This window comes from Mesorhizobium carmichaelinearum (genome assembly GCF_900199455.1).
In the GTDB taxonomy this organism is placed as follows: domain Bacteria; phylum Pseudomonadota; class Alphaproteobacteria; order Rhizobiales; family Rhizobiaceae; genus Mesorhizobium; species Mesorhizobium carmichaelinearum.
On the sequence record NZ_FZQR01000008.1, the window covers coordinates 53,376 to 161,178 of the forward strand.

General features: G+C 62.5%; 122 protein-coding genes, 2 tRNA genes and 2 pseudogenes (2 of these 126 only partly in view). 54 read left to right on the forward strand and 72 right to left on the reverse strand.

The features are described 5' to 3' along the window. The 4 genes from purQ to CKW40_RS19235 form a co-directional block, all read left to right on the forward strand. On the forward strand, positions 1-650 hold the 3' portion of the coding sequence (purQ, locus tag CKW40_RS19220; protein WP_095201463.1) for a phosphoribosylformylglycinamidine synthase subunit PurQ. The gene continues 19 nt to the left of window position 1, outside the view; only the last 650 of its 669 coding nucleotides appear in the window; the start codon falls outside the window, past its left edge; it ends in the stop codon at positions 648-650. A gap of 70 nt (positions 651-720) precedes the next feature. Next, positions 721-1,386 carry a glutathione S-transferase family protein gene (locus CKW40_RS19225; protein WP_095201464.1) on the forward strand — a complete coding sequence of 222 codons (666 nt, stop codon included), beginning with the start codon at positions 721-723 and terminating at the stop codon, positions 1,384-1,386. Further along, positions 1,383-1,790, forward strand: a complete 408-nt coding sequence (locus CKW40_RS19230) for a hypothetical protein (RefSeq protein ID WP_095201465.1) — start codon at positions 1,383-1,385, stop codon at positions 1,788-1,790. Before CKW40_RS19225 ends, CKW40_RS19230 begins: the two co-directional genes overlap by 4 nt. Positions 1,791-1,792: 2 nt before the next feature. Next, positions 1,793-2,434, forward strand: a complete 642-nt coding sequence (locus tag CKW40_RS19235; RefSeq protein WP_095201466.1) for a Pr6Pr family membrane protein — start codon at positions 1,793-1,795, stop codon at positions 2,432-2,434. A gap of 27 nt (positions 2,435-2,461) precedes the next feature. Here the strand turns inward: CKW40_RS19235 and CKW40_RS19240 are convergent, their stop codons facing one another. Next, positions 2,462-2,713 carry a DUF1127 domain-containing protein gene (locus tag CKW40_RS19240; protein ID WP_095201467.1) on the reverse strand — a complete coding sequence of 84 codons (252 nt, stop codon included), beginning with the start codon at positions 2,711-2,713 and terminating at the stop codon, positions 2,462-2,464. A 93-nt stretch (positions 2,714-2,806) separates the two neighbouring features. On the opposite strand from CKW40_RS19240, the gene CKW40_RS19245 reads away from it, so the two are divergent. Next, positions 2,807-4,225: an aminotransferase-like domain-containing protein gene (locus tag CKW40_RS19245; RefSeq protein WP_095201468.1), complete on the forward strand. Its 1,419-nt coding sequence runs from the start codon at positions 2,807-2,809 to the stop codon at positions 4,223-4,225. Positions 4,226-4,241: 16 nt separating this feature from the next. Here CKW40_RS19245 and CKW40_RS43810 read toward each other — a convergent pair whose 3' ends face one another. Next, positions 4,242-4,406, reverse strand: a complete 165-nt coding sequence (locus CKW40_RS43810; protein WP_179298019.1) for a hypothetical protein — start codon at positions 4,404-4,406, stop codon at positions 4,242-4,244. A gap of 207 nt (positions 4,407-4,613) precedes the next feature. On the opposite strand from CKW40_RS43810, the gene purL reads away from it, so the two are divergent. The 5 genes from purL to CKW40_RS19275 all read left to right on the forward strand — a co-directional run bounded on the left by purL (position 4,614) and on the right by CKW40_RS19275 (position 9,615). Beyond that, positions 4,614-6,845, forward strand: coding sequence for a phosphoribosylformylglycinamidine synthase subunit PurL (gene purL, locus CKW40_RS19255; protein ID WP_095201470.1), 2,232 nt, complete (start codon positions 4,614-4,616; stop codon positions 6,843-6,845). Beyond that, on the forward strand, positions 6,842-7,366 hold the full coding sequence (locus CKW40_RS19260; protein ID WP_095201471.1) for a hypothetical protein: 525 nt from the start codon (positions 6,842-6,844) through the stop codon (positions 7,364-7,366). The genes purL and CKW40_RS19260 overlap by 4 nt, the downstream gene beginning before the upstream one ends. Positions 7,367-7,482: 116 nt before the next feature. Further along, the gene (locus CKW40_RS19265; protein ID WP_010909092.1) at positions 7,483-7,716 is read left to right on the forward strand and encodes a BolA/IbaG family iron-sulfur metabolism protein; all 234 of its coding nucleotides are present in this window, start codon (positions 7,483-7,485) and stop codon (positions 7,714-7,716) included. Positions 7,717-7,867: 151 nt separating this feature from the next. After that, the gene (gene grxD / locus CKW40_RS19270; RefSeq protein WP_095201472.1) at positions 7,868-8,203 is read left to right on the forward strand and encodes a Grx4 family monothiol glutaredoxin; all 336 of its coding nucleotides are present in this window, start codon (positions 7,868-7,870) and stop codon (positions 8,201-8,203) included. Positions 8,204-8,346: 143 nt separating this feature from the next. After that, complete coding sequence (locus CKW40_RS19275; protein ID WP_095201473.1) at positions 8,347-9,615, forward strand: multidrug effflux MFS transporter; 1,269 nt, start codon at positions 8,347-8,349, stop codon at positions 9,613-9,615. A gap of 136 nt (positions 9,616-9,751) precedes the next feature. On the opposite strand, the gene CKW40_RS19280 is transcribed toward CKW40_RS19275, so the two are convergent. The 4 genes from CKW40_RS19280 to rpsD all read right to left on the reverse strand — a co-directional run bounded on the left by CKW40_RS19280 (position 9,752) and on the right by rpsD (position 12,692). Then, positions 9,752-10,159 (reverse strand): UCP034077 family protein, encoded by a 408-nt coding sequence (locus CKW40_RS19280; protein ID WP_095201474.1) that lies wholly within the window; start codon positions 10,157-10,159, stop codon positions 9,752-9,754. Between the two features lie 78 nt (positions 10,160-10,237). Further along, positions 10,238-11,065, reverse strand: a complete 828-nt coding sequence (locus CKW40_RS19285) for an inositol monophosphatase family protein (RefSeq protein WP_095201475.1) — start codon at positions 11,063-11,065, stop codon at positions 10,238-10,240. Continuing rightward, positions 11,055-11,942, reverse strand: a complete 888-nt coding sequence (gene ttcA / locus CKW40_RS19290) for a tRNA 2-thiocytidine(32) synthetase TtcA (RefSeq protein ID WP_095201476.1) — start codon at positions 11,940-11,942, stop codon at positions 11,055-11,057. Before ttcA ends, CKW40_RS19285 begins: the two co-directional genes overlap by 11 nt. Before the next feature lie 132 nt (positions 11,943-12,074). Next, positions 12,075-12,692, reverse strand: coding sequence for a 30S ribosomal protein S4 (gene rpsD / locus CKW40_RS19295; RefSeq protein ID WP_013895883.1), 618 nt, complete (start codon positions 12,690-12,692; stop codon positions 12,075-12,077). A 373-nt stretch (positions 12,693-13,065) separates the two neighbouring features. Between rpsD and CKW40_RS19300 the strand changes: the two genes are divergently transcribed. Further along, on the forward strand, positions 13,066-13,263 hold the full coding sequence (locus CKW40_RS19300) for a hypothetical protein (protein WP_095201477.1): 198 nt from the start codon (positions 13,066-13,068) through the stop codon (positions 13,261-13,263). 94 nt (positions 13,264-13,357) lie between these two features. Here the strand turns inward: CKW40_RS19300 and CKW40_RS19305 are convergent, their stop codons facing one another. Next, positions 13,358-13,546: a DUF3008 family protein gene (locus CKW40_RS19305; RefSeq protein WP_095201478.1), complete on the reverse strand. Its 189-nt coding sequence runs from the start codon at positions 13,544-13,546 to the stop codon at positions 13,358-13,360. Here CKW40_RS19305 and CKW40_RS43815 point away from each other — a divergent pair. Further along, positions 13,545-13,703: a hypothetical protein gene (locus tag CKW40_RS43815; protein ID WP_179298020.1), complete on the forward strand. Its 159-nt coding sequence runs from the start codon at positions 13,545-13,547 to the stop codon at positions 13,701-13,703. The genes CKW40_RS19305 and CKW40_RS43815 overlap by 2 nt on opposite strands. 9 nt (positions 13,704-13,712) lie before the next feature. Further along, positions 13,713-15,095: an RNB domain-containing ribonuclease gene (locus CKW40_RS19310; protein WP_095201479.1), complete on the forward strand. Its 1,383-nt coding sequence runs from the start codon at positions 13,713-13,715 to the stop codon at positions 15,093-15,095. Here the strand turns inward: CKW40_RS19310 and murI are convergent. From murI to CKW40_RS19325, 3 genes are all read right to left on the reverse strand, one after another. After that, complete coding sequence (gene murI, locus CKW40_RS19315) at positions 15,092-15,904, reverse strand: glutamate racemase (protein WP_095201480.1); 813 nt, start codon at positions 15,902-15,904, stop codon at positions 15,092-15,094. The two genes, CKW40_RS19310 and murI, sit on opposite strands and share 4 nt — an antisense overlap. 112 nt (positions 15,905-16,016) lie before the next feature. Beyond that, on the reverse strand, positions 16,017-16,619 hold the full coding sequence (locus tag CKW40_RS19320) for a hypothetical protein (protein WP_095201481.1): 603 nt from the start codon (positions 16,617-16,619) through the stop codon (positions 16,017-16,019). Positions 16,620-16,698: 79 nt separating this feature from the next. Further along, positions 16,699-17,547 carry an RNA methyltransferase gene (locus CKW40_RS19325; protein WP_095201482.1) on the reverse strand — a complete coding sequence of 283 codons (849 nt, stop codon included), beginning with the start codon at positions 17,545-17,547 and terminating at the stop codon, positions 16,699-16,701. A gap of 215 nt (positions 17,548-17,762) precedes the next feature. On the opposite strand from CKW40_RS19325, the gene CKW40_RS19330 reads away from it, so the two are divergent. Beyond that, a complete protein-coding gene (locus CKW40_RS19330) occupies positions 17,763-18,974 on the forward strand; it encodes an NADP-dependent isocitrate dehydrogenase (RefSeq protein ID WP_095201483.1) in 1,212 nt (403 codons plus the stop codon). A gap of 79 nt (positions 18,975-19,053) precedes the next feature. Further along, positions 19,054-19,680, forward strand: a complete 627-nt coding sequence (locus CKW40_RS19335) for a glutathione S-transferase family protein (protein WP_095201689.1) — start codon at positions 19,054-19,056, stop codon at positions 19,678-19,680. A 12-nt stretch (positions 19,681-19,692) separates the two neighbouring features. On the opposite strand, the gene CKW40_RS19340 is transcribed toward CKW40_RS19335, so the two are convergent. The 5 genes from CKW40_RS19340 to recA all read right to left on the reverse strand — a co-directional run bounded on the left by CKW40_RS19340 (position 19,693) and on the right by recA (position 26,347). Beyond that, positions 19,693-20,487 carry a PhzF family phenazine biosynthesis protein gene (locus CKW40_RS19340; protein WP_095201484.1) on the reverse strand — a complete coding sequence of 265 codons (795 nt, stop codon included), beginning with the start codon at positions 20,485-20,487 and terminating at the stop codon, positions 19,693-19,695. 44 nt (positions 20,488-20,531) lie between these two features. Then, positions 20,532-21,011 (reverse strand): DUF2269 family protein, encoded by a 480-nt coding sequence (locus CKW40_RS19345; RefSeq protein ID WP_095201485.1) that lies wholly within the window; start codon positions 21,009-21,011, stop codon positions 20,532-20,534. After that, positions 21,008-22,303, reverse strand: coding sequence for an SDR family oxidoreductase (locus tag CKW40_RS19350; RefSeq protein WP_095201486.1), 1,296 nt, complete (start codon positions 22,301-22,303; stop codon positions 21,008-21,010). Before CKW40_RS19350 ends, CKW40_RS19345 begins: the two co-directional genes overlap by 4 nt. A 10-nt stretch (positions 22,304-22,313) precedes the next feature. After that, positions 22,314-24,980, reverse strand: coding sequence for an alanine--tRNA ligase (gene alaS / locus CKW40_RS19355; protein ID WP_095201487.1), 2,667 nt, complete (start codon positions 24,978-24,980; stop codon positions 22,314-22,316). A 269-nt stretch (positions 24,981-25,249) separates the two neighbouring features. Next, complete coding sequence (gene recA / locus CKW40_RS19360; protein WP_010909075.1) at positions 25,250-26,347, reverse strand: recombinase RecA; 1,098 nt, start codon at positions 26,345-26,347, stop codon at positions 25,250-25,252. Between the two features lie 281 nt (positions 26,348-26,628). On the opposite strand from recA, the gene CKW40_RS19365 reads away from it, so the two are divergent. Both CKW40_RS19365 and CKW40_RS19370 read left to right on the forward strand, forming a co-directional pair. Then, the gene (locus CKW40_RS19365) at positions 26,629-27,573 is read left to right on the forward strand and encodes a carbohydrate kinase family protein (protein ID WP_095201488.1); all 945 of its coding nucleotides are present in this window, start codon (positions 26,629-26,631) and stop codon (positions 27,571-27,573) included. A 75-nt stretch (positions 27,574-27,648) separates the two neighbouring features. Further along, on the forward strand, positions 27,649-28,566 hold the full coding sequence (locus CKW40_RS19370; protein WP_095201690.1) for a pseudouridine-5'-phosphate glycosidase: 918 nt from the start codon (positions 27,649-27,651) through the stop codon (positions 28,564-28,566). Positions 28,567-28,751: 185 nt separating this feature from the next. Here the strand turns inward: CKW40_RS19370 and CKW40_RS19375 are convergent, their stop codons facing one another. After that, positions 28,752-29,075: a TfoX/Sxy family protein gene (locus tag CKW40_RS19375; protein WP_095201489.1), complete on the reverse strand. Its 324-nt coding sequence runs from the start codon at positions 29,073-29,075 to the stop codon at positions 28,752-28,754. A gap of 90 nt (positions 29,076-29,165) precedes the next feature. Between CKW40_RS19375 and CKW40_RS19380 the strand changes: the two genes are divergently transcribed. After that, a complete protein-coding gene (locus CKW40_RS19380) occupies positions 29,166-29,663 on the forward strand; it encodes a GFA family protein (protein ID WP_095201490.1) in 498 nt (165 codons plus the stop codon). Between the two features lie 123 nt (positions 29,664-29,786). Here CKW40_RS19380 and CKW40_RS19385 read toward each other — a convergent pair whose 3' ends face one another. The 9 genes from CKW40_RS19385 to CKW40_RS19425 all read right to left on the reverse strand — a co-directional run bounded on the left by CKW40_RS19385 (position 29,787) and on the right by CKW40_RS19425 (position 37,777). Then, complete coding sequence (locus tag CKW40_RS19385) at positions 29,787-30,194, reverse strand: GNAT family N-acetyltransferase (RefSeq protein ID WP_439330997.1); 408 nt, start codon at positions 30,192-30,194, stop codon at positions 29,787-29,789. Between the two features lie 47 nt (positions 30,195-30,241). Then, positions 30,242-30,622 carry a Fe-S cluster assembly scaffold SufA gene (sufA, locus tag CKW40_RS19390; RefSeq protein ID WP_013532156.1) on the reverse strand — a complete coding sequence of 127 codons (381 nt, stop codon included), beginning with the start codon at positions 30,620-30,622 and terminating at the stop codon, positions 30,242-30,244. Positions 30,623-30,802: 180 nt separating this feature from the next. Further along, a complete protein-coding gene (locus CKW40_RS19395) occupies positions 30,803-31,195 on the reverse strand; it encodes an SUF system Fe-S cluster assembly protein (protein WP_095201691.1) in 393 nt (130 codons plus the stop codon). Positions 31,196-31,200: 5 nt separating this feature from the next. Beyond that, positions 31,201-32,442: a cysteine desulfurase gene (locus CKW40_RS19400; protein WP_095201491.1), complete on the reverse strand. Its 1,242-nt coding sequence runs from the start codon at positions 32,440-32,442 to the stop codon at positions 31,201-31,203. Positions 32,443-32,631: 189 nt separating this feature from the next. Then, positions 32,632-33,900: a Fe-S cluster assembly protein SufD gene (gene sufD, locus CKW40_RS19405; RefSeq protein WP_095201692.1), complete on the reverse strand. Its 1,269-nt coding sequence runs from the start codon at positions 33,898-33,900 to the stop codon at positions 32,632-32,634. A gap of 25 nt (positions 33,901-33,925) precedes the next feature. Then, the gene (sufC, locus tag CKW40_RS19410) at positions 33,926-34,681 is read right to left on the reverse strand and encodes a Fe-S cluster assembly ATPase SufC (RefSeq protein ID WP_056562278.1); all 756 of its coding nucleotides are present in this window, start codon (positions 34,679-34,681) and stop codon (positions 33,926-33,928) included. 33 nt (positions 34,682-34,714) lie between these two features. Beyond that, complete coding sequence (locus tag CKW40_RS19415) at positions 34,715-34,912, reverse strand: hypothetical protein (RefSeq protein WP_095201492.1); 198 nt, start codon at positions 34,910-34,912, stop codon at positions 34,715-34,717. Further along, positions 34,909-36,426, reverse strand: a complete 1,518-nt coding sequence (gene sufB / locus CKW40_RS19420; protein WP_095201493.1) for a Fe-S cluster assembly protein SufB — start codon at positions 36,424-36,426, stop codon at positions 34,909-34,911. Before sufB ends, CKW40_RS19415 begins: the two co-directional genes overlap by 4 nt. A gap of 187 nt (positions 36,427-36,613) precedes the next feature. Then, positions 36,614-37,777: a cysteine desulfurase family protein gene (locus CKW40_RS19425; protein WP_095201693.1), complete on the reverse strand. Its 1,164-nt coding sequence runs from the start codon at positions 37,775-37,777 to the stop codon at positions 36,614-36,616. A 238-nt stretch (positions 37,778-38,015) separates the two neighbouring features. Between CKW40_RS19425 and CKW40_RS19430 the strand changes: the two genes are divergently transcribed. Beyond that, positions 38,016-38,690, forward strand: coding sequence for an alpha/beta hydrolase (locus CKW40_RS19430; RefSeq protein ID WP_027042409.1), 675 nt, complete (start codon positions 38,016-38,018; stop codon positions 38,688-38,690). A gap of 22 nt (positions 38,691-38,712) precedes the next feature. Then, a complete protein-coding gene (locus CKW40_RS19435; RefSeq protein WP_095201494.1) occupies positions 38,713-39,363 on the forward strand; it encodes an FMN-binding negative transcriptional regulator in 651 nt (216 codons plus the stop codon). 12 nt (positions 39,364-39,375) lie between these two features. On the opposite strand, the gene CKW40_RS19440 is transcribed toward CKW40_RS19435, so the two are convergent. From CKW40_RS19440 to CKW40_RS19455, 4 genes are all read right to left on the reverse strand, one after another. After that, positions 39,376-40,110 (reverse strand): phosphatase PAP2 family protein, encoded by a 735-nt coding sequence (locus CKW40_RS19440; RefSeq protein WP_244571217.1) that lies wholly within the window; start codon positions 40,108-40,110, stop codon positions 39,376-39,378. A 126-nt stretch (positions 40,111-40,236) separates the two neighbouring features. Continuing rightward, positions 40,237-41,886 carry an ArnT family glycosyltransferase gene (locus CKW40_RS19445; protein WP_179298021.1) on the reverse strand — a complete coding sequence of 550 codons (1,650 nt, stop codon included), beginning with the start codon at positions 41,884-41,886 and terminating at the stop codon, positions 40,237-40,239. Positions 41,887-41,928: 42 nt separating this feature from the next. Then, positions 41,929-42,261, reverse strand: a complete 333-nt coding sequence (locus tag CKW40_RS19450; protein WP_010909058.1) for a lipid-A-disaccharide synthase N-terminal domain-containing protein — start codon at positions 42,259-42,261, stop codon at positions 41,929-41,931. Further along, positions 42,254-42,988, reverse strand: coding sequence for a glycosyltransferase family 2 protein (locus CKW40_RS19455; protein WP_095201496.1), 735 nt, complete (start codon positions 42,986-42,988; stop codon positions 42,254-42,256). The genes CKW40_RS19450 and CKW40_RS19455 overlap by 8 nt, the downstream gene beginning before the upstream one ends. Before the next feature lie 369 nt (positions 42,989-43,357). On the opposite strand from CKW40_RS19455, the gene tyrS reads away from it, so the two are divergent. Beyond that, positions 43,358-44,611, forward strand: coding sequence for a tyrosine--tRNA ligase (tyrS, locus tag CKW40_RS19460; RefSeq protein WP_095201497.1), 1,254 nt, complete (start codon positions 43,358-43,360; stop codon positions 44,609-44,611). 191 nt (positions 44,612-44,802) lie between these two features. On the opposite strand, the gene CKW40_RS19465 is transcribed toward tyrS, so the two are convergent. The 10 genes from CKW40_RS19465 to CKW40_RS19510 form a co-directional block, all read right to left on the reverse strand. Further along, positions 44,803-45,225, reverse strand: a complete 423-nt coding sequence (locus CKW40_RS19465; protein ID WP_095201498.1) for a hypothetical protein — start codon at positions 45,223-45,225, stop codon at positions 44,803-44,805. Between the two features lie 130 nt (positions 45,226-45,355). Continuing rightward, positions 45,356-45,589: a GDCCVxC domain-containing (seleno)protein gene (locus tag CKW40_RS44630; RefSeq protein WP_095201499.1), complete on the reverse strand. Its 234-nt coding sequence runs from the start codon at positions 45,587-45,589 to the stop codon at positions 45,356-45,358. Positions 45,590-45,860: 271 nt separating this feature from the next. After that, positions 45,861-46,418: a hypothetical protein gene (locus tag CKW40_RS19475; protein ID WP_095201500.1), complete on the reverse strand. Its 558-nt coding sequence runs from the start codon at positions 46,416-46,418 to the stop codon at positions 45,861-45,863. Beyond that, a complete protein-coding gene (locus tag CKW40_RS19480) occupies positions 46,415-47,200 on the reverse strand; it encodes a DsbA family protein (protein WP_095201501.1) in 786 nt (261 codons plus the stop codon). Before CKW40_RS19480 ends, CKW40_RS19475 begins: the two co-directional genes overlap by 4 nt. Positions 47,201-47,222: 22 nt before the next feature. After that, a complete protein-coding gene (locus tag CKW40_RS19485) occupies positions 47,223-47,684 on the reverse strand; it encodes a copper chaperone PCu(A)C (RefSeq protein WP_095201502.1) in 462 nt (153 codons plus the stop codon). 23 nt (positions 47,685-47,707) lie between these two features. Then, positions 47,708-48,100, reverse strand: coding sequence for a hypothetical protein (locus CKW40_RS44635; protein WP_244571218.1), 393 nt, complete (start codon positions 48,098-48,100; stop codon positions 47,708-47,710). Between the two features lies 1 nt (position 48,101). Next, positions 48,102-48,647 (reverse strand): TlpA disulfide reductase family protein, encoded by a 546-nt coding sequence (locus CKW40_RS19495; RefSeq protein WP_095201503.1) that lies wholly within the window; start codon positions 48,645-48,647, stop codon positions 48,102-48,104. A gap of 5 nt (positions 48,648-48,652) precedes the next feature. Then, the gene (locus CKW40_RS19500; RefSeq protein ID WP_095201504.1) at positions 48,653-49,093 is read right to left on the reverse strand and encodes a DUF411 domain-containing protein; all 441 of its coding nucleotides are present in this window, start codon (positions 49,091-49,093) and stop codon (positions 48,653-48,655) included. Between the two features lie 33 nt (positions 49,094-49,126). Continuing rightward, positions 49,127-49,567 carry a DUF411 domain-containing protein gene (locus tag CKW40_RS19505; RefSeq protein ID WP_095201505.1) on the reverse strand — a complete coding sequence of 147 codons (441 nt, stop codon included), beginning with the start codon at positions 49,565-49,567 and terminating at the stop codon, positions 49,127-49,129. Positions 49,568-49,598: 31 nt separating this feature from the next. Beyond that, on the reverse strand, positions 49,599-51,035 hold the full coding sequence (locus CKW40_RS19510) for a multicopper oxidase family protein (protein ID WP_095201506.1): 1,437 nt from the start codon (positions 51,033-51,035) through the stop codon (positions 49,599-49,601). Positions 51,036-51,233: 198 nt separating this feature from the next. On the opposite strand from CKW40_RS19510, the gene CKW40_RS43820 reads away from it, so the two are divergent. Beyond that, positions 51,234-51,572: a hypothetical protein gene (locus CKW40_RS43820; protein WP_179298022.1), complete on the forward strand. Its 339-nt coding sequence runs from the start codon at positions 51,234-51,236 to the stop codon at positions 51,570-51,572. 100 nt (positions 51,573-51,672) lie between these two features. On the opposite strand, the gene CKW40_RS19520 is transcribed toward CKW40_RS43820, so the two are convergent. Beyond that, the gene (locus tag CKW40_RS19520; RefSeq protein ID WP_095201508.1) at positions 51,673-55,053 is read right to left on the reverse strand and encodes a YhdP family protein; all 3,381 of its coding nucleotides are present in this window, start codon (positions 55,051-55,053) and stop codon (positions 51,673-51,675) included. 95 nt (positions 55,054-55,148) lie between these two features. Here CKW40_RS19520 and CKW40_RS19525 point away from each other — a divergent pair, with 95 nt between their 5' ends. Beyond that, positions 55,149-55,616: a peroxiredoxin gene (locus CKW40_RS19525; protein WP_095201509.1), complete on the forward strand. Its 468-nt coding sequence runs from the start codon at positions 55,149-55,151 to the stop codon at positions 55,614-55,616. A 25-nt stretch (positions 55,617-55,641) separates the two neighbouring features. Here the strand turns inward: CKW40_RS19525 and CKW40_RS19530 are convergent, their stop codons facing one another. Beyond that, the gene (locus tag CKW40_RS19530; RefSeq protein WP_095201510.1) at positions 55,642-56,784 is read right to left on the reverse strand and encodes a GNAT family N-acetyltransferase; all 1,143 of its coding nucleotides are present in this window, start codon (positions 56,782-56,784) and stop codon (positions 55,642-55,644) included. After that, positions 56,781-57,776 carry a sterol desaturase family protein gene (locus CKW40_RS19535; RefSeq protein WP_095201695.1) on the reverse strand — a complete coding sequence of 332 codons (996 nt, stop codon included), beginning with the start codon at positions 57,774-57,776 and terminating at the stop codon, positions 56,781-56,783. Before CKW40_RS19535 ends, CKW40_RS19530 begins: the two co-directional genes overlap by 4 nt. 307 nt (positions 57,777-58,083) lie before the next feature. Between CKW40_RS19535 and CKW40_RS19540 the strand changes: the two genes are divergently transcribed. From CKW40_RS19540 to CKW40_RS19570, 7 genes are all read left to right on the forward strand, one after another. After that, positions 58,084-59,388: a M23 family metallopeptidase gene (locus CKW40_RS19540; protein ID WP_095201511.1), complete on the forward strand. Its 1,305-nt coding sequence runs from the start codon at positions 58,084-58,086 to the stop codon at positions 59,386-59,388. Between the two features lie 277 nt (positions 59,389-59,665). Further along, entirely contained in the window at positions 59,666-61,105 is a 1,440-nt protein-coding gene (locus CKW40_RS19545) for an FAD-binding oxidoreductase (protein ID WP_095201696.1), read from the forward strand. Continuing rightward, the gene (locus CKW40_RS19550; protein WP_095201512.1) at positions 61,102-61,845 is read left to right on the forward strand and encodes a FadR/GntR family transcriptional regulator; all 744 of its coding nucleotides are present in this window, start codon (positions 61,102-61,104) and stop codon (positions 61,843-61,845) included. Before CKW40_RS19545 ends, CKW40_RS19550 begins: the two co-directional genes overlap by 4 nt. Next, positions 61,842-62,285, forward strand: coding sequence for a VOC family protein (locus tag CKW40_RS19555; RefSeq protein WP_095201513.1), 444 nt, complete (start codon positions 61,842-61,844; stop codon positions 62,283-62,285). Before CKW40_RS19550 ends, CKW40_RS19555 begins: the two co-directional genes overlap by 4 nt. 65 nt (positions 62,286-62,350) lie before the next feature. Continuing rightward, positions 62,351-63,397 carry an ABC transporter substrate-binding protein gene (locus tag CKW40_RS19560; RefSeq protein ID WP_179298023.1) on the forward strand — a complete coding sequence of 349 codons (1,047 nt, stop codon included), beginning with the start codon at positions 62,351-62,353 and terminating at the stop codon, positions 63,395-63,397. Then, positions 63,397-64,170, forward strand: a complete 774-nt coding sequence (locus tag CKW40_RS19565) for an ABC transporter ATP-binding protein (RefSeq protein WP_095201514.1) — start codon at positions 63,397-63,399, stop codon at positions 64,168-64,170. The genes CKW40_RS19560 and CKW40_RS19565 overlap by 1 nt, the downstream gene beginning before the upstream one ends. Further along, a complete protein-coding gene (locus tag CKW40_RS19570; RefSeq protein WP_095201515.1) occupies positions 64,167-64,922 on the forward strand; it encodes an ABC transporter permease in 756 nt (251 codons plus the stop codon). Before CKW40_RS19565 ends, CKW40_RS19570 begins: the two co-directional genes overlap by 4 nt. 117 nt (positions 64,923-65,039) lie before the next feature. Here CKW40_RS19570 and CKW40_RS19575 read toward each other — a convergent pair whose 3' ends face one another. Together CKW40_RS19575 and CKW40_RS19580 are read right to left on the reverse strand one after the other, a co-directional pair. Next, entirely contained in the window at positions 65,040-66,272 is a 1,233-nt protein-coding gene (locus tag CKW40_RS19575; protein ID WP_095201516.1) for a M20 metallopeptidase family protein, read from the reverse strand. Further along, positions 66,259-67,437, reverse strand: a complete 1,179-nt coding sequence (locus CKW40_RS19580; protein ID WP_095201517.1) for a M24 family metallopeptidase — start codon at positions 67,435-67,437, stop codon at positions 66,259-66,261. The genes CKW40_RS19575 and CKW40_RS19580 overlap by 14 nt, the downstream gene beginning before the upstream one ends. Before the next feature lie 216 nt (positions 67,438-67,653). Here CKW40_RS19580 and CKW40_RS19585 point away from each other — a divergent pair, with 216 nt between their 5' ends. The 6 genes from CKW40_RS19585 (at position 67,654) to CKW40_RS19610 (ending at position 72,896) form a co-directional block, all read left to right on the forward strand. Further along, a complete protein-coding gene (locus tag CKW40_RS19585) occupies positions 67,654-68,820 on the forward strand; it encodes an ROK family transcriptional regulator (protein ID WP_095201518.1) in 1,167 nt (388 codons plus the stop codon). Beyond that, positions 68,817-69,581, forward strand: coding sequence for an ATP-binding cassette domain-containing protein (locus tag CKW40_RS19590; RefSeq protein ID WP_095201519.1), 765 nt, complete (start codon positions 68,817-68,819; stop codon positions 69,579-69,581). The genes CKW40_RS19585 and CKW40_RS19590 overlap by 4 nt, the downstream gene beginning before the upstream one ends. Before the next feature lie 39 nt (positions 69,582-69,620). Then, positions 69,621-70,661, forward strand: coding sequence for a sugar ABC transporter substrate-binding protein (locus CKW40_RS19595; RefSeq protein ID WP_027051589.1), 1,041 nt, complete (start codon positions 69,621-69,623; stop codon positions 70,659-70,661). Positions 70,662-70,777: 116 nt separating this feature from the next. Beyond that, entirely contained in the window at positions 70,778-71,773 is a 996-nt protein-coding gene (locus CKW40_RS19600; RefSeq protein ID WP_095201698.1) for an ABC transporter permease, read from the forward strand. Between the two features lie 13 nt (positions 71,774-71,786). Further along, the gene (locus CKW40_RS19605; protein ID WP_095201520.1) at positions 71,787-72,557 is read left to right on the forward strand and encodes an SDR family NAD(P)-dependent oxidoreductase; all 771 of its coding nucleotides are present in this window, start codon (positions 71,787-71,789) and stop codon (positions 72,555-72,557) included. 138 nt (positions 72,558-72,695) lie between these two features. After that, complete coding sequence (locus CKW40_RS19610) at positions 72,696-72,896, forward strand: hypothetical protein (RefSeq protein ID WP_095201521.1); 201 nt, start codon at positions 72,696-72,698, stop codon at positions 72,894-72,896. Positions 72,897-73,006: 110 nt separating this feature from the next. Here the strand turns inward: CKW40_RS19610 and CKW40_RS19615 are convergent, their stop codons facing one another. Further along, entirely contained in the window at positions 73,007-73,831 is an 825-nt protein-coding gene (locus CKW40_RS19615) for a M15 family metallopeptidase (RefSeq protein ID WP_179298024.1), read from the reverse strand. Between the two features lie 213 nt (positions 73,832-74,044). Between CKW40_RS19615 and CKW40_RS19620 the strand changes: the two genes are divergently transcribed. Next, positions 74,045-74,203, forward strand: coding sequence for a thermonuclease family protein (locus CKW40_RS19620; RefSeq protein ID WP_179298025.1), 159 nt, complete (start codon positions 74,045-74,047; stop codon positions 74,201-74,203). 163 nt (positions 74,204-74,366) lie between these two features. Here CKW40_RS19620 and CKW40_RS19625 read toward each other — a convergent pair whose 3' ends face one another. From CKW40_RS19625 to CKW40_RS19640, 5 genes are all read right to left on the reverse strand, one after another. Beyond that, entirely contained in the window at positions 74,367-74,642 is a 276-nt protein-coding gene (locus CKW40_RS19625) for a hypothetical protein (protein WP_095201699.1), read from the reverse strand. 231 nt (positions 74,643-74,873) lie between these two features. Further along, positions 74,874-75,305, reverse strand: a complete 432-nt coding sequence (locus CKW40_RS19630) for a hypothetical protein (RefSeq protein WP_095201523.1) — start codon at positions 75,303-75,305, stop codon at positions 74,874-74,876. 194 nt (positions 75,306-75,499) lie between these two features. Then, positions 75,500-75,664 (reverse strand): hypothetical protein, encoded by a 165-nt coding sequence (locus tag CKW40_RS43825; RefSeq protein WP_179298027.1) that lies wholly within the window; start codon positions 75,662-75,664, stop codon positions 75,500-75,502. 122 nt (positions 75,665-75,786) lie between these two features. Further along, positions 75,787-75,996 carry a hypothetical protein gene (locus CKW40_RS19635; RefSeq protein WP_095201524.1) on the reverse strand — a complete coding sequence of 70 codons (210 nt, stop codon included), beginning with the start codon at positions 75,994-75,996 and terminating at the stop codon, positions 75,787-75,789. Then, positions 75,971-76,363 (reverse strand): hypothetical protein, encoded by a 393-nt coding sequence (locus tag CKW40_RS19640; RefSeq protein WP_244571219.1) that lies wholly within the window; start codon positions 76,361-76,363, stop codon positions 75,971-75,973. Before CKW40_RS19640 ends, CKW40_RS19635 begins: the two co-directional genes overlap by 26 nt. 60 nt (positions 76,364-76,423) lie before the next feature. Between CKW40_RS19640 and CKW40_RS19645 the strand changes: the two genes are divergently transcribed. Continuing rightward, positions 76,424-76,651, forward strand: coding sequence for a hypothetical protein (locus CKW40_RS19645; RefSeq protein WP_095201525.1), 228 nt, complete (start codon positions 76,424-76,426; stop codon positions 76,649-76,651). Between the two features lie 124 nt (positions 76,652-76,775). On the opposite strand, the gene CKW40_RS19650 is transcribed toward CKW40_RS19645, so the two are convergent. Then, positions 76,776-76,851 (reverse strand) — tRNA-Val (locus CKW40_RS19650). Between the two features lie 217 nt (positions 76,852-77,068). Between CKW40_RS19650 and CKW40_RS19655 the strand changes: the two genes are divergently transcribed. Next, positions 77,069-77,145: transfer RNA gene (locus CKW40_RS19655), tRNA-Asp, on the forward strand. 125 nt (positions 77,146-77,270) lie between these two features. Here CKW40_RS19655 and CKW40_RS19660 read toward each other — a convergent pair. From CKW40_RS19660 to CKW40_RS19675, 4 genes are all read right to left on the reverse strand, one after another. Continuing rightward, a complete protein-coding gene (locus tag CKW40_RS19660) occupies positions 77,271-77,675 on the reverse strand; it encodes an exopolysaccharide production repressor protein (protein ID WP_244571220.1) in 405 nt (134 codons plus the stop codon). A gap of 419 nt (positions 77,676-78,094) precedes the next feature. Then, complete coding sequence (gene rbsK, locus CKW40_RS19665) at positions 78,095-79,024, reverse strand: ribokinase (protein WP_095201526.1); 930 nt, start codon at positions 79,022-79,024, stop codon at positions 78,095-78,097. Between the two features lie 4 nt (positions 79,025-79,028). Then, positions 79,029-79,481 (reverse strand): RbsD/FucU family protein, encoded by a 453-nt coding sequence (locus CKW40_RS19670; protein ID WP_095201527.1) that lies wholly within the window; start codon positions 79,479-79,481, stop codon positions 79,029-79,031. A 42-nt stretch (positions 79,482-79,523) separates the two neighbouring features. Next, positions 79,524-80,579 (reverse strand): ABC transporter ATP-binding protein, encoded by a 1,056-nt coding sequence (locus tag CKW40_RS19675; protein ID WP_095201528.1) that lies wholly within the window; start codon positions 80,577-80,579, stop codon positions 79,524-79,526. 287 nt (positions 80,580-80,866) lie between these two features. On the opposite strand from CKW40_RS19675, the gene CKW40_RS19680 reads away from it, so the two are divergent. The 4 genes from CKW40_RS19680 (at position 80,867) to CKW40_RS19695 (ending at position 84,997) form a co-directional block, all read left to right on the forward strand. After that, positions 80,867-82,534, forward strand: coding sequence for an ABC transporter substrate-binding protein (locus tag CKW40_RS19680; protein ID WP_095201529.1), 1,668 nt, complete (start codon positions 80,867-80,869; stop codon positions 82,532-82,534). A 98-nt stretch (positions 82,535-82,632) separates the two neighbouring features. Next, complete coding sequence (locus tag CKW40_RS19685; protein ID WP_095201530.1) at positions 82,633-83,754, forward strand: carbohydrate ABC transporter permease; 1,122 nt, start codon at positions 82,633-82,635, stop codon at positions 83,752-83,754. Between the two features lie 11 nt (positions 83,755-83,765). Further along, the gene (locus CKW40_RS19690; RefSeq protein WP_095201531.1) at positions 83,766-84,683 is read left to right on the forward strand and encodes a carbohydrate ABC transporter permease; all 918 of its coding nucleotides are present in this window, start codon (positions 83,766-83,768) and stop codon (positions 84,681-84,683) included. After that, the gene (locus CKW40_RS19695; protein WP_095201532.1) at positions 84,680-84,997 is read left to right on the forward strand and encodes a hypothetical protein; all 318 of its coding nucleotides are present in this window, start codon (positions 84,680-84,682) and stop codon (positions 84,995-84,997) included. Before CKW40_RS19690 ends, CKW40_RS19695 begins: the two co-directional genes overlap by 4 nt. Before the next feature lies 1 nt (position 84,998). Here the strand turns inward: CKW40_RS19695 and CKW40_RS43015 are convergent, their stop codons facing one another. The 3 genes from CKW40_RS43015 to CKW40_RS19710 form a co-directional block, all read right to left on the reverse strand. After that, entirely contained in the window at positions 84,999-85,193 is a 195-nt protein-coding gene (locus CKW40_RS43015; RefSeq protein ID WP_143748332.1) for a hypothetical protein, read from the reverse strand. A gap of 264 nt (positions 85,194-85,457) precedes the next feature. Then, on the reverse strand, positions 85,458-86,204 hold the full coding sequence (locus CKW40_RS19705; protein WP_095201534.1) for a creatininase family protein: 747 nt from the start codon (positions 86,202-86,204) through the stop codon (positions 85,458-85,460). 3 nt (positions 86,205-86,207) lie between these two features. Continuing rightward, the gene (locus tag CKW40_RS19710) at positions 86,208-86,834 is read right to left on the reverse strand and encodes an SIS domain-containing protein (RefSeq protein ID WP_244571221.1); all 627 of its coding nucleotides are present in this window, start codon (positions 86,832-86,834) and stop codon (positions 86,208-86,210) included. 120 nt (positions 86,835-86,954) lie between these two features. Here CKW40_RS19710 and CKW40_RS19715 point away from each other — a divergent pair, with 120 nt between their 5' ends. Beyond that, positions 86,955-87,977, forward strand: a complete 1,023-nt coding sequence (locus CKW40_RS19715; RefSeq protein ID WP_095201535.1) for an aldo/keto reductase — start codon at positions 86,955-86,957, stop codon at positions 87,975-87,977. A gap of 86 nt (positions 87,978-88,063) precedes the next feature. On the opposite strand, the gene CKW40_RS19720 is transcribed toward CKW40_RS19715, so the two are convergent. The 4 genes from CKW40_RS19720 to clpP all read right to left on the reverse strand — a co-directional run bounded on the left by CKW40_RS19720 (position 88,064) and on the right by clpP (position 93,418). Beyond that, positions 88,064-88,336, reverse strand: coding sequence for an HU family DNA-binding protein (locus CKW40_RS19720; RefSeq protein ID WP_006201846.1), 273 nt, complete (start codon positions 88,334-88,336; stop codon positions 88,064-88,066). Positions 88,337-88,532: 196 nt separating this feature from the next. Continuing rightward, the gene (gene lon, locus CKW40_RS19725; RefSeq protein WP_095201702.1) at positions 88,533-90,944 is read right to left on the reverse strand and encodes an endopeptidase La; all 2,412 of its coding nucleotides are present in this window, start codon (positions 90,942-90,944) and stop codon (positions 88,533-88,535) included. A 273-nt stretch (positions 90,945-91,217) separates the two neighbouring features. Continuing rightward, entirely contained in the window at positions 91,218-92,492 is a 1,275-nt protein-coding gene (clpX, locus tag CKW40_RS19730; RefSeq protein ID WP_023759839.1) for an ATP-dependent Clp protease ATP-binding subunit ClpX, read from the reverse strand. A gap of 296 nt (positions 92,493-92,788) precedes the next feature. Next, positions 92,789-93,418, reverse strand: a complete 630-nt coding sequence (gene clpP / locus CKW40_RS19735; protein WP_056562366.1) for an ATP-dependent Clp endopeptidase proteolytic subunit ClpP — start codon at positions 93,416-93,418, stop codon at positions 92,789-92,791. A gap of 337 nt (positions 93,419-93,755) precedes the next feature. Here clpP and CKW40_RS19740 point away from each other — a divergent pair, with 337 nt between their 5' ends. The 3 genes from CKW40_RS19740 to CKW40_RS19750 all read left to right on the forward strand — a co-directional run bounded on the left by CKW40_RS19740 (position 93,756) and on the right by CKW40_RS19750 (position 96,977). Then, positions 93,756-94,349 carry a hypothetical protein gene (locus CKW40_RS19740; protein WP_095201536.1) on the forward strand — a complete coding sequence of 198 codons (594 nt, stop codon included), beginning with the start codon at positions 93,756-93,758 and terminating at the stop codon, positions 94,347-94,349. 281 nt (positions 94,350-94,630) lie between these two features. Next, on the forward strand, positions 94,631-95,881 hold the full coding sequence (locus CKW40_RS19745) for a cytochrome P450 (protein ID WP_095201537.1): 1,251 nt from the start codon (positions 94,631-94,633) through the stop codon (positions 95,879-95,881). Between the two features lie 136 nt (positions 95,882-96,017). After that, positions 96,018-96,977 (forward strand): hypothetical protein, encoded by a 960-nt coding sequence (locus CKW40_RS19750; RefSeq protein WP_244571222.1) that lies wholly within the window; start codon positions 96,018-96,020, stop codon positions 96,975-96,977. A 79-nt stretch (positions 96,978-97,056) separates the two neighbouring features. Here the strand turns inward: CKW40_RS19750 and CKW40_RS19755 are convergent, their stop codons facing one another. The 8 genes from CKW40_RS19755 to CKW40_RS19790 form a co-directional block, all read right to left on the reverse strand. Beyond that, positions 97,057-97,854 carry a glycosyltransferase family 25 protein gene (locus CKW40_RS19755; protein WP_095201539.1) on the reverse strand — a complete coding sequence of 266 codons (798 nt, stop codon included), beginning with the start codon at positions 97,852-97,854 and terminating at the stop codon, positions 97,057-97,059. Positions 97,855-98,079: 225 nt separating this feature from the next. Then, complete coding sequence (locus tag CKW40_RS19760) at positions 98,080-98,427, reverse strand: cupin domain-containing protein (RefSeq protein ID WP_439331000.1); 348 nt, start codon at positions 98,425-98,427, stop codon at positions 98,080-98,082. Between the two features lie 128 nt (positions 98,428-98,555). Next, complete coding sequence (locus CKW40_RS19765; RefSeq protein ID WP_095201540.1) at positions 98,556-99,836, reverse strand: O-acetylhomoserine aminocarboxypropyltransferase; 1,281 nt, start codon at positions 99,834-99,836, stop codon at positions 98,556-98,558. A 160-nt stretch (positions 99,837-99,996) separates the two neighbouring features. Continuing rightward, positions 99,997-100,518, reverse strand: coding sequence for a CoA-binding protein (locus CKW40_RS19770; protein ID WP_095201541.1), 522 nt, complete (start codon positions 100,516-100,518; stop codon positions 99,997-99,999). Then, entirely contained in the window at positions 100,515-101,282 is a 768-nt protein-coding gene (locus CKW40_RS19775) for a GNAT family N-acetyltransferase (RefSeq protein WP_143748333.1), read from the reverse strand. The genes CKW40_RS19770 and CKW40_RS19775 overlap by 4 nt, the downstream gene beginning before the upstream one ends. Further along, positions 101,279-102,061 (reverse strand): AAA family ATPase, encoded by a 783-nt coding sequence (locus tag CKW40_RS19780; RefSeq protein WP_095201542.1) that lies wholly within the window; start codon positions 102,059-102,061, stop codon positions 101,279-101,281. Before CKW40_RS19780 ends, CKW40_RS19775 begins: the two co-directional genes overlap by 4 nt. Beyond that, entirely contained in the window at positions 102,061-102,483 is a 423-nt protein-coding gene (locus tag CKW40_RS19785) for a VOC family protein (RefSeq protein WP_095201543.1), read from the reverse strand. The genes CKW40_RS19780 and CKW40_RS19785 overlap by 1 nt, the downstream gene beginning before the upstream one ends. Positions 102,484-102,485: 2 nt before the next feature. Beyond that, entirely contained in the window at positions 102,486-103,307 is an 822-nt protein-coding gene (locus tag CKW40_RS19790) for an enoyl-CoA hydratase (protein ID WP_095201544.1), read from the reverse strand. Between the two features lie 154 nt (positions 103,308-103,461). Here CKW40_RS19790 and CKW40_RS19795 point away from each other — a divergent pair, with 154 nt between their 5' ends. The 6 genes from CKW40_RS19795 to CKW40_RS19820 all read left to right on the forward strand — a co-directional run bounded on the left by CKW40_RS19795 (position 103,462) and on the right by CKW40_RS19820 (position 106,854). Then, on the forward strand, positions 103,462-103,911 hold the full coding sequence (locus CKW40_RS19795) for a PaaI family thioesterase (protein WP_095201545.1): 450 nt from the start codon (positions 103,462-103,464) through the stop codon (positions 103,909-103,911). Between the two features lie 47 nt (positions 103,912-103,958). Next, a complete protein-coding gene (locus CKW40_RS19800) occupies positions 103,959-104,147 on the forward strand; it encodes a type II toxin-antitoxin system HicA family toxin (protein WP_095201546.1) in 189 nt (62 codons plus the stop codon). A 23-nt stretch (positions 104,148-104,170) separates the two neighbouring features. After that, the gene (locus CKW40_RS19805) at positions 104,171-104,569 is read left to right on the forward strand and encodes a type II toxin-antitoxin system HicB family antitoxin (protein ID WP_095201547.1); all 399 of its coding nucleotides are present in this window, start codon (positions 104,171-104,173) and stop codon (positions 104,567-104,569) included. A 257-nt stretch (positions 104,570-104,826) separates the two neighbouring features. Continuing rightward, complete coding sequence (rplM, locus tag CKW40_RS19810; RefSeq protein WP_010915638.1) at positions 104,827-105,291, forward strand: 50S ribosomal protein L13; 465 nt, start codon at positions 104,827-104,829, stop codon at positions 105,289-105,291. Position 105,292: 1 nt separating this feature from the next. Next, positions 105,293-105,775, forward strand: a complete 483-nt coding sequence (gene rpsI / locus CKW40_RS19815; protein WP_027042360.1) for a 30S ribosomal protein S9 — start codon at positions 105,293-105,295, stop codon at positions 105,773-105,775. Positions 105,776-106,065: 290 nt separating this feature from the next. Then, the gene (locus CKW40_RS19820; RefSeq protein ID WP_027042359.1) at positions 106,066-106,854 is read left to right on the forward strand and encodes a class I SAM-dependent methyltransferase; all 789 of its coding nucleotides are present in this window, start codon (positions 106,066-106,068) and stop codon (positions 106,852-106,854) included. Positions 106,855-106,867: 13 nt separating this feature from the next. Here CKW40_RS19820 and CKW40_RS19825 read toward each other — a convergent pair. Beyond that, positions 106,868-107,140, reverse strand: a pseudogene (locus CKW40_RS19825) (hypothetical protein); the annotation flags it as partial. Between CKW40_RS19825 and rpsI (CKW40_RS19830) the strand changes: the two are divergent. After that, a pseudogene (gene rpsI / locus CKW40_RS19830) lies at positions 107,136-107,228 on the forward strand (30S ribosomal protein S9); the annotation flags it as partial. The pseudogenes CKW40_RS19825 and rpsI (CKW40_RS19830) sit on opposite strands and share 5 nt — an antisense overlap. 95 nt (positions 107,229-107,323) lie before the next feature. Here the strand turns inward: rpsI (CKW40_RS19830) and CKW40_RS19835 are convergent. Further along, positions 107,324-107,803, reverse strand: the 3' end of a protein-coding gene (locus CKW40_RS19835) for an MFS transporter (protein WP_244571223.1). 909 nt of this gene lie beyond the right edge of the window; the window shows 480 of its 1,389 coding nt (coding positions 910-1,389); its start codon lies off the right edge, out of view; it ends in the stop codon at positions 107,324-107,326.

Sequence of the window (107,803 nt, forward strand, 5' to 3'; positions counted from 1 at the left end):
TCCTGCCTGGCCTCAACCGCGACCGCGACATGATCGCGGCGCTGACCAAGATTTCGGGAAAGCCGCCGGTCACCGTCTGGCAGACCGACACCGAAATCCCGGATGTCGACCTGATCGCCATTCCGGGCGGCTTCTCCTTTGGCGACTATCTGCGTTGTGGCGCCATCGCCGCGCGCATGCCGGTGATGCGGGCGGTCGCCGAAAAGGCCGCCAAGGGCGTCACCGTCATCGGCGTCTGCAACGGTTTTCAGATCCTCGTCGAGGCCGGCCTGCTACCAGGGGCGCTCATGCGCAACACCTCGCTGAAGTTCGTCTGCCGGCAGATCAAGCTCGAAATCACCAACGCCAACACCATGTTCACCCGCCGCTATCAGCCGGGCCAGATCATCCGCTCGCCGGTGGCGCACCACGACGGCAATTACTTCGCCGACGCCGAAACCCTTGCCCGCCTCGAAGATGAAGGCCAGGTGGTGTTCCGCTATGCCGAGGGTACCAACCCCAATGGCTCGATCAACGACATTGCCGGCATCATCAACGAACAAGGCAATGTGCTCGGCCTGATGCCGCATCCTGAAAACCTGATCGAAGCCGCCCATGGCGGCAGCGACGGTCGCGCCCTCTTCGAAGGCGCGCTCGGCATCGCCGCTTGACGATTTCAGCCGCAAATGCAGTAAAATTTACAAGGACATCACGTCCATTGCTCTGGGGAGAGAGACGGTCATGAAACTCTATTCGCGGCCGTTGTCGCCCTACTCGTCGATCGTGCGGGCGCTGGCCTATATCAAGGACGTGCCGCTCAAGATCATCGCGCCGCCGCCCGGTTTTCCGATCCCCGAAGAGTTTCGCGCCATCTCGCCGATGAACCGGATTCCGGTGCTGATCACGGGCTCGGGCGAAACCATCGTCGAATCGGTTGTCATCGCCGAATATCTCGAGGAGCGGTTTCCCGAACCGGCGCTGCTGCCGCCCGATTCCAAGGATCGCGCGCTGGTGCGCATGTTCGCCCGCATCACCGATCTCGACGTGCTGACGCCGACGATGAAGCTTTTCGAGCTGCATTTCGTCCAGAAACGAGACAATGCCGAGATCGACGCCCAATTCGCCCGCCTGCATCACGGGCTGGCGGCGATCGAGGCGCGCATGGCGCAAGGTCCCTTCGCGCTCGGCAACGACATCAGCTTCGCCGACGCCTGGCTGACGCCGACCCGGTTCATCTTCAACAATTTCCGCGCCATGACAGCCCGCCACGACCTGCTCGACGCCTATCCCAAATTCGATGCCTATGAGCAGATCGCATCGCAGCACCCGGCACTGTCGCGTGTATGGGGTGAGATGACCGACGGCCTGAAAATCTTCCTGTCCGAACTCGAGATGGGTGCCGCTTGATCAAGAGCAAGACGATCGTTCTCGTCGCCGCTGCAGGCTTTGCCCTGGCCTCGTGCCAATCGACCCCGAAGAGCACGCCTGTGCCCTCCGGCAAGAGTGCGGCGCTGCTGGCCATGGAACAGGTGGCGATCGCCGCACACAAATGCTGGATTGCCAGCAAGGATCCGGCCTTCAAGCAATATCAGATGGCCAATGAGCTGAACTCGTTCAGCGGCACGCCGCGTTTCCTTTTGGTGCCAGCCAAGCACTATGGAGGCAAACCGTTGCTGGTCGTGCAGGCGCAAGGCAATTCGAGCCGCGTCGACGCCTTCGGCCCGCTGATGCACGACCCGCTCGGCGCGCGCATCGGCTCCGACATTGCCCGCTGGCAAGCCGGCAACCCGGCCTGCGCCGCGACCGCCTGACCATGGGCCGTTTCCTGCAGATGGTGGGGCTGGCCGTTGGTCTGGCCGGGCTCGTCCTGCAGTTCTGCATCAGCATTCCAGCGTCGATGGAAGCCGGGCGCAGCCTGCTCGGCTCGATCGTCTTCCTGTTCAGTTTCTTCACCATCCTGACCAATATCGGCGCCGTGCTGGTGCACACATCGCTGCTGTCATCCACCGGCTATGCCTGGCTGCCGGCCTTCGCCGGGTCACGGATGCGGGCGGGGGTTGCGGTTTCGATCACCCTGGTGTTCATCGTCTATGCGACGGTTCTGGCACAGCTCTGGCAGCCGCAAGGACTGTTCCTGCTCTGCGATGTGCTGCTGCACTACGTCACGCCGGTGCTGTTCGTGCTGTGGTGGCTAATCGCGGGCGCCGACGGCAGGACAAGATGGAGCGACATTTCCTGGTGGGTGCTCTATCCCATCGCCTATCTGGCCTATGCTCTGGCGCGGGCGCCGTTTGCCGGCGAGGTGCCCTACCCTTTCCTCGATGTCGCCAAGAACGGCGCAGCCAGTGTCGCCGTCGCGGCATTGGCCATCACCGCGCTGTTCCTGGTGATCAGCGTTGTTGCCGTTTTTATCGATCGCGGCATCGGCCATCGCGGGGCCAAACGGGTCCGTTAAGACAAACGGGTCCGTTAGAATTGGCTTCTATTCCCAGAACCGCCTGATGCCCTCGCGATGGGCATCGCAGCGGGAGATGCCGATGTCCTTGAGCTGATCGTCGGTCATCTCCAGCAAAGCCAGCCGGCCGCGCCGGCGCTCCAGCAAATGGTCGATCCATCGCACCAGCGACCTGACCACGCGCACCAGACGGCCGACAAAGCCCCGCTGGCCGGACGGCCGCAGCGCCTCGCTTGGAAACGCGGCTCTTGAATGACGGATTGTCGCGATTGTATCCATTTTCTTTCTGCCAAAACTCTCAATTGCACCTCTTTTGGTGCGAGATTGATATGTATTGACTCATATTCCGGTGCAATATAGAAAATTGTCACCATGACAAATTGGCTTCCAGATCTGACCACCGGCGCCGGGCCGCTCTATCAACGCCTTGCCGACTCGGTCGAAGCGGGTATCGACCAGGGCGTGATCGGTGCCGGAACAAAACTGCCACCGCAGCGCGACCTCGCCTACGACATCGGCACCACGGTCGGCACGGTCGGTCGGGCCTATCAATTGCTGCGCGAGCGTGGACTGGTGAGCGGCGAAGTGGGGCGTGGAACCTTTGTGCTTGGCCAACGCGCCGATGGTGCGAGGCCGGACTTGCTGGCGCCGGACGTCAGCGGCGAAAGCACACGCCACATCGAGGCGCCGCGCGGCAAGCTGCGTTTCGACAGCATGGCCGCGCCCGACATCGGCCAGGGCGCCATCGTCGCCGATGTCCTGTCGCGCACCGCCCAGGATCATCCGCACGAGATCTCAAGCTACACGTGGGATTTTCCGGGCCGCTGGTACGAAGCCGGCGCCCGCTGGCTGTCGCGCAATTCGTTCCGCCCGAACGCCGACAGCATCGTTGCTACAATCGGCACCCATGCCGCTGTGATGGCGGCGATCGCGGCGCTGACCACGCCCGGCGACTACATCGCCTTCGAGCACCTTACCTACTCGCAGATCTCGCGCAGTGCCGGGCTGATCGGCCGGCGCATAGCGTTGGTGGCGTCGGATGACGACGGTATCGATCCCCAGGATTTCGAACGTGTCTGCGCGCAAAAGCATCCCAAGATGATGTTTCTGATGCCGACGGTGCAGAACCCCACCCTGGTGACCTTGTCGGCAGCCCGCCGCGAGGCCATCGCGCGTGCCGCGCGCGAATACAACGTCGTTCTCATCGAGGACGATCTCTATGGCCACCTCACCGATGATCCGACACCCTTGCTCGCCGAATTTGCACCGGAGAGAACCATCGTCGCCGGCGGCCTGTCGAAATCGGTCGCGGCCGGTGTGCGCGGCGGCTGGCTGTCCTGCCCACCCGCCTATCGCCACCGTATCCGCGTCGCCCACAAGATGATGACCGGCGGCATGCCCTTCCTGCTGGCGGAATTGAATGCCCGATTGGTGCTGTCCGGTCAGGCCGGAGAGATACGCAAACGCAGTATCGCCGAAATCAATGCCCGCATTGCGATCGTGCGCGAGACCTTGGCCGGCTTCGCGTTCAAGTCACACGACAAGGTGCCCTTTGTCTGGCTGACCCTGCCCGACCCCTGGCTTTCCGGCACCTTCAAGAATGCCTGCCTGGAACAGGGCGTGCTGATCAAAGATGAGGACGAGTTCAAGGCCGGCCGCTCCGAGCAGGTCTTTCATGGCGTCCGCTTCGGCATCTCGCATCCGAGGCAGCGCAGCGATGTCGCCGACGGCGTTGCGGTCATTCGCCGCCTCCTCGATGAGGGCCGCGCCGGCTACGACAGCTTCTCCTGAGCGAACTGAACGCGGGTCAGCCCTCGGCCTTGAAGTTGGCCGCCTCCTTCTTGGCCTTCTCCTTGCCGTGCTTCTCGGCAAGTTCCTTGGCCTGCCCAGGCGAAACGTCGGTGGTCTCGGCAATATGCATGGCCTCCTTGTCCGAGAGGCGATTGTCTTTCTTGCCTTGCTTGGTAGCCATGGTCTGGATCTCCTGGATGGTCTCAGACCCAACGGCCGGGACATCATAGCGTTCCCCAGCGGCGTTGCATTGCTCGCCGCGGAGGCCATCTCGGCCGTCGCCTTGTGCTTTCTGTCCATTTTCCTCGATCGACGGGTGTATCGGCCGCAAAGCTTGCGATATGAGGGGACTCAAAATCCCCGTTCCCATGGACATAAATCGCCGCCCATGACCATTTCCAATTCCGTGCCGATCACCCCCGAACTCATCGCCGCCCATGGGCTGAAGCCAGACGAGTATCAGCGCATCCTCGATCTCGTCGGCCGCGAGCCGAGCTTTACCGAGCTCGGCATCTTCTCGGCGATGTGGAACGAGCACTGTTCGTACAAATCCTCGAAGAAGTGGCTGCGCACGCTGCCCACCACCGGGCCACAGGTCATCCAGGGGCCGGGCGAGAATGCCGGCGTGGTCGACATCGGTGACGGCGACTGCGTCGTCTTCAAGATGGAAAGCCACAACCACCCCTCTTTCATCGAACCCTACCAGGGTGCGGCGACCGGCGTCGGCGGCATTTTGCGCGACGTCTTCACCATGGGCGCGCGGCCGATCGCGGCGATGAACGCGTTGCGCTTCGGCGCTCCCGATCACCCCAAGACCAGACATCTCGTCGCCGGCGTGGTTTCCGGCGTCGGCGGCTACGGCAATTCCTTCGGCGTGCCGACGGTCGGCGGCGAGGTCAATTTCGATGCCCGCTACAACGGCAACATCCTGGTCAACGCTTTTGCCGCGGGTCTCGCCAAGACCAATGCCATCTTCCTGTCGGAAGCCAAGGGCGTCGGCCTACCGGTCGTCTATCTCGGTGCCAAGACCGGCCGCGACGGCGTCGGCGGCGCCACCATGGCGTCGGCCGAATTCGACGACAAGATCGACGAGAAGCGCCCGACCGTGCAGGTCGGCGACCCCTTCACCGAAAAATGCCTACTCGAAGCCTGCCTCGAACTGATGGCGTCGGGCGCCGTCATCGCCATCCAAGACATGGGTGCGGCCGGCCTCACCTGTTCGGCGGTCGAGATGGGCGCCAAGGGCGACCTCGGCATCGAGCTCGATCTCGACAAGGTGCCGGTGCGCGAGGAGCGCATGAGCGCCTACGAGATGATGCTGTCGGAAAGCCAGGAGCGCATGCTGATGGTGCTGCGCCCCGAGAAGGAAAAGGAAGCCGAGGCGATCTTCCACAAATGGGGCCTCGACTTCGCCATTGTCGGCAAGACCACCGACGATCTGCGTTTCCGCGTGCTGCATCAGGGCGACCAGGTTGCCGACCTGCCGATCAAGGATCTCGGCGACAAGGCGCCGGAATATGACCGCCCCTGGGTAGAGGCGAAGAAGCCGGCGCCGCTCGCCGCCAATGACATTCCGCAGGCAGATGTTGCGGACGCGCTGCTGAAACTGCTCGGCGGCCCGGACCTGTCGTCGCGCCGCTGGGTGTGGGAGCAATACGACACGCTGATCCAGGGCAATTCGCTTCAGCTTCCCGGCGGCGATGCCGGCGTGGTGCGGGTGGAAGGCCATGCCACCAAGGCGCTTGCCTTCTCCTCTGACGTGACGCCGCGCTATTGCGAAGCCGACCCCTATGAGGGCGGCAAGCAGGCCGTGGCCGAATGCTGGCGCAATCTCACCGCCACCGGCGCACTGCCGCTGGCCGCCACCGACAACCTTAATTTCGGCAATCCGGAACGGCCGGAGATCATGGGCCAGCTGGTCGGCGCGGTGAAAGGCATCGGCGATGCCTGCCGCGCGCTCGGCTTCCCGATCGTGTCGGGCAATGTCTCGCTCTACAACGAGACCAACGGCCAGGGCATCCTGCCGACACCGACCATCGGCGGCGTCGGCCTCATCGCCGACTGGTCGAAGATGGTGCGCACCGGCTTTGCCGCTGAGGGCCAGATGATCCTGCTGGTCGGCGCACCCGCCTCCTGGGGCACGCATCTTGGCCAGTCGGTCTATTTCAGGGACATCCATGGCCGCACGGACGGCCCGCCACCGCCGGTCGACCTCGCGCATGAGAAGCGCGTCGGCGATCATGTGCGCTCGCTGATCGCCTCCGGCATCGTCACATCAGCCCACGACGTTTCTGACGGCGGCATCGCTGTGGCGCTGGCTGAAATGGCAATGGGGTCGGGCATTGGCGCGACCGTTCCCGGCCTAGTCGGCACCGATCCGATCCCGGTCTGGTTCGGCGAGGACCAGGGCCGCTATCTGCTGACGCTGTCGATCGACCCGCATGGCGAGGAATGGGACGCCATCCGCAAGCAGCAGGGCGAACTCGGCATCTTCGCGCCGTGGATCGGCTCGACCGGCGGCGACGCGCTGAAGCTCGGCGACGCCAGGGCCATCCCGGTCAGCGACCTGAAGGCTGCCCACGAAGGCTGGTTCCCTCGCTTCATGGACCAGGCCAGTTGAGCACACTGGCCGTCCGGGCGCTGCTTGCAGTCGTTTTCTGGCCGTCGCTGTTCTTCTTCTGGTTCCTCGGTCCGTTCGTCTTTTTCCTGCTGTCGACGACCTCGAGCGAGGTTTGCCCGCTACTGGAAAGGCGTGAGCAGTTCCTGGCTTCGGCCAATGGCACGCTGCCCATGCTGGTGCTGCAGAACCTCATCTATGCGGTTCCGATCGTCTGCCTCGTGCTTTGGAGCCGGCTTTTGCCGGAACCCGCGAGGACAGGCCGGGTCGTCACCTGCATCAAGCTTTTCGCCGTTGCGGCCATCCTGGGAGCCCTGTGGGAGTATGGCTCTTCGCTAGCCTGCGATGGTTACGGCCGGCCGTTCTTCTCGCCCGTCTGGCGGATGACCAGCTATCTGCCGATCGCCAACCTGGCGGCCAACATCCCGCTCTACGTGTTGGTCATCAGCCTTGGCCGTGCCTTCTCGATGCGCGAAGACGACCCCACAGCCGATGCGGTCCGTCCGGATGAGAATGCGCCTTAGGCGACAATCGCGCCGGTGCCGGACGGAACAGCTTCAAACCCGGCCGGAAAGGCTTTAGGTTTACCCCGACTCTCATCGCACGGGCGCTGGCGCCCGCCCGAAACAGGAATTCTGCCATGGCAATGGACGCCCACGACATCGAAAAACTGATCAAGGACGGCATTCCCGACGCCAAGGTGACGATCCGCGACCTCGCCGGCGACGGCGACCACTATGCAGCCGAAGTCGTCGCCGAGAGCTTTCGGGGAAAAAGCCGCGTCCAGCAGCACCAGATGGTCTATGACGCGCTGAAGGGCAATATGGGCGGCGTGCTGCACGCACTGGCGCTGCAGACCAGTGTTCCCGACTGAGGCAGTTCCCACCAACCCGCTTGGCCCAAAACCGCCCATCCTTTGCGCCATTTCGGCTGTGGCACGGCTAATGTCTTGTTTCGGGCAACCTATGGGTTTATTTGAAGGACATGCTTCGAGCCTGACTCCCACAGGCGTGAAAGGATATTCCATGAGCGGTATCAACGACTACATCGACAATGAAGTGAAGGGCAACGACGTCGTCCTTTTCATGAAGGGCACGCCCGGTTTCCCGCAGTGCGGTTTTTCCGGCCAGGTCGTCCAGATCCTCGACTATATCGGCGCCGACTATAAGGGCGTGAATGTCCTGGACTCGGCAGAGCTGCGCCAGGGCATCAAGGACTATTCCAACTGGCCGACGATCCCTCAGCTCTACGTCAAGGGCGAGTTCGTCGGCGGCTGCGACATTATCCGCGAGATGTTCCAGGCGGGCGAGTTGCAGACGTTCCTCGTCGAGAAGGGCGTGAGCGTCAAAGCCACTGCCTGATTCGGTTTCGGGCAGGTCGTAGCGACTGCACTGAACACTGGGGCGGCCTCACCTCGGCAATTTTTTACGTCCCGATATCGGGACCAAGACGAGCCAATGCGCCGGCCCGCCGGCGCATTTTCGTTTGAGAGATCGGACTTGCCGTGGACCAGCAATCAACAGCGCCGCAATCGGCAAGCAAACTGCCTATTCCGCGCTGGGAGTTCATTGCGCTGTGCGCAGCGCTGATGGCGCTGAATTCGCTGGCCATCGACATCATGCTGCCGGCGCTGCAGCAGATCGGCGCCTCGCTTGGCGTCGAGAATGAAAACCACCGGCAATATGTGGTCACCGCCTATATTCTGGGCTTTGGTGGCGGCCAACTGTTCTTCGGGCCGATCTCGGACCGGTTCGGTCGCCGCTCGCCGCTTGTGGCCGGGCTGATCATCTACGTGGCGGCGGCCGCCGCCGCGGCCATCGCGCCAAGCTTTGAAACACTGCTGATGTGCCGCGCCGTGCAAGGCATTGGCGCTGCCGCCACGCGCGTCATCGCGGTCTCGATCGTACGCGACACGTTCGAAGGCCGGCGCATGGCCGAAGTGATGTCGCTGATCTTCATGGTGTTCATGGCGATACCGGTCATTGCGCCAGGGATCGGCCAGTTCATCATGCTGTTCGCGACGTGGCACTACATCTTCGTCACCATGGCCGTCGGCGCGCTGATCGTATCGGCGTGGTCGCTGCTGCGCCTGCCTGAAACGCTGCGTCCCGAATATCGGCGGTCCCTGACGGTCTCCTCCGTCGTCGGTGGATTCCGCATCGTCCTCACCAACCGCATCGCGCTCAGCTACGCCTTTGCCAGCACCTTCGTCTTCGCCGCAATGTTCGGTTTCATCGCCTCGGCGCAGCAGATCTATGTCGACATCTTCAATGTCGGCGAGATGTTCCCGGTGATCTTCGCCGGGGTCGCCGGCGTGCTCGCCTTCTCCAATTTTCTGAACTCACGCCTCGTCGGCCGCATCGGCATGCGCCGGCTGTCGCAGAGCGCGCTGCTGCTGTTTCTGGTCATCAGCCTGGCCTGGCTGGTCGTTTCGCTGGAAATCAAGATGCCGCTCTGGCTGTTCATCACCTTCTTTGCCAGCGCCATGCTTCCCTTCGGCGCGCTTGGCGCCAATTTCAACGCGCTGGCCATGGAGCCGCTCGGCCAGCTGGCCGGCACGGCGTCGTCCATCCTGGGCTTCATGCAGACGTTTCTCGGCGGCATTCTCGGCACGCTGATCGGCCAGGCCTTCAACGGCACGGTGACGCCGCTTGCCGCCGGCTTCTGTAGCGTCTCGGTCGCGGCGCTGCTGATGATCCTCATCGCCGAGCGCGGCAAGATGTTCCAGCCGCACAACCCACCCGTTTCAGGGCACGTCACCGACCTGCATTAGAGCGGTTCACCGTTTCGCGGAAACGGCGAACCGCTCTAACTCCTTGTTTTAACGCAATTCCCAAGGGAAAGCGCTCCGCGCTTTTCCCGGGAAAACCGCTTCACACTTTTCCTGGAATTGCTCTAGACGACGTGCGTCAGGATGCGCCTTGAATCGCCGCCGTGAAGCGAGGCGCAAGCATGCGCCCGGCGATTGCGCCGCCCATACTGTCCGAAAAGGGCATTGGCAGAGCCTCGTCGAGTGCCTTGAGGATGGATGCCACGAAGGCCCGGCTGAGTTGCGGATCGGTTCCCAGATCGGAATAGGTGGCGCGGGGCTTGCCGATCAGCGTGCCATTGCGGCGAAGCGAGAACTGCAGCGTCAACGACATGCCCGCGGTTCCTGCTGGCGGCTTCCAACAGGCATAGATAGCGTCCGACATCTCCTTGAGGGTGTCGACGGGATCGGTGCTGTGGCAGGGGCGCTCTTGCGCGATTGCCGCGTTGGCGTTCGCAAACAAGACGACGGCAAGAGCCGCTGCAAGAAACGCGAACCGAGACTTCATTCGAGAGAGCCCCCGCGAAAGCACCACCTCTTTGGCCGCACGACCCGACGGTTCAAGCGTTGGCCGCAGGAACCGATCCTACGCAGCCCACAGTTCGCGGCGCAACTCCTGCCAGCTTTCCTTGTCGGGCGCGACCAGCAGGCCACCGCCGACATGCGACGGCAGATAGGCGCTGCCGTCGAAGCGCGCGGCATGGCCGCCGGCCTCGGCATGGATCAGCACGCCGGCCAGATGGTCCCAGGGCATCAGCTTGTTGTAGACGACGAAATGGCCATGGCCACTCGCCAGCAGCCGGTATTCGTGGGCGGCACAGCGGTAGTTGAACTGCGACAGCGTCTTGGTCTGGTTGCAGGCCAGCCGCGTACGGTCGGGCTCGGCCATGTATTGCCAGGAGACCGCACCGGTCATCTCAGAGATCGGCGCGCTTGCGGCAACCCGCACTGTCTCCAGGCTGCCATGCGCATGGCGGATATGGCTGCCGGCACCCTTGGCGCCGATCAGCCAGTCCTTGCCGACCGGATCATGGATGATGCCCGCCACCGTCTCACCCTTGATCACGACGCCAAGCATGACGCCGAACAGCGGCACGCCGGAGGCGAAGTTGAAGGTGCCGTCGACCGGGTCGATGACGAAAGCCAGATCGGCATCGCCCAAACCATCGAGCAGCGCCGGGTCGTCGGAACAGGCTTCCTCGCCGACAACCATGGCCGAGGGATAGCGCTGGCGCAGCCTGGCGGTGATCAGCCGTTCGGCGTTGACATCGGCTTCCGTCACCAGATCGGCGGCGGAGGTCTTCTGCCTGACATCGCCATCGCCCAGCCGGCGAAAGCGGGGCATGATTTCGGTGTCGGCGGCCTCGGCCAGCAGGCTGGCCAGCCAGTCGATCGCATTGTCGTCAAATGTCATCGGAAGCGTCTTGTCCTGTGATGAGGGTCTGATTCAGGGCTGCAAAGTCGAACAGTTTCCTGTCGAGCAGATGCGACGGCCTGGTGTTGGACAGCGCGCGGATCATCGTGTCCTTGCGGCCGGGCATGCGCTTTTCGATGTCCTCCAGCATCGCCTTCATGGCGTTGCGCTGAAGGCCTTCCTGGCTGCCGCAGAGGTCGCAAGGGATGATCGGGAACCGCATCGCGGCGGCGAATTTCTCGAGGTCGATTTCGGCGCAGTAGCTCAGCGGCCGCAGCACCATGACGTCGCCCTCGTCGTTGAGCAGCTTTGGCGGCATGGCGGCGAGACGGCCGCCATGGAACAGGTTCATGAAGAAGGTTTCGAGAATGTCCTCGCGGTGATGGCCGAGGACCAGCGCCGAACACCCCTCCTCGCGCGCGATGCGGTAGAGATGGCCGCGGCGCAGCCGCGAGCAGAGCGAGCAGTAGGTGCTGCCCTGCGGCAGCTTGTCGGTGACGACCGAATAGGTGTCCTGGTACTCGATGCGGTGGGCAATGCCGTTGGCGTTGAGGTAGTCGGGCAGGATATGCTTGGGAAAATTCGGCTGGCCCTGGTCGAGGTTGCAGGCCAAGAGTTCGACGGGCAGCAGCCCGCGCCATTTGAGGTCGAGCAGCGTGGCAAGCAGGCCGTAGGAATCCTTGCCGCCCGACAGCGCGACCAGCCAGCGCTGACCGGGCTCCACCATCGAGAAATCCTCGATGGCCTGGCGAGTCAGCCGCAGCAGCCGCTTGCGCAATTTGTTGAACTCGACCGAGGACGGCACGTCGGCGAACAGCGGATGGGAGCCGCCTTCGGCGGCCGGTTCGAGCGTCTCTATGTCTGGCTGCATGTTCATGGCGCGGCGGCCCCGGGAATGACTTCCGCCCGGATTAGCGCATCGGCCGGAGAATCGAAACCGCAAAGCGGATGTGCCAAACAAAAAGGCCGCCTCGAGGGGCGGCCTTTCGGTATCGCAGAAAGCGTTCGCTTAGCGCGAATAGAATTCGACGACCAGGTTCGGTTCCATCTGGACGGCGAACGGCACGTCCGCCAGGCCGGGGATACGCGAGAAGGTCGCGACCATCTTGTTGTGATCGGCTTCGATGTAGTCCGGCACGTCGCGCTCGGCAAGGCCGACCGATTCGAGCACGATGACCAGCTGCTTCGACTTTTCGCGCACTTCGACGACGTCGCCCGGCTTGCAGCGATACGAGCCGATGTTGACGCGCTTGCCGTTGACGTTGACGTGGCCGTGGTTGACGAACTGACGGGCCGCGAAAATGGTCGGCACGAACTTGGCGCGGTAGACGACCGCGTCGAGACGCGATTCGAGCAGGCCGATCAGGTTCTCTGAGGTGTCGCCCTTGCGGCGGTCGGCCTCTTCATAGACCTTGCGGAACTGCTTTTCCGAAACGTCGCCATAGTGACCCTTCAGCTTCTGCTTGGCGCGCAGCTGCAGGCCGAAATCGGAAAGCTTGCCCTTGCGGCGCTGGCCGTGCTGGCCGGGGCCGTATTCACGCTTGTTGACCGGGGACTTCGGGCGGCCCCAGATGTTTTCGCCGAGACGGCGGTCGATCTTGTATTTCGCGGATTCGCGCTTGCTCATCGCATTCCCTTTTCAAAACAACACACCCGGCACCTCATGGTCCGGGTGAAGGAAACGCGCCCTCCTCTGGCCTCCGTTTTCGAGACCTGACAGGGTTTTCCCACGCAACGCGGCGGGAAAACCCACGGGACACGTCAGTTCAAACAAGACCAGAAACCAAGGCAACCGATCTTGCACATGCAAAACAAACACCGGACATCGCTGCCCGGCGTTGGCGGCTGGTTAAACCGAGATTTAACCGCTGTCAAGCTTCCGCATAGCTTGGGACAGCGCAACCGTGTAGCGTCCGCGGCGTTGAGCGATGCCGGATGTGGCGGGAGGTTTTGCGCCAACGGCACCAGGAAGGGACTGGAGCTAGAGGAGTCCAATTGGCATGAGGAAGTTCTTCCTTACCTTGGCAGGCGCCGCGGTGCTTGCAGGTTCGATGGCGGTGGCGCCGGAACCGGCTATGGCGCGCCATTGGCACGGCCACAAACAGGTCTGCCGCGTCATCGTCAAGAAGCGAGTGGTGTGGCGGCATGGCCACCGCAGGGTGATCGTCGAGCGGATACGGCGCTGCCACCGTTGGTAAGGCAAAACATCTGCCCAGAGATTTTGCTTAGAGACAAGGCCCGCAGTTCCGCTGCGGGCCTTCGTCTGTTGGGTCAACGTCGCGAACGACACGCTCAGTCTTTCGACTTCTTTTCCGGCAGCCCCTTGCGCTTGGTCTCCGCGAATTCCTCGAGCTGTTTTTCACTCATGGATTCGTACATTTCTTTGGAAGCGCCCTTGAGTTCGCTTTTCTTCGTCTCGCCGCGCTTGGCGGAGAGCGCGGCGCCGGCGGCTTTCTGCTGGGCTTTCGAGGTGGCTGGCATGGCCGTTTCTCCTTTGCTGTCAGGAGAAACGCCGCGCTTCGGCGGCGGTTCCGGCGCGCAAGCGGCCCAGTTCCTCTTGCGGCTGCTGCCAGCCCGTCAGGCGACCGGCTTCGGCGAGTTCGTTGGCAGCCTTCCCGTGTCCGGAGCCTCGGTGTAGGACTGCTGAATGAAGTCTCTGACAGACCTCTCACAAGCTCTCTCCACCGGCCTTGCGAAAATCCGCACCGAATTCCACGTGCCGGATGGATTTCCGGCAGACGTCGTGGCAACCGCGGAAGCGGCGGCCAGACGTGTGCCAGACCAGCATGCCGATCGAACTGATATGCCCTTCGTCACGCTTGATCCGGCTGCCTCCACCGATCTTGACCAGGCGTTCTCGATCGAGGCGAGCAGCAGTGATCTTCTGCTGCATTATGCCATTGCCGACGTGGCCTGGTTCGTCGAGGACGGCGACGCGGTGGATGTCGAAGCCTGGAACCGGGGTCAAACGCTTTACCTGCCGGACGGCAAGGCCGGGCTCTATCCCCCGGTGCTTGCCGAGGCTGCGGCGAGCTTGTTGCCGGATGGACCGCGTCCAGCTGTGATCTTCACGGTTCGGGTCGCCGAAGACGGCGCGGTGAAGCTGGACGGCGTGGAACGGGCAATCATTCAAAGCCGCGCGAAGCTTGCCTATGACAGCGTGAAGGCGTCCGACGTTCCGCCCGACTTCGCCGAATTGGCGCGGCGCATTGCGGCAAACGAAGAGCGTCGTGGCGCTTCACGCGTCGACCCGCCCGAGCAGGAGGTGGAAAGGCTCGCCGACGGCACCTTCCGGCTTTCGTTCAGACCGCTGCTGCAATCCGAGCGGGACAATGCAGCACTTTCGCTGGCTGCCAACATGGCGATTGCCGACGCCATGCTGGCGCACGAGACCGGGCTGTTCCGGGTCATGTCTGGGCCGGACGCTTCCAAGGTGCAGAGACTGCGCAACGCGGCACAGGCGCTCGGCCTGTCCTGGCCGGCCTCTACCGGCCTGCGCGACTATCAGCGCACGCTTGACCCGGCCGATCCGAAACAAGCCGCATTGATGCTGGAAATCCGCCGTGCAGGCAACGGCGCGTCCTACCAGCCCTATCAGGAGGGTGTCGTTCCCTGGCATGAGGCGATGGCCGCCACCTATGCCCATGCCACCGCACCGCTCAGGCGGCTCGCCGACCGCTATGTCGTGCGCTGCGCGCTGGCAATCGCCAACGGTCAGCCCGTGCCGCAGGCCGTCACCGATGCATTCGCTGGATTGCCGAAGGTGATGGGACGTTCGGATGCCCGCGCCTCGCAGATCAACCATGCGGCCATCGACCTTGCCGAGGCGGTGATGCTCAGGGGACGCGAGGGGGAAACGTTCAAAGCTGTCGTCACCGACTTCGTCGACCATGGCGTGCGCGTTCAGCTTGCCGACATGCCTGTCGTTGCCACCGTGAAGGCCACCGGGCTCAGACAAGGTGACGGTCTGACGCTAAAACTGGTGTTGGCCGATGCGGATCAACGCAGCATCGTCTTCGAACCCGTTTAGGCGGTAGACGTTTCCGCCACTAATCCAAAGCCCTGCATCAGCCGGCTGACGGCGAAATCCGCTTTGCCTGACGTGAAGACAGCGATATCGGGCTCGCCTTGCGGCAGCGCCCCATCGATCGGCGGCAGCAGCGAAAGTGCCCGCCTGGCGATCGCCTCGGCCGGATCGATCCAGTCGACCGGCCAGGGCGCGGTCTTGCGCATGCGGTTGACCAGGAACGGATAGTGCGTGCAGGCCAGCACGACAATGTCGGTTCTCAGCCCATCATGTTCCATGAAGCAGGGTGAGATCTCGGCGCGCACGGCTTCCTCGTCGACAAAGCCCTCGCGCATATAGACTTCGGCAAGCCCCGCCAGCCTGTCGCTGCCAACCAGGCGGACATGGCATTTCTGCGCCCATTTGCTGATCAGGTCGCGTGTATATTGCCGCTTCACCGTGCCCGGCGTCGCCAACACCGAGACCAGGCCAGAGCGGGTGCGCTCCGCCGCCGGCTTGACCGCCGGCACTGTGCCGACGAAGGGATGGCCTGGAAATCTCTCGCGCAGCGCATCGATCACCAGCGTCGAGGCGGTGTTGCAGGCAATGACGGAAATCGCCGGCGCAAACCTGTCGAGCAGCTTGGCGAAGAGCTCGAGTATATGGGTGCGCAGTGCCGGTTCTTCCCAGGCGCCGAACGGAAAGGCGGCATCGTCGGCGACATAGATGAAGCGCCGGTCCGGCATCAGCACGCGCGCCTCGCGCAAAACGGTCAGCCCGCCGACGCCGGAATCGAACATCAGGATCGGGCGGTGGCTTGATCGATCGTTCATGAATATCGGACCACGGAAAGAGGCTGGCCAGTGATTTGGCCAACGCCGTTTCTATCCGCAACGATCATGGTCTTGAAGTGGCGAACGCTCGCAAGTTTGCGCAGTTCTGGCCTCACACCCCACGCTTGCCGAAGCCGGCGGCACGCGACCTGCCAAAAGGCTGCGGCGCGGGCGGAACGCGTGCAGCGGCGACACGCGGCGTAGCCGGGACATTGCTTGCTGCGGTTCGGTCGGCGCGGGCCGACGTTGGCAGCGGGCCGTCAAAGTCGAACATTGAGGTCAGTTCTTCGATGTTGCTGCCGGCGACAGGCTTTGCCCACAGGATGCTGCACCAAAGGCCGAATATGGAAAGGCCAAGCAGGTTCAGGCCGCCAGGCACGCTTTCCGGATCACCGAATTTGATGACCAGCAGCGTGCCTGCTTGCAGAACGGCGTAGAAGCCGGAAAGCACGATATAGGACCACACGATCCACCGGCGCCCGTTTGCATCGCGGCCGCGGCGCAAGGCAATGTTGCTGCGCAGCACAACAAAGATGAGCGAGAAGACCAGTACCGCACCGGCCATGCCTTGTCGTGACGGGCCTGGCGCCGAATAGACCAGCCCTTCGAAGCCGATCGTGCCGATAATGCAGATGATGATCGCCACCACTTCGGCCACCGACAGGCCGAGAGAGTAAAGGAAGAAGCGCATCCGGCCGATATTTGAGGTGAACATTGGCGACCCACCGTTTTCACAACAATGGATCAGAACCGAATAATATTCGGTTACTCCAGACGTTCGAAGCTTACTGACCTTAACCTTCTTTATCAGCCACCCGGCTTCGCGCAGCGGCCGGAAGCCGTCTTGGATCGTCTCCCGGCGAACCATCGCCGCGCGGCATTGCCGGCGAGAACCTGTCGAGTGAGGAAATAATGCCGCGCAGCACCTTCAGCTCCGGCTCGGCAAAGCCGGCGCGCGTCAGCACGGCGCGCAGATTGTCGACCATCTTCGGCTTCTTCGGCGCCGGCCGGAAATAGCCGCGAGCCTCGAGTGCGCCTTCGAGATAGGCGAACAGGCCGTACAGCTCTTCCTTGCTGGCCGGCTTCATCTCCGGCCCGGTGAAATTGGTCTTGGTCTCGTCCTCGAGGCCGGACTTCATCCACTCATAGGACATCAGAAGCGCTGCCTGGGCGATGTTGAGTGAGGAGAAATCAGGATCGACCGGAAAGGTGACGATCTCGTCGGCAAGCCCGACTTCGTCATTATAGAGGCCGAAGCGCTCGCGGCCGAACAGGATGCCGGTGCGCTGCCCCATGCCATGACGGGCGCGCAGCACCCTGCCCGCCTCCACCGGTCCGCGCACGGCCTTGAAGCCATCGCGCTGCCTTGCCGTGGTGGCGAAAACGAAGTTCAAATCGGCAAGCGCCGAAGCCAGATCGTCGAACACCTTCACGGCATCGATGACATGGTCGGCGCGGCTGGCGGCGGCGCGCGCCTTCTCGCTCGGCCAACCGTCGCGCGGATTGACCAGGCGCAGTTCGACCAGGCCGAAATTGGCCATGGCGCGGGCGACCATGCCGATGTTCTCGCCGAGCTGCGGCTCGACGAGGATGATGGCCGGACCGGCGGCCGTGGTGCTATCGGGATCTTTGGTGACAGACATGATTGTCAATGAACTGCTGTTTGCGGCATTTCAGCGTTCCCTGCCATATTCAGCCGCGAAAATGAAGCTTTGGCAAATGATGGCGGCCATGACCTCGCATTCGTGACCGATCGCCGTTTGCGCGGCCAAAAACGCTTTGATATACGGGCGGCATCTCCCGGCCGAACGCCACGCGGGCAAGGCCGTCCCATATCCCAGCAACGAGGCATTCTTTCATGGCGAAGATCAAGGTGGCGAACCCGGTCGTCGAACTCGACGGCGACGAGATGACCCGCATCATCTGGCAGTTCATCAAGGACAAGCTGATCCACCCTTATCTCGACCTCAAGCTTGAATATTACGACCTAGGCATCGAGCACCGCGACGCCACCAACGACCAGGTGACGATCGATTCGGCCAACGCCATCAAGAAATACGGCGTCGGCGTGAAATGCGCGACGATCACCCCCGACGAACAGCGCGTCGAGGAGTTCAAGCTGAAGAAGATGTGGAAGTCGCCGAACGGCACCATCCGCAACATCCTCGGCGGCACCATCTTCCGCGAGCCGATCATCATGAAGAACGTGCCGCGGCTGGTGCCTGGCTGGACCAAGCCGATCATCGTCGGCCGTCATGCCTTCGGCGACCAGTATCGCGCCACCGATTTCCGCTTCCCCGGCAAGGGCAAGCTGACGATCAAGTTCATCGGCGAGGACGGCAAGGTGATCGAGCATGACGTGTTCGACGCGCCCGGCGCCGGTGTCGCCATGGCCATGTACAATCTCGATGAGTCGATCCGCGAATTCGCCCGCGCCTCGCTGAATTACGGCCTGCTGCGCAACTATCCGGTCTATCTGTCGACCAAGAACACCATCCTGAAAGCCTATGACGGCCGCTTCAAGGACATTTTCCAAGAAGTCTACGAGGCGGAATTCGAGGCCGAGTTCAAGTCGAAGAAGCTGTGGTATGAGCACCGCCTGATCGACGACATGGTGGCGTCGAGCCTGAAATGGTCGGGCGGCTATGTCTGGGCCTGCAAGAACTATGACGGCGACGTGCAATCCGACACAGTGGCTCAAGGGTTTGGCTCGCTCGGCCTGATGACCTCGGTGCTGATGACGCCGGATGGCAAGACGGTGGAAGCTGAAGCCGCGCACGGCACCGTCACCCGCCACTACCGCCAGCACCAGAAGGGCGAGGAAACCTCGACCAATTCGATCGCCTCGATCTTCGCCTGGACGCGTGGCCTCGCCCACCGCGCCAAGCTCGACGACAATGCCGAGCTGAAGCGTTTTGCCGAGACGCTGGAAAAGGTCTGCATCCAGACGGTCGAGAGCGGCTTCATGACCAAGGACCTGTCGCTGCTGATCGGTCCGGACCAGCCCTGGCTCTCGACCACCGGCTTCCTCGACAAGATCGACGAGAATTTGCAGAAAGCGATGGCGTAAGGACCCAAATTTCCACATGGCGAAGGCTCCGAAAGGAGCCTTCGTTTTTTTGGGCCAGCGAAAGCGAAGGGCTGACAGCATGACCAAGCCGATCCTCTACGGCGCGGACTACAGCGTTTACGTGCGCATCGCGCGGATGGCGCTGGAGGAGAAAGGCATCGACTACGAGCTGGTGCCGCTCGACATCTTCGCCGCCGACGGCATTCCGGCCTGGTATCTCGAACATCATCCGTTCGGCCGTATCCCGGCCTTCGAACATGATGGTTTTCGCCTCTTCGAAACAAATGCGATCGCGCGCTATGTCGACGAGGCTTTCGACGGTCCGACGCTGCAGCCTGCCGATGCGCGCGGTCGCGCCAGGATGAGCCAGATGACAGGCATGCTCGACGCCTATGGCTACCGCGCCATGGTCTGGGACGTTGCCGTCGAGCGGCTGGAAAAGGCGGAGCCTGATGAGACGCTGATCGCGGGCGGCCTGAGGCAGGCCGAGACGGTGCTGAACGTGCTGACCTCGTTGAAGGCACAAGGACCCTGGCTGCTCGGCGATCAGCTGACGCTGGCCGACCTGCACGCCGCGCCGATCCTTGCCTATTTCGTCAAGGTTGCCGAAGGGCAAAAGCTGTTGGCACAGTTCACCGGTATCCAGGACTGGTATTCGCGCATCGCTGCCCGCCGGAGCTTTGTGCGCAGCGAAAAAGTCGGCTGAGGCTGTGAGACCTCATTCGGGCAGGTAGATTTCCGCCTTCATGAAGGTTTTGGCGCGACCGCTGATCAGCACGCGGTCATCTACGAGCTCGCACAGCAAATGGCCGCCGCGCTGCGAACACTGGAACGCCGACAGATGGGTCTTGCCGAGCTTTTCAACCCAGTACGGCACCAGCGTCGCATGGATCGAACCGGTCACCGGATCCTCGGGAATGCCCGCTGCCGGCGCGAAGTAGCGCGACACGAAATCATGGCCGCCGCCCCGCGCGGTGACAACGACACCGAGCGGGTCGAAGGCCGCGATCTTGAACAGGTCGGGAACGAAAGATCGCACGGCGGCTTCATCGGCAAGCTCGACGAAGAGGTTCTCGAAATTGCGAAAGCACGCGACCGGCCGGGCCGACACACTGTCCTGAAGCGTGCGCGTCAATTCGACATCGAGCGGCTGTGGCGGGAAGCATGGCAGGTCAAGCCGATAGGCATCGTCATGTCGCGAAACCCTGATCTCACCGACCCGCGTCGCAAAGGCCATGTCGCCCGACACGTTGTAAGCTTCAGCAAGCACATGCGCCGTGGCGAGCGTCGCGTGGCCGCAGAACTCGGCCTCATGCACCGGCGTGAACCAGCGCAGGTCCCAACCCGTGCCGTTGGGTCGCGCGAAGGCGGTTTCAGCCAAATTGTTCTCGTTGGCAACGGCCTGCATGACCTCTTCCGGCAGCCAGTCCTCCAGAATGAGGACGGCCGCCGGGTTGCCCTGAAAAACCCGATCGGCAAAAGCATCGGCCTGATACATGGTCAGTGTTGGCATATCTTACTCCGGATCGGCCCTCGAAACTTCCGGGCGGGCGCGCATTAGAAACTGATTGCCGGCCGGGTCACCATCAGCCAGAGGATCGCAGGCACCGCGCCAAAGGCCGGAAAGCCGCAAGCAAACCAGATGCGAAACAGGCGCTTCTCTTCAGCGGGCAGCGGTGCGTTTTCGAGGACCGCCTGCCGTGCCAGATTCCGGATCCGAATCTGGATCCAGACCACCGGCAGCCAGAACAGGCCGGTCACGACATAAAGCAGCAAGGACAGCACGATCCAGCCTTCGGAGAGCGGCCAGCCGACTGCCTGCGCCAGCAACACGCCGGTGATCGGCTGAATGATGATGGCCGTTGCCGTGAAGATCGTATCGGCGATTACGACCGTGCCCGCGACATGGGCGACGAGTTCGGCGCGGCCGGTGCGCTGCGCCATCAGCATGAAGAAGGCGATGCCCGCACCAGTGCCGAACAGCACCGTGGCGCCGATGATATGCGCCCAGCGCAATATGTCGGCCCAGAGGCTCATCGTTCGTCCAAAATCGCCAGTGCCACCAGCACCAGGCAAAGCGCCGGGATCGTCTTGACCAGCGGTCCCAGCGGATCAAGCCATAGACCCGGGACAAGAAGCGTCGCCCCCGCCAGATAGGACAAGGCGATCGCGATCATCGCCAGCAGCGCGCGCCGGGCCAGGGATCGGACCACGACAGCCGCGCCGACCAGGATATCCGCCGCACTTCCGGCCAGGACCGCGATATTGGCGAAGCTCGCCGACACGCCGTGCGAAACAAGGACATCCGCCGCCGCCTCTTGCCGGATCAGGCCGATGATCCCCGAAACAAGCCAGAACAGGGACAGGCAAGCGAAGACGGCGGGCTTCGCCAGCCAGAGGCGGGCGAACCATCGTTCCTGGACATTTGCGGGCATGTCGGCCAGCGTGGCCTCCAGCGGCTGAAGCGGACGGTCGCAAACCTGGTTCCAGGCCGCGGCGTCGCCCGTGACACCGCGCGCCACCGCGGCAAGGGCTGCGCTGCGCAACGGGGACCGCCAGCCAAGAATGCCAAGCATGTCGGCAACGGCGCCCGCAAGCCGGCCGAGAATGGCTGGCATCGGCACGATTCTTGCCGCCGGCAGACCAAGCCACGCACGAAAGGCGGAGAGGATCTCGGCGAGCGGTCTGGCCTTGGCTTCGACGAGATCGACGGCAAGTCGGGGCGGCAGCGATCCGGCGACCGCCAGTGACACCGCTTCGGCAACGTCGGTGACCGATATGGTCTGGATCGGCTGGCGCGGCATGACGGCCGGAATAAAACCGGGGAACGCCGCAAGGGCGCGCAGAAGCGCCGTCCCGCCATAGGCGGCTGGCGCGATCACGAGGCCCGGTCGCAGGATGGTCCACTCCAGCGAGGAGCTTGCGACGGCCTTGTCGCCTTGCGCCTTGGTGCTGAAGAAAGGATTTGCCGAGACGAGATCGGCGACGATCGCGGAGATCTGCGCAAAGCGGTGCACACCGGCCTGTTCGCAGGCCGCGACGAGTGCCACCACCGAGCCCCGGTGAACGGCGTCGAGGCGATCGCGCGGGCCGTCCTGCAAGGCGCCCGCCGCATTGACCACCGCGTCCATGCCGGCAACCACCGGCAGCCAGTCTTCAGCGGCGAGCAGTTTCGACATGTCCGCCGCGATCCAGCGAACCGCCGGGCGGCGCCGCCCGGCATCCCCGACATCGCGGCCGAGACCGGTGACATGATGACCATCGCGTAGCAAACGGCCAACGATTGCGTCCCCGATCAAACCATAGCCGCCGAGGACGAGAATATTCATGTCCTGACTTTCAGGCGGCTTCGAGTGCCGCCTTCACAGCCGCAATCGCATCATTGGCCTTCGAGGCATCCGGGCCACCGGCCTGGGCCATGTCCGGCCGCCCGCCACCGCCCTGGCCGCCCAAGGCGGCGGAGGCGACGCGCACCAGATCGACGGCGCTGAAGCGGCCGACGAGGTCGTCGGTGACGGCGACGACGACGCTGGCCTTGTTGTCCTCGCCGGCACCGACAAAGACGACGACGCCGGAGCCGAGCGAGCTCTTGCCGGCATCGGCCAGCGGCTTCAGATCCTTGGGCGACACGCCGGAGACCGCCTTGCCGAGGAAGCCGACGCCGGCGACCGTCTCGTTCTCCGAGGGTGCGCCCGCCGCGGCCCCGCCGCCCAGCGCCAGCTTCTTGCGCGCTTCGGTGAGTTCTTTCTCGAGCTTCTTGCGCTCTTCGAGCAAAGCCTCGACACGCGCCGGCACGTCGGCCGGCGAGATCTTCAGCACGGCCGCCGCCGCCTTCAGGCGCCTGTCCTGCTCGTCGAGATGTTTTCTGGCCGCCTCGCCGGTCAGCGCCTCGATGCGGCGCACGCCGGCAGCGACCGCGCTGTCGGAGACGACGCGGACCAGGCCGATATCGCCCGTCGCCCTGACATGGGTGCCGCCGCAGAGTTCAACCGAATAGGGCCGGTTGGCCTTCGCGCCATGCAGCCCGGTACCCATCGACACGACGCGCACCTCGTCGCCATACTTCTCGCCGAACAGCGCCATGGCGCCCTCGGCAATGGCGTCGTCGACCGACATCAGGCGCGTCGTCACCGGGCTGTTCTGCACGACGATTTCATTGGCCATACGCTCGACCTCTTCGAGCTCCTCGGCGGAGATCGGCTTGTTGTGCGAGATGTCGAAACGCAGGCGCTCCGGCGCGACCAGCGACCCCTTCTGCGCGACATGGGTGCCCAGCACCTCGCGCAGCGCCTCGTGGATCAGATGCGTGGCGGAGTGGTTGGCGCGCAGCCTGGTGCGCCTGTTATGGTCGACCTTGAGCTCGACGGCAGCGCCCGTCTTGACGGTGCCGCTCGCCACCTTGCCCAGATGCACGAACAGCCCGTCGGCCTTTTTCTGCGTGTCGGAGATCTCGATCGAGAACCCTTCGCCCGAGATAATGCCGGTATCGCCCATCTGGCCGCCGGACTCGCCGTAGAACGGCGTCTGGTTGACGACCACCGCGACGGCGTCGCCCTTGCTGGCGCTGTCGACCGTCTTGCCGTCCTTGACCAGCGCCTGGATCAGACCTTCCGCCTGCTCAGTTTCGTAGCCGAGGAATTCGGTGGCGCCGGTCTGTTCGCGCACGGCGAACCACACCGTCTCGGTGGCAGCCTCGCCGGAGCCGGTCCAATGCTTGCGCGCTTCGGCCTTCTGCTGCTCCATCGCATTGGTGAAGCCGGCAAGATCGACCGAGATGTTGCGCTGGCGCAGCGCGTCCTGCGTCAGGTCGAGCGGGAAGCCATAGGTGTCATAGAGTTTGAACGCCGTCTCGCCATCCAGCATGTCGCCGGCATGAAGTGTCTCGGTTGCCTCCGAAAGCAGGCCAAGGCCGCGCACCAGCGTCTTGCGAAACCGTGTCTCCTCGAGCTTCAGCGTCTCCGTGATCAACTGTTCGCCGCGCAGCAATTCGGGATAGGCCTGGCCCATCTCGCGCACCAGCGCCGGCACCAGCTTCCACATCAGCGGCTCGTTCGCGCCGAGCAGCTGCGCGTGCCGCATGGCGCGGCGCATGATGCGACGCAGCACGTAGCCGCGGCCTTCGTTCGACGGCAGCACGCCATCGGCGACCAGGAAGGAGGACGAGCGCAGGTGATCGGCAATGACGCGGTAGGACGCCACCGTTTCCGCATCGGGAGCGCGGCCGAGCGCGGAGGACGCCGCATCGATCAGGTGCCGGAACAGGTCGGTCTCGAAGACGCTTTCCACCCCTTGCAGGATGGACGCCATGCGCTCCAGGCCCATGCCGGTGTCGATCGACGGGCGCGGCAGGTCGATGCGCTCTTCCTTCGTGACCTGTTCATACTGCATGAACACCAGGTTCCAGAATTCGAGGAAGCGGTCGCCGTCTTCCTCGGGGCTGCCGGGAGGACCACCCCAGATGTGCTCGCCACAATCGATGAAGATTTCCGAGCACGGTCCGCAAGGGCCGGTGTCGCCCATCGCCCAGAAATTGTCCGAGGTCGGGATGCGGATGATGCGATCGTCCGAGAAGCCGGCGATCTTCTTCCAGAAGCCGGCCGCCTCATCGTCCGTGTGATAGACGGTGACCAGCAGTTTGTCCTTCTTCAGCCCGAACTCTTTGGTGATCAGGTTCCAGGCAAGCTCGATGGCGCGCTCCTTGAAATAGTCGCCGAAGGAGAAATTGCCGAGCATCTCGAAGAAGGTCAGGTGACGCGCGGTGTAGCCGACATTGTCGAGGTCGTTGTGCTTGCCGCCGGCGCGAACGCTCTTCTGCGCAGTGGTGGCACGCGAATAGGATCGCTTCTCCAGACCGGTGAAGACGTTCTTGAACTGCACCATGCCGGCGTTGGTGAACATCAATGTCGGATCGTTGCGCGGCACGAGCGGGCTCGAGGCCACGACCTCGTGGCCCTCCTTGCGGAAATAGTCGAGAAAGGTCGACCGGATCTCGTTCACGCCACTCATGACTGCTGCCTTTTCGCGAAAACCGCCGGCGCGGCCGGCGGAAACTGGTCTCTGCTTTGCAGAAATAGATTTGGCCTTTTAGCGGGCACGCCCCAGCCTGTCCAGAAACACGGAATTGGGCCAACCGAGGAGCTGCCAGGCCGGCTCGACGCTGGCCAAAACGAAAACCGCCGGCGCGAAGGCCGGCGGTTTTGAACGCGGTACTAAAGAACTCGGTTACTTAAGCATCAGGTCATACGCCAACTTTATGGCCGAACTCTGACCGTCGCCTACATCGCGCCGGCTTCGTCCTCAAAACCGTCGTCGCCGCCTTCAGAGCCACCGTTTTCGAGGAATTTTTCGGCGATCAGCCCGGCATTCTGCCTCAGCGCCAGTTCGATCTCGCGTGCGGTATCGGGATTGTCGCGCAGGAACAGTTTGGCGTTTTCGCGGCCCTGGCCGAGACGCTGCGAATTGTAGGAGAACCAGGCGCCCGACTTCTCGACCACGCCGGCCTTGACGCCGAGGTCGACCAGCTCGCCGGTCTTGGACACGCCCTCGCCATACATGATGTCGAACTCGACCACCTTGAAGGGCGGCGCCAGCTTGTTCTTGACCACCTTGACGCGGGTCTGGTTGCCGACGACCTCGTCGCGGTCCTTGACCGAGCCGATGCGGCGGATGTCGAGGCGCACCGACGCATAGAATTTCAGCGCGTTGCCGCCGGTCGTGGTTTCGGGCGAACCGAACATGACGCCGATCTTCATGCGGATCTGGTTGATGAAGATGACCATGGTGTTGGAACGCGAGATCGAGGCGGTCAGCTTGCGCAGCGCCTGGCTCATCAGGCGGGCCTGCAGGCCGGGCAGCGAATCGCCCATCTCGCCCTCGATTTCGGCACGCGGCGTCAGTGCCGCGACCGAATCGACCACCAGCACATCGATGGCGCCGGAACGCACCAGCGTGTCGCAGATCTCCAGCGCCTGCTCACCGGTGTCGGGCTGCGAGATCAGCAGGTTTTCGAGGTCGACACCAAGCTTGCGGGCATAGACCGGATCGAGTGCGTGTTCGGCGTCGACAAAGGCGCAGATGCCGCCCTTCTTCTGGGCTTCGGCCACCGTGTGCAGCGCCAGCGTCGTCTTGCCCGAGCTTTCCGGCCCGTAGATCTCGATGATGCGGCCGCGCGGCAGGCCACCGACGCCGAGCGCGATGTCGAGGCCGAGCGAGCCGGTCGGCACCGTTTCGATCTCGACGACCTGCTCATTCGCGCCGAGCCGCATGATCGAGCCCTTGCCGAAAGCCCGCTCGATTTGCGACAGCGCCGCATCCAGAGCCTTTGATTTGTCCACTGCCTTATCCTCTACAAGCCGCAAAGAATTCTGAGCCATGATACATCACCCCTTGGTCGTCAATGAAGGCCGGACAATCCGTAATCCCTGCCATTTTGTACCTTTTTTGTTCTCGTTTGGCAAGAGGGATCAAATATCTGAAAAACAAGTCATATCCGGATTTGTTCTTTTTTCGTACCAAGAGATCGAACAGGAATGCACCCCGCATTGGGCCAGACTGCTCGATTGTATCGATCCCCCGAATCGCCATCTTGCTGGCGAAGGTCTACGACGCAGTCTAGCGCTTGTGCAGTTGCAATAACAAAGGGCATATCGCCGGCATGGTGAAATCCATAGAGATACTGGCCGTGGGCGGCGCCCATATCGACCGGCGCGGCCAGGTGTCCGGCGCTTATGTGCCGGCCGCGTCCAATCCCGGCACGATGCGCGAGGATGTCGGCGGTGGCGTGTTCAACGCGCTGCGCAGCACGGTGCGGCGCGGCGTCTCGGCTTCACTGCTTTCGATGCGGGGCGGCGATGCGGCGGGTGATACCGTTTCCCGCGCTATCGCCGAGGCTGGGATCGCCGATCTGTCGGCGGTCTTCCTCGACCGCACGACACCGAGTTACACGGCGCTGATCGATCGCGAGGGCGAGTTGATCGTCGGCTTTGCCGACATGGCGCTCTACGACCTGGCATTCCCCAAGCAGATGAGGCGCTCCAAGGTCCGCGAGGCGGTCGCCGCCGCCGATGCCGTCCTGTGTGACGCCAATCTGCCATCTTCGGCACTGGAACGGCTGGTTTCGCTTGCCGCCGGCAAGCCGGTCTATGCCATTGCCATTTCGCCGGCCAAGGTGGTGCGGCTGATACCGGTGCTCGGCGCGCTGGCGCTGGTTTTCATGAACCGGCGCGAGGCCGTCGCGCTGGCCGGCGTCCATGCAGATGCCGCCGAGCGGGATGTCATCGATGGGTTGCGATGCAGCGGCCTCGCCAGCGGCATCGTCACGGCAGGCAGCGCGCCGGTGCTGGGCTTCGATGAAACGGGCGCTTTTTCGATCCTGCCGCCTGCCCCCAGAAGAATCGCCGACGTCACCGGCGCCGGCGATGCGCTGGCGGGCGCAACGATCGCGGGCTTGTTGCGCGGGCTGCCCCTGCGCCAGGCCTTGCGCGAAGGCGTTGCAGCGGCGACGCTGGCCATCGAAAGCGCCGACGCCGTTCCCGATTTCACCGCTGCGGCCTTTGCGGATGCTCTGGCTCTTGTGCCGGATGCCAGGGAAGTGGCATGAGACCGGCAAATTTGTAGCGCCGCAGTGTTGCCGAGCGTCCCGATGGACGCGCCGCACTCCGGATTGGAGATCCAAATGACCCCAGAAACCGCCCGACCCTTCATCGACATTCACTCACCTGTGGCTCAAGCCTTGGCGGTTGGCCGGCCGGTGGTGGCGTTGGAAAGCACCATCATCACCCATGGCATGCCCTACCCCGACAATGGCGCCATGGCGGCGAATGTCGAGAACATCATCAGCGACGGCGGCGCCGTACCGGCGACGATCGCCGTGGTTGGCGGCCGCATCAAGATCGGCCTGTCCGACGGCGAGCGGGAGTCGCTGGCCATGACCGGCGACGCCATGAAGCTGTCGCGCGCCGACCTCGGCTTCGCCGTGGCGCAAGGCCGCACCGGCGGCACAACGGTCGCCGCCACGATGATCGCTGCGCATATGGTCGGAATAAAAGTGTTCGCCACTGGCGGCATCGGCGGCGTGCACAAAGGCGCGGAAAAGAGCTTTGACATCTCGGCCGACCTCGACGAGCTGGCGCGTACTCCGGTTATCGTCGTCTCGGCGGGCGCCAAGGCGATCCTCGATATCGAAAAGACGCTGGAGGTTCTGGAAACACGCGGTGTGCCGGTGGTCGGCCGTGGTTGCGAGACCATGCCGGCCTTCTGGTCGCGGCAGTCGCCGTTCCGCGCGCCGCTGACCTTGCACAGGCCTGAAGAGATCGCGCATTTCTATCAGACCAGGGTTGCGCTGGGGCTCGGCGGCGGTGTGCTGGTCGCCAATCCGGTGCCGGAAAACCACGAAATTCCGGCTGAGGAGATGGCGGGCTACATCGAAGCAGCGCAAAAGGCCGCCGAGGCTCTGCACGTGACCGGCAAGGCGGTGACGCCGTTCCTGCTGGGAAAAATCCTCGAACTCACCGGCGGCCGCAGCCTCAAGACCAACATTGCGCTGGTCGAAAACAATGCGCGGCTGGCGGCGGAGATCGCGAAGGCGCTGTAGGCTCGCGCGGCAAGGCCCCCTCACCCGGATTGCCAAGACCGAATTGCAAAGGGCAATTCGGGGCAATCCGACCTCTCCCCGAGGGGAGAGGAGGGAGCCGGCGATGATGCTCGTCTCTTCTCCCCTCGGGGAGAAGGTGGCCGCGAAGCGGTCGGATGAGGGAGCGGCCTCGCGCTCGCGGGAATCTACTTGCCTGCGCGCCGCCCCGCCTCATAGGCGCGGCGTGCCCAGACCGTCATCTCGTCGGGATCGTCGAACGCGTTGTCGGGAATGCTCCAATAGGGCATGGCGACCAGCTTGCCGTGGCGCGATCCGGTGTAGGACCATTGCCGGCAGCCCGCGGCCTCGAAATCGGGCGCGCTTTGCTCGTCGGCCTTCAGCAGCAATTCGCCGCGTAGGACGATGGCGACGATGACGCCGTCGAAATAGATGCCCTTGCCGCCGAACAGCCGGCGGACGCTGACCGGGCCCAACCCTTCGAACAGTTCGGCGATGCGTTCATTGTCCATGCCGCGATCATGTCACCGGCATTTGACATTGTCATCGCGTGGCCAAGATCATGCTGACAGGTTGAGAACATTTCCGTCGGAGTTTTTTTCATGCCGCTTCTGCTCAAGGGATCCTGCCGCTGCAACGCCGTGCGTTTCGAGGTGGAAAGCCACACGCCGGTGCCGTTCATGCTGTGCTACTGCTCGATCTGCCGGAAGCAGCAAGGCGGCGGCGGTTTCGCCATCAATCTCGGTGCCGACTACGAGACGTTGAACATCAGGGGCAAGAGGAACCTTGGCGTCTACCGCGCCGAGATCGAGGACGACGAGCATCCCCATTGCGAGGTCTCGACCGGCGAGCGCAATTTCTGCCGCAAATGCGGATCGGCGCTCTGGCTTTACGACCCGACATGGCCGGAGCTGGTGCATCCCTTCGCCTCGGCGATCGACAGCGAGCTGCCGAAACCACCTGAAAAGGTGCATCTGATGCTGAAATACAAGGCGAACTGGGTCGAACCCGATATCGGCAAGGGCGACAAGACGTTCGACGTCTACCCCGAAGAATCGATAGCGGACTGGCATAAACGGATGGGCATGTGGGTAGAGTGAGCCGGCATCGACGCGGACGAACTTAGCCTTGCAGCTCAGTCTGCGTCGTTGGCCAAGGCCGCGAGCGCATCGCCGCTCAGCCGAAAGAAAACCTTCTCCGGCTGCCGCGTGCCGCCAAGACCGTCATAGAAAGCCAGCAGCCGCTGGTTTTCGCCATCGGCTGTCCCAGTCGACACGGCCATGGCCGCGCTGCAGGGCGGTACGCGCCAGCGCCTGTATGAGCAGGCGGCCGGCGCCGCTGCCGCGATGGGCTTGCGAGACGAACAGCTCCTTCAGGAAGAATCCGGTGCGCAGGCCAGGTCCGGGATAGATCGTCGAGCAGATGGCGAAACCGATGATCCTGTCCGTTTCGGCGACCAGGATCTCCACGCCCGGCGGCAGACCGGCAAGGTCGGCAAGGATGGTCTCGGGCGGCGGACATGGCACCCGATAGTGCCGCTGCATCTCCTCAAACAGATGCGCCAATGCGGCATTGTCAGCGCTGACATGCTGCCGGACTGATATCGCGACGGTCACGTTTTCAGCGGCCATCCGGTCACTGCTTCGGTGCGGTGTGGATTGAAAACCCAGCCTTGGGCTCAGGCCGAAGCGCGTGCCTCTGCCAGCGCCTTGAGATCGGCCGGCTTCAGTTCGACGGATTCGCCACAGCCACAGGCCGAACTCTGGTTCGGATTGTGGAAGGTGAAGCCGGTGCGCAGCGTCGTCTGCTCGAAATCCATCTCGGTGCCGAACAGGAAGAGGGCTGCCTCCGGCGCGACATAGACATGGGCGCCGTCGCGCTCGATGTGGTCGTCCTTGGTGTTGGGCTCGGTCACCAGGTCGACCGTGTATTCCATGCCGGCGCAGCCGCCCTTTTTGATGCCGAGGCGAATGCCATGCGCGTTGTCGCGGGTGGCAACGATCTCGCGCACCCGGTCGGCGGCCTTTTCGGTCATCGTGATGACGGCGAAGCGTCCCATTCTTTTTCCTCTTCCATTCCATGCAGGTTCAAGGCCTGCCGAATGATTCCTCACCTAAAATGGTGAAGTTTTACCACTGGCGCAAGTGTACCAGGCTCGACCTAAAGCGTGACGCGCTTTAGGTTTTTGTTTTATGCATGTCGTTGCCCCAAAACCGAGGTCACTTTTGGGCGACATGCATTAGTACCAGCCCACCGCGACCTGCGCCTCTTCCGACATGCGGTCGGGCGACCAGGGCGGATCGAAGGTCATGTTGACCTCGACGCCAGAAACGCCTTCGACGGCACCGACGGCGTTCTCAACCCAGCCCGGCATTTCGCCGGCAACGGGACAGCCGGGTGCGGTCAGCGTCATGTCGATCTTGACCGAGCGGTCGTCCTCGATGTCGATCTTGTAGACGAGGCCGAGCTCGTAGATGTCGGCCGGAATTTCCGGGTCGTAGACCGTCTTCAGCGCCGAGACGATGTCGTCGGTCAGCCGCGCCAGCTCGTCGGCGGGAATGGCCGAGGCGGAAACCACGGCGTTCGTAGCGGTGTCCGGAGTGGTCTCGGCAGCGATGCTCACATCATCCATGATCGTCACCCAAAAAACTTGCGCGCTTTTTCCAGCGCCTCGGCCAAAGCGTCGACTTCGGCCCTGGTATTATACATGCCGAACGATGCCCTGCATGTGGAGGTTACGCCAAAGCGTTTCAACAGCGGCTGGGCACAATGCGTGCCGGCCCGCACGGCAACGCCCTGCCTGTCTATCACCATCGACACGTCATGGGCATGAATGCCTTGCAATTCGAAGGAGATAATGGCGCCCTTGCCGGGTGCGTCACCGAAGATGCGCAGCGAGTTGATCGCGCGCAGCCGCTCATGCGCGTAGGTCTTGAGGTCTTCCTCATGCGCCGCGATGCGCTCGCGGCCGATCTTTTCCATGTACTCCAGCGCGGCACCGAGCCCGATCGCCTGGACGATCGGTGGCGTGCCGGCCTCGAAACGGTGCGGCGGCTCGTTGTAGGTGACGATGTCTTCCGTCACCTCCTCGATCATCTCGCCGCCGCCCATGAAGGGCCGCATGCCCTCGAGAATGTCCTTCTTGCCGTAGAGCACGCCGATCCCCGAAGGGCCGTAGACCTTATGGCCGGTGAAGACGAAGAAATCGCAGTCGAGATCCTGCACGTCGATCGGCATGTGCACGGCGCTCTGGCTGCCGTCGACCAGAACGGGAATTCCGCGCGCATGCGCGATACGCACGATCTCCTTGATCGGCGTCACCGTGCCCAGCGCATTCGACATCTGGGTGATGGCGACGAGCTTGGTGCGGTCGGTCAGCCGCTTCTCGAATTCCTCGATGTGGAACACGCCGAGATCGTCGACCGGCACCCAGACCAGTTTCGCGCCCTGCCGCTCGCGGATGAAATGCCAGGGCACGATGTTGGAGTGGTGCTCCATGATCGACAGCACGATCTCGTCGCCCTCGCCGATATTGGGCATGCCATAGCCATAGGCGACTGTGTTGATCGCCGAGGTCGTATTCGAGGTGAAGACGATGTTGTCGGTGCTGGGTGCATTGAGGAAACGCCGCACCGTCTCGCGGGCCTTTTCATAGGCGTCGGTCGCGGCGTTGGACAGGAAATGCAGGCCGCGATGGACGTTGGCGTATTCCTGCGAATAGGCATGCTGAATCGTATCCAGCACCACCTGCGGCTTCTGCGCCGAGGCGCCATTGTCGAGATAGACCAACGGCTTGCTGTAGACTTCGCGCGACAGGATCGGGAAGTCGCGGCGGATCGCCTCGACGTCGTAGGGGGTGGTTTCGACTTTCTGGTCCATCGTCTGTCTTTCGATACCCGAGCTCTGGCGTCAGCCGGCCCTTCGCTATGGCTCCCTGCCCTTCGGGCGTTCACGCCCTTCAAAAGGTCCACTGGACCTTTTGATCCGCCCGAAGGCGGACCGAGCCTTCACCGTTCGTCGCTCAAAAAGCCAAATCGTTGGCTTTTTGCCGGCTACGCCGACCGCTCCTCACCCATGCGTCACAAACCAGTCGTCGAGTCTCGCTTCCAGCGCCTCGACAATCGTCTCGTCGTCCAGTTCCTCGATCACCTCGGCGACGAAAGCTTTGACCAGCAATCCCCGCGCGGTCTTCTCGTCGACACCGCGCGCCATCAGGTAGAACAGATGGTCGTGGTCGATCTCGGTGACCGTCGCACCGTGGCCGCAAACGACGTCGTCGGCGAAGATTTCGAGTTCTGGCTTGGTCGAGAACTCGCCATCGTCCGACAAAAGCAGCGTGTTGCACGCCATCTTGGCGTTGGTCTTCTGCGCATATTGGTGGACGTTGATGCGGCCCTGGAAGACGCCGCGCGCCTTGCCCGTCACCACATTGCGGACGACCTCGGTGGAGGTCGTATGCGGCACGGCGTGGTCGAGCACCATGGTCACGTCGGAGTGGGTATCGCCAGCCAGAAGGTTGATGCCGCGCAGCTTGAAGTCGGCGCCTTCACCCGTCGTCCTGACCATGATCTCCTGGCGAACAAGCTTGCCGCCGGCGTTCATGACGAACAGTGTCAGCTTCGCGTTCTTGCCGATATGGGCCTTGAACTGCGCCAGATGCGTCGCCGTCTCCGGCTGCTCCTGGACGATCAGCCACGTCACCTCGGCGCCTTCACCGAGCACGAGCTGGCTGACGGAACTGACCAGAGCGGCGCCCTCACCCGCCTGACGCTCGACGATGACCGCCTTGGCGCCGGCGCCAACGCGAACCGGCAGACGCACATGGGTCTGGCCGCCGGCCTGCACATTCTGTAGTTCGATCGGCTTTTCCAGTTCGACGCCGTCGGCGATATCGACAAAGTAGCCATCGGCGACGAAAGCCGTGTTCAGCGCACCGATCGCATCGTCGCTGCCATAGGAATCGAGGCCCGGCGCGATGCTGCCGTCGGTCAGCTTTTCCAACAGACGCTGGACGGTCACGCCCTCAATTGTCGGCACCTTCGCATCGGACTTGCCGTTCAGAACCGGCAACACGGCGGAGCCTTCGACGATCGGAGCAAGAGCCTTGGCCATGGCAGCGGCATCGAAGTCCGGCACCACGTTCAACAGCCGGCGCAGGTCCGTATAGTGCCAGGATTCGATGCGCCGCGTCGGCAGGCCGTGCTTGATCGCCTCGATCGCGTCGTCGCGCTTCAGCATCACCGCGCCGTCGCCCGGCAGCAGCGACAACCGGTCGCCGAAGGCGTCGATCAACGCGGTTTCGGCCGGTGTCCGCTGCGGTTGTGTGTGCATATTCATCAGTTTGACCTTGCCTTCTGGCATCTCACGCGGCTTCGCCGATCACGCCGGCATAGCCATTGGCTTCGAGGTCGAGCGCCAGCGACTTGTCGCCGGACTTGATGACCTGGCCCTTGTAGAGCACGTGCACACTATCGGGCACGATGTGCTCGAGCAGCCGCTGGTAGTGGGTGATGACCAGGAACGCCCGGTCCGGTGCGCGCAGCGCGTTGACGCCGTCGGAAACGATCTTCAGCGCATCGATGTCGAGGCCGGAATCGGTCTCGTCGAGCACGCAGAGCTTCGGCTCCAAAAGCTTCATCTGCAGGATCTCGGCACGCTTCTTCTCGCCGCCGGAGAAGCCGACATTGAGCGGCCGCTTCAGCATTGCCATGTCCATGCTGAGCGAAGCTGCGGCTTCCTTCACGCGCTTCAGGAATTCCGGGATCTTCAGCGGCTCCTCGCCGCGCGCCTTGCGCTGCTCGTTCATCGCCACCTTCAGGAATTCCATCGTCGCCACGCCCGGTATCTCCATCGGGTACTGGAAGGCGAGGAAGATGCCTGACGTCGCGCGCTCGGCCGGATCCATTTCGAGGATCGACTGGCCGTTGTAGAGGATGTCGCCTTCGGTGACCTCATAGTCCTCACGGCCAGCAAGGATGTATGACAGCGTCGACTTGCCGGAGCCGTTCGGCCCCATGATCGCGGCGACCTCGCCGGCTTTCACCGTCAGGTTCAGGCCGCGGATGATTTCGGTGCCGTCATCGACGATGCGGGCATGGAGGTTTCTGATTTCAAGCATTTCCATTCGTCCTATCAGTAGCCGTCTGCCTGGCTAAATTCGATTCAACAACTGCTTCAAGGTTTCCAAAAGCCCCTGCCAAAAGCCATCCGGCGAGTAGGCCGCGGCGAGCAGCGCTATTCCTATCGCGCACAGCCAGAATGCGAGGCCCAGGCCCGCTTCCCAGTTATCCACTCGATCCCGCAGGTAGACATGTTTTTCTGCGGGTTCGCGTTTGCGCGCCTTTGTCACCCCACGCTTCCCTCGAGGCTGATACCGATCAGCTTCTGCGCCTCGACGGCGAACTCCATCGGCAACTGCTGGATGACGTCCTTGACGAAGCCGTTGACGATCAGCGCGATCGCTTCCTCTTCAGGGATGCCACGCTGCATGACATAAAATTTCTGGTCCTCGGAAATCTTCGACGTCGTCGCTTCGTGCTCGAACTGCGCCGTCGAGTTCTTGGCTTCCATGTAAGGCACGGTGTGCGCGCCGCACTGGTCGCCGATCAGCAGCGAGTCACAGTTGGTGAAGTTGCGGGCGTTGGTCGCCTTGCGATGCGCCGAGACCTGGCCGCGATAGGTGTTCTGCGAGAAGCCGGCGGCGATGCCCTTGGAGATGATGCGGCTCGACGTGTTCTTGCCGAGATGGATCATCTTGGTGCCTGAGTCGACCTGCTGATAGCCGTTCGACACGGCGATCGAATAGAACTCGCCCGAGGAATCGTCGCCGCGCAGGATGCAGCTCGGATACTTCCAGGTGATGGCCGAACCGGTCTCGACCTGCGTCCACGAAATCTTCGAACGGTCGCCACGGCAGTCGCCGCGCTTGGTGACGAAATTGTAGATGCCGCCCTTGCCCTCGGCGTCGCCGGGATACCAGTTCTGCACCGTCGAATATTTGATCTCGGCATCGTCGAGCGCCACCAGTTCGACGACCGCGGCATGCAGCTGGTTCTCGTCGCGTTGCGGCGCCGTGCAGCCTTCGAGATAGGAGACGTAAGCCCCCTCCTCGGCGATGATCAGCGTGCGCTCGAACTGTCCGGTGTTCTTCTCGTTCATGCGGAAATAGGTCGACAGCTCCATCGGGCAGCGAACACCCTTGGGCACGAACACGAAGGAGCCGTCGGTGAACACGGCCGAATTCAGTGTCGCGTAGTAATTGTCGGAGGTCGGCACCACGGAGCCGAGATACTTTTTCACCAGTTCCGGATGCTCGCGAATGGCTTCCGAGATCGAGCAGAAGATGACTCCGGCCTGCGCCAACTCCTTCTTGAAGGTGGTGACGACGGAGACGGAATCGAACACCGCGTCGACGGCGACACGGCCCGACTTGTAGACATTGTCGCTGGGCTCCTCGAGATCGGAGGCGTCGGTCTTCTGCACGCCGGCGAGGATTTCCTGCTCGCGCAGCGGAATGCCAAGCTTCTCATAGACCTTCAAGAGTTCGGGATCGACATCGCTGAGCGATGACGGGCCGGGCGTGCTCTTGGGCGCCGCGTAATAATAGATGTCCTGGAAATCGATCTTGGGATAGTGGACGCGCGCCCAGGTCGGCTCTTCCAGCGTCAGCCAGCGCCGATAGGCTTCCAGGCGCCATTCCAGCATCCAGGACGGTTCGTCCTTCTTGGCCGAAATGAAACGGATGATGTCTTCGCTCAAGCCCTTGGGGGCCTTGTCGACAGCGATTTCCGTCTGGAACCCGTATTTGTATTGGTCGACGTCGATCTTTCGGACCCGATCGATCGTGTCCTGCACAGCAGGCATATGCGTTCTCCATCCACGCCGGGGTCAAGGCCCGACAGTTTTCAAACTATGGCACCGCCGAAATGAACGCCGAAGAAGCGCTCGCGGCAGCGTAAGTTCCATATAGTGCGCCTCGACCGGAAATTCACCCGGCCAGCATGAAACGCACGGCTCTACCAGGCCGAAAGGCCCAAAATCGTCCAACCGCTCAAGCGGCTTTTTCCTTATCCGCCCGACGCGCTGCGATTCCCGTCAACGCGGCGCGGAACAGTTCGATGTCCTCCGCGCTCGTCGCAGCACCGATCGACACGCGCAAAGCGCCAAGACTGTCACCATAACCCATGGCTTTCAGCACGTGGCTCGGTCCGACCTTGCCCGACGAACAGGCGGAGCCGGCCGACAGCGCCACACCGGCCAGATCAAAGGCGATCTGCGCGGTTTCGGCCTTGACGCCCGCAATAGCGAAGAATGTCGTATTGGCAAGCCTTGGCGCGCCGGTTCCAAAGATTTCCGCGTCGGGCACCAGCATTTTCACGATGGCCTCGATCGCATCACGGCGCTCGCGCACCGCATCGATCGCCGGCAATCCGGCCAGCGCTTCGCGTGCGGCAGCACCAAAGCTTGATATGGCGGCGAGGTTTTCGGTGCCGCCGCGATGGCCCTTTTCCTGGCCGCCGCCATTGATCAGGGGCTTCGGCATCATCAGATCGGCAGCGGCGACGATGGCGCCGCCCCCCTTGGGGCCGCCGATCTTGTGCGAAGACAAAATCAAATAGTCGGCGTAACCCGCTGACATGTCGATGGAAACGCGGCCCGCGGCCTGAACCGCATCGACGACAAAAATGCCGCCCGCGGCCTTGACGATCTCGGCGATCCGATCGATCGGCTGGATGACGCCGGTCTCGTTGTTGGCGGCATGGATCGCGACCAGCGGCAGGCCATCGGCCTTGTCGTGTCGGGCGAGCGCCTCGGCCAAAGCGTCAAGATCGGCGACGCCGTTGGCGTCGACGCCGATGCGCGTCACCTGCGCGGCCGGAAAGCGCCCGCCATTCAACAGGCAGGGATGATCGGCCTCGCAGACGTAGAGCCGGCTGATGCGCACGCTGCCGCGCCCCATCTGCCAGTCGGGTGAAAGCAGCGTCGAGGCGGCTTCGGTCGCGCCCGACGTGAAGACGACATGTTCGGGCCGGGCATTGACCAGTGCCGCAACCTCGCGCCTTGCCGTCTCGATCAGGCGCCGCGCGGCGCGGCCTTCGGCATGAACCGATGACGGGTTGGCGGTCACGTCAAGCGCCGCGACCATAGCCTCGCGCGCCGCTGACAGCAGCGGCGCACTGGCATTGTAGTCGAGATAGGCGCGTTTTGCGGCCATTTTCGTCCAGTTGATCCCGTCAGAAGCCATTCGGCTGTCGTATGGCGTTATTTCCTTGAAATTCCAAGGCGAGCCGTCCTATTTACGCGGCTTGCGGCGCGGGTGGCCGGGCTCGACGTCTGGCCACTCAGTTTTGAACAGTTCTAAACTAGCTTCTAAGAAGACGCTCGCCCTGCGTCAAGGCCAGAGGAAGACACGTTCCGGGCGCCGCGCATTCGTATACCAAGTGGAGTATTTCATGCCTGAGGTCATTTTCACCGGTCCGGCCGGCCGCCTGGAGGGACGCTACCAGCCCTCGAAGGAAAAGAGCGCGCCGATCGCCATCGTCTTGCATCCGCATCCGCAGTTCGGCGGCACGATGAACAACAAGATCGTCTACGACCTCTTTTATATGTTCCAGAAGCGCGATTTCACCACGCTGCGCTTCAATTTCCGCGGCATCGGCCGCAGCCAGGGCGAATTCGACCACGGCACGGGCGAATTGTCGGACGCGGCGGCAGCACTCGACTGGGTCCAGTCGCTGCATCCGGATTCCAAGAGCTGCTGGGTCGCCGGCTATTCCTTTGGTTCGTGGATCGGCATGCAGCTGCTGATGCGCCGGCCCGAGATCGAAGGCTTCATCTCGATCGCACCGCAGCCCAACACCTATGATTTCTCGTTCCTGGCGCCCTGCCCGTCATCAGGCCTGATCATCCATGGCGATGCCGACAAGGTGGCGCCGCCGAAGGATGTGCAAGGCCTGGTCGACAAGCTGCACACGCAAAAGGGCATCACCATCACGCAGAAGACCTTGCCCGGCGCCAACCACTTTTTCGCCAACGACGCCGATCTTCTGATCGAGGAATGCGCGGACTATCTCGACCGCCGGCTGGCGGGCGAATTGTCCGATCCGCGGCCGAAACGGCTGAGATAGACAGGGAAAGGCGCCAGCGCCGATGTACGAGCCTCCCCATTTCCAGGAAACGCGGCCTGATGTCCTGCACGGACTGATCCAGTTGCATCCGCTCGGCACACTGATCTCGAACGGGCCTGACGGCCCGGTCGCCGACGCCATTCCGTTTTTGCTCGACGCCGGGGCGTCGCCGAACGGCAAGCTGCGCGCCCACCTGGCCAAGGCCAACCCACACTGGAAACTTATCGCGGAAAACCCGTCATCACCCGTGCTGATCGTCTTCCAGGGCACCGACGCCTATGTGACGCCGTCCTGGTACGAAACCAAGCGCGAGACCGGCAAGGTCGTGCCGACCTGGAACTATGCCATCGTGCAGGTGCGCGGCACGGCCAAGGTGATCGACGATCAGGACTGGCTGGCGCAGCAGCTCGCCGACCTGACCCTATCGCAGGAAGGCCCCCGCGAGGCCCCCTGGGCGGTGACCGATGCACCGCCGCCCTTCATCCAGTCGCAGATCAAGGGCATCATCGGGCTGGAAATCGAGATCAACGAGATCCATGGTAAGTGGAAGGTCAGCCAGAACCGTCCCGTCGCCGACCGCGTCGGCGTGGCGCACGGTCTTGAAAGCGAGACCGCCAATTCATCAGACATGGTCCGCCTGGTACGGTCTTACGGCGGCCTGGACAGCAATTAATCCGGCTTCGATCTATCTTTCCGGAGCAATCAGCCGGAACGATGCCTTGCGGACCGGCAATCCTGACGGCGTCGGACGGAAGATGAAGCCGAGCCGGGCAAAGACCAGCCCGCAGACGAGCGCAAACGCACAGCCAAGGCCGAAGCCGGCGACGGTGTCGCTCGGATAGTGCGCGCCGACGAAAACCCTGGTCGAGGCGAGACAGGCGGTGATCGCCAAGGCGATGGTCCAGCGTCGCGGAAACAAAAGCAGGAGAACGCCGAACACCGCCCCCATCGTCGTGGCATGGCCTGAGGGAAAACCGGCGAAGCGCGCGTCAAAGGCGAAGGGATGCAGCGCGAGCACACCAAAATCCTGGAAGTAGAGCGGGCGCGCCCGGCCGATCGCATATTTCAGCACATTGACCAGCAGACCGGACAGGCCGACGGAACTCAGCACCAGAAAAGCCAGGCAGGTCCAGTTGTAGGCGAGCATCAGCCGCCGCCGTGAAAGGCTGCGCCAATCGATCAGATTGGCCGCGACGAGCAACAACGCCGATGGGATCAGGTACCAGCCGCCGAGAGCGAACTGGGTCAGGAACTCGGCGAAGCTGGCTCCCGACCATTGGCCATGCAGCACCCCTGCCGGCGTATCGAGACGAACAAATGCCGCCGCCGTCAGCAACACCCAAACGGCGAGCCAAACAGGCCACGCGATGTTGGGGTAACGCGCGGGACGAACGGCAAAGCGCCTTCTGACGATCTGCATGGTGTCGCGAGAATTGCTCAGGGATCGACGCCCTACCCCAAGGAGCCGACTGGAAACGGAAGGGCGCGATTTTACGAGCATTGGGAATTCGACCCCATTGTTGCCGTCATGGGCATCGACGAGCCGTCATGGGGCCACACGATAGAGGCCAAGCGACAATTTGTCTCCCGACGAATAGTTGAGGCCGTCGATCTCGGCGACGCGGTTCACCGATTTGCCTTGCGCCGACAGCATGCCGTTCAGTTTCTGCTCGTCCTCGATCGGCGCCAGCCCCAACGCGCAGGCAGGATCGGCAAGCAGATGTTGCGCCACGCCGCCGACATCGGTCAGCACCGTTTTGGTGCCGACCAAAAAGACCAGGCTCGGTTCCTGATAGCGGGCCGAGGCCAGCACCGTGGTGTCGCAAGGCTTGCTGGCAAGCACCGCTTGCTTGATCGCCGGGCTCAGCCAGATCGGCTTGAGCGACGGCGCGATGACGCCGAACAGCAAGGCATAGGTGATGCCGGCACAGGCGGCGGTGGTTCCGATGCGTGGCAGCGGCACCTGCAACTGCCGCGAAAAAGCGAAGTAGCCCGTGCCGAGTGCCGCGGCGGCGGCCGGAATGCTCCACCAGGAAAAAGTGTGGGTGAGGTAAATCGGCGCTCCGATGCAGACGGCCGCCAGGCCAAGGCTGACCACGACCAGGCCAAATGCGGTCGACCACCACAGCCATTGCTGCCAGCGCTTCAGCGGCGCATTGGCATCCTCAGGCTGCAATGTCAGCAGCCAGCCGATCAGCAGCGCCATGCCGGGATAGGCCGGCAGGACATAATGCGGCAGCTTGGTCGGGATGAGCTCGAACACCAGCCAGAACGGGATGTACCAGGCGAGGCAGAAGCGCAGCCTGACATCGTCGCGCATGCGGTTGAGAGCCTGCAGGCCAGCGCCGACCGCGATCAGGCCGAACGGCCACATGAACAGCGAATAGGTCAGCATGTAGAAGCCGGGCGGCAGGCCGTGTGATTCCTCGCCCGACGCGACCTTGCCAAGCATGTCCTTGCCGACGGCCTGCTGCAGGAAAGCGCCATGGCTTTTCCAGGTGATCGCGGCGAGCCAGGGCAGCGCAATTATCACGACAAGCAACAGGCCGCGCCCAACCCTGAGCTTCGACAGCCAGCGCCCGTCGCGTTCGAAGGCAAACAGCACCGCGATGGTCAGCGCCGACAAAAGAGGCGCGATCGGGCCCTTGATCAGGATCGCCACGCCTTGCGCGATCCAGAAGATCCACCAGAGATGGCCGGCGACCGGCTCGTTGCGGCGCGATGCCAGATAAATCTGCGCCAGCGCGCCTTGCGCTGCCACGCAGCAGGCCAGCAGCATTGCATCGGTCTTGGCGTCGCGGCCCTCGAAAGCGGTGGCGAAGATCGCCGCCATCACCAGGCCGGCGGCGATGCCGGCATTGGCGCCGAAAAGGTTGGTCCCCGTCCACGCGATCGCCAGCACCGCAATGGCAATGCCGAGTGCCGAGATCGTGCGATAGACCCAGATCGGCGCTTCGGCGCCCTTGCCGCTCAGCGTCACGGCCGCCGATTGCAGCCAGTAGATACCGACCGGCTTCTGGTAGCGCGAGGCGTCCTGAAAGCGGATGTCGACATAGTCGCCGCTCTCCGCCATCTGCTTGGTCGCCTGGACGAAGCGCGACTCGTCACGGTCGATCGGCGGCAGCGATGCCAGCCCCGAAACCGTCATCACCAGGCTGAACAGGAAGAGAAGAATGTAGTTCCTGTTCAACGCCATGCTTTAGCCTCTGTGACCATTTTCTCGGAAGTGACGGGGCGTTCAATCGACCTTGGTCATCGCCGCCTTGCGCTCATTGGCGATCAGCCAGAGATTTCTGATGTAGATGAACATGCCCATGGCCTGGCCGGCTATAAACACCGGATCCTGGCGCTGGATGGCGTAGATCAGAAGCAGGCCGCCGCCGAACAGCGAGAAGAACCAGAAGGCTACCGGCACGACGCTGCGCTTGGCCTTTTCCGAGGCCAGCCACTGCACGACAAAGCGCATGGTGAAGAAGAACTGCGCAACGAAGCCGAGCAGGATCCACGCATCGAATTGCTTGATGAAAACCTGGTGAAGCCAGGTCCCCAGTTCCTGAAGCACGTTAAACACGCTTGATTTCCTCTACTTTTGGCATTCTGCGCCGCCTGCGGCGCAGCCACCAGACACCACCGAGATCGAGCGCGCCCTGCAGGCCGCGGTCGAAAATGCCGTAATTCGACTTGCCGTGGCGGCGCGAGCGGTCGACGACGTCGCAATGCACGACGCGATAGCCTTCCTGGATGACCAGGGCCGGGACGAAGCGGTGGGTGCCGTCGAAAAACGGCAGTTTGCGCAGGATATCGGTGTGGACCGCCTTCAGGCCGCAGCCGGTGTCGCGCGTCTCGTCATGCAGGATGGCGTTTCTCAGCCAGTTGGCGAAGCGCGACGCCAGCTGCTTGACCTTGCTGTCGCGGCGCTTGAGGCGCTGCCCCTGGGCGGCGCCGAAATCGGGGCCGGCCTGCCGCAAGGCGTCGACCAGCACGGGAATATATTGCGGATCGTTCTGCCCGTCGCCGTCGATCGTGGCCACGATGCCGCCGCGCGCCGCCCAGGCGCCTGAACGCACCGAAAGGCTCTGGCCGGCGGATTTCCGATGCCGCAATTCGCGCACCGGAAAGGTGCGAAGTGCCGCCTGCTCGGTCAGCACGGCGGCTGTCTCGTCGGTCGAGCCGTCATTGACGATGATCAGTTCGAAGTCGCGCCCGGCCATCGCCGCCTCGATCTCGTCGATCAAGAGCGGCAGGTTTGCCGCCTCGTTCCTGCAAGGAATGACGATGGATATCAATGCGTCCGGCATGTCGCGTCGGGGCTCTGTCGTCGAATATGGCATTATTGGATGCCGTGCGGTGCCGCTCGAGGTCGTGGGCTGCAAGAACCTTTGGCGCGGCGCCTCATTACGCCAGCCGAAACGATGAAGCAAGCATTCGTGCCGGACCGCTCGTCGCACCGTTTCAACAACGGGTGATCGTCAGGACATCTCGTGATCCTTTGGCGCATAGCCAATCTGACGCAAAATCGGATTCCACTTTTGCTGATCGCGAGTTCCTGATTGAAGCGCGATCTGCCGCAAAACCGGATTCCACTTTTGCTGATCGCGCTTGGATGCTAAACGCGCGCCTTCATATAGGCCGCATCAGACCGGCTGGACGCTTTCGGGAAACAAAATATGCCTGCCTTCAAATCCGATTTCCTGCGCACGATGAGCGAGCGCGGCTTCATCCACCAGATTTCGGATGAGACCGGCCTCGACCAGCTTTTCGCCAAGGAAACGGTCACCGCCTATGTCGGCTATGACGCCACCGCCACCAGCCTGCATATCGGCAATTTGATCTCCGCGACCATGCTTTACTGGCTGCAGGAAACCGGACACCGGCCGATCGCGCTGATGGGCGGCGGCACGTCGATGATCGGCGACCCGTCCTTCCGCGACGACCAGCGCAGCCTTTTGACGCCCGAAGCGATCGCCACCAACATCGAAGGCATCAAGCGCATCTTCGGCCGCATCCTGCGGTTCGGCGACGGCCCGAGCGACGCCATCATGGTCAACAACGCCGACTGGCTGATGAAGCTCAACTATGTCGAGTTCCTGCGCGACGTCGGCCGGCATTTCTCCGTCAACCGCATGCTGACCTTCGACAGCGTCAAGTTGCGCCTCGACCGCGAGCAGTCGCTGTCGTTCCTCGAATTCAACTACATGATCCTGCAGGGCTACGATTTCGTCGAGCTCGCGCGGCGCCAGAACTGCCGCCTGCAGATGGGCGGGTCGGACCAGTGGGGCAACATCATCAATGGCGTCGATCTCGGCCACCGCATGGGCACGCCGCAGCTTTACGCCCTGACCACGCCGCTGCTCACGACATCATCCGGCGCCAAGATGGGCAAGTCGGCGAAAGGTGCGGTCTGGCTCAACGGCGACCTCTTCTCGCCCTATGATTTCTGGCAGTACTGGCGAAACACCGAGGACGCCGATGTCGAGCGCTTCCTGAAGATATTCACCCGCCTGCCCCTAGATGAGATCGCGCGCCTTGCTGCCCTTGGCGGCTCCGAAATCAATGAGGCCAAGAAGATCCTGGCCACGGAAACGACGGCGATCGTTCACGGCCGCGACGCGGCAAACCAGGCCGAGGAAACCGCGCGCAAGACCTTCGAGGAAGGGGCGCTCGCCGACACGTTGCCGACCGTCGGGGCTGACAAGGCCGCACTCGAAGCCGGCGTCGGCATCCTGTCGCTGCTGGTCACGGCTGGTTTGGCGTCCTCCAATGGCGAGGCGCGGCGGCACATCCAGGGCGGCGCGGTTCGCATCAACGACCAGTCGGTCAGCGACGACCGCCGCATGGTCACGCTTCAGGATGTGAGTCCGGAAAACGTTGTAAAGCTTTCACTGGGCAAGAAAAAACACGTCCTGGTGCGGCCGGCTTGATCATTTGTCAGGAGTGCGGCATTCGGATCATTCGCAATCGCGACAGCTCCCGGGGGTTCGCGAACCACCGGAGCGTACTTACTTGAAGGCGGCGGCCGGATGTGACGCGACCGATCATCCGGCCGGGGGATTCCTAGAGCGTTGACGCAATTCCGGACGGAAAACCGTTTCACACTTTTCCTGGAATTGCTCTAGGCAGGTATCAGCATGGCGATGCGATGCACCCCGACCTCCTTGCTTGTATTCGTCGCCTCATCGGTCTTGCCCTTGGAGCAGGTGTATACGTCACCCACCTTGAGCTTGAATTCCTTGTCCGCTTTCTTGATGGTGAATGCGCCGGAAGTAATGGTGCATACCATGTCGTTGTCCATCACGGTTTGAGGCGCGTGTGCTCCGGGCTGAAAGACCACATCGACAATCGAGATGCTCTTATAGGCGGGAATGTCGGAATTGCCGGTGCCGACCTCAACCACTCTAACACCGGGCGCAATCTCCTTGCCATCCTTCGGGCCGTACTTCTTGGTCTTTGCAGATGCTGCCAGGGTGAACAAAGGCGATACCGCGGCGGCAGTCACACCGAGAGCTATTGCAGACCTGCGATTCATGGTTTTCATCGCATCCTCCCTAGATGATGGTCACGCACGAAAGTGCATGACCATCATATATTAGCACTACCGCAGATAAACTGCAGAGGATTCCGCAAGCGTAAGGCCGGCGTCGCGCTAACTTCGCCGGAGGACGTCGTCAGCCGCGACAATCTCCGTCGCCACGGGATGCGAGCCGTCCCCGCACCTCCTGGACCGGTGGGCACGGCACATCTCCAAAGGAGCAGAAAACGCAACAATCCCCCGCCTTTGGCCGAAGCAGCGTCCCGCACCCCTTGCACTCGTAGAAGAACTGGCAGGCGTCGCGCGGCATAGTTTCACAAGCCCGAAATCCGCAATGCGGACAGGTAAGGGTGGATGTGAGCTGCGTCATCACCTGCACCCTGCCAATCCGGTCAGGTTCGCAGATATTTGACGAGCGCCGCGATCGCGAGCAGAAGGGCGACCAACACCAGGACCCAGATGAGGGCCATACCGCCCATCATCCACATGCTACCTGCCCCCCCATCATGGCCATCATCCTCCAAGGCCGGCTAAAGCGCGACTTCGCTGGTGCCGACTGGCAATTGCGTGGTGAGTTAGGTCGCTGTCAACCCTTGTCAAAGCGACCGTGATTCCGATTGACGGTCATGCCTCCGGCAATCTTACATCCCCCCGCCGCAGCCATCGGAAAGGTTCCACACGTCGACGATTTGCTCGCCGGTGAAACCGTGCTCGTGGAGCAGGTATTTCGCCAGTCCGCCATACACCTTCCAGCGCCAGCATGGACAGCAGCAGGGGCCTTTCTCCTCGGAATTGGCCATCGCGTAGTCATAGGCCTTCTGCTCGTCGCCGGTGAGCTTCAGATCGTAGTAGGGCATCATCCGCTGCGCTGTCGCCGCCGCTATGTCGTACGGATCGCCGGGGATCATCGGGATGGCGCGATACTTGGCGAGCCCCCTCACCTGCTCGACATAGCGTTTCATTTCCATCGGGCTGCAACATGAGCCCGTGATCCGCGACACCGCCGGCATGGTCGCGATCGACTCCGTGAATTTGGCCGAGCAGGTGCTGTTGCCGTTCTGGCTGAGATCCTTGAACCGCTTGGCCAATTCCGGATCGTCGGCGGCGATTGCCAAATCGGGTTGCGTTAGAAAGCCCGCAGCCGTAGCGACGCCAAACACGCCAAGAACAATGGTGCGCCGGTTAGGGGTGTTGGTCATTTGCCGGCCCTTGCTTGCCTGATCAACTTCTTCATCGTCTCAAGATCGGTCGCACCCGGAAAAATCTGATCGCCAACGACGAAGCCTGGCGTTCCCGTGATCTTCAGCGCCTGTGCCAGCTCCGTGTTGCGATCGATCAATGCCTGGATGTCGGGCTGCTGCATATCGCTCTTCATCCGCTCGACATCGAGCCCAGCCTCACCAGCGATCCTAAGCACGACCGCTTCTGTCACTCTTGTTCGGGACGCATAAAGCGCCTTGTGGAATTCCTGATATTTGCCCTGGCGTTCGGCCGCTAGCGCTGCCTTGGCCGCGAACAGGGAGTCCGGGCCGAGTATGGGGAACTCCTTGTAGACGATTTTGAGCTGGGGATCGCCAGCGACGGCCTGATCCATGATCGGCGCCATCACCCGGCAATAGGGGCAATTGTAGTCGAAGAATTCGACCAGCGTGACATTGCCGTCAGCGTTGCCGCCGATAGGGCTCTGCTTGTCGCGGAAGATGTCGTCGGCGCGCGCCTTGAGCACCTGCTTCGCCTGGGCTGCCTCTGCTTCGCGCTGGCGCTCGTCCAGGCTTTGCAGGGCCTGCACGAGAACTTCCGGATGTGCCAGTATGTAGTCGTGTATCCTCTGGTCGAGCTGGTCCTGAGACATTTCGCCGGCCGCGAACGCCGTCCCAAGGGCGCCCTGAAAGCTTGGATTGAGCAGAAGCCATCCAGTCAGGCCGGCAAGCAGGAGCGTGCGAGCCAGCCAGCCACACCGATGCGCTTGTCTGGTAATCATAGGTGTTTCTCCTTGTAAGGGCTCATTGTCCGCCAGGTTGCGCCGTCGCACCGATCCCCAACACCTGGGCATCCACTTCGATCGCGTCGGCTTTCTCGAATGTCAGGGTGAGCGGCACGGTCTCACCCTCCTTGAGTTGGTGCTTCAGCCCAAGCAGCATCATGTGGATGCCGCCAGGCTTGAAGATGACCGGGACGCCGGGATGTAACTCGATAGCCAAAAGCCGGGTCATCTTCGCCACGCCATCATCGACGGCCATGGCGTGAAACTGAATTTTCTCGGCGACTGGGCTCGTCACGTTCAGCAGACGATCTTCACCGGGGCCGCGATTTGTCACCGTAAGATAGCCTCCGCCGGTGACCGCCATATTGGGTGTTGCCCGCGCCCAAGCCTTTTCGACGACGATCTGGTTCGACGCGGCGACGGCATTGCCGACGTTCAGCAGACCAAGGGCCAGCATGACAGTTGCGTAGATGGTCCTCACCGTTTCACTCCTTCGTCCAACGATCAGCGATCAGATCGAACACTTTGGCAGCAGCGTGCATCGCCCGCGCTGATCGGTCCTACCAAGTTAGAGGCCGCCAGCCTTGTGGCCGTCGGCCCGTCGTCAGTCGGAATTCCGAGATCGGTTGCTGGTTGCTGCCTGGCGGACGATCCGCCCACCATCCGGTTCATGCACAGGCCAAGCGCGCACATAGCAAGGCAGGGCAGCAGGCTGAGCAGCACCGGCGCGACGCCGGCGGCGACCAGCCATGACCAGTTGAAGGCAAGGCCGGCGGCAACGATGACCGCGCCGGCCGCGATCAGGCCACGCCGACCGCGGAGATAGGGGCGAATCTCCGGGAGGAAGTCGCGGCGCGACGAAGTCTCGCTGGCCTGGGTCAGTTCAGTGGTGCTCATGTCATTTCCTTTCTCTTTTGGCGGCGATACGGCCGCGGATGAAGTCGACCATGTCGGGTGCATCCCATTCGGCCGGGCCGATCAGCCGGCCGATTTCCTTGCCGCCACGATTGATCAACAGGGTCGTCGGCAGGCCCACCGCACCGAGCGTGAAGATGGCCTTGGCCGAAGTGTCGATGTTCAGGGCAAGGTGTGTAATGCCGATATCGGCATAGAATTTCTTCACGGCGTCCGGGCCTTTCCGGTCCATGGACAGCGCGACGACCTCGAAGTCCGGCCCACCGAGCTTGGCCTGCAGCCGGTCGAGCGTCGGCATCTCCTTGCGGCAAGGCGCGCACCATGTCGCCCAGATGTTGAGCAACACCACCTTGCCGGAATAGTCGGCGAGCGTTTTCGGCTGGCCGGCGGCATCCATGAAGCTGACCACCGGCACTGCTGCAGGCGCTTCCAGAACGGCGAGATTCTGCGGCGCCTCCGCCGCCCTGGTGGGCAGCGGAATCGCCAGCAGCAAGCCGATCAGGGCGATGGCCCGTTTGCTTTTGTTCACGGTGCCTACTCCGTGGCGTAGACGGTCGGCGCCTTGCCGTCCTTGGTGAAGGCGTAGATCGTCCAGGTCTCGCTTTTTTCGCCACCCATGCCGGGCGCGCCCGCCGGCATGCCGGCCAGCGTAATGCCTGATATGGCGGGACGTTCCGTGAGCAGCTTTTTGACGATCTCGACCGGCACTAGGCCGTCGACGACATAGCCGTCTACCATCAGCGTATGGCAGCCTTCGAGGTCAGCCGGCACGCCGGCATCGCTGCTGATCTGCGAAAGGTTGTTGACCGGCTTGATGTCGACCTTGAAGCCGTTGTGCTCCAGGTAGTTGGCATAGGATTCACAGCAGCTGCATTGTGGGTTCTTGTACATCACCGCACTGATAGTCGCCGCGAATGCAGGCAGCGGTGTTGCGATCAGTGCGGCAAGAGCAGCGAGGCGGTAGGTCAGCTTCATTGAAATCTCCTCTGGTTGCAGAAATTCGGATCGTTATTCCGTCGCGTAGACGGTCGGCGCCTTGCCATCCCTGGTGAAGGCGTAAATCTTCCAACTCTCGGTTTTCTGGCCGCGCATCCCCGGCGACCCCATCGGCATGCCGGCCATCGCGATGCCGGTAATGGCGGGGTGCTCGACGAGCATCTTCTTGACCACGTCGACCGGTACAAAGCCGTCGACCACGTAGCCACCGACAACGACGGAATGGCAGCCTTCGAGATCGGCCGGAACGCCAAGTCTGGCACTCACCTGAGACAGATCGTTGGTCGGCTTGATGTCGACCTTGAAGCCGTTCCGTTCGAGATAGGCTGCGTACGTCTCGCAGCAGCTGCAGCTCGGGTTCTTATACATCACGGCGTCGATCGTCGCCGCGAATGCGGGCATTGGGGTTGAGATCAACAGGGCAAGGGCGGCGAGGCGATAGGTCAGCTTCATTGCAGTTCTCCTTTGAGTGAGCGGTTTGGATTCATTTCACACGGAACACGGTCATCAGACCGGCCATCTGGTGGTCGGCGACATGGCAGTGCAGCATCCAGTCGCCCGGATTGTCGGCGACAAAAGCGCATTCGATCACATCCTTGGGGGCCATCAGCACCGTGTCCTGCCACTGCCGGTGCGGCACCGGCGCGCCGTTGCGCGACAGCACCGACAGGCTGAAGCCGTGGACATGCATGGGATGCCACCAGGCGGTTTCGTTGCGCATGGTGAGGTGGCAAGAGGCGCCCCGCTCGAGCGTGAACTGTGGCGCCATGCCGGCATGACCGTCGCCGGTCATCGACATGCCGTTGATCGCCCAGGCGGCACCACCGTTCATGCCGGGCATCCCCATGCCCGGCATGCCGCCGACGCCGGCGAGCTTGCCGCCGCCCATCATGCCGCCCTGCAGCACGATCTCATGGTGCATGGCGTTCGCCAGGTCCGGCTCGGGCAACGGATTTCGCGGCAGGCCGACAGACGCATCGAGTGGATGCGCACGCAGCGGAGACACCTTGTCATAGGCAAGGTTGGTCAGCGTATAGGCAAGCCCGCCATAGAAATCGTCGATCACGGCATGCCGACTGCCGGGATCGCCCTGCATGTCGAGCGCGATGTCGATGCGCATCGCCGGCGCCAGCAGCAGACGGCCGTTCTCCGGCTCGTGCGGGTCGCAGGGCTGGCCGTCGATGGCGACGACGATCGGCCGATGACCTTCAAAGCGCAGTGCCATCATGCGGGCAAGCGCGGCATTGACGAGCCGCAGCCTGACACGCTCGCCGGTCCTCACGCCGAGGTCGGCTGGAGCCCTACCATTGATGGTGACGGCATTGCCGACACGGCCGGACATCGACGCATCCATCGCGCCGCCGAAGCCGCCGGCGATCTGCCCGTCGGCGGCGAGCCGCCAGTCCTGCAGCAGCCATAAAAGATCACGATCGACGAGGACGGGCTCCGCTTCGTCGACAATGAGCGGTCCAGCGAGCCCGCGGCCGAGCTGCACCAGGCTGTCCGTGTGGGGGTGATACCAGAAGGTCCCGGCATCGGGCGGCGTGAATTCGTAGACGAATGTCTCGCCCGGTTTGATGGGTGGCTGGGTCAGGCCTGGAACGCCGTCCATGGCGTTCGGCAGGCGGATGCCGTGCCAGTGGACGGTCGTGTCTTCGTCCAACCCGTTCTCGACGGTGATACGGACCGACCGCCCTTGCCGCAGGCGCAGCTTCGGACCGGGAACGGCGCTGTTGTAGGCCCAGACAGCAGTTGATGGACGGTCACTGCCGCCGAGCCGCGTTTGGCCCGGCGCGATCTTGATTGAGCGTTCGTCGACGGTGGAGGCGCGTGCGGGAGGCAGCGAAGCGGACACGGCAAGCCCCGCCCCCGCGACGAGAAGGTCTCGGCGCGAAATGTGGTATTTGAAATCGGAGTTCACCCTTCTGACCCTTTGCGATCTCGATCGATGGCGGGCATGCCGGCATCGACCTGGATTGGCATGCGCGCCCACGGCGCAACGATGCGCGCGCGGGCGATCAGGCGCCGGGAATCAGCCGTGATTCGGCTGAAACGGCGTCAGGCGCTGGGTCTGGGAGGGTAAGGATCGGGCAGAGAACTTCGCCCGTGAAGGAACGGGGTGGCCAAGGCCGATGGCTGCTGCATCGAAGGAACCGGCGTTACCCTGAAATCCTGCGGCAGCACGGCAAGCGCCGGCGCTATGCAGATCGGCGGACACTGCATCGGGCCGCCTTTGTCGCTCGTGTCCTTAAGGCAGGCGTTGCAATCGCCCTTCATGGGTGTCTCGGCCATTTTGCCCATGCCCGTATCGGCTGGCATCATCATTGCGCCCGCCATGCGGACTGACATGATGCTGGCCTGGGCGGCGGACAGGCTGAACCCCGCGGCCAGGAAGACCGCGAGCAGCATGACCAAAAGATGTTTTGGCGAAAGCCGAGCCATAGCCCGCTCAGGCTGACGGCAAAGCATGGCTTTTGCAAGTCCCAAGCCCGTGATTGGCCGATGCTGCGACATCAAGGCTGGAACCTGGCGCGGGTTATGGCGGCACACGGCAGGCTTCATCGATACTCGAAGATCGACCTGAATATGCCCGGTGCGATCACCGACAGCGGGTTGATGTCGAGCACCGGCTTGTTGGCATTGCCCCTCAGCCGGTAGGTGACACCGATCAGGCCGCGGTCGCGGCCGTTGCCGAGAAGCGCGCCGACGATCGGCAGTTCGCCGAAGATGCGGTTGAGGCCGTAGACCGGCATGAAGGTGCCGGTCATGTCCATATTGTTGTTCTGATCGTAGAGGATGCCCTGGAACGTCGTGCCGATGCGCGGGCCGCGCAGCACGCCATTGGCCAGCTTCAGATAGCCGCTGCCTTTCTCGATCTCGGCATAGCCGCGCTCGAACTTCACCCGCGACGTGTCGAGATTGCCCTTGACCGCCTGGTTGAGGCTGCGGTTGTCGCCGGCCGGCGTGGTCGAGACGATGGAGGCGAGTTTTGGTTCGTTGACGATGAAGAAATTGCTGGTGTCGACCTTGCCCTTCATCGGCCCGTCGCCGGCCCCGGTCAGCGCCAGCGTGATCGAGCCGCCTTCCATATGCTCGTAGACGTTCAGAAACCTCAATATCGCGCCGGCGTCCGCGGACTGCACGTTGAGCGAGCGCCGGCCGTCACCGGTGGTGTTGCTGATGGCGATGGCGGCGCCGGAACTTGCCGTGGCGCTGACCTTTAGCCCGTTCACCCTTGAACCGGCGGCACTATAGTCAAGCTTCAAATTGGACAGTTGCTCATCGTGGAAACCGGTGAGCTGCTCGACGTCGGCGCTGACCGAAATGTTGTCTGTTCCGGTCGTCTTGGTCGCGGTGTCGACATCGGACGTGAACTGCTTGATAAGCGAACGGGCGTCGAGTGCGTTGCCGGAGATGTCGACCGCATAGCCCTTGCCCGATCGCTTCACCGAAATCGCGACATCGTCGCCCCGGTTCAGGGTGACTTTGCTAAACTTGGCCGACGACAGGGCGCTGTTGACCAGCACGATGCTGCCCTCGATGGAGAAGGTTTTGCCGTCGAGGTTGAAATCGGACAGTGTCGTGGTGTCTCCGGCCTTGGTCATGACGAAGGTGACGCTGGCTGGAACCCCTGCCCCCTTGCTCCAGCCGGCCCATGGAATGTCCAGCCTGGCATTGGTCAGGTCGGCCGAGACGTTCTGGTTGCCGCTGCCGCTCTTGTCGATCGCGACCTTCACCGTTCCGCCGAGCAGCGGCGTCAGGCCGGGCATGGCGGCGGCGCGGATCTTGTCGTCGAGCACCAGCGCCACCTTGCGGCTGCGCGCCGGCCCGTCATCCGCCAGCGGCTCGACAATATCGAGTTCGGCAGGAATGCCGTTCAGCGATGCCTTGGCGGAGATCACAGCCTTTTCGGGATCGACCGTGATCGAGCCGTCGGCATCGGTCACGGTCTGCCCATCGAATGGCTTGGCCAGCGACAGGCCGGTGTAGTCGAGCGACACCAGCCAGTCGAGTTTCGAGGTGTCGACGCCGGACTGCAAGGGAATGTCAGCCCGGACATGGCCGGTAACGTTGCCGGACAGGTCATCCGGCAGGAAGCCGACATGGCGCATGGCATTGATCGGTTCGTAGGAGGCGAGTTCTGCGACAGCCGGCGCCTCCCCCTCGACGTCGATGTCGAGTGCGCCGATGACCGGCGGGTGGTTAGCCGCCTTGACGCTCAGTGTGCCGTTGCTGGCCGCCACGGTGCGGCCGCTGGGCATGAACACGGTGCCCGAGGAGAGCGAAACATCGACGTCATTGCCGTGGAAGGCGACGACGCCGACGGCGTCGCGTATCGGCGGAATGCGGCCGGCCGTGTCAAAACGCGACCCTTCGATCTGGAAGCGGCCGAACACCTCGTCGGCCGAAAGCGGCACGCCGTTGCCGAGGCGATCCGGTACGACCTGGAATTGGAGGTTGGCGTCGACGACGCGGCCGCCGAACAGGTTGTTCAGCACCCAGAGCCGAGCGTTGCGGGCCGAGAACCACGGCCACAGTTGCTTGACGTGCGAGACCGGCATGTGATGGACGTTGAGCGCCAGATTGATCCCGGGAGCCTTGCCGTCAACGAACTGCACGGCCGCGGTGCCAAGCACCTCGCCGGAAGCGGCGGACCGAACCGCGATCTGCTCGGCCACCAATTTATGGCTTTTGGTCTGATAGACGCCGGCAATGCGGGCGAGGAAAGTCAGCGCGGGCTCAGGCGATTCCGACGGCGCCAGGGTCGAACCGTCGCTGGTCAGGTCATAACGATAAGCAGGCTCATCGCCGGCAGCGCCGGTCGAGGGCTTGGGTCCGATCGAGCCGGCGAAATCGAAAGAAGACCGACCGATTTTCAGAAGCAGCTTGTCCACCTGGATCTTGTTGCTGCCGTCGACAAGCGTCGCATCGACATCAACGTCGGCCGGCAGCAAGCCGCGCGTGCCAAGATCAAGCACGGAACCCGTCGACGACAGGGCGGCCGTCAGCCGTGACGCCGTGGTGCCGGCTCCTTCCGATCCCGTCAGCTTCAATGCGACCGCACCCAGCTTCCCGGCGCCGGCCGCGGTTTCCTCGGCAGCCGCCAGGTCGACGCTTGCATTCAGCGCCGTCACGCGGTGCGCCGCGATATCGCGAGTCGCGGAAGCGGCAAGGGTGACCTTTCTGCCATCGACATCCGCCTCGGAGGAAAACGCCATGCCGCCCGGCCCCGACTGTACGACGCTGGCGTCGGCGATCTTGATCCGTTTGACGGCCCCGGTTTCGGGCAGCACGAACTCGACATTGCTGAGATCGATCCGGCGCATGGAATCTTCTCGCACGGCGTCTAGCGCACGATGGATGTTGCCGAACACTACCTCGGACAGTTTCTCCGGATCGACGAGGCCGTCCTCATTGCGCAATTGCGCTGTCCAGTCGCCGCCGGACGGCATCGCCGCCACCATGATGTGAGCATCCGAGATCCTGGCGCTGGTCAGCCGCACCTCCCCCCACAGCAGTGGTATCAGACGGACGCCGAAGCGCACACGACCGGCATCGGCCATGGGCTTGCCGTCGCTGGTTTCCAGACTGACATCGCTCACCTGGAGCGCGACGAAGCTCGAACTGTCGAGCGTGATGCGCGCCGGGCCGACCGCGACACGGACATCGACGCCGGCGAGTTTCTCGATGGCGGTTTCCGCCTCGATGCGCAGCCGGTCTGACCCGATGCCGGAAAGGCCGATGAGATAGACGGCCGTCGCGGCCAGCAGGATGAACGCGACCACGCCGGCGAACACGCGCGAGAGGATGCGGAAGCCGCGGCCGATCGACGCCTGACCGAGCGGTGGGACGCGGCACGCGGACGGCAAGGCTCCCAGGTCGGTGATCTCGTCACGCCTGAACCTGATCTTTTCGTGCTGCGGTTGCTCCAGATCCACGCAATCTTCCGTTGTACAAACTCGCTCGTGGACGAATCCCCGGTCGACACTATATCGGTGTGGCTTCGCGCGTAACCTCAAACAAGGGCATCGATATGGCTGACCTCGACGTGGGCGATCTTGCGCCGCAATTCGACCTGCCGCGAGATGGTGGCGGGTCTCTAAGCCTTTCGGCCTCGTCCGGTAAACCCGTCGTCCTCTATTTCTATCCGCAGGACGACACGACGAGCTGTACGCAAGAGGCAATCAGTTTTTCGCAGCTGAAACCCGAATTCGAGAAGGCAGGCGCCGTCGTGATCGGTCTGTCACCCGACAACGTCAAGAAGCACGACAAGTTCAAATCAAAGTACAATCTCACCATCGACCTCGCCGCCGACGAGGAGCGCAAGGTCATCGAGGCCTATCACCTGTGGGTCGAGAAATCGATGTATGGCCGCAAATACATGGGCGTCGAGCGCGCGACGTTCCTGATCGGCCGTGACGGCCGGATCGCCAGGATTTGGCGCAAGGTCCGGGTCAAGGGCCATGCCGAAGAGGTGTTGGAGGCCGTTCGCGCGCTTTGATTTCGCGAAGATCAGACGAGCCTTCCTACTCGTCGGGTGTTTCCGCTTTCGGCGACCGCCGCGCCCACGAGGTTTTCGAAACATGGCTTACATGATCGGCCAGCGCGGCGAGGTGGCCGCGCAGGCCACGCGCGCCGATCATCGACGACAGCTTGACTGATTGCGTGGCGAAGCGCCGCTTGAAATCCTCGCCGCCGCAGAGAAAATCAACCTTGGCAAGGCCACGGTCGAGCGACCACTGGATATAGTCCATCATCAGCACCATGCCCGGCGAGGCGCGCTCATATTCGGGATCATAGGTGGTGACGAAAGCCATCATCGTGCCGTGCTGCTCGAAATTGATCGAGACGGCGACGATCGTGTCGTCAAGCTCCAACACGAAGATACGCAACAGGCCGAGTTCGGCCAGCACGGAAATTAGCGCGGCGAGAACGGGCGAGCCCTTGTCGAACAGATCCGAAACGCGACCATGCCGGGCGAGCCAGAGGCGCTTCAGCACCGCGACCCGCGCAAGCACCGGTTCGCGCGGCTCGTTCGCATCCAGCAGGCGGAAACGCAATGCACCGCCTTCCTCCATGAACTTGCGGCCACGACGGTAGTTCTGCCGGGCTTTCTTGGACAGCGTCTCGAACCATTCCGCCCCACTCTGCCAGGGACCCGCGACACGGTAGCTGATTTCACTGCGGTGGTTGGGCCGAAGCGCCTTGTCATGGCGCGAGGCCGGGTCCAGCAGGCCACGAACACTGGCATCCGGCAGCAGACGGTTGAGATAGATCAGGTCAAAGCCGCCCTGGTCAAAAACATGCTGCCAGAGGCGGGCGATCGCCTGCGGGTCGCTGTCGGGGGTAAACAGCGCGTCGCCATAGTCACTGTGATCCTTCGCCGCCCATTCGAGTATGCGGATGCCGGAGCGCTTGAAAGTAGCGAGCGCTATCACGCCATCGAGCCGGTCGCCGTTCCAGGCAAGCCCGATCCTGAGCGTGCGCCGCTCCTGATGCGGGGTGGTGCGCCACCAGGCCGCGATCCAATCCGGGTGCTGGAAGACAAGCCCGCCGGCCCGCTGCCAGAGCGCGGTCCAGGCCGGTGCGATCTCGGTCAGGCGGTCCGCCGATGTGACGACTTCGAAGCTGCGTGTGCGCGGGATGGCGAGCACGAAGGGAGCGTTCATGGCCGTGTCCCTTCCGAGGATCGTGAGGTCCTTCGCTTTCCTGACCGGATGCGCCTGGCAATATGCCCCCACATCCGCTTCAGCGGCATGACGTAGAGGCCGGCGAGCGACTGGTAGTCGCGCACATCGCGGTCGACCAGCCCGAACTTGAAGTCCTCGTCGGGCTTCGGCACGCACAAAGTTCCGAAGAGCCGGTCCCAGAACGAGAAGAGCAGGCCGAAATTCTTGTCGTAGTGGCGTGGATCGGTGCTGTGATGCAGCTGGTGCCAATGAGGACACAGGACCACATTGTTGAGCGGACCGAACGAGATCTTGAAGTGCGTGTGCCTGACGAAATCCATCATCAGGATGTTGCGCATGACGTAGACGTTAACGCCAAAGACGGTCAGTTCGACAAGGTTCAGCGAAATCAGCGACCAGATGCCGAAGCAGACGCCGACGATGACGCCATCCCAGGCGCGATTCATCAGCTCGTCGAGCGGATGGACCCGGTCCTTGGTGATCCCGACCATCACCTCGGCGGAGTGATGCACCTTGTGCAGCTCCCAAAGCACGGGATAGCGATGCTGGGCGACGTGATAGAGATAATAGGAAATGTCGTAGGCGAGCAGCATGGTGAGGGTGAAGATCAGCACCGTCACCGGCCCTGCCGGCCCCTCGACCAGCGGCGGCTGGAACTGGAAGAGTGTCGAAAACAGCCAATTGGTGCCGTAGCCCACCGCCGTGACGAAGACGATACCGGCGGGCAGCATCAGGAAGGGCATCAGTGCCTTCTTCGTGACCCAGAACATCAGGTCGGCCTTCGCCGACGGATGGGTGATGACCTCATGCGGGACGACGAACTCGAAGAACTCCTTCCAGCTCTTCTCCTCGACTGTGCGCCAATAGGCCACGAGCGCGCTGACAAGGGCAGTCATCAGCAAAAGCCCGGTCGCCAGCAGACTGGTGCCCGACAACTTGTCGAGGATCTTGCCAACCAGATCGCTCAGCATTCCTGCCGCCATAGTGAATCCCAAACCCCGGCATGCTTTTAATCGAAAACCGTCAATTAAACGCAATCGAAGACAGTTAAGGAAACCTAGACCTTAATCCGACGGCGACAGGCCGTTCTGCTGGCAGCAGATTGGTGCTCATCGCCAATGATTTCGTGGCGTTGCGCACGCTTCCTTGGTCATTTTCATGCAACCCCTCGCCCGCGCCGCGTGCATTCAGCGCCGCGCAATCGGTTCGGCAAGCCTTTGTTAACCCTAATAATGTGTAATCAAGCAGTCGTGGTGTCGTAAACGAAAGCTTGGTCCCGTGAACGCAACCGGTCAGTCCGCAGTCTTCGGCAGGCGCAAGGAACCCCACACGGTCATCATCGCCCGCGGCAATGAGATCAGGCATTTCACCATCCGGCCCTGGCTCGCGGCATTCATCGGTTCAGCCCTCGCCGCCATTGCCATCGGCTACCTCCTGGCCACGTCCTATCTCGTGCTGCGCGACGACCTGATCGGCGCCACCACCGCGCGCCAGGCACGCATGCAGCAGGCCTACGAAGACCGTATTTCAGCACTTCGCGCCCAGGTCGACCGCATCACCAGCCGCCAGTTGCTCGACCAGCAATTGATGGAGAACAAGGTCAGCGAACTGATTGAACGCCAGACGCAGCTCAGCCAGCGTCACGGCCGTCTCGGCCCGCTGCTCGAGCGCGCCGAGAACGACGTCGGAACGGCGCCAGCCGAAGATCCGGCAGCCGCTGCCAAGCCTGACAAGCATGCCGAGGTGACCGGTAGCATCACCAAGCCCGCGCAAAACTACGCAGTGGCCGACCTGAGCGGCGACCTCGGCGTCGCCGACACCAGGCCGTTCTCCTTGTGGTCGACCCGCTCGGATCCGCTGCCCAATGATTCAGCCGCCGATCGTGCCGACAAACTGTTCGTCTCCATCAACCAGTCGCTGAAATCGATCGAGAGCGAGCAGCTCAGCCGCATCAATACGCTCGCCGACAATGCCTACAAGAGCGCCGACGCGATCACCCAGGCACTTCAAGCGGCCGGCTTGCCGGTCGACAGCGATTTCGGCAAGAACGAGAGCGATGTCGGCGGACCGCTGATCCCGCTCAACAGTTCGATGATGTTCGACAGCAAGGTCAAGGAGCTGGACGAAGCGCTGGACACGCTCGACCATCTCAAGAAGGAAGCGCGCCAGCTGCCGCTTGCCAACCCCGCCCCCGGCCATTCCGTCACCAGCCCATTCGGCGTGCGCACCGACCCTATCCTCGGCACCGCAGCGCTGCATTCCGGCATGGATTTCAGGGCGCCGATCGGCATGGACGCAAAGGTCACGGCGCCCGGCATCGTCACCAAGGCGGGCTGGAATGGCGGCTATGGCCGCATGGTCGAGGTCGACCACGGCAATGGCTTTGCGACCCGTTACGGGCATCTCAGTGAAATCGACGTGACCGTGGGCGAGAAGCTGGACGCCGGCGCCGTCATCGGCAAGACTGGCAGCAGCGGTCGATCGACCGGCCCGCATCTGCATTATGAAGTGCGCCACAATGGCGAAGCGATCGACCCCTTGCGCTTCCTCACCGTCGGCAAGAAGGTCGCCCAATACCTCTAAGCTGCGCCAGCCCTGACCTGATCGGCTCCAATACCCTCTCGAACCAAGTCTGCCCCGCTCTGCAAGCAATCCGGATCTGGGTGAACGCTGTCCGCGCGGGCCGCGACCGTCAGCCGACCGCTTCGGCTCCTCTCTGAGCAGCGACCTAGCCAGCACCTCATCCCAACGTGCTGGCAAGCGACTTGTCCACGGCGGTTCGCCCTGCCGGTGTTGACACAATTCCAGTTGTAGGATGATATGCATAACCATACGCCACAACATCAGCGCCGACCCGATAATGACCATCCACGGCATCTCGCCTGACGTTCTCGCCGCCCTGGAGCATGTGCTGGGGCAGAACGGCGTGGCCGCCGATGCGGCCGACATGGCGAAATACCTCGTGGACTGGTCCGGCGATCATCATGGCGGCGCGCTTGCCGTGCTGAAGCCGGCGTCAGTCGCCGAGGTCCAGGCCGCGGTGCGGCTGTGCGGCAGGCTTGGGCTGGCGATGATCCCGCAAGGCGGCAACACCGGGCTTGTCGCGGGTGCGATCGACATCGGCACGGCCGACGGCGCGGTGATCATCAGCCTGGAGCGGCTGAACAGGATCCGCCTCGTCGACGCCGACAATTTCATCCTGCAGGCCGACGCCGGCTGCATCCTGCAGCACATCAAGGATGTATCAGAGGAGCAGGACTGCCTGTTTCCGCTGGCGCTCGGCGCGCAAGGCAGCTGCCAGATCGGCGGCAATGCCGCCAGCAATGCCGGCGGCGTCAACGTGCTGCGCTACGGCATGGCCCGCGACCTCATTGTCGGCCTGGAAGTGGTGCTGCCGGACGGCGAACTGTGGAGCGGCTTTTCCGGCCTGCGCAAGGACAACCGTGGTTACGACCTGAAGCAGCTTTTCATCGGCGCCGAGGGTACGCTGGGCATCATCACCGGCGTCGAGGTCAAACTGTTTCCGAGACCCGGCAAGGTCGATACGGCGTATCTGGGGCTTCCTTCATTCGAAGCGGCGATCACACTGTTCAAACAAGCCCGGCGCCAATGCTCCGACCTGATATCCGCTTTCGAGATCATCGGCGCGGAATGCGTGGAGCTGGTGCGTCTCCTCGACCCGAACATCGTTGCGCCGGTCACGGCCCCTGTCCATGTGCTGATCGAATTGTCGTCGAGTGCCGCGATCGATTTGCGCAGCCTGCTGGTGAATTTCCTTGCCGGCACGATGGAAGAAGAACTGGTCACCGATGCCGTTCTGGCCGAGAGCGGCGCACAGGCCAGGACGTTCTGGGCCATCCGCGAAGGGCTGGTCGAGGGCCAGGCCAAGCGCGGGTACCATGTGCGCACCGATCTTTCGGTGCGTATCTCCGACATCCCCATGCTCATCGCCCAGGCCCGCGATTTTATCGCGCAGGGGCACCCCGGCTGGATCTCACAGGCCTATGGGCACGCGGGCGACGGCAACATCCATTTCAACGTGCTGCCGCCGCTCGACCTTGCCGAGTCCGACGCCCGCGCCAGGGGCATCACCATCACCGCCGGGCTGTACGACATCACCAACGCCCTCGGCGGCTCGATCAGCGCCGAGCATGGCATCGGGCGCACCCGTCAGCGTGTCTATTGGGCTGGAATGTCCGCTGTCCAGCGCCGGCTCGTGAGCACACTGAAAGATGCGCTCGATCCGGACAGGCTGATGAACCCCGGCTGCCTCTTTCCCGCGACGGAGACTTCTTCATGAAACAAAGACTGGCCGCCATCGGCACTGTCGAAGCGCTGCCGCACCGGGTCGCGGCGTTCCTCAGTCGCGAGATCGAGTCCGGCGACCTCAATCCGGGCAGCTTGCTGCCGACGGAGCAGCAGCTTTCGGAGAAATTCGGCGTCAGCCGCAACGTCGTGCGCGAGGCGATCGCGCAATTGCGTGCCGACGGCATGGTGGAGGCGCGGCAAGGCATCGGCTCCTTCGTCCTGGCCCCGGAACAGCGCGCGGCGATCCGCATCGACCGCGAGACGCTGAAAGAAGGGCAGAACATGCAGCGGCTCTTCGAGCTGCGTTGCATCCTCGAGGCGGAATCCGCCGCCCTTGCCGCCGAACGCCGCGACCAGGAGCATCTCGACGCCATCAAGGCCGCCCTCGACCGCATGAGCGGCGAGGAACGCTGGGAGGACGGCAGCATCGACGCCGATCTGCTGTTCCATCGCGAAATCGCCCGGGCGACGGGCAACAGCTACATCCACACCTTCATTTCCTTCGTCTGCGAACAGATCCGCCGCTCGATCTATTACGCGCGGCAGACCAACCCCCTGCATGATCTGGTGGAAGTCAATGTCGGTGAGCATGTGCGCATCTATGAAGCGCTGGTCGCCGGCGACCCGGCAAAAGCCGAGGCCGCGATGCGCGCGCACATTATCGGCGCGGCCAACCGTGTCGGCGTCAAGCTGCCGTCTGCTCGGGGCGAACGCACCGGCGGAGGGAAATGAGCATGGCTGTCGCCAGCATCACCCGCATCTCCGACGTTTGCCTTCTCGTCGAGAATATCGAGCGGACGGTTGAGTTCTATGTCGACAAGCTCGGCTTTCGCCTGCGCCGCCGCGCCGAGGGTTTCGCCGACTTCCACAGCGAGGGCGTGACGCTGGCCGCCTGGGAGATCGACCATATCGGCCAGCATGCCGGCGTCTCCAAGCTGAAGTCGCCGCGCCATGCGCACAAGGTCTGTGTCGCCGTCCAGCTCGACACGCCTGATGAGATCGACCGGCTGCATGCCGAGCTGACGGCGAAGGGTGTGCCGTTTTATGGCCCGCCCGAAAACTATGTCTGGAATGCGCGCTGCGCCTATTTCACCGACCCGGACGACACGCTTTGGGAACTCTACGCCTGGCTCGACGGCGGCCCTGGCGACTACCACGACGAACAGCCGTAGACCACCCGCGCCAAGGGAACGGCGCGCAATGAAGAGACGAGACAGTCTTGCAACAGGAGCGAAAAATGAATGGGAATTTCGACATAAACCGCCGCAGCTTCATGAAGTCGGGCCTGGCGGCTGTTGCCGTGGCGTCGGGCGGAATGCAGCTGGCGCTGACCCCAGGCGCGAAGGCCGCCGGCAAGGTCGTCATCCAGTATGACTGGCTGATGTCCAACGGCCAGATCGGCGACATCGCCGCCGTCGCCAATGGCTACTTCAAGGATGCCGGGCTCGAGGTGGAATTCAGCCCAGGCGGGCCGAACGCCTCGACGGTGCCGCCGGTGATTTCGGGCGCGGCACAGCTTGGCCAATTCTCCGAAACGCCACAGCTGTTCGCCGCGCGCGCCAGCGGCGTGCCGGTGAAGATCATCGCTTGCGGCTTCCGCACCGGCCCCTACGCGCTCACCTCAAAGGCCTCGAATCCGATCAAGGGCGTGGCCGACCTCAAGGGCAAGAAGATCGGCATCCAGCCGACGGCGCGCTTCGTCATGGATGAGATCCTGGCCAAGAATGGCATCAGCGCATCCGATGTCACCGTCATCAATGTCGGCTTCGACAAGGGACCGCTGGTGCGTGGCGATGTCGACGCCATTGGTGGCTGGATCACCAACACGCAGGCGCTCAGCGTCGTTGGCGACGACCGCATCGACCTTCTGGTGCGCGACCTCGGCCTGAATTCCTATGCCGATGTCTATTTCGCCACCGACGCGGCGATCGAAAAGGACCCGGGCACGCTGGTCAAATTCATCGGCGCGGTCGCCAAGGGCTGGGGTTGGGTGCATGCCAACCCGCAGGAGGCGGTGAAGAAGATGGTCGCCGCCTACCCCGAAATGGACCTCGGCTGGGAAGAGAAGACCGTCAACCTCGTGCTCAAACTCTCCTTCGACGGCGCGACGGCCAAGGACGGCTGGGGCACGTTCGACCCCGCCTCGATCGAAGAGCAGCTGGCGCTGCTCGACAAGGTCGGTCAGTACCCGAACGGACGTCCGAAGGCGGCCGACGTCTACACCACCAAGATCCTCGAACTTTCGGCTGCCGACCGGCCGAAGCTCGACGCGCCCGCCGCCTGATGGCGAACGCGATCGAAGCCAGCAGGCTGGATGTCGGCTATGGCGGCCGCCAGGCGGCCGTCAAGGTGCTTTCCGGCCTCGACCTCAGCGTCGAGGCCGGCTCCTTCCTGTCGATCCTAGGGCCGTCCGGCTGCGGCAAGTCGACCTTGCTGCGCGTGGTCGCCGACCTGCTCGACCCGCTCGGCGGCACGATCCGCGTGCTTGGCGACACGCCGCATGCGGTGCGCTCGCGCCGCGATGTCGGCTTCGTCTTCCAGGATTCGACCCTGCTGCCCTGGCGCACGGTGCGCGACAATGTGCGCCTGCCGCTTGGCGTCGGGCAAGGCAGCCTGACGCGGAAAATCGAGGACCGTAGCGACGAATTGCTGGAATTGATGGGGCTGGCCGGCTTTGGCGAACGCCTGCCTCATCAGTTGTCCGGCGGCCAGCGCCAGCGTGTGGCGATTGCCCGCGCCTTGCTTGGCCAACCGAAGCTGCTGCTCATGGACGAACCGTTCGGGGCGCTCGACGAAATCACCCGCGATCGCCTAAATGACGAGCTTCTCAATCTGTGGCGGCGCACCGGCACGACGATCCTGTTCGTCACCCACTCGATTGCCGAAGCCGCCTATCTCGGTGAACGGGTTGTCGTTCTGGCCGCCAATCCGGGGCGGCTGATCAGGGATTTGGACCTGCGGCCGCTCAAGCAGGACGGCAACCGCTGCACGCGCGAAGACCCGGCGATCGTCGCCGCAATGGCGGAACTGCGGACCGCGCTGGAGCAGGCATCATGAGGCCCGCACCGCTCTCGCCGCAAATGGCAATAGCCCTGCCCGTTCTCGGCGCGGCGTCACTGCTTCTCGCCTGGCAGTATCTGCTGCCGCTGCTCGGCGTGCCGGCCTATATCGTGCCGACCCCGACCGCAATCTTCGGCGTCTTCCAGAAGAATTTCGCGCTGCTTATGGACAATCTCAGGCCGACGCTAATCGAGGCGCTGGCCGGCTTCGTCATCGGCAATCTTGCCGCCGTGCTGCTGGCGGTCCTGTTCGTGCACAACCGCATCCTGCAGGCCACCTATTTCCCGATCGTGCTGTTCTTCAACACGATTCCGATCCTGGCGTTGTCGCCGATCATCATCCTGATCTTCGGGCTCGGCATGACGCCGAAGATCGTCATCGCGGCGGTGATCTGCTTCTTCCCGACGCTGGTGAACATGATCCGCGGCCTGGATTCGGCGAGCGACAATGAGCACGAGCTGTTCCGTGTGCTGTCGGCGACCCGTTCGGAGATTTTCTGGAGCCTGCGGCTGCCGCGCGCGCTGCCGATGCTGTTCTCCTCGCTCAGGATTGCTTCAGCAACGGCAGTTATTGGCGCCATCGTCGGCGAATGGATCGGTTCGGACAAGGGCCTCGGCGCGCTGATCATCCAGGCGAGCTTCAATTACCAGTCGGACCGGCTTTACGCCGCGATCGTGCTGTCGTCCTGTCTGTCGATCGTGCTGTTCTGTGCCGTGGTGCTGGTCGAACGCCGGGTCATCAAATACTGACCAGAGCAATTCCAGGAAAAGTGTGAGCGGTTTTCCGTCGGGAATTGCGTCAAATCAATCTAGGCATGTCATCGGCTCGTGCAAGCCTTGCAAGAGCCGATCTTTGGATCGCTTTGATCAGTCGGTATTTTCCGGCTGCGCCGACAGAAATCTGGTCGCCGCCGCAACCAGTGTGGCCGCGCCAATTTTTAGCGCCGCCTCATCGACGCGAAATTTGGGATGGTGGAGCGGAAAGACCGATCCGACCGCCTCGTTGCGGATGCCGAGCCGGAAATAAACCGACGGGCGCTTCTCGCTGTAGTAGCCAAAATCGTCGGCAATGGTCCATCCGGGCGTGTTGAGGACATTGTCGGCGCCGACGCAGGCCTTGCCGCTGGCGGCAATCAGTTCGCTCATCTCGCCGTCATTGACGACCCCCGGCTCGCCCTTGTGGATGGCGAGCTCCACGCTGGCGCCGTGGCTCGCCGCAATGCCCTCCAGGATTTCGCGAACGCGCCGCCAGGCCTGTTCGCGGGTCGCGTTGCTGCCGCTGCGGATGGTGCCTTTCAAGCTAACCTTGCCGGCGATGACATTGTAGGCGCTGCCGCCATTGATGCCGGTGACTGAAATGACCAGCGGATCGTAAGGATCGATCTCGCGCGAAACGATCTTCTGCAATTCGCCGACCATGGAGCAGGCCACGACAATCGCATCGATGCCCTCATAGGGCTTTGCCGCGTGGGCCGCCTCGCCGATGACGATGGCGTCGAACGTATCGCATGCCAGCGTGTAGGGCCCCGAACGGACCGCGATCTTGCCGGATGGCGTATAGGGGTCGACGTGAAGGCAGATCGCGGCGTCGATATCATCGAGCAGCCCCTCTTCCACCACGCGTTTGCCGCCCGAGGGCGAGTCTTCTTCGGCCGGCTGGAAGATCAGGCGGACGGTTCCGCCAAAATCAGCTCTTGATCGATGGAGATGCGCGGCAACCGCGAAGCCCATCGAGGCATGGGCGTCGTGGCCGCAGGCATGCATCACGCCGGGATTGGCCGACGCATAATCGACACCGGACTCTTCTTCGATGGGCAACGCATCGATATCGGCGCGAATGGCAATCTTCCGGTTCGACGGCTTGCCGGTGCCGACAATATCGACGGCCAGGCCAAAGCCCGCGACGTCGCGAATGTCTGATATCCCCTCGCCGGCCAGCATTTGCCGGAGATAACGCTGCGTGTTGGCTTCGCGGTTGGAAAGCTCCGGATTGCGGTGCAGATGGCGCCGTATCTCGATCATCTGGTCGAGGATGCCGGCGTCTATATCGACTGCACTTGCAGCATCGGCTGTGACGACCGAACCTTCAGGATTTGACATGGATCTCTCGCGGGAACTTTGTCAGCGTCTCATGGCCGGTTTCAGTGACCAGAATGGTCTCGCTGATCTCGATCCCCCAGCCATCCATCCACATGCCGAGGATGGAATGAATGACGTTGCCGGGTTGAAGCACCGTCTTGTCGCCTGGCCTGAGGCTGATCGTGTGTTCGCCCCAATCCGGCGGATAGGCGACGCCGATGGAATAGCCGATGCGCGACTCCTTCTTCAGCCCGTAGCGCTGGATGACCTTGCGCCATGCAGCTTCGACTGCTTCGGCTGATGTTCCCGGCCTGACCGCATCGAGCACCGCGTCCATGCCCTCGATCACCGCCTTTGCCGTATCCGCGACACGCGTCGGCGTCTTGCCAAGCTGTATTGTTCTCGCCAGCCCGGCGGCATAGCGGCGGCACACGCCGGCAAGTTCCAGCGCAATCGTCTCGTTCTCTCCAAACCGCCGGTCGCTCCACATGATGTGCGGGGCCGAGGCATTCTCGCCGCCGAGGATTGTCGGTGGAAGGGCCGTGATGTCGCCGGCAAAGTCAGGACTGCCGGCGATCTGCGCCGCCTGAATGGCGGCAATCGCATCGCACTCGCGCACGCCAGGCGCGATCACCTCGAAGGCCCGTGCCACCGCCGCTTCGGCCAGGGTCGACGCCTTGCGCAGATACGCGATCTCGGGTGCCGATTTGACCGCACGGATCCAGTTCACCAGCAGATCGGCATCGTGCCATTTCGCATTGGGAAGTCCGGCTACCAGCCGGGCATGCGCTTTCGGTGAGAAATAATAGGCTTCGAGTTCGATGCCGATATGCCTGTTTCCCCAGCCCTTGGCGACGATCCAGTTGGCGATCCAGTCCATGGGATGGCGATCGGCACGCTGGACGTGATCTTCCGGGAAGCCAACCACATTTTCGGGCTTCATCCAGGCCGTCAGCAGACCGCCCGCCGCGTCCATGGCGCGCCCGATCCACACCGGCTCGACCTCCTCTATGGGAATCAGCACCACCTGCGGCGTGTAGAACGACCAGCCGTCATAGCCAGTGATGTAGTGCTGGTTGGCAACGTCGTTGACGACAAGGAGTTCGAGGCCGCGCCTCGCCATCTCGGCGCGGATCTTGCGAAGCCGCTGCTGGTACTCGTCGTGGGCAAACGGCAATTCGATCATCTCTACTCCATGCTCTGTTCAACGGTTGCGAGGCTTGCTCACCATTGAAGCGGTTTCGATAGGGCGGCAATCGGCCAAGGGCGGGACGTGAACAGGTCCTCAGTCGATTAGAGCTGCGGCTCTCTCCGGGTTCGGGTTGTCATCAATTTATTTTTGAATTCCATTTGACTGAATAAATCTTTGATGCGAACCTTGCGTCAACTGGGAGCGCAAGGCATGGCATTGCGGGGGACCAATCAGGAGTTCGGGCGGCCGTACAACCGGCGCATCGTGCTGGAGTCCATCCGCCTGCATGGGCCGATCGCCCGCGGCGAGATTGCCAGCCGCGTCGGGCTCACCGTCCAGACCGTATCGACCATCGTTCGCGAACTGGAGGAACAGGGTTACATCCTCTCCGTGCGCGAGGAACCCAAGGGCCGCGGCCTGCCGCCGGCGACGCTGCGCATCAATCCCGAGGGCGGCTATGCCGTCGGCATCCACATCACCCCGCTCGGCATCAATGCCGCTTTGATCAATCTGAGCGGCGACGTGATCGAGAGCACTTACCGCGAGGCCCCGAACGCAACGCCCGACCACGCCTTCGACCTGATCGGGGCCATGGTGTCTGAATTGACCGGATTGCGGGCCGGCGGGCGGGTTCTCGGCGTCGGCCTGGCCCTGCCCGGACCGTTCGGTGTCGAATCCATGAGTTTCGTCGGCCCGACCACCATGACTGGCTGGAAGGATGTGGCGCTGCGCGAACGGCTGGCGGCCTCGACCGGACTGCCGGCCTTCTTCGAGACCGACATGGCGGCCGCCGCCATGGGCGAGCGGCTCTACGGCCTCGGCGCCCAGTTCTCCGAATATTACTATCTCTATTTCGGCGTCGGCCTTGGCGGCGTCATGGTTCATGACGGCAGCGTGCAGCGTGGCGCCTGGGGAAATGCCGGCGAGGTCGGGCACATCCCTGTCGTTCCCGGCGGCGAGGCCTGTCCCTGCGGCAACAGAGGTTGCCTCGAAAGATATCTCTCGCTCGAAGCGCTCCGGCGCTGGAACGGCACAGAGGCCGATTGGGTCGCGGAAGTCGCGCCGATCTTTCACAATGCCATCGCCGTCATCGAAAACCTGTTCGACCCTGAAACGGTCATCCTCGGCGGGCTGGCGTCCACCGACCTGCTCGAACGGCTGGCCGGTTCGACCGGCGGCCTGCACAACTCCGTCTCGGCGCGCAAGGATCGAACGACGCCCCGGGTCATGGTGGCGCGCGGCGGGCAACATTCGGTGTTGCGCGGCGCCGCCGCCCTTGCGGTTTCGGGCGTGCTGTCGCCGCGCTTCGGCCAGATGTTCGCCGCCGAGCGCGAACGCGGCCGCGATCTTCTGACAGCCAAGGAGATTGCAGCATGAGCGAACCGCTGCTGGTGCTGGAAAACGTCACCAAGAACTACGGCGCGATCGAAGCGCTGAAGGGGATCAGCTTCTCCATCGGCAAGGGCGAAGTGGTGGCGTTGCTCGGCGACAACGGTGCCGGCAAATCGACGCTGGTCAAGATCATCGCCGGCGGACTGGAGCCGACCTCCGGCCGTATGCTGTTCGAAGGCAAGGAGTTTCTGGCCAGGTCGCCGGCCGAAGCCAAGGCGGCGGGCATCGAAACCGTCTACCAGGACCTGTCGCTCTGCACCAATGTCGACGTCGTCGCCAATTTCTTCATGGGCCGCGAGATCACCAGGAAGGTTCTCGGCATTCCCGTGCTTGACGAGCGCGCCATGGAGGCCGTCGTCGAAAAGGCGCTGGCCAGCGCCGGTACCCGCATTCCGTCCCTGCGAAGCAATGTCGAGCATCTCTCGGGCGGCCAGCGGCAGGCCATCGAGCTCAACCGTTTCGTGCATTGGGGTGGCAAGCTGGTGCTGCTCGACGAGCCGTTCGCCGCCCTTGGCGTCGAGCAGACGCGGCGCGGTCTCGACATGATCCGCCAGGTGGCGAGCCAGGGCATCGGCGTCGTCATCATCACCCATATCATGCAGCAGGCTTTTCAGGTCGCCGACCGGATCGTGGTGATCCGGCAAGGCGTCGTGGCGGGCGATGTCGCCAGAAACAAAACAAGTCCCGATGCGGTGATCAACATGATCACCGGGGAGACGCTCGCCGGTGCCGGACCGGCAGGCTGAGGGGCAAAAGAGGGGTCCGGCGCTAGAGGAGCGAACGACATGAAGCGAATACTTCTTGCTGTCTTCGGTATCCTGGCACTGGCCTTTGCCACGCTCACGCCGGCATTCGCCCAGTCCAAGGGGACCGTCTACTATATGGTGCCGACATTGCTGGATGAGTTCCAGACCGGGTCGGTGACCGCGCTCGAGCTGTTCCTGAAACAGGTCGGCTACGACATAAAGACGCTGAACGCCGACAACAAGACCGACGCGCAGCAATCGCAGATGAACGACGTCATCGCGCTGAAGCCGGCGGCGATCATCCTGGCCGCGGTCGACTTCAACGCGCTGAAGCCGTCGATCGAGGCGGCGCGTGCGGCCGGCATTCCGGTGGTCGAGTTCGACCGCCAGATCACCTCGACGCCTTCCGACTTCACCTCGGTGGCGGGCACCGTCGAGATCGGCCACATCGCCGCCGACCAGGCGGAAAAGCTGCTGAAAGCCAAGAACGGTTCGGTGAAGGGCAAGGTGCTGCAGGTGCTCGGCGATCCCGGCGACCCCTACACGCTCGACATCCAGAAGGGCTTTGAGGAGAAGATGAAGGCGTTCCCGGACGTCAAGATCATCTCGCTTCCGGCCATGCAGTGGGAAGCCAGCAACGCCGGCACCATCGTCGCCGACCAGATGCTGGCCAACCCCGACATCGACCTGATCTTCAGCCATGCCGCGCATCTGTCGGTCGCGGCCGTCGCCTCGCTCGAGGCCGCCGGCAAGAAGCCGGGCGACGTCATGCTGATGAGCTCGAACGGCGCTCCGGTCGGCCTCGACCTGATCCGCAAGGGCTGGCTCAACGTCGAAGTCGAGCAGCCGCTCTACGCGCAGGCCGCGGCCGTCGCCATGTTCATGGACAAGATCGTCAAGAAGCAGGAGATCAAACCCGGCGACTATGACGTGCTCGGCTTGAAATCGACTGTCACCAAGGAAGCCTGGGGTCCGAACATCAAGATCCCTGGTGCGGCCATCACCAAGGAAAACGTCGACAATCCGGCCTTCTGGGGCAACCAGAAGGCGCCGACGGATACCGTCAAATCCGTCGAATAGGCACGTTGTAGAACGCTCCGGGCCTTCTCGGCCCGGAGCCAATCCTCCGCAATTCCAATCCGCGCATGATCCTTGCGAGAACCGTTCTCTGGGGCATGCGCCAGCCGGATCAGTCCATGAACCCCCGCACCCGCCAAGCCCTGGAGTTCGTCCTCGACAACCTCGTCTGGTTCATGCTGGTCTTTGTGCTGGTGGTCTTTTCCATCCTCATTCCGAACTATTTCCAGCTCGGCATCTTCGCCAACATCATCGAGGCCTCGAGCGTGCTCGGCGTCATGTCGATCGGCCTGGCACTGGTCATCATCGCCGGCCATATGGACCTTTCGGTCGAATCCGTCGCCGCGCTCAGCGCCATGGCGGTCGGCATCCTGTTCTGCTCGTCGGGCATCGGGCTTGGCGTTCAACTGCACCCGGAATGGCTGATGGTGCCGGTGTCGCTGCTTTTGGCGCTGGCCGTCGGCGGCCTCATCGGCGCCTTCAACGGGTTTCTGGTCGTCAAGATCAAGATGAGCGCCTTCATCATCACCCTGGCATCCTACATCTGGGTGCGCGGCCTGGTGCTGGTCATTTCGGGTGGCCGCTCGGCGCAGGATCTGGCACCAGCCATCCGCTGGTTCGGCATCCAGCGGCTGATCGGCCTGCCGCTCACCGCCTGGATCGCCATCGCCTGTTTCGTCGTCTTCTCGCTGATCATGGCCAAGACGCCGTTTGGTCGGCACCTGGTGATGATCGGCGGCAACGAAACCGCGACCTTCCGCGCCGGCATCCGGGTGAACCGCAATCTCATCATCGCCTTCGTGCTGGCCGGCGCCATTGCCGGCCTTGCCGGCTGGCTGCTGGCGATCCGCACCTCGGGCGCCACCGCCAATCTCGGCGTCGGCCTGCTGTTCAACGCCTTTGCCGCGGTCGTCATCGGCGGCGTCAGCCTGAAGGGCGGCGTCGGCACCCTGCCCGGCGTCTATGCCGGCGTGCTTCTGCTTTCGGCCATCAACACGGCGATCAATCTGATGGGCCTGCCCGCCAACTTCACCCAGGTCATCCACGGCCTGCTGGTGCTGGCCGCCGTGCTGCTCGACGCCTTCAAGCAAACCATTCGCCAGAGACTCGCATGACAGGGTGGCTCGCATGACCGGACGGTTGAACGATAAGGTCGCGCTGATCATCGGCAGCGCAAGCGGCATCGGCAAAGGCACCGCACTGCGCTTCGCCGAAGAAGGTGCAAGGCTGGTGCTCGCCGACACCGATGCCGAGGCCGGGCAAGCGACCGCGGATGAACTCGGCGCCCCTTTCATCGGCACCGACATCTCGCAAATGCGCGACGCCGAGGCCGCGGTGGCACTGGCGCTGAAGCACCACGGCCGCCTCGACATCATCGTGCAGAATGCCGGCATCTATCCCTGGCAGCTGATCGAAAACACCAGCACCGACGACTGGGACCGCGTCATGGCCGTCAATCTGCGCGGCACCTTCAACGCCACCCGCGCAGCCCTGGTGCCGATGAAGGCGCAGCGCTTCGGGCGCATGCTCTACACCTCCTCCATCACCGGCCCGCATGTCACAAGTCCCGGCCACGGCCACTATTCGGCGACCAAGGCCGGCATCAACGGCTTCATCCGTTCGGCCGCGCTCGAATTCTCCGGCTACGGCATCACCGTCAACGGCGTCGAACCCGGCAACATCCTGACCGAGGCCATCCAGCAACATCGTGGCGCCGCCTATATCAAGAACATGGAGGACTCCATCCCGCTCGGCCGGCTCGGCAGCCCGCGCGACGTCGCCAACGCCTTCCTGTTCCTCGCCTCCGACGACGCCAGCTACATCACCGGCACGACCATTGTCGTCGATGGCGGGCAATTGCTGCCCGAGGGCAAGGATTTCCGGATGGTGCCGCAGTGATCCTTGCTTCACGGCCACGAACAGGCTGATCCGGCGCTCCGCAGATCGGCCGGCAAAACACTCCCTTATAGGTTGCATGCAACGTAAACGCCCCTCAAGGGTTGTTTGTAAAGTGCTAATCAAGGGAGGGACCTGAGAATGGCCGACGAAATCAGAACCGATCATATCTACCAGCGCGCTCATGCTTTGGCAGAGGGTGGTATTCACCAGTGTCCAGCAGAGATCGTTGCAGCGTTGCTGGCTGAGGGTTATCCGGAAGCGGCCGAGTTGTTGAACTCCGAAAACATCCGTGCTGACCTTCGCAGGGTTTGTGGTGCGGCGATTGCCAGCGGCCAGTAATGCGCCACAAATCCGGGGCCTCGTTAGTGACGCTCATAGGGCGGCATCAGCGAAATTTCGGCATTCTCGGCCACCAACGCGCCTCACGGCTGGCGGCCGCCGACGCCCGATCAGCCGGATTTCTTGTACAACAGCAATTCAGGCCGGTATTCGAAATGCATGGTATCATAGTGATACCAGCGCCCACCCCAGATGAAGCCGTTCTTCTCGAACAGTTCGACGATCGAGAGCGGAATGCGATTCTTGAAGGGAATGTGTCCCTTCGGGTGGGATTTATCCCGGTTGTTGTACCAGTAATCGGAGAAGCCGACATTGATATCGAAGGCTGCGCCGAAAGAGTGGACGCTCAACCGATCTGTGCCGGCGATGGGCCGCCAGACAAAGCCGCCTCCAGGCTTGAGCCCGTAACGGCTTAGCTCCGCGGGCATGACCTCAAGGGCATCGGAAACCTTGCCCAGCCGGTCGTCGATGCCAAAAACCCTGGTGACCTGCACAGTCGTCTTGCCGAGTTTGGGCAGCCATTTGACGTTGGCGATGTGCTTGCCCACTTCCGCGGCGCTTGCACCGTAGAGCTTCTTGAAGAAGGCTTCGTTGCGGATACGGCCGGGATCGAAGTCCTCCGCCGGGACCAGCGCGCCAGCACTTGCCGTGGGATAGACATAGCGAAACATGTCCTCGATGTCGGGGCTCTCCAGCAGCGCGTCGGCGTCGCGCGTCTTGCCGTCGTCCCACACCATGGTGGTGCCGTCGGTCCAGGTCAGGACATTGCCCGATATGGTGAACAGCCCGGGATAGGCCCTGAGCAAGGCGGCCTTGGCAGCCGGCTGGTCCACGCCGTCGCCGGCATCCCCCGCATAGGCGAAGCGCCCGGGAACGGTGATTGCCAACGCAATCAGCAGCCGCAGCAGCAAGCGCTGCCCTGGATGCCTGGTCATTGTCCTGCCTCCCGGAAACTCTCCCCCATTTTTCACGCAATTCGTCGGTTGTCGCACTGGCCGCATATCGTTCAAACCTGCTTACAAAAGTCTCGTCAAGCGCCTCCGGGCCAGACGTGGCTTCCTCCTCGGACGGCGGCTGTCGACGCAGATCTTCGATTGCTTTTCCCAGAACCGCATCCTTGTTCAGCCGACCGCGACCGTTTCAGACGCATGGTGGCCGTCTGCACGGCTGGCGGTGTCGATATCGGGGAATGGATGGTCAGGAAGGGCTATGCGGTCGACTGGCCGAAGTACAGCGCCGGCTTCTATGCCAGGGCTGAAACAGAAGCCAGGACAGCCAAGCGCGGCCTGGGCTGGATCGTTCGATAGGCCTTGGGAATGGCGCAAGCAGATGACGGTGAACTAGACCTATCCGTACTACCCACCTTGTTGGGCGGTCATATTGCGCTCGGCCGGCGCCTTCCCGTGCGAGTTGGCGCCGGATTTAGCAATTAATTCGGAGGCGTTTCCGCCTTCGATGCTAGGCCTATATTCAGCCGCCCATCATCTTTGCCATAGCGCAGAAATCCGCATGCGACTTGTTGAGTGTGGTGTCGCCGCAGTCCTTCAAGACCGCCTTCTGTTCGTCGGGTTTCATGGCCATCCATGCGGTCTTGAAATCCTTTTCCGTCTTCAGAGTTTTCATGCCGGCATCGGTGAAGAACGGCGACATCTTTGCCGGGTCGTCGAGCGCGGATGTACTGCCAGCCAGAGCCGAACCAGCCATGATTGCGAGCGCCATCGCGCCCGTTGTGAGCGTCTTGATCATTGTTTCCTCCATAATTAGGTCATTCAGCGTGACCTTCCGGAAAAACGTGATCAGACTGACTCGGTTCCACCGCTCACCGGCTTTGAACTCAGGTAGGTTCGCAAAGCCGGCCTTGATGGCCTCCGTGCGGATGTTCCGAGACGTTGCGGGCGTGCCGCTGGAGCCGGCGACCGAAGGGGGATCGTATCACGGTCACAGACACGCAATGACCGTCACCTCCAGCCGGCCAACTCAGTACATGATCCTTTGCCTCAACCAGGCAAAGAACCCATTCCCTCCAACTGTTGTGCGGACTCGCGCGGCAGCCCAACCCGCTTTCATGGTAGCGCCGGCATGGCAATCGCAGACGATCTCATGGAGTTGCCAGTCGCTCAGTTCGAAAAAGCGCCTTGCCTCGCCGTACGTGTCATCTTTCAGGCCCGACGCGCGCAGCACCGGGTCTGCGAAGGCAACAGCGATTGGTGATCCTTCCCCACGCACCCCGGTACGTTCCTCCAGGCGCAAATATTCGGTCCCTGCAAACGCCGCAAGGCACCGGTCAGGATGTTGTTCGAGAAGTTCGGCCCAACGCTCGATACGCTGGTTCCGTGTCATTGCCGAATATGCAGCCGAAGATTCAATCTTGGCGACCGCATGCAGTTGGTCGAGTGTCTGGTGTTTCATGGTCGGCTCCTGTGGAGAGGGAAACGCCCACGCCTTCAAGGGAATTATCGCGCGCTATGGCTTCGACAAGAGCAGGAAGCTGCAGGAAGAAATCTATCTTCTGACACCACCAAATGGGGCCGGTCTGAACACCTTCCGCGATGGCGCCTATTGGCCTACCCAGCTGTAGGGAGCCGCACCGGTCCTGTGGTGTTTCACTGGATGAACTCGACTTCCTTCCCGGTCACTTCCCGCACGGCCTTCAACAGTGTCTGATGCAGGACACGCGTTGCCCGGTAGTGGTCGCAGTGTGGCGATATGAGCGGCTTCACGATGCTCTTGTGGAGCGCTTCCGCTGCGATGCAACCAGGCGTCGGCATTCTCCTGCCAGAAAGGCGGCACGGCGCGTTCCTTGCCGTCCTTGCGCGCCTGTGCGCCGTACATCCAAGCGTAATTGGCGCGCTCCTGATCCTTCTTAGCGACTGCCACCGTCTTCCTCCCGCTAGCGCCCCAAGGGCTGTTTTGAAAGCGAGACAAGTTCAGCCTCGTCTTTGATGCCGGCCATGTAGTTGGCGATGATGCGGGATGCGATGGCGTCTCGCGCTTCCGGCGACTGGTCTTGAAGCTTCAAATGCTCAAAGACCCTGCCGAGCAAAGCCAACTCTGATGGATCGAAAATGCCGGCCTCATTCGCCCTTGTGCGTATTGGCATGGTTCTCCTCCCGGAAATCCTGCAGCGAAGCGTGCCGCAAATCTTCCTCGCCGCGCAAGTGCTTCACGCGGCCTATGATGCCGGGCTTGACCCATTGGGTCGCCGGCCGCTTCATGCCCTTCGGCGCCGGTCCGGCCTGCTCCTGGACGCGCCGCCATAGCCGTTCGCGGATCGCGCGGCCGGGATTGATAAAGGCCGAACCGACATACCGGCCGGTAGCACGATCCGCCAACAAGGCGAAGGCAGGCTTTCCCGCCTCGCGTTCGACGCCAAGCAGATCATATTCATCAACGGAATAGCATTTCGCCTTCAGCCAGTTCGTCGAAGGGCCGCTGCGGTATTTGCTGTCGCGCCGTTTCGATACCATTCCCTCGAGAGCGAAAAATCTTAACTAGGCGTGTGCCATATCCACCAACGGTAGATCTCTGTGGATGCTCAATCGGCGGCGTTTAAGGTTATAGTTGTCATTTTTGGATGGCTCGGCCTGTTATTCGCAGGATTGTTTATCCTTGGAATTTTCCTGGAAGGAAGCCATGGCGATGGCTTCCTATCGATGATCATCGGCATCACTTGGGCGATCGCCTATTGGCCTGTTACGTTGATTGTGCTCGGTTTAGGATTTTGGGCTTCGATCTGGTGGATGAAGCAGGGGTAGCGACCACCCCAATTTCAAACTGTGACATACCCGAAATCGGGCGTTTCTGAGCGCATAGCTGGGCGCAACGCGGCGCACCGGCCTGAGAGGACCGGCAGACACCGTTGAATTCATTTAAGAAAAGTGGTGGGCGATGACGGACTCGAACCGCCGACATCTTCGGTGTAAACGAAGCGCTCTACCAACTGAGCTAATCGCCCGCTCCGGCGCGGACCTTTAAGCGGTCGGGACCGGCTTCGCAAGGCCAAATGAACAGGCGACGCCGTGTTCGCCGGCCGGATTTGTGAACAAAACGCCGGCTGTCAAAAAACCTTCTCCAGTTTGCTGTTATGATGGTTTGGTGCGCTTGACACCCGGTGGCGAACCCCTTATCCAGCGGCCCAACGACGAACACGGCTGACACGTGCTCGTCAATGCGCGGGTGTAGCTCAGTTGGTTAGAGTGCCGGCCTGTCACGCCGGAGGTCGCGGGTTCGAGCCCCGTCACTCGCGCCATTTCTCTCAAGGGTTTCAAACCCTTGGCTTCGGAGGAATGTCGACATTGGATGTCAAAAATCTCTTCTCGTATGTGCGGGGCAGCTGTACCCCGGTCGGCACGTTGCGGCGCGAGCTCGAACCGACTACCGCGGACGCGCTCTATTCCATCCCTGCCGAACTTTTCGCAACTCGCCACGGAGCGGTGGCGTGGAATTTGTCGATGCCAGGTCCGCCGCTGCGCCCTTGGATCCCCGTCTGAATATCTGGCCGAGGACCAGGCCGATGTATCCCACCTGAAGAATGATGAGCGCAAGAATAGCCCAACCGAGCGCTTTCCAGATGGAGCCGGTTTCTATCTCAGCCCAGATCGCCACGATGAACGACGCCGCGAACATGCCCACCAGAAATTGCGGAAAATACATATTGCGCAGCACCACGTTTTGACGGTTTGGCGATTTTCGGCCGTTAAAGACCCGCCGCTCCGCGAACGGAGCGGCGGGGCCCCCAATTTGCCCCCCGATTGCCGAGTTGATGGTTGACCGCGGCATTGCTGGCAATGCAATTGCTGCGCCAAATGCAATGACCCATTACGGGACACCTTCGCCAATGGCGCAAGGCCGGATTGCCGATTAACATTATCTGTTGCTAATGTGCCACCCAGCAGGACCAACGGTGGCGAGGTTTTTGGCAGAGTTGTTGGCCGCGACGCTGGAAGCGTCGGCAGGCCGATGCGGGTCTAACGACACCGATAAGCAAATCTCCGAAGACGCGCTCAGAATGATCTGCGCAGAGATGTATTCTGGCATTCTGGGCCAGGAATGCCTGCATGGACGTCGCTACCTGCAAAGTCGCATCGAGAATGGTTTCAAAAGGCACTTCGAGGAAATGCGGCCGCAGTTGATCGCGGATGGGTACACCATCGTGCCCAGCGTGACCGAGAGTGAAGCCGTAAGGGATGCTGTCGCGCTCAACCCCTGGCCAGCAGCGCCTCGACCTCCTGCAGCGTCGGCATCGACGGTGCCGTGCCCGGCCTGGTCACCGAAATGCCAGCCACGGCACAGGCGAAGCGCACCGCTTGCAGCGGCTCCACGCCTCGCGACAGGGCCGCGGCGAAGCCGCCGTTGAAGGCGTCTCCCGCGCCGGTGGTTTCGACCACCGGGCCAGCGCTGATGGCGGGGACATATTCGGAGCGATTCTTGGTGTGCAGCAGCGCACCCTTGTCGCCGAGCGTGACGATGACCGTGCCGACGCCCTTTTCGAGCAGCTTGCTGGCGGCGGCGCGCGCCTCATCGACCGCAGAGACTTTTAGCCCCGTCAACTCCTCCGTCTCGGTCTCGTTCGGCGTGAGATAGTCGCAGAGCGTGTAGATGCGGTCGGGAAGCTTTGCCGCGGGAGCGGGGTTGAGGATGGTCGTCACCCCTGCCCCGCGCGCGATCTCCAGCGCCCTGAGCGCCGCGTCGATCGGCTGCTCGAGCTGCGTGACGAAGACGCCGGCGCCACGAATCAAATCCCCATTGGCCTCGATATCGGCCGGCGAGATCAGCATGGCCGCACCAGGACTGACGATGATGGCGTTGTTGCCGCTGCCCTCCTCGACGAAGATGTAGGCGGCGCCCGTATAGCTGTCCGGCGTGTCGATGACGGCGCTTTTGACGCCGGCAACCTGCCAGGTCCGCTTGGCCATATCGGCGAAGGCATCGACACCGAGCCGGGTCAGGAAGGTGGTGTCGGCGCCGAGCTTGCCGGCCGCCACGGCCTGATTCGATCCCTTGCCGCCCGGGCCGAGCTTGAACGAGTTGCCGAGGATCGTTTCACCCATGCGCGGCTGGCGATCGGCGCGATAGGCGGTGTCGGCGACGAAGACACCCAATATGACGACAGGCTTGCCGGAGGCCATAATGTTACTCCGCGTCCGGCGGGATGACGCCCTTGCGGAAGGCGAAGCAGCCATAGAAGCGGCGCTCGCCGGTCTGGATGACGCAATAGGCTTTTTTGGCGCGCTCGTAGAAGGCGTAGCGCTCCACGGAAATCATCGGCCAGGCTTTGCCTTCGGCCTTGTCGATCTCCTTTTGCACTTCCTTCTGCACCGGCGGAATCTCGTCCGGCTTGCCGACGATTTCCATGCGTGCGGCCGCGTCATCGACGAATGTGTCCAGGGGGTAAAGCGACAGCACCGCCTTGACCACTTGCGCCGCCGGCGCGTCGATGCGCAGGAGCTTGCCGTGCACGGTCTGCTTCGCCACCGAATCGGAGGGGAAATTGGTGTCGGCGATAATCAGGTCATCGCCATGGCCCATCGCCCGCAATGCCTGCAGCACGTCGGCATTGAGCAATGGATTGATGCCTTTGAGCATGATGGTCCTCGTGAAATGCGTTTGAGATCAGAGACGTTGAGATCAGAGACGCTGGCCGGTCTCGGCGTCGAAAAGATGGATCTGGTCGAGCCTCGGCTTCAGCGTCAGCGTGTCGCCGGGCTTGAAGTCGTGGCGTTCACGGAACAGCGCCACCATCTCGCCGTCGCCGAAGCGCAGGAACACCAGTGTTTCCGAGCCGGTCGGCTCGACCACCGAAATTTTCGCCGGCACGCCGTCGGGATGGATTTCCAGATGCTCGGGACGGACGCCATAGACGACGGCCTGCCCGTCCTGCGCGGCATTGTCGCCAATCGGGAACAGCGTGCCTGCAATGTCGACGCCGGGTTTGCCGCCCTTGCGCATGACGCCCTTGAGCAGGTTCATCGACGGTGAGCCGATGAAGCCCGCGACGAACAGATTGGCCGGCCGGTCGAACAATTCCAGCGGCGCGCCGACCTGCTCGATGCGGCCGTCGCGCATGACGACGATCTTGTCGGCCATGGTCATGGCCTCGATCTGGTCGTGGGTGACGTAGATTGTTGTGGTCTTCAGCCTCTGGTGCAGCTCCTTGATCTCGGTGCGCATCTGCACGCGCAGCTTGGCATCGAGGTTCGAGAGCGGCTCGTCGAACAGGAACACCTGCGGGTTGCGGACGATGGCGCGCCCCATGGCGACGCGCTGGCGCTGGCCGCCGGAGAGCTGCCGGGGATAGCGCTTCAGATAAGGGTTGAGATCGAGGATGTCGGCGGCGCGCTTGACTCGCTCGGCGACCACGGCCGGATCGGTTTTGCGCAGTTTGAGGGCAAAGGCCATGTTCTGCTCGACCGTCTTGTGCGGATAGAGCGCATAGTTCTGGAACACCATGGCGATGTCGCGTTTTGCCGGCGGCAAATGATTGACAACGCGGTCGCCGATGGTGATCGTGCCGCCGGAAACGGTCTCCAGCCCGGCCACCATTCTGAGCAGCGTGGACTTGCCGCAACCCGAGGGGCCGACCAGCACCACGAACTGTCCGTCAGCAATATCGACGCTGACTTCGTGCAGGACCTTGACGGTTCCAAACGCTTTGGCCACCTTGCTGATTGCGACTTGAGCCATATCTCCCCCATCGGCTCCAACTGGCCGTAGGCGCAGAAGCTAACCAACGCGACCTGTCAGGGCAAGTCGGTCTCTTATAGATAAAAACCCAGCCTCGTTGACACGGCGTTTGGTTGTGAGAATAGTGGCGGGCGCTGGTCCAAATGTCGGCACCGATCCGCAATCGGGACTTTAATCGACGCAGGGTGGGGTCCTGCCTAATTCGTATCCGAGCCGGGAGCATCGTTGTGCTTCAGCGTCCGACAGGCGGCCACATCCATTCACACTGATTCTGGGAGGAATAGTCGATGAGAACAGGTCTTTACGATAAACTGGTCCGTGCCGGCGCCACGCGGCGCGACATATTGAAGGGTGCGGCTAGCATGGCCGCGATCGCGGCGGCATCCGGCGCCGGGCTCGGCGCCTTGACGCGTCCTGCCTCCGCGGCAAGTGAACTTCGCTCGAAAATCCTGCAGATTCCGGGCGTTGGCAAAGGCCAGCCGACCGATGCCGATTTCCAGAAGGTCGGCGAGCTCTGCCTCGAGGCGACCAAGGCCAATGTCAAGGAAGGCGAATTCGCCGGCGTTGAGCTGACCTTCATGGGCCTCAACAACCAGAACCTGCACAATGTGCTGTTCCGCGGCTTCCTCAAGCCGTGGGAGGCCTATACCGGCGCCAAGATCAGCTGGATCGACCTGGCGCAGGCCGACTACAATGCCCGGCTGCAGCAGTCGATCGCCACCGGCACCGTCGACTTCGACATCATCGAGATGGGCGCGCCCTTCGAAGGCGATGTCTGCGGCAAGGGTCTCACCTCCGAGATGCCCGACTGGGTCAAGAAGCAGATCGATTTCGACGATCTGGTCAATTATCTGAAGCCGCCGGTCGGCACCTGGGACGGCAAGCAGTATCGCGTCACCATCGACGGCGACACGCACAACTTCAACTATCGCACCGACGTGTTCGCCGATGCCGACCTCGCCAAGCAGTGGAAGGACGGCGGCGGGGCCGGAGAATGGGGCGTGCCGAAGACCTGGCAGCAGGTGCAGGCCGTGACCAAGTTCCTCAAGGGCAAGAAATTCAAGGGCCAAGACGTCTATGGCTATCTCGATGCGCCCAAGCCCTGGGGCGGTTTCGGCTTCTACTTCCTCGGCAGCCGCGCCACCGCCTATGCCAAGCATCCCGATGACAAGGCATGGCTGTTCGACGCCGACACGATGAAGCCGCGCATCAACAATCCGGCCTGGGTGCGCGCCATCCAGGACGTGATCGACGCGCTGCCCTCCGAGCCGGCCGACCAGATCAACGCCGACCCAAACACCACCGGCTTCCAGCAGTTCCTGGCCGGCACCGGCTCGATGATCCCCTGGTGGGGCGACATCGGCTCCAACGTCAAGACCAACGATTCCTCGGTCATCGGCGACGTCACCGGCTTCTCGATCCTGCCGGGCTCGGACGATGTCTACAATTCCAAGACCGGCAAGTGGGAAAAGCTCGCCAGCGGGCCGAACTACTCGCCGAACTGCGCCTATCTCGGCTGGGGCGTCTATGTCATGGCCCGCGTCGACAAGGACGAGAAGAAGAAAAAGGCGGCCTGGTCCGCAGCCGCCCATCTCGGCGGCAAGGACCTGTCGATCTGGACGGCGATGTACCCGTCCGGCTTCCAGCCCTACCGCAACTCGCATTTCGATATTCCGGAGTGGGTGGCGGCCGGCTACGACGAGGCCTTCATCACCTCGTACCTCAAGTCGGAAGGCGACAGCTACAACCATCCGAACGCGGCGATTGAGCCACGCATCCCCGGCATCTTCCAGTACTATTCCGCCGCCGAGGACATTCTGGCCAACACCTTCGCCGGCAAGATGAAAGCGCAGGAAGGCGCCGATGCCATCGCGGCGGCCTGGGAAAAGCTCACCGACCAGATCGGCCGTGAAAAGCAGATCAAGCTCTACAAGGCTTCGCTCGGCCTGGCCTGATCGCAGCGTGAATCTGGGGTCCGGCGACGAAAGCCGCCGGACCCTGCCTTGACCGGCGCCGCCGGTCGCGAAGTGCCTTCTGCAACCGGACGAGACGCGTGGCTGACCAGATTTTGCCCACCAAGGATTGGCCGGCAAACGCCGTCCCATCCGATCTGATACCGCCAGGCCGCAAACGCTTGGGCTGGGCGGTGATGGCCGCCGCAACGCTCGGCCTGCTGGCAACGATCCTGGTCCAGATCCTCTACAAGAGCGAGGTCGACACGATCGGCTTCGAGACATGGCGCCCCGTGGTCTACGCCTATGTGCTGTGGGGCGTGGCACTCGGTATCGGCCAGGTTCTGACGCGCGGCGAGGACGGTCAGCGCGCGCTGTTCCTGCTGCCGGCGCTGCTGTTCACCATCGCCATGGTGATCTTCCCGACGCTGTTCGGTTTCTACATCGCGCTGACCGACTGGAATCTGTCCTCGTTCAGCGGGCGCAGGTTCAACGGGCTCGACAATTTCTGGCAGATGCTGGCAGATCCCTACTATCGCAATGCGCTGTTCAACATGGTGCTCTATGTGCTGGCGGTGCTGGTCGAATATGTCATCGCCTTCGGTTTGGCGCTGCTGCTCAACGCGCAGATCCGGGCGCGTAAATTCTTCCGTGTCGTCTTCCTGATGCCGCTGATGCTGTCGCCGGTCGCGGTGTCGTGGATGGTCGGCAAGTCCCTGATGGAATATCGCTTCGGGCCGGCGGCGACGCTGGCGCGCCATCTCGGCTGGGAAAACCCGGCCTTCTTCTCGGATCCGATCATCGCCCGCATCTCGATCATGGTGCTGGATGCCTGGACCTTCATCCCGTTCATGATGATCATGCTGCTCGCCGGCCTGCAGGCGATGTCGCGTGAGATCCTCGAAGCCGCACGGGTCGACGGCGCCAATGCGTGGCAGACCTTCTGGCAGGTCACCTTTCCGCTGATGCTGCCGGTATCGGTGACGGCGGTGATCCTGCGCATCATCTTCAAGCTGAAACTGGCCGACATCATTATCACCGTGACTTCGGGCGGGCCTGGTGGCGCCACCGATTCCGTCTCCAGCTTCATCTACCGCGAATACCGCGACCGCTCCAATGTCGGCTATGGCACCATGCTGGCGATGGCCTATCTGGTCATCATCGTCGTGTTCGTGACCTGGCTGCTGAAATTCGCCAACCGCTTCGTGCGCAACGTCAACTGAGCGGTGGGATCATGAGCGTTCAAACCACCGAATACACTGTTTCCGAAATCCGTTCTCCGGCGAGCTTCATCACCAGCCGCGTCTTCATCTATGGCGCGCTGGTGTTCTGGGCTTTCATCTGCCTGTTCCCGATCTACTGGACGCTAACGACCTCGTTCAAATCGGCGGTCGACGTGACCCAAGGCCATCTGATCCCCTTCGTCGACTTCCAGCCGGACTGGAAGGGCTGGCGATCGCTCGGCCTTTCGCCGGATTCGATCTTCGAGACCTCCACGGTGCGTGACGAGTTCTTCAAGCGCTTCATGAATTCGGTCATCACCTCGGTCGGCGCGTCGAGCCTCGCCATCGTCATCGGCAGCCTCGCCGCCTACGGCCTCACGCGCTACCGCTACAAGTTCGCCTGGTTCAAGAACGAGGACATCTCCTTCTTCTTCCTGTCGCAGCTGATCCTGCCGCCCGTGGTGCTCGCCCTGCCTTTCCTGGTGCTTTACCGGGAAGTCGGCCTGCTCGACACGCGCATCGGGCTGATCCTGCTCTACACGCTGATGGTGCTGCCGATCGTCATCTGGATCATGCGCGACCAGTTCAATTCTATCCCCGTAGAGCTCGAGGAAGCGGCCCTCGTCGATGGCCTGTCGATCTGGGGGGCATTCTTCCGCATCGTCATGCCGATCGCGCTGCCGGGCATGGTCGCCGCCTTCATCCTTGCGATGGTGCTGTGCTGGAACGAGTATTTCTTCGCCGCGCTTTTGACCTCGACCGACGCCAAGACCATTCCCGTCATGGTGGCGAGCCAGACCGGCTCGCAAGGCATCAACTGGTGGTCGATGGCAGCGCTTGCCACGGCGGCGATTGCACCGCTGGCGGTCATCGGCATTGCTTTGGAACGCTATCTCATCATGGGCATGACTGCCGGAGCCGTGAAGTGACGAACCAATACTGGTTCGCACGCAACATCCGTGTCGGTTATGTCGGCCGCGACCGCTATGGCAAGGGCGTCATGCCGATCGCCTGGCAGGGCCGCGCCGTCATCGCCGGCTTTGTCGTGGCGATGCTGTCCGGCGGGCTGATCATGCTGCTGATGGGCTTGTACACGCGGTTTTTTGCGCTCGGCATAGCGATCTTCGTCACCCTGGCCTTTGGCGGCGCCGGCACCTTCCTCTGGGCCGTGATCACCAAAAGCGATCCGAACAAATCGAGGGTCGAGTATCTGGCCGAGCGGATCGAAGGCCGCCATCGCTGACCTACATGGCTTCGGACGGTGCAAAGAAGCAGTTCTCGTGCTCCTCAGTCGGATGCAGGCAGATGTGGAACCTATCGTCGCCGGACGGGATGACGCTATCGTAGGGTACGAAATAGCGGTTCTGGTGCGTGACTTTCTGGTGGTCTCCCGGCCGCAGGATGATGACGTAGCCGTCGGCCTGAGGCGTGACGGTCATACTGGGGATGCTGCCACACTCCCCCGTGACCATATCTCCGTGACAACAGGCGGGCGGATAGGACCAACTCCTGTCTGCGTCATGTGCGAAAACATGGACATCCTCAAGCACCGCAGCCATGACGATCACGCCTGCCACGCTTGCCATGCGTCGGTTTCCGACCACGTGCACCGTATGGCTCCAAACGCCCTACGGTATCACTCTATCATATTACCAGTTACTAATGCAGGTCTCAGGCTCTCCTACCCCGTCTCGATGAGCTTGTCAGCCTGACCGAAGCGTCGCGCGCAAATGATCCATAATCATGGCAACGCCCTTGTGCCCGAGTTCCGCCGATGCGTCCTTGGCGCTTGCCGTATACCAGGCAGTATTGTCGGCGAAGCGGGCGGCATCGACTGCCTCCGGACATAGCGCCAGCATTAGCGATGTCTCGCCGATACCGGCATGGTCGAACGGGTACTTGCCGTTCATGGCGGCGGGCATCAGCGGATGCACCTGCACCCAGTTGAAGAAATTTTCGCCTGCGGCGTGTCCGGCATAATAGTCAGCCATGTCCTTCGAGCCCCACCAGCCCTCGCCGCGCTGCTTCTCGAGGAAGCGGAAGATCGCCTGGCGGCCGGCGGTCTTGAAGGCGAGATCGGTCGGCATGCCGGCGGCGAAGTTTTCCGTCTGGTGATGTATGATGGCGTGGATGTTGCGGAAGCCGATGCGCAGCAGGCTGTAGAACAGTTCCTCGCCGAACGGCGCCAGCTGATTGCCGCCGACCTGCACCGAGCCAGTACCTTCCGGCGGCGCCACCGCGTAACTCGCAGCGCCGTAGTAGAAGGGCGGCAGGATGACGATGTCCCTCTCCTTCTCGAACAATTCCAGAGCCTTGATGACGGCCAGCGTGTCCATGCCGACGGCCATGTGCTCGCCATGGTATTCGAGCACGCCGAGCGGCAGGGCGACCGGCCAATTCTGCGCGATCGCCTTGCGGATCTGGTGCGGCAGCATCAGTTCATAGTGCATGGTCTATTCCATGTTGGTGTGGCGGGCGCGCATGGCTTCGGGCGACGCACCGGTCAGGGATTTGAGCTTCAGCACCATCACCTCGAACAGCAGGAACAGCGCGCCTTCGAACACCGAGCCCATCGGCAGCACCGATGTCTTTTGCGGTCCCTGGTCATTGGCCATGGTCTGGGCCGGGATGAGCAGCGTGGCGTCGGCCAGTTTTGCCGCACTGCCGTCGGCCTGGGCGCTCAGCAGCAGATTGGTCGCGCCGGCGTCGCGCGCGACGCGCATCAAGGTGAGCACCGTCGAGGTCTCTCCCGGCCCGGAACTGGCGAGGAAAAGGTCGCCAGGCCCCAGCGGCGGCGTGTTCATGTCGCCGACCACCGAGACCGGCAGGCCGAGATGATAGAGCCGCATGGCGAAACCCTTGACCTGCAAGGCCTCGCGGCCGCAGCCGTAGACGACGATCTGCCTGGCTTCGGCCAACAGCTTGCAGCCAGCGTCTATCTGGCGGTCATCCAACCGCGCCAGCACGGCGCCCAGTTCGTCGAGCGCGGTCTTGAACAGGTTTTCGTTCCGGTCGCCCACGGCAAACCCATCCTCCAAATCGTCCTGGGATTTTTCCACGAACAGCTTGATTTCGTTCATGCTAGCAACCGCGAAAATGCGTGTCCAACGCTGTGCCACGCTTTTGCGGGGCCACAGGCGTGATAGTGTCATGTCAGACAAATCAGCTCAGACAGATCAACCCCAGGAAAACTGCAGGACATGAAGACACGGCATTTCGACCGCATCGGCAATGGCGGCCTCACCTTTACGGAGCTCGGCTTCGGCACGGCACCGCTCGGCAATCTCTACCGTGCCGTTTCGGACGAGGATGCCAATGCCACGCTTGATGCCGCCTGGGTGACCGGCTGCCGCTACTACGACACCGCGCCGCTCTATGGGCTCGGCCTGTCGGAAACACGCCTCAATGCGTTCCTGCGCGGCAAGAAGCGCGACGACTATGTGCTGTCGAGCAAGGTCGGCCGCCTCATGCGCGCCTGCCCGCCGGAAGAGCGCACGGGCATCGGCAAGTTCTTCGACACGCCGTCGCGCAGGGAAGTCTATGATTACAGCTATGACGGCGTCATGCGTTCGTTCGAGGCCTCGCTCGAGCGGCTCGGCGTCGACCGCATCGACATCCTGTTCGTGCACGATGTCGACATCTTCACCCATGGCAGCAAGGAGGCATCCGATCGGCGCATCGAGGAATTCATGCGCTCGGGCTATTACGGGCTGCTGTCGCTGCGCGACCAGGGTGCGATCAAGGCGTTCGGCGGCGGCATCAACGAATGGCAGGTTGCCCAGACACTGGCCGAGCGCGGCGATTTCGACCTGTTCCTGCTTGCCGGGCGCTACACGCTGCTGGAACAGGAGGCGCTTGCCACCTTCCTGCCGCTCTGCCAAAAGCGCGGGATCGGCATCGTGCTGGGCGGCCCTTACAATTCCGGCATCCTGGCGACAGGACCGAAGCCCGGCGCCTACTACAACTATTCCGAAGCGCCGCAGGACATTCTCGAGCGGGTCGCCGGCATCGAGGCGGTCTGCAAGCGCCATGGTGTCAGGCTGATCGAGGCCGCGCTGCAATTTCCGGCGCTGCATCCGTCGGTCGTCTCGGTGATCCCCGGCGGCCAGCGGCCAAGCGAGGTCGAAAGCAACCGGTCACTGCTCGACGCGAAGCTGCCCGCGGCGCTCTGGGCGGACCTCAAGGAGGAAGGCTTGATGCGCGCTGATGCGCCGACCGCATAGTGCGGCGATCATTCACCGCCGCAGGCGCAAAAATGAAAAGCCGGGCGAGCCCGGCTTTTCTGTCTCTCTGAAAAAGAAAAACGCGCTTAGTTGACTGCGTCCTTCAGGCCTTTGCCGGCCGAGAACTTCGGCACGGTGCGTGCCGGGATCTTCACTTCGGCGCCGGTCTGCGGGTTGCGGCCGGTCGAGGCCGCACGCTTTGACACGGTGAAATTGCCAAAGCCGACAAGCCGGACATCGCCGCCCTTCTTCAGTTCGCCGGTGATCACGGAAAATACCGCATCGACCGCCGACTGCGCGTCACCCTTCGAAATGCTCGCGGCGTCGGCGACAGCGGACACCAGTTCGTTCTTGTTCATAAAAATTCCCTTCCATGAGAACACCGGAACTAACGACTCATCCGGCAGGAAACGGACTTTAGAAAGAAGCGTTGCCGCAACCAAGTCGAAAAGGCAGGAAAAAAGCGGAAAAAGCCCGGAAATCCGGGGTTTTTCACATGAAAAAGCCGGGCGCGAGGCCCGGCTTTCCGTTTGTGCACTGCAACCTTAGCAAATATCAATGCGCAAGCGACTTTCCGGCATCATCGGCACTGTCGGTCGAGGCCGGCGGATTGACCGGTTCGACCCATTCGATCGGCTCCGGCATACGCACCAGCGCGTGGCGCAACACCTCACCGACGCGTGAGACCGGAATGATCTCCATGCCGTTCTTCACATTGTCCGGAATCTCCGCCAGATCCTTGGCGTTGTCTTCCGGGATCAGCACCTTCTTGATGCCGCCGCGCAGCGCGGCGAGCAGCTTCTCCTTGAGGCCGCCGATCGGCAAGATGCGGCCGCGAAGCGTTATCTCGCCCGTCATCGCCACATCGGCCCGGACCGGAATGCCCGTCAGCACCGACACGATGGCTGTCGCCATGGCGGCACCCGCGGATGGGCCGTCCTTCGGCGTGGCGCCTTCCGGCAAGTGGACGTGGATGTCGCGCTTGTCGAACAGCGGCGGCTCGATGCCGAAATCGATGGCGCGCGAGCGGACATAGGAGGCCGCCGCCGAAATCGATTCCTTCATCACGTCGCGCAGATTGCCGGTCACCGTCATGCGGCCCTTGCCGGGCATCATGACGCCTTCGACCGTCAGCAACTCGCCGCCGACTTCCGTCCAGGCAAGACCGGTGACGACACCGACCTGATCGTCAGCCTCGACCTGACCGAAGCGGAAGCGCTGGACACCGAGGTAATCGGCGAGATTCGCCGCCGTGATGTTCACCGTCTTCTTCTTCGTCTTCAGGATCTCGGTCACGGCCTTGCGCCCAAGCTTCATCAGCTCGCGCTCCAGGCTCCGGACGCCCGCTTCACGGGTGTAGGTCTGAACGATGCCGCGGATCGCGTCCTCGCTGACGGAGAACTCCTTCGGCTGCAGCGCGTGATCGCGGATCACCTTCGGCATCAAGTGCCGCTTGGCGATCTCGATCTTCTCGTCCTCGGTGTAACCGGCGATACGGATGATCTCCATGCGGTCCATCAAAGGCGCCGGGATGTTCAGCGTATTCGCCGTCGTCACGAACATCACGCTCGACAGATCGTATTCGACCTCGAGGTAGTGATCCATGAACGTCGAGTTCTGCTCGGGATCAAGCACCTCGAGTAGCGCCGATGACGGATCGCCACGGAAGTCCTGGCCCATCTTGTCGATCTCGTCGAGCAGGAAGAGCGGATTGGACTTCTTCGCCTTCTTCATCGACTGGATGACCTTGCCGGGCATCGAGCCGATATAAGTGCGGCGGTGGCCACGGATCTCGGCCTCGTCGCGCACGCCGCCCAGCGCCATGCGGATGAACTCACGTCCAGTCGCCTTGGCGATCGACTTGCCGAGCGAGGTCTTGCCGACGCCGGGAGGTCCGACGAGGCACAGGATCGGCCCCTTCAGCTTCTTCTGGCGGCTTTGGACGGCGAGATACTCGACGATGCGCTCCTTGACCTTGTCGAGACCGAAGTGATCGGTATCGAGCACGTTCTGCGCGAAAGCCAGGTCCTGCTTGACCTTGGAGTTCTTGCCCCACGGTATCGACAGGATCCAGTCGAGATAGTTGCGCACCACGGTCGATTCAGCCGACATCGGCGACATCGTCCTGAGCTTCTTCAACTCGGCTTCCGCCTTTTCGCGGGCCTCCTTGGAGAGCTTGGTCTTCTTGATGCGCGCCTCGATCTCGGCGGCCTCGTCGCGGCCGTCCTCGCCCTCGCCGAGTTCCTTCTGGATCGCCTTCATCTGCTCGTTGAGGTAGTATTCGCGCTGTGTCTTCTCCATCTGGCGCTTGACGCGCGAGCGGATGCGCTTCTCCACCTGCAGGACGGAGATTTCGGCTTCCATGAAGCCCATCGCCTTTTCCAGCCGCTCCTTGACCGAGAGCGTGGCCAGCATTTCCTGCTTCTCAGGGATCTTGATGGCGAGATGCGAGGCAACCGTATCGGCGAGCTTGGAATAGTCGTCGATCTGGCTGGCAGCGCCAACCACTTCGGGCGAGATCTTCTTGTTCAGCTTGACGTAATTTTCGAAGTCGGTGACGACCGAGCGGGCCAGCGCCTCTACCTCGACCTCTTCCTCTTCCGGCTCGACCAGCGCCGTGGCGCGGGCTTCGTGGAAGTCGGGGCGGTCGGTGAACGAAACGATCTTGGCACGCGAAGCGCCCTCGACCAGAACCTTGACGGTGCCGTCGGGCAGCTTCAGCAATTGCAGCACATTGGCGAGCGTGCCGATGTCGAAGATGGCATCGGGCTCGGGATCGTCATCGGCGGCATTCATCTGGGTGGCAAGCAAGATCTGCTTTTCCTGACCCATCACCTCTTCCAGCGCTTTGATCGACTTTTCGCGCCCGACAAAGAGCGGAACGATCATGTGCGGAAACACCACGATGTCGCGCAGTGGGAGGACTGCGAAGACGCCGTCGCTGGGAGCCTTGGATATTTTGGCCATTGTCCAACCTTTCATGTCGCGGCCACCATCAGGCCAACCGCGAATCTCATATTAACGACCGTGGATCGTTCCGCCTACCACCGTTTGTGACGGGAGTTTTACAGCACAGAAATCGGCACCTCGGCCTTCCAGTGTTAGGTGGATGCACACAGGGCAAAGATCAAGAGTTAACATCGCCGGGAAATCCACTCCATCACTGAGGTCGCGCGCCCTTCACAGCAAAACGGCGCCGCAACGGCGCCGTTCCACAAAAATATGGGGTCGAGTGCCATGTCAGGCGCTGACATTGCCCTTCTTTTCCTTCTGTTCGGAGTAGATGTAGAGCGGCCGGGCACTGCCGGTCACCACCTCTTCCGAAATCACCACTTCGCGCACGCCCTCGAGCGCGGGCAGTTCGAACATGGTGTCGAGCAGGATCGCTTCCATGATCGAACGCAGGCCGCGGGCGCCGGTCTTGCGCTCGATGGCGCGCTTGGCGATCGCCGAGAGCGCATTCTCGTGGAAGGTCAGGTCGACATTTTCCATCTCGAACAGCCGCTGGTACTGCTTGACCAGCGCGTTCTTCGGCTCGGTCAGGATCTGGATCAGCGCCGGCTCATCAAGGTCCTCCAGCGTCGCCAGGACCGGCAGACGGCCGACGAACTCCGGAATGAGGCCGAATTTCAACAGATCCTCGGGCTCGACCAGACGGAACACATCGCCAGTGCGGCGATCCTCCGGCGAAGCGACGATGGCGCCGAAGCCGATCGAGGTCTTTCTGCCGCGATCCGAGATGATCTTGTCCAGCCCGGCGAAGGCGCCGCCGCAGATGAACAGTATGTTGGCGGTGTCGACCTGCAGGAACTCCTGCTGCGGATGCTTCCTGCCGCCTTGCGGCGGCACGGAGGCGACCGTGCCTTCCATGATCTTCAGCAGCGCCTGCTGCACGCCCTCGCCCGACACGTCGCGGGTGATCGAGGGATTGTCGGACTTGCGCGAAATCTTGTCGATCTCGTCGATGTAGACGATGCCGCGCTGGGCGCGCTCGACATTGTAGTCGGCCGACTGCAGGAGCTTCAGGATGATGTTCTCGACATCCTCGCCGACATAACCGGCTTCGGTCAGCGTCGTGGCGTCGGCCATGGTGAAGGGCACGTCGATGATGCGGGCCAGCGTCTGCGCGAGCAGCGTCTTGCCGCAACCGGTCGGGCCGATCAAAAGGATGTTGGACTTGGCCAGCTCGACATCGTTGTTTTTGCCGGCATGCGCGAGGCGCTTGTAGTGGTTGTGGACGGCCACCGACAGCACGCGCTTGGCGTAGGGCTGGCCGATGACATAGTCGTCGAGAACCTTGAGGATCTCCTGCGGTGTCGGCACGCCCTCGCGCGACTTCACCATCGAGGTTTTGTTCTCCTCGCGGATGATGTCCATGCAGAGCTCGACGCATTCGTCGCAGATGAAGACCGTCGGACCGGCGATCAGCTTGCGCACCTCATGCTGGCTTTTGCCGCAAAACGAGCAATAAAGCGTGTTCTTCGAGTCACCGCTGTTGTTGCCGACCTTGCTCATTTTCCTGTCCTTTCATGGCCGCCCGCCGATGGTCTGGCTGAAAGGGCGCATACTCTAATTTATCGCGGGAATCCGCCGCCGCCAGTGTCCCGGCTCCCGCAACGTATTCCGTACGAAACACAAATCAGAAAACGTGGCAATGATTCGCAGCAACCCCACACAAAGCTAAGCCGTCGAAAATCAACATAGCCTTAACGTAGGCAATCCCAACCGTCGAGGGAACAGCCAATTGTGGCCGAAATGCCGCAAAACACGCTAAAAGCGCGTGATGGTGTCATCCAACTGCCACCCAGCCCTTATGCCACGGCACCTTCAGCCGGCTCGCGCGACGAAATGACCTTGTCGATGAGGCCGAAATCCTTGGCTTCGTCGGCGGTCATGAAATGGTCGCGGTCGAGCGTCCGCTCAATCTCTTCGTAGCTTTTGCCGGTGTGTTTGACATAGACCTCGTTGAGACGGCGCTTCAGCTTGACGATATCCATGGCGTGGCGCTCGATGTCGGAGGCCTGGCCCTGGAAGCCGCCGGACGGCTGGTGAACCATGATACGGGCGTTCGGCGTGGCGAAGCGCATGTCCTTGTGGCCGGCGGTCAGCAGCAGCGAGCCCATCGAGGCGGCCTGGCCAATGCAGAGCGTCGATACGGCCGGCTTGATGAACTGCATGGTGTCGTAGATCGCCATGCCGGAGGTGACGACGCCGCCCGGCGAATTGATGTAAAGGTTGATTTCCTTCTTCGGGTTCTCGGCTTCGAGGAACAGGAGCTGCGCGCAGACCAGCGTCGCCATGCCGTCCTCGACCGGACCGGTGATGAAAATGATGCGCTCCTTGAGGAGGCGCGAGAAGATGTCGTAGGCCCGCTCGCCGCGATTGGTCTGTTCGACCACCATCGGAACGAGGTTCATGTAGGTTTCGACGGGGTTCTTCATCGGTTATCTCTTATCTCGCGGTGGGATTCCGGCGCCGGGATGCTGGCAGATTAGGCAGAATCGGTTCTGGATCGTTGTTCCGTAGATAGGATGCCGGCTCATCCTTGTGCAAGGCCGCCCCGTCCTAGCCATCTGGGTAAGTCGAATCAAGCTTTACGGCCAAGGATTCGCATCGCGGACGCCAGCGCCGACCAGGAACAGGCGTGACCGGTCCGCAACGTAGCAATTTCTTAACCGCGTCACTTAACGAAATGCGGCAAAACCGCTTTTCTCAGCGGCAGCTTCCCCTACAATTCAACGTTGAACTTGTGTGCAAGGTTCAAACAGGGGGAGTGTCATGTTCAGGAGAAGCGCATCCTTCGCCCTTGCCGGGCTGGCTATGCTCGGCACGACTTCTCAGACGGCGGCCGGCGGCCGTGCCGTGGAATGTTACGAACCGGTCCGCTCGCCTGCCGTCTACGACACAGTCTACGAGGACGTGATGGTCAGCCCTCCCGGCCAGCAGGTGGTCGACTATGACCCGCCAATCTACGGCACCCGCGAGCGCGTGGTGATGACCGTGCCGACCCAGGTTCAATATGAGGTGGTGCCAGCGGTCACCCGGACCGTCTACCACACCGTCAGGGTCGATGGCGGCGGCTATTCCTGGGAATGGCGCGTCATCCATGGCCGCAAGGTGCTGTGCAAGGTCTGGCACAAGGCGCGCTACGAGCGCGTCGCCGAGACGGTGGTAATCCAGCCGGAACGCACCCGGCGCGTCGTTATCCCGGCGCAGTACGACAAGATTGCGGAGGAAGTGCTGATACAGCCGGAACAAAGGCGTATTATCGATGTTCCCGCCTCCTACCAGACCGTTGCGCGGCGCGTGCTGGTCAGGGGAGGCTCATCCGGCTGGCGGCGCGTGCATATTCCCAGGCATTGCCAGGATTAGCGGGCATGGCATAGCCTGCGCCGCAGCGACCTGGCCTGCGTACAGGCCTCCGTCCGCAGCCACGTCTTCAGGCCGGCGACATCGGCGTTGACGCCTCGATCCGCTGTGGCCGGCCTTGACCAGCGACCATGCCGTGGAGAGACCGGCAATACCCGCGCCGACAACGATCACATTCATCCGCTCAGACCTTCCGCAGCCGGAACGGCTGGATCAATTCATGGGGTATCGCGCGCCAACATACGGTCTGGAATGAGGCTGGCAAGCCGCGCTATGGGTCTGGCATGACCAAATCGACGCTCCCTTACCTCGCCCTTGATCCAGCCGCCCGGCGGCTGCGGCTCGACCCGCACGAGTCGGCTTTCTTCCTGAATCCGTACGAGGCCTATGCCTCTCTGCATGGCGTCTCGAATGCCTTCTTCTGGGAGGAATTCGGATTCTGGTGCTTTGGCGGCTTCGACGATGTCAACCGGCTGCTGCGCGACCGCCGCTTCGGCCGCCAGAACCCCGCCGGCATTCCCGACAGCCGCGGCGTCGGCCAGGATCGCAGCCATCTCAAGGCCTTCGACGGCATTGAAGCCAACTCCATGCTCGAACTGGAACCGCCGGTGCACACGCGGCTGAGAACACTGGTCAACCGCGCCTTCGTCTCGCGCCAGGTCGAGCGGCTGCGGCCGCGGGTCGAGGCGCTCGCCAACGAGTTGATCGACCGTTTTGATCCGACCGGACCAGTCGACCTCTTGCCCGCCTTCGCGGCGCCGTTGCCGATCACCATTATTGCCGAAATGCTCGGCGTGCCGGTGGAGATGGGGCCGCAACTGCTCGACTGGTCCCATCAAATGGTCGCCATGTACATCCATGGGCGCACGCGCGAGACCGAAGAGACGGCCAATCGCGCAGCGGGCGAATTCGCCGATTTCCTGCGCGGCTACATTACCGAGCGACGCAGGGACCCCGGAGACGACCTGCTGTCGCTGCTGATCTCGGCGCAGGAGGACGGCCAGAGGTTGTCGGAAGACGAAATGGTATCCTCCGCCATCCTGCTGCTCAATGCCGGCCATGAAGCGACCGTACATCAGACCGGCAATGCGGTGCGCTCGATCCTGGCGCAAGGCGGCGACCCCGGCCGCTTCTTCACCTCGGCGGAAGCGGCCGCTGCAACGGTCGAGGAATGCCTGCGCTTCGACGCGCCGCTGCATATGTTCATGCGCTACGCTTATCAGGAGATCGAGATTGCGCCCGGCATCGTCGTGCAGCCGGGCCAGACCATCGGGCTCCTGCTCGGCATGGCCAATCACGATCCGCGCGCCTTTGCCGGACCGCAGGCCTTCCGGCCTGATAGAACCGACCAGAAGAATGTGTCCTTCGGCGCCGGCATCCATTTCTGCATCGGTGCGCCGCTGGCGCGGCTCGAATTGCAGGTGTCGCTGAAGACTTTGTTCGAACGTCACCCGCAACTGCATCTTGCCGAACAGCCCCGCTTCCGCGACACTTACCACTTCCATGGGCTGGAAACGCTCGCCGTCGGCGTCTGAACGATCGCGGGCCTGGGGCTGCGCGATGAGACTGTCTTGGAGACCGGCGACGGCGTTCGCATTGGCGTTGCTATGCGGCTGCCTGGGCACGGCGCACGCCCAGCAACAGCCGGAAAACATCCCTTGGGAAAACAGCATGGCCATCGCCCACAAGATGGCATTGGGGCTTCTGGAGCGGCAGACCGGCTCGAAGGGCCTGCCGCTGGCCTCCTTTGCCATCGAGGTCGATCTCAATCTCGACGGCTTGCCTGAAATCTTCGCCTACCGCTACGCGCCGGGCTGCGACGGCATCAAATGCGGCAACTTCCTGTTCGTCCTGGAAGGCGACAGCTACCATGAGGTTTTGGGCGACATTCCCGGCGTGCGGCTGGTGCCGCAGGACAAGATCGCGCTCAGCCCCTTCAAGCGAAACGGCTTTTTCGACATCCAGTCCAACACGATGACGATCGGCTGGAATGGCACGCGCTATGTCGACGTTTCCACCTTTCCAGCCTCGACGCTCGATGGCGCCGCCTTCGTGGCCGCCTGCCAGAAAAGCAAGTTGGGCGAGCAGCCGGCCGAGGGCGAAGCGGAACAGGCGGCCACGGCATGCCAATGCCAGTTCAACCGATTTCAGGTCGTCGGCTTCAAACAGGCCGACCTTGACGCCTATACGGCTTCGATTGCCGGGCAGGAAGTCGAGTATCCAATAGGCGACAAGGAGGATGCCTGGCTCGCCTTGTCGAAAAGTGCCCAGGACGTCGCCACAGGCTGCGATGTCGCGAGCGGCAAAAGCCAATGGCCGCCTGCCTATTTCGATCATGGCGATAGGCCGCAGCAGAAGCTGAACTTCGGCGCATTTCTCGATGCCTGCCCGGCGCAGGATTTCATCCTGACCAACCACAAGACCGGCTCGCCCGATCGCGCACTCGCGCTTTGCGGCTGCCTCGCCCGCGAAATCCCGACCTATGGCGTCAGCCAGGACGGGCTCGACCTCCTGGCGCAATACTATCGCGACGAGATTTCGGACGCCGATGTCGAGGCACAGGACGCCGATCTGCTGACCGCGCACGACAAGGCGTCGGAAGCGTGCCTGAGCCAGTTTCCGGCGAAGTAGACCTGCGGAAATCAGGCACCCAAATCACCTGAAACGAGCTCGCATCGACGCTCGTTTGGCGATCCCCTCCGGGAGGCGCTTATGCCAATGCCGGGATCGGGTTGGGGTCGATGTCGGCTTGCATCGCCAGCGGAAAACGCAGCGGCACGGCGTCGATCTTCTGCGTCGCGAAAAAGTTCCTGTTTCGAAGACGCGCCAAGGCGCGCGTCGCCTCTGCCTGGATCCTGTCAAGGATACGCTTGTTTCTGGGCGGCGGCGGAGCGAACTGGATCAAGGTCGCAGGGCCGCCGTTCTCCGCAACGAACTGGGCCTGGGCGCAGAGCGCGGGCATCAGCTGGTAGGTCGTGCTGCGCGCGGTCGTCATCTCGGTTGGGCTGAAGAGCACGAAATCGACCGTTGCCTTAAGGCGCCTGGTGCTCTTGAGCAGCTTCTGTGCGGCCTTCTTCGAAAGAATATAGCCGCATGCGCCCATATGTTGCCCGAACAGCCGCGTTGCGGAGTATCCATTCTTGACGGGGACATGCCGGCCCCCGAGCCTCACCGGGACAAAGAATGTTTCGAGCTTGACCACGTCCGCATCTCGCGGAATCCAACTGTCATCGGCCAGCATGGGTCCGGCGTCGTGGCTGAAGACGACATCATCCTCGAAGACGACGCCGTACCGATCGGGGCCGTCCGCGATGATTTGCCAGCAGAGACGATGGCTGAGAAAGCAGCAGACTTCCGCCTCGGTGAGCGGAGGGGCGATGACAGGAGCCCCAGTGGCCGCATCGATCGCCGCAACACGCTCGAAAGGAATTCCAATGCGGGCAAATTCTGCCGTGACTTCCGCGAGCCGATCGGCTGATCGGTCAAGATTGATCACCAAACACTTCACTGTCGTCCTCGAGGCATGAAAGCTTGGCGATCTCTACTTCGTGTCTCCGCTTTGGTCGGGAAGTTCACCGGTAGTCATTGTCGCCTGTCGACGTCCCTATAAGAGCGCGCCAAACGGCAGTCAACTTTGGGTGGCTGCCGAATGCTTGTGGCCGCAGAGCCAGATGCCCGGTACGGATTTTCCGATAGCGATATAGACCGCATCGTCTGATCCCGCCCCGGGCGCCTACAGCTTGATCACATACTCCTTGCGGGTCGTTTCAAGCACTTCCCAGCTGCCCTTGAAGCCCGGCCTCAGCACGAAACTGTCGCCCGCGCGTACGGTGCGCGCTTCGCCGCCGTCTTCCGCGATCACCGAAACGCCGGACAGGATGTGGCAGAATTCCCATTCGTCATAGACGATGCGCCATTTGCCGGGGGTCGATTCCCAGATGCCGGCATAGAGGCCGCCATCCCGCTCCTCGACGTTCCAGGTGCGGAATTTCGGATCACCCGAGATCAGCCGGTCCGGCGTCGGCGCGCCGGATTCGGGTTCGATGCCGTCAGTCGATATTGTCAGGTGATGCGCGGACAGGATTTGCCTCCAACAGTGAGTAGTGAGTAGTGAGTAGTGAGTAGTGAGTAAGCACTCCGCCAACGCGCGATTAACTACTCACTAATCACTACTGACTACTCACTCACTTCTCACTACTGCCCAAGAAATCAGACCTTGGCGAGCGCCTGTTCGAGGTCGGCGACGATGTCGGTGACATCCTCGATGCCGATCGAAAGCCGTACGGTGTCCGGGCCGGCTCCAGCCTTGACCTTCTGCTCGTCGGAAAGCTGGCGATGCGTGGTCGAGGCCGGGTGGATGACCAGCGACTTGGTGTCGCCGACATTGGCCAGATGCGAGAACAGTTCCAGCGCCTCGACGAATTTGACGCCGGCCTCATAGCCGCCCTTCAAGCCGAAAGTGAACACGGCGCCTGCGCCGAGCGGCGAGTATTTCTTCTGCAGCGCGTTGTTCTTGTCGCTGGGCAGGCCGGGATAGTTCACCCAGGCGACCTTGGGGTGGTTGGACAGCCAGCCGGCGACGGTGACCGCATTGTCGCAATGACGCTGCATGCGCAGCGGCAAGGTTTCCAGGCCGGTCAGGATGAGGAAGGCGTTGAACGGCGATATCGCCGGGCCGAGGTCGCGCAGGCCAAGCACGCGCGCGGCAATGGCGAAAGCGAAATTGCCGAAGGTCTCGTGCAGGATGAGGCCGCCATATTCGGGACGCGGTTCCGACAGCATCGGGTATTTGCTCGACTTCGACCAGTCGAAGGTGCCGCCGTCGACGATGACGCCGCCGATCGAATTGCCATGGCCGCCGATGAACTTGGTCAGCGAATGGACGACAATGTCGGCGCCGTGCTCGATCGGCCGGATCAGGTACGGCGAGGCCAGCGTGTTGTCGACGATCAGCGGCAGGCCGTGCTTGCGGGCGATATCGCCGATCTTCTCGATGTCGACGAAGGTGCCGCCCGGATTGGCCAGGCTCTCGATGAAGATCGCCTTGGTCCTGTCGTCGATCTGGCTTTCGAAGGTCGAGACGTCGTTGGTGTCGGCCCAGCGCACCTCCCAGCCATAATTCTTGAAGGCATGGCCGAACTGGTTGATCGAGCCGCCATAAAGCCTTGTCGCGGCAACGAAATTGTCGCCCGGCTGCATCAGATTGTGGAACACGATGACCTGCGCGGCATGGCCGGATGCGACCGCAAGGGCAGCCGTGCCGCCCTCAAGTGCCGCGACGCGCTCTTCAAGTACGGCCTGCGTCGGGTTCATGATGCGGGTGTAGATGTTGCCGAAGGCCTTCAGGCCGAACAGCGAGGCGGCGTGGTCGGCATCGTCGAAGACGAAGGAGGTCGTCTGGTAGATCGGCGTGGCGCGCGCGCCGGTGGCCGGATCGGGCTTGGCGCCGGCATGGACGGCGAGCGTGTTGAAACCGGGCGTACGGGTCACTGAAAACCTCCCTCAAGAACCTTCTGAAATTCGCCGGGCATTTTTGGCGAAGCCCGGCTCGGAATGCAAAGAAGAAAAAACCCTTCGGCGTGGGACCTTCGACCAAGCTGCAGGGAAATACGGCGCTAGCCGGAATAATTTTGCGCTTCTCTCCCGCTACCTATTTCTGCCGTACGCCAAAGCTCTGGAAGCCCTGGCGCATCAGCGGCTTCTTCGACGACAGGACGCCTGAATTGACGCCGGTCCAGCCGATCTCGCCGGACAGCTTGCCGTACTCGATCTTGGGGCAGCGGTTCATCACCACTTTGATGCCGGCCGCCTCGGCGCGTGCGGCGGCCTCGTCATGGCGCACGCCAAGCTGCATCCAGACGACTTTCGGCAAGGGATCGAGCCGCAACACCTCGTCGATGATGCCGGGCACGGCCGATGCGGCGCGAAAAATGTCGACCATGTCGATCGGCTCCGGAATATCGGCCAGCCTGGCATAGGTCATTCGGCCGAGGATCTCCTTGCCGGCCTGGCCAGGATTGATCGGTATCACCGAAAAGCCCTTGGCCAGCAGATATTTCAGCACGAAATAGCTCGGCCTGACGTCATTGGCCGACGCGCCGACCATGGCGATGGTCTTCACCGAATTGAGGATGCCGCCTATGTAGGTGTTGTCGTAGGCATCGTGGTTCATGCGGCAATCGCCTTCCTGCGGTAGTGATAACGGTAGAGTTCGCGGCTGAAGCCGAGTGAGGCATAAAGCGCGCGAGCAGGCGTGTTGTCGGCGACGACCTGTAGACATGCCGCCGACGCACCTGCCCGCCATGCCCAATCGATCAGGCCGCCAACCGTTCTGCGGCCCAAGCCCTGCAGCCTGAACCTGGCATCGGTCTCAACCGACTCCACCACAAGCAGCCCATCGCGGATGACGCCATAGGCCAAGGCGGCAATTTCATTGTCGCGCTCGCAAGACACGAACGCCCGATCGCCTGATATCAGCCCTGTCATCTCGCGAAAGACACAGCGGTCGGCGTCGTCATAGGCGCCCATGCGAAACCGCGCCGCGAACCAGTCCTCGCCTGGCATCGGCGAAACCGTGACATGTTCGTCGCGAACCTCCGCCAGATCGTCGATTCCCGCATGGAGATGGATCGTTCCGCCTTCCAACTGGTAGCCGCGGCCGACGAGCGCGGCTTCGAGCTCGTTGGCGATATCGGGCACGCGAAACAGCGGCGTCTGGCCGTGACCGGCATAAAAGGCCTCGGCAGCATCGATCACCGCGTCAGGCGCGCCGCGCCTGCCACGCAAGGGATTGACGGAATTGGCGCGTCGGATCCTGCCGCCCGAACGTCTCAGCAGCCAACCGTCGACAACCGTCTCGGTCGCTGCCGGCCAGGCGTCGCGGCACGCCTCTTCCATCCGCCAATTGAGATCGTCGTCCGTCATGCGCACCGTCACGCGTCGTCTTCCCGCAGCGCTTCCTCCATAAACATGTCAGGATCGCTACAGAAGTCGCGCATCATGCGAAAATGATCGGTGTCGGTGAAATCGGTCGGGTCGAGCCCGAACCGGCTGATGCGGAACAACCGCGCACCGGGACAGGCCATGAGCAGCGGCGAATGCGTCGCCATGATCACCTGCGCGGTGCCCGACTGGTCCATGCGCCGCAGCATCTTCAGCAATTCGATCTGACGCGATGGAGACAGAGCGCTCTCCGGCTCGTCCAGGATGTAGATGCCTTGCCTGCGGCAGCGTTCCTCGAAGAAACGGATGAAACCCTCGCCATGCGACCAGGACAGGAAGTCCGGCGGCGGCGGCTTGAACGGGTCTTCCAGCGCTGCCTGGTCGAGGTAGCGGGCCACCGAGTAGAAGGATTCGGCGCGAAAGAACCAGCCGGCGGTGACTTTCGGCAGCCAGTGGCCACGAAAAGTGTTTGCCAGCGCGGCGCCACTCTTGTCGATGGCGCTGGAGTGGTCGACCGGGCGGTAGCCCTTGCCGCCGCCGGCCTCGTCGTAGCCAGCCAGCGCGCCGATCGCCTCAAGAAGCGTGGATTTCCCTGTACCGTTCTCGCCGACGATGATGGTGATCGGCGTGGTGAATTCGAGTTCGAATTCGCGGCCGCGAAACAGCGGCAGGTTCCAGGGGTATTTTTCCCAGTCGGACACCCGCTCCGGATCGAGCAGGATGCGCTTGAGATAGGGCGCCTTGAGCCGCGTCAGCTGCTTGCGATAGGCCATCACCCGGGCAGCGAAATCGTGCCGTCTTCCGCGATCGGAAAGGCCGGATTGTGCGCCACTTCCCAGACATGGCCGTCGGCATCGGCGAAATAGCCGTACCAGCCGCCCCAGAAGGCGCGACCGGCCGGCTTGACGATGCGGCCGCCGGCCTTCTCGGCCATGGCGAGCACCTCGTCGACTTCGGCGTCAGAGCGGGTGTTGTAGGCGAGATAGAGGGCGGAAGGCGCCTTGGCGAAGGCAAGCCCCGCATCCTCCTCGGCACTGGCGCGCGGAAACAGGCCGAGAATGGCGCCACCCATCTGGAAGAAGGCGACACCGTCGGTGATGCCGGCATGCCGTTTCAGGCCCATTGCCTCGTAGAAACGCATCGCGCGATCGAGATCGTCCGTTGCGATCGTGACGATGGAGATGCGCGGTTCCACGACTACTCGTCCGTCCATTCCGGCTTGCGCTTGCCGATGAAGGCGCCGATGCCTTCTTCGGCGTCACGCGCCAGCATGTTCTCGACCATGACGCGGCCGGTATAGGCATAGGCATCCGCCAGTCCCATTTCGGCCTGTGCGTAAAAGGCCTCCTTACCGGTCTTGACCACCAAAGATGATTTGGAAGCAATGGTTTGCGCGTATTTGGTGACAATCTGATTCAGGTATTCGCGCGGCACGACGCGGTTGACCAGGCCGAAGTCCTTGGCCGTTGCCGCGTCGATCGTCTCGCCGGTCAACAGCATCTCCATCGCCTGCTTGCGCGAGACGTTGCGCGACAGCGCCACCATCGGCGTCGAGCAGAACAGGCCGATGTTGACGCCCGGCGTGCAGAAGGTCGCCTCATGCGAAGCGATCGCCAGATCGCAACTGGCGACCAGCTGAAGCCCGGCGGCGGTGGCGAGACCGTCGACTTCGGCGATGACAGGCAAGGGATGGCGCACGATCGCCTGCATCAGTGCGGCACAAGCGGCAAAGGTCTCTTCGAAGAAGGCCTTGCCGCGATCGGCGTCAGCACGCCGCGCGGTCATTTCCTTGAGATCATGGCCGGCGCAGAACACCTTGCCGGCGGCCGACAGGATGATGACGCGAACGGCCTTGTCGGCCTTGGCGCGGTCGAGTTCCGCCGTCAGCGCCGCCATCACCGCCAGGGAAAGAGCGTTGGCGGGCGGATTGGCGAGCGTGAGACGCAGCACGCCCTTGTCCAGTTGTGCGACAACCGGACCTTCAACAGGAGCAGGCTTGATGGCAAGGATTTCGGCCATGGCTAAGGTCTCCACGATTCCGGTCGGGCTGGCAGACTATCTAATATCGGATCGGCTTTCATCCAACACCCATCGCTTGCGCCAGAGGATCGAAGGTGTTGCCAGGAACGCCCTGCCGCGCTCATACAGGTCTGGCGCAGAATGAGAGACCGACATGCCCGCCCAGACCAATCTCAAACCGGTGCTGACCGCGGCACAAGTCAATGTGCTGATGGAAACCGTCTATCCGCAACTCAACGAGCAGTTCAAATATTACGAGGCGATCGACGTTTTCCCGGGCGGCTGCACCGTGCGGCTCAATGCCGGCGAGCGGCATTTGCGCCCCGGTGGAACCGTGTCCGGTCCGTCGCTGTTCACGCTGGCCGACATTGGTGGCTATGTCTGCGTGCTCTCCCATGCCGGACCGGACGCGCTCTCGGTTACGGTGAACCTCGACATCAACTTCGTCCGCAAGGCCGAGGCCGGGCCGATCGATGGCCATTGCCGCATCCTGAAGCTCGGAAAGAGCCTGATGGTGTTCGACATAGACATCGTCGCCGGCCCGGAAGGACAGACAATCGCGCACGCCACGGGCACCTATTCGATCCCGCCCAAGCGAGTGTGATCATTGAACTTCCGGGCAATGTGTATATATATGCGCATAGGTGACTTTTGCTTGAGCGTGACAGCCGTAAGATCATAAAGCGCCTCAAGGAGGATGGGTTCGAGCTGATTTCGATACGCGGCTCGCACCACAAATTCCGGAAGGGCGAGATCGTGCTGATTGTTCCGCACCCCGAAAGAGACCTGCCTACCGGCACTGCTCGCGCGATCGCCAAGCAAGCTGGTTGGATCGGATAGGCGGAGTTGCGCCGGAGACCCTCATGAAGAATTATTTCGCCTTGGTCGAGAAAGACCCCGACAGCGCGTTCGGTATTCGCTTTCCCGACATTCCCGGGTGCTTTTCGGCCGCGGATACGGCCGAGGACATCGTGCCCAATGCGGTTGAAGCCTTGCAATTGTGGGCGGAGGATATGCCGGTTCCAGAGCCGTCCAGCCACGAAGCGATCGTCGCTCTTCCCGATATACGCAGCGCGCTTGCTGAAGGCGGCTATCTGGTCTCGGTGCCGCTCATCGACAATGACAGCGCGGTCGTGAGGGCGAATGTGACTTTCGAGCGTGGCGTCCTACGGGCGATCGACGCAGCCGCGCGCGAGCGCGGCATTACGCGATCCGCGTTCCTTTCCAGCGCAGCTCGCAAGGAAATCGAGGCAAAACACTGAGGCGGACCAGGAGCATAGGCGCCGACAGATGTGGTAAAATAATACCTTTCGAATAAGCGTCTGTTTTTGCTTATCTTTCTTCGAAATTTGCTTTTTCACTTGCCTTGACGCGATCCCTCCCCTCGCCTATAAGCCCTCACGAAGCAGCGGCCCGCCAAGGCCGCCGTTTTGTTATTGGCGGCGGGCAAGCGTCTCATCGCCAATCCAAGCAACAAGAAACGCCTTCTCTTTGAAGGTCAGAACCGAGAGCAGAAAACATGACAACCTTTTCGCAGAAGCCTGCGGATGTGGTGAAGAAGTGGATCCTGATCGACGCCGAAGGTCTCGTCGTTGGTCGTCTCGCCACTGTCATCGCCAATCATCTTCGCGGCAAGCACAAGCCGACCTTCACCCCGCATGTCGACGACGGCGACAATGTCATCGTCATCAATGCCGACAAGGTGGTGTTCACCGGCAAGAAGTTCACCGACAAGGTCTATTACTGGCACACCGGTCACCCCGGCGGCATCAAGGAGCGCACCGCGCGCCAGCTGCTCGAGGGCCGTTTCCCCGAGCGTGTCGTCGAGAAGGCCGTTGAGCGCATGGTCCCGCGTGGCCCGCTCGGCCGTCGCCAGATGAAGAACCTGCGCGTCTATGCAGGTGCCGAGCATCCGCATGTCGCCCAGCAGCCAGAAGTCCTCGACGTGGCCAAGCTGAATTCCAAGAACAAGAAGGTCGCATAAGATGGCTGAGCTTTCCTCGCTCGCAGAACTGGGCGCCGCCACCGGCAACACGAATACCCAGCCGGCTGCACCCGTCCACGTCCAGAAGCTCGACAAGTCGGGCCGCGCCTATGCCACCGGCAAGCGCAAGAACGCCATTGCACGCGTCTGGGTGAAGCCGGGTTCCGGCAAGATCGTCGTCAACGACAAGGAATTCGCGACCTATTTCGCGCGTCCGGTCCTGCAGATGATCCTCAACCAGCCGATCATCGCCTCCAACCGCGCAGGCCAGTACGACATCGTCGCCACCGTCGTCGGCGGCGGCCTGTCCGGCCAGGCCGGTGCGGTTCGCCACGGCATCTCGAAGGCGCTGACCTACTACGAGCCGGCGCTGCGCGCCGTGCTCAAGAAGGGCGGCTTCCTGACCCGCGACAGCCGCGTCGTCGAGCGCAAGAAGTACGGCAAGGCGAAGGCCCGCCGCTCGTTCCAGTTTTCCAAGCGCTAAAGAGCGCTTGGGGCCAAGTTCTCGAAGCGCTAAGCGCTCCGCAGTTCTGGATTATCGAAAAGGCCGCCTCCGGGCGGCCTTTTTTGCATTTGGCGTCCTATCCAGCGGAATGATCGGCGTCGCGGCGCGGCATTCGATAGATGCAAGCCGTGTTGCACATCCGGAAAATGTCAGGCTTGGCAAATTTGCTGCGGCCCGTCGCGCGCGGCGCGGCACGATGCTACGAAACAGGGACCGGCCTTTTCGGTCCAAAGGATATTTGGATAGGTAATTCTTAGGGGAGATCTCAGATGTCGTCACCCGAACCGATCAAATTCACCGACGGCGCGGCTTACGAGCGCTTCATGGCTCCCTGGAGCCGATCCGCCGGGGCTTTGTTCCTCGACTGGCTGGCGCCGGACTCCGGACGGGCCTGGGTTGATGTCGGTGCCGGCAACGGCGCGTTCACTGAGCTCATTCTAGCGAAGTCCGCCCCTTCGTCCGTTTGCGCGATCGATCCCTCCGACGCGCAGATTGCGACTGCTCGGCAAAAAATCTCGGCAAAGCAGGTCGAGCTGTCGATTGGCGATGCGATGGCCCTTCCCTACGACGCCAACCGCTTCGACGTCGCGGTGATGGCGCTGGTGCTGTTCTTCGTCCCCGACCCGCGCAAGGGCGCCTCGGAAATGCTCCGCGTCACCAAGCCCGGCGGCATTGTCGCGTCCTACACCTGGGACGTCATGCGCGGCGGCACCCCTACGCAGCATTTGTGGGAGGAGATGGACGCGATGGGCAAACCGGCCGCACGTCCGCCGAGCGCGGAGGTCTCGCGTTTCGCGGCGCTGAAGGCGCTCTGGGCGGAGCTCGGCATCCGCGATGTCGAGACGCGCGAGCTTGTCGTCGAACGCACCTTCGCTGACTTCGACGATTATTGGCTATCCATGGTCGTGAGCAGCCCGAGCGGAATCGTCGGGAAGCTGTCGGATGCGGAGAGCGCGGAGCTGAAACGCCGACTAAAGGACAGACTGCCGGCAAGCGCCACGGGAGCGATCACGGTTCACGCCTGGTCGACGGCGATCAAGGGGCGAAAGGCCGCCTAATGCGTGCGGCGCCTTACGTCGCCGCTTTCTTCTTCGCCGGCGCTTCCGGCGTGCCCTCGATCGAGGACAGGCGGCCGGACGTGAACGTGTAGATGCCCGCACGCGGGCCGGTCGTCCAGGTGACCACAGCGACGCGCCGGCCGGCACCGTCACTGGAGAGATTGACGTTCGAGGGCGTGCCGATGCCGCGCACCACGTCGCATTCGGTGTGGCCGAGCGCGACCGTGCCGCCCATGGCCGCGGGCGCCGTCGTCGATGCATTGGCATCAGCCGGCCCGGGGGGCGGCTTCCTGACCCGCGACAGCCGCGTCGTCGAGCGCAAGAAGTACGGCAAAGCGAAGGCCCGCCGCTCGTTCCAGTTTTCCAAGCGCTAAAGAGCGCTTGGGGCCAAGTTCTCGAAGCGCTAAGCGCTCCGCAGTTTTCGACAATCGAAAAGGCCGCCCCGGGCGGCCTTTTTGCATTTGGCGTCCTATCCGGCGGAATGGTCCGCATCGCGGATGAACAGGAACGCGCAGACTGCCGAGAACGCCACCGCGAGCGCGGAGGCGAGGAAAGCAATCTGCATGCCCTGGATCGTGCCCAGCGCCAGGGCGGAGCCGAACAGCGCGACGCCGATCGCCCCGCCCGACTGGCGCACGGTGTTGAGCACGCCCGAAGCTGTTCCCGACATCGCCGTCGGCACGGACGACAACAGCGCCGTGGTCATCGCGGGCACGGCGAGACCAATGCCGATCGGCAGGAACAGCAGCCGCCATAGCAGCGACAGATAGGACGTGTCGGCCTGGATCAGCGCCATCAGGCCGAAACCGGCCGCGCCAATGAGCAGACCGATCGCCATCGGCAGGCGTGAGCCATAGGTTGCCGCGATACGTCCGGCGGCGACATTCGACACCGTGACCGCCGCCATAAAGGGCAGGAAGGCGAGCCCGGTCATCTCGGGCGAAAAATG

What these genes read in the sequence shown, in the direction of transcription:
- CKW40_RS19595 (WP_027051589.1), top strand. Translation starts at nt 69,621, where the DNA reads ATGAAGCGAATACTTCTTGCTGTCTTCGGTATCCTGGCACTGGCCTTT.
- recA (WP_010909075.1), bottom strand. Translation starts at nt 26,347, where the DNA reads ATGGCTCAGAATTCTTTGCGGCTTGTAGAGGATAAGGCAGTGGACAAA.
- CKW40_RS19570 (WP_095201515.1), top strand. Translation starts at nt 64,167, where the DNA reads ATGAGGCCCGCACCGCTCTCGCCGCAAATGGCAATAGCCCTGCCCGTT.
- CKW40_RS19285 (WP_095201475.1), bottom strand. Translation starts at nt 11,065, where the DNA reads ATGACATTTGACGACAATGCGATCGACTGGCTGGCCAGCCTGCTGGCC.
- CKW40_RS19575 (WP_095201516.1), bottom strand. Translation starts at nt 66,272, where the DNA reads ATGTCAAATCCTGAAGGTTCGGTCGTCACAGCCGATGCTGCAAGTGCA.
- CKW40_RS19505 (WP_095201505.1), bottom strand. Translation starts at nt 49,567, where the DNA reads ATGAAGCTGACCTATCGCCTCGCCGCCCTTGCCCTGTTGATCTCAACC.
- CKW40_RS19630 (WP_095201523.1), bottom strand. Translation starts at nt 75,305, where the DNA reads ATGAAACACCAGACACTCGACCAACTGCATGCGGTCGCCAAGATTGAA.
- grxD (WP_095201472.1), top strand. Translation starts at nt 7,868, where the DNA reads ATGAGCGGTATCAACGACTACATCGACAATGAAGTGAAGGGCAACGAC.
- CKW40_RS19365 (WP_095201488.1), top strand. Translation starts at nt 26,629, where the DNA reads ATGGTGAAATCCATAGAGATACTGGCCGTGGGCGGCGCCCATATCGAC.
- CKW40_RS19805 (WP_095201547.1), top strand. Translation starts at nt 104,171, where the DNA reads ATGAAGAATTATTTCGCCTTGGTCGAGAAAGACCCCGACAGCGCGTTC.
- CKW40_RS19335 (WP_095201689.1), top strand. Translation starts at nt 19,054, where the DNA reads ATGACCAAGCCGATCCTCTACGGCGCGGACTACAGCGTTTACGTGCGC.
- CKW40_RS19590 (WP_095201519.1), top strand. Translation starts at nt 68,817, where the DNA reads ATGAGCGAACCGCTGCTGGTGCTGGAAAACGTCACCAAGAACTACGGC.
- murI (WP_095201480.1), bottom strand. Translation starts at nt 15,904, where the DNA reads ATGAACGATCGATCAAGCCACCGCCCGATCCTGATGTTCGATTCCGGC.
- CKW40_RS19820 (WP_027042359.1), top strand. Translation starts at nt 106,066, where the DNA reads ATGTCGTCACCCGAACCGATCAAATTCACCGACGGCGCGGCTTACGAG.
- CKW40_RS19320 (WP_095201481.1), bottom strand. Translation starts at nt 16,619, where the DNA reads ATGTTCACCTCAAATATCGGCCGGATGCGCTTCTTCCTTTACTCTCTC.
- sufC (WP_056562278.1), bottom strand. Translation starts at nt 34,681, where the DNA reads ATGCTTGAAATCAGAAACCTCCATGCCCGCATCGTCGATGACGGCACC.
- CKW40_RS19795 (WP_095201545.1), top strand. Translation starts at nt 103,462, where the DNA reads ATGCCCGCCCAGACCAATCTCAAACCGGTGCTGACCGCGGCACAAGTC.
- CKW40_RS19300 (WP_095201477.1), top strand. Translation starts at nt 13,066, where the DNA reads ATGAGGAAGTTCTTCCTTACCTTGGCAGGCGCCGCGGTGCTTGCAGGT.
- tyrS (WP_095201497.1), top strand. Translation starts at nt 43,358, where the DNA reads ATGCCTGCCTTCAAATCCGATTTCCTGCGCACGATGAGCGAGCGCGGC.
- CKW40_RS19750 (WP_244571222.1), top strand. Translation starts at nt 96,018, where the DNA reads ATGGCCATCGCCCACAAGATGGCATTGGGGCTTCTGGAGCGGCAGACC.
- CKW40_RS19310 (WP_095201479.1), top strand. Translation starts at nt 13,713, where the DNA reads ATGAAGTCTCTGACAGACCTCTCACAAGCTCTCTCCACCGGCCTTGCG.
- CKW40_RS19345 (WP_095201485.1), bottom strand. Translation starts at nt 21,011, where the DNA reads ATGAGCCTCTGGGCCGACATATTGCGCTGGGCGCATATCATCGGCGCC.
- clpX (WP_023759839.1), bottom strand. Translation starts at nt 92,492, where the DNA reads ATGAGCAAGGTCGGCAACAACAGCGGTGACTCGAAGAACACGCTTTAT.
- CKW40_RS19790 (WP_095201544.1), bottom strand. Translation starts at nt 103,307, where the DNA reads ATGGCCGAAATCCTTGCCATCAAGCCTGCTCCTGTTGAAGGTCCGGTT.
- CKW40_RS19715 (WP_095201535.1), top strand. Translation starts at nt 86,955, where the DNA reads ATGAAGACACGGCATTTCGACCGCATCGGCAATGGCGGCCTCACCTTT.
- CKW40_RS19745 (WP_095201537.1), top strand. Translation starts at nt 94,631, where the DNA reads ATGACCAAATCGACGCTCCCTTACCTCGCCCTTGATCCAGCCGCCCGG.
- CKW40_RS19615 (WP_179298024.1), bottom strand. Translation starts at nt 73,831, where the DNA reads ATGACCAGGCATCCAGGGCAGCGCTTGCTGCTGCGGCTGCTGATTGCG.
- CKW40_RS19600 (WP_095201698.1), top strand. Translation starts at nt 70,778, where the DNA reads ATGAACCCCCGCACCCGCCAAGCCCTGGAGTTCGTCCTCGACAACCTC.
- CKW40_RS19635 (WP_095201524.1), bottom strand. Translation starts at nt 75,996, where the DNA reads ATGCCAATACGCACAAGGGCGAATGAGGCCGGCATTTTCGATCCATCA.
- CKW40_RS44635 (WP_244571218.1), bottom strand. Translation starts at nt 48,100, where the DNA reads ATGAGCACCACTGAACTGACCCAGGCCAGCGAGACTTCGTCGCGCCGC.
- CKW40_RS19455 (WP_095201496.1), bottom strand. Translation starts at nt 42,988, where the DNA reads ATGCCGGACGCATTGATATCCATCGTCATTCCTTGCAGGAACGAGGCG.
- CKW40_RS19555 (WP_095201513.1), top strand. Translation starts at nt 61,842, where the DNA reads ATGAGCATGGCTGTCGCCAGCATCACCCGCATCTCCGACGTTTGCCTT.
- CKW40_RS19400 (WP_095201491.1), bottom strand. Translation starts at nt 32,442, where the DNA reads ATGGACCAGAAAGTCGAAACCACCCCCTACGACGTCGAGGCGATCCGC.
- CKW40_RS19585 (WP_095201518.1), top strand. Translation starts at nt 67,654, where the DNA reads ATGGCATTGCGGGGGACCAATCAGGAGTTCGGGCGGCCGTACAACCGG.
- CKW40_RS19480 (WP_095201501.1), bottom strand. Translation starts at nt 47,200, where the DNA reads ATGATTACCAGACAAGCGCATCGGTGTGGCTGGCTGGCTCGCACGCTC.
- CKW40_RS19395 (WP_095201691.1), bottom strand. Translation starts at nt 31,195, where the DNA reads ATGGATGATGTGAGCATCGCTGCCGAGACCACTCCGGACACCGCTACG.
- sufB (WP_095201493.1), bottom strand. Translation starts at nt 36,426, where the DNA reads ATGCCTGCTGTGCAGGACACGATCGATCGGGTCCGAAAGATCGACGTC.
- CKW40_RS19680 (WP_095201529.1), top strand. Translation starts at nt 80,867, where the DNA reads ATGAGAACAGGTCTTTACGATAAACTGGTCCGTGCCGGCGCCACGCGG.
- ttcA (WP_095201476.1), bottom strand. Translation starts at nt 11,942, where the DNA reads ATGAACATGCAGCCAGACATAGAGACGCTCGAACCGGCCGCCGAAGGC.
- CKW40_RS19375 (WP_095201489.1), bottom strand. Translation starts at nt 29,075, where the DNA reads ATGGACAATGAACGCATCGCCGAACTGTTCGAAGGGTTGGGCCCGGTC.
- CKW40_RS19660 (WP_244571220.1), bottom strand. Translation starts at nt 77,675, where the DNA reads ATGCCGCGGTCAACCATCAACTCGGCAATCGGGGGGCAAATTGGGGGC.
- CKW40_RS19385 (WP_439330997.1), bottom strand. Translation starts at nt 30,194, where the DNA reads ATGGCCGCTGAAAACGTGACCGTCGCGATATCAGTCCGGCAGCATGTC.
- CKW40_RS19625 (WP_095201699.1), bottom strand. Translation starts at nt 74,642, where the DNA reads ATGATCAAGACGCTCACAACGGGCGCGATGGCGCTCGCAATCATGGCT.
- CKW40_RS19265 (WP_010909092.1), top strand. Translation starts at nt 7,483, where the DNA reads ATGGCAATGGACGCCCACGACATCGAAAAACTGATCAAGGACGGCATT.
- CKW40_RS19330 (WP_095201483.1), top strand. Translation starts at nt 17,763, where the DNA reads ATGGCGAAGATCAAGGTGGCGAACCCGGTCGTCGAACTCGACGGCGAC.
- CKW40_RS19465 (WP_095201498.1), bottom strand. Translation starts at nt 45,225, where the DNA reads ATGAAAACCATGAATCGCAGGTCTGCAATAGCTCTCGGTGTGACTGCC.
- CKW40_RS19475 (WP_095201500.1), bottom strand. Translation starts at nt 46,418, where the DNA reads ATGACCAACACCCCTAACCGGCGCACCATTGTTCTTGGCGTGTTTGGC.
- alaS (WP_095201487.1), bottom strand. Translation starts at nt 24,980, where the DNA reads ATGAGTGGCGTGAACGAGATCCGGTCGACCTTTCTCGACTATTTCCGC.
- CKW40_RS19530 (WP_095201510.1), bottom strand. Translation starts at nt 56,784, where the DNA reads ATGAACGCTCCCTTCGTGCTCGCCATCCCGCGCACACGCAGCTTCGAA.
- CKW40_RS19340 (WP_095201484.1), bottom strand. Translation starts at nt 20,487, where the DNA reads ATGCCAACACTGACCATGTATCAGGCCGATGCTTTTGCCGATCGGGTT.
- rpsD (WP_013895883.1), bottom strand. Translation starts at nt 12,692, where the DNA reads ATGAGCAAGCGCGAATCCGCGAAATACAAGATCGACCGCCGTCTCGGC.
- CKW40_RS44630 (WP_095201499.1), bottom strand. Translation starts at nt 45,589, where the DNA reads ATGACGCAGCTCACATCCACCCTTACCTGTCCGCATTGCGGATTTCGG.
- CKW40_RS43015 (WP_143748332.1), bottom strand. Translation starts at nt 85,193, where the DNA reads ATGACCGTCACGCCTCAGGCCGACGGCTACGTCATCATCCTGCGGCCG.
- CKW40_RS19565 (WP_095201514.1), top strand. Translation starts at nt 63,397, where the DNA reads ATGGCGAACGCGATCGAAGCCAGCAGGCTGGATGTCGGCTATGGCGGC.
- CKW40_RS19525 (WP_095201509.1), top strand. Translation starts at nt 55,149, where the DNA reads ATGGCTGACCTCGACGTGGGCGATCTTGCGCCGCAATTCGACCTGCCG.
- rplM (WP_010915638.1), top strand. Translation starts at nt 104,827, where the DNA reads ATGACAACCTTTTCGCAGAAGCCTGCGGATGTGGTGAAGAAGTGGATC.
- purL (WP_095201470.1), top strand. Translation starts at nt 4,614, where the DNA reads ATGACCATTTCCAATTCCGTGCCGATCACCCCCGAACTCATCGCCGCC.
- CKW40_RS19670 (WP_095201527.1), bottom strand. Translation starts at nt 79,481, where the DNA reads ATGCTCAAAGGCATCAATCCATTGCTCAATGCCGACGTGCTGCAGGCA.
- CKW40_RS19445 (WP_179298021.1), bottom strand. Translation starts at nt 41,886, where the DNA reads ATGGCGTTGAACAGGAACTACATTCTTCTCTTCCTGTTCAGCCTGGTG.
- clpP (WP_056562366.1), bottom strand. Translation starts at nt 93,418, where the DNA reads ATGAAGAACCCCGTCGAAACCTACATGAACCTCGTTCCGATGGTGGTC.
- CKW40_RS19245 (WP_095201468.1), top strand. Translation starts at nt 2,807, where the DNA reads ATGACAAATTGGCTTCCAGATCTGACCACCGGCGCCGGGCCGCTCTAT.
- CKW40_RS19350 (WP_095201486.1), bottom strand. Translation starts at nt 22,303, where the DNA reads ATGAATATTCTCGTCCTCGGCGGCTATGGTTTGATCGGGGACGCAATC.
- CKW40_RS19580 (WP_095201517.1), bottom strand. Translation starts at nt 67,437, where the DNA reads ATGATCGAATTGCCGTTTGCCCACGACGAGTACCAGCAGCGGCTTCGC.
- CKW40_RS19535 (WP_095201695.1), bottom strand. Translation starts at nt 57,776, where the DNA reads ATGCTGAGCGATCTGGTTGGCAAGATCCTCGACAAGTTGTCGGGCACC.
- sufA (WP_013532156.1), bottom strand. Translation starts at nt 30,622, where the DNA reads ATGGGACGCTTCGCCGTCATCACGATGACCGAAAAGGCCGCCGACCGG.
- CKW40_RS19640 (WP_244571219.1), bottom strand. Translation starts at nt 76,363, where the DNA reads ATGGTATCGAAACGGCGCGACAGCAAATACCGCAGCGGCCCTTCGACG.
- CKW40_RS19380 (WP_095201490.1), top strand. Translation starts at nt 29,166, where the DNA reads ATGCCGCTTCTGCTCAAGGGATCCTGCCGCTGCAACGCCGTGCGTTTC.
- CKW40_RS19605 (WP_095201520.1), top strand. Translation starts at nt 71,787, where the DNA reads ATGACCGGACGGTTGAACGATAAGGTCGCGCTGATCATCGGCAGCGCA.
- sufD (WP_095201692.1), bottom strand. Translation starts at nt 33,900, where the DNA reads ATGAATATGCACACACAACCGCAGCGGACACCGGCCGAAACCGCGTTG.
- CKW40_RS19720 (WP_006201846.1), bottom strand. Translation starts at nt 88,336, where the DNA reads ATGAACAAGAACGAACTGGTGTCCGCTGTCGCCGACGCCGCGAGCATT.
- CKW40_RS19325 (WP_095201482.1), bottom strand. Translation starts at nt 17,547, where the DNA reads ATGTCTGTCACCAAAGATCCCGATAGCACCACGGCCGCCGGTCCGGCC.
- CKW40_RS19280 (WP_095201474.1), bottom strand. Translation starts at nt 10,159, where the DNA reads ATGAAGTCTCGGTTCGCGTTTCTTGCAGCGGCTCTTGCCGTCGTCTTG.
- CKW40_RS19705 (WP_095201534.1), bottom strand. Translation starts at nt 86,204, where the DNA reads ATGCACTATGAACTGATGCTGCCGCACCAGATCCGCAAGGCGATCGCG.
- CKW40_RS19620 (WP_179298025.1), top strand. Translation starts at nt 74,045, where the DNA reads ATGGTGGCCGTCTGCACGGCTGGCGGTGTCGATATCGGGGAATGGATG.
- CKW40_RS19675 (WP_095201528.1), bottom strand. Translation starts at nt 80,579, where the DNA reads ATGGCTCAAGTCGCAATCAGCAAGGTGGCCAAAGCGTTTGGAACCGTC.
- CKW40_RS19235 (WP_095201466.1), top strand. Translation starts at nt 1,793, where the DNA reads ATGGGCCGTTTCCTGCAGATGGTGGGGCTGGCCGTTGGTCTGGCCGGG.
- CKW40_RS19610 (WP_095201521.1), top strand. Translation starts at nt 72,696, where the DNA reads ATGGCCGACGAAATCAGAACCGATCATATCTACCAGCGCGCTCATGCT.
- rpsI (WP_027042360.1), top strand. Translation starts at nt 105,293, where the DNA reads ATGGCTGAGCTTTCCTCGCTCGCAGAACTGGGCGCCGCCACCGGCAAC.
- CKW40_RS19780 (WP_095201542.1), bottom strand. Translation starts at nt 102,061, where the DNA reads ATGGCCTATCGCAAGCAGCTGACGCGGCTCAAGGCGCCCTATCTCAAG.
- CKW40_RS19545 (WP_095201696.1), top strand. Translation starts at nt 59,666, where the DNA reads ATGACCATCCACGGCATCTCGCCTGACGTTCTCGCCGCCCTGGAGCAT.
- CKW40_RS19430 (WP_027042409.1), top strand. Translation starts at nt 38,016, where the DNA reads ATGCCTGAGGTCATTTTCACCGGTCCGGCCGGCCGCCTGGAGGGACGC.
- CKW40_RS43825 (WP_179298027.1), bottom strand. Translation starts at nt 75,664, where the DNA reads ATGCCGACGCCTGGTTGCATCGCAGCGGAAGCGCTCCACAAGAGCATC.
- CKW40_RS19240 (WP_095201467.1), bottom strand. Translation starts at nt 2,713, where the DNA reads ATGGATACAATCGCGACAATCCGTCATTCAAGAGCCGCGTTTCCAAGC.
- CKW40_RS19770 (WP_095201541.1), bottom strand. Translation starts at nt 100,518, where the DNA reads ATGAACCACGATGCCTACGACAACACCTACATAGGCGGCATCCTCAAT.
- CKW40_RS43810 (WP_179298019.1), bottom strand. Translation starts at nt 4,406, where the DNA reads ATGGCTACCAAGCAAGGCAAGAAAGACAATCGCCTCTCGGACAAGGAG.
- lon (WP_095201702.1), bottom strand. Translation starts at nt 90,944, where the DNA reads ATGGCCAAAATATCCAAGGCTCCCAGCGACGGCGTCTTCGCAGTCCTC.
- rbsK (WP_095201526.1), bottom strand. Translation starts at nt 79,024, where the DNA reads ATGGCCTCCGGCAAGCCTGTCGTCATATTGGGTGTCTTCGTCGCCGAC.
- CKW40_RS19435 (WP_095201494.1), top strand. Translation starts at nt 38,713, where the DNA reads ATGTACGAGCCTCCCCATTTCCAGGAAACGCGGCCTGATGTCCTGCAC.
- CKW40_RS19710 (WP_244571221.1), bottom strand. Translation starts at nt 86,834, where the DNA reads ATGAACGAAATCAAGCTGTTCGTGGAAAAATCCCAGGACGATTTGGAG.
- CKW40_RS19425 (WP_095201693.1), bottom strand. Translation starts at nt 37,777, where the DNA reads ATGGCCGCAAAACGCGCCTATCTCGACTACAATGCCAGTGCGCCGCTG.
- CKW40_RS19370 (WP_095201690.1), top strand. Translation starts at nt 27,649, where the DNA reads ATGACCCCAGAAACCGCCCGACCCTTCATCGACATTCACTCACCTGTG.
- CKW40_RS19550 (WP_095201512.1), top strand. Translation starts at nt 61,102, where the DNA reads ATGAAACAAAGACTGGCCGCCATCGGCACTGTCGAAGCGCTGCCGCAC.
- CKW40_RS19560 (WP_179298023.1), top strand. Translation starts at nt 62,351, where the DNA reads ATGAATGGGAATTTCGACATAAACCGCCGCAGCTTCATGAAGTCGGGC.
- CKW40_RS19740 (WP_095201536.1), top strand. Translation starts at nt 93,756, where the DNA reads ATGTTCAGGAGAAGCGCATCCTTCGCCCTTGCCGGGCTGGCTATGCTC.
- CKW40_RS19440 (WP_244571217.1), bottom strand. Translation starts at nt 40,110, where the DNA reads ATGCAGATCGTCAGAAGGCGCTTTGCCGTTCGTCCCGCGCGTTACCCC.
- CKW40_RS19690 (WP_095201531.1), top strand. Translation starts at nt 83,766, where the DNA reads ATGAGCGTTCAAACCACCGAATACACTGTTTCCGAAATCCGTTCTCCG.
- CKW40_RS19225 (WP_095201464.1), top strand. Translation starts at nt 721, where the DNA reads ATGAAACTCTATTCGCGGCCGTTGTCGCCCTACTCGTCGATCGTGCGG.
- CKW40_RS19305 (WP_095201478.1), bottom strand. Translation starts at nt 13,546, where the DNA reads ATGCCAGCCACCTCGAAAGCCCAGCAGAAAGCCGCCGGCGCCGCGCTC.
- CKW40_RS43815 (WP_179298020.1), top strand. Translation starts at nt 13,545, where the DNA reads ATGGCCGTTTCTCCTTTGCTGTCAGGAGAAACGCCGCGCTTCGGCGGC.
- CKW40_RS19500 (WP_095201504.1), bottom strand. Translation starts at nt 49,093, where the DNA reads ATGAAGCTGACCTACCGCCTCGCTGCTCTTGCCGCACTGATCGCAACA.